Origin of the sequence: Neisseria sp. P0013.S005 (assembly GCF_051958425.1) — a bacterium.
Lineage (GTDB): Bacteria > Pseudomonadota > Gammaproteobacteria > Burkholderiales > Neisseriaceae > Neisseria > Neisseria subflava.
Genome location: NZ_JBQCVL010000002.1, coordinates 127,216 through 234,471, shown reverse-complemented (window position 1 = coordinate 234,471; position 107,256 = coordinate 127,216). Strand labels below are relative to the sequence as shown.

The following is a 107,256-nucleotide window of genomic DNA, read 5'->3' as shown; positions in this document are numbered from 1 at the left end:
GTTGAAACAAATCGCAGTAAACCAAGAACAAGGATTCGTGGACCAGCCGCCTTCAGGCGGCTGTGTGTTGAAACAAATCGCAGTAAACCAAGAACAAGGATTCGTGGACCAGCCGCCTTCAGGCGGCTGTGTGTTGAAACAAACGGCAATACAACCGCAAACGTAAATACAACCCCCAGCCGCCTTCAGGCGGCTGTGTGTTGAAACCGCACCGATAAACCATCCGTTAGTGTCATGCCACCCAGCCGCCTTCAGGCGGCTGTGTGTTGAAACCATTCGGCGTACACGCCCGGCTTGCGGGTGCTGGCCCAGCCGCCTTCAGGCGGCTGTGTGTTGAAACTACCCACGGATACATACTGGATACATACAGGGATGCCAGCCGCCTTCAGGTGGCTGTGTGTTGAAACAATTAAAGAACGATTAAGTGCATGATATAGGAAGCCAGCCGCCTTCAGGCGGCTGTGTGTTGAAACCGGCTCAATCACAAAATCCGATTTGCTGTAAATCCCAGCCGCCTTCAGGCGGCTGTGTGTTGAAACCTGTCGCAATCTATCGTGAGGCTGGTTTACTGCCCCAGCCGCCTTCGGGCGGCTGTGTGTTGAAACTCCATGCGCCTCGATTAATGCCGTTGCCACCGACCAGCCGCCTTCGGGCGGCTGTGTGTTGAAACAAAATATGTCAAAATGATTGAAACGTGTATCAAACCAGCCGCCTTCGGGCGGCTGTGTGTTGAAACAACAGAAAATACTATTGTGTGCAATTGGTGTTTTCCAGCCGCCTTCGGGCGGCTGTGTGTTGAAACAACAGAAAATACTATTGTGTGCAATTGGTGTTTTCCAGCCGCCTTCGGGCGGCTGTGTGTTGAAACTTTTTTGGTGGAATGCAGACGTAAAGAAAGCCTACCAGCCGCCTTCGGGCGGCTGTGTGTTGAAACCTTTCGGAAAAAATATAGGCACCTACGCGGACAACCAGCCGCCTTCGGGCGGCTGTGTGTTGAAACGCCTTCTGGAATAGGCAGGTTAGGAATAATTTTCCAGCCGCCTTCAGGCGGCTGTGTGCTGAAACTCTAGTAACTACGAACTCTATGACGACCTATTCCGTCAGCCGCCTTTGGGTGGCTGTATGTTCAAATATCGTCCAAGCAGGCTACTCTTCTTCGGTGCGCAGGAAATTGCCTGCCAAACGGGACAGCTTCATGACTTAGGGAAACATTCGGAAGCCTTTAACCGCCGATTGTATGGTGGCCCATCAGTCGATCATGCTACCGCCGGAGCGAAAATTGCAAAAACGCTTGCGTTAGAGTGGAGGTCAAAGTATAACCTGTTGTTATCTTACTTAGGCTAGATAACTTTAATTAATGAATTAAAAGGAAAAAATAATGGAAAATAAACAAACCAATTCAACCATCAAATCTCGTGCGGCGGTGGCATTTGCACCAAATCAACCCTTACAAATTGTGGAAATCGATGTAGAAATGCCACGCAAAGGCGAGGTGTTAATTCGTAACACGCACACGGGCGTGTGTCATACAGATGCATTTACGTTATCAGGAAGCGATCCTGAAGGCGTATTTCCTGTGGTGCTTGGGCATGAAGGTGCGGGTGTGGTTGTTGCTGTGGGCGAAGGTGTGTCAAGCGTAAAACCGGGTGATCACGTCATTCCTCTTTACACCGCTGAATGTGGCGAATGTGAGTTTTGCCGTTCAGGCAAAACCAACTTATGCGTTGCGGTACGTGAGACGCAAGGTAAAGGCTTAATGCCGGACGGCACGACGCGTTTTTCTTATCAAGGTCAGCCGATCTATCACTATATGGGCTGTTCGACTTTCAGTGAATATTCTGTTGTTGCCGAAGTTTCACTGGCGAAAATCAATCCTGAAGCCAACCATGAACAAGTATGTTTGCTTGGCTGCGGCGTTACCACAGGTATTGGTGCGGTACATAATACGGCAAAAGTACAAGAAGGCGACTCTGTTGCCGTGTTTGGCTTGGGAGCGATTGGTTTGGCTGTGGTGCAAGGTGCGCGTCAAGCCAAAGCGGGCCGCATTATTGCCATTGATACCAATCCTTCAAAATTCGAGCTGGCGAAACAGTTTGGTGCAACTGACTGTTTGAACCCGAACGATTACGATAAACCGATCAAAGATGTGTTGTTAGACATCAATAAATGGGGCATTGACCATACCTTTGAATGTATCGGCAACGTAAACGTAATGCGCCAGGCATTAGAAAGTGCGCACCGTGGCTGGGGACAATCTATTATCATCGGCGTAGCGGGTGCAGGCCAAGAAATTTCAACTCGTCCGTTCCAGTTGGTCACAGGTCGTGTTTGGAAAGGTACGGCGTTTGGTGGCGTTAAAGGCCGCTCTGAACTTCCGAAAATGGTGGAAGATTCAATGAAAGGCGACATCGAGTTAGAACCGTTTGTGACCCACACAATGACACTTGATCAAATCAATGAAGCCTTTGAGTTAATGCATGAAGGTAAATCGATCCGCGCTGTTATTCATTACTAAGGTACGCGATGAAACTGATTGAACAACATCAAATTTTTGGTGGTTCGCAACAAGTTTGGGCACACCATGCCCAAACGCTTCAATGCGAAATGAAATTTGCCGTCTATTTGCCGGATAATCAGGAGAATCGACCGCTTGGTGTGATTTATTGGCTTTCTGGCTTGACTTGCACTGAACAAAATTTCATTACCAAATCAGGCTTTCAGCGTTATGCGGCAGAACATCAAGTGATTGTGGTTGCCCCCGATACCAGTCCTCGCGGAGAGCAAGTGCCGAACGATGATGCTTACGATTTAGGGCAGGGTGCGGGCTTTTATCTTAATGCAACCGAGCAGCCTTGGGCGACGAATTATCAAATGTATGATTATATTTTGAATGAGTTGCCCCGTCTGATTGAGGAAAATTTTCCTACCAACGGTAAATGTTCCATTATGGGACATTCAATGGGCGGACACGGTGCATTGGTATTGGCATTGCGAAACCGGGAACGTTATCAAAGTGTTTCTGCCTTTTCGCCCATTTTGTCGCCCAGTCTCGTGCCTTGGGGGGAGAAAGCCTTTTCTGCCTATTTAGGAAAAGATCGCGAAAAATGGCAGCAATATGATGCGAACTCGCTCATCCAGCAAGGCTATAAAGTACAAGGTATGCGCATTGATCAGGGCTTAGAAGATGAGTTTTTACCAACACAATTACGCACCGAAGATTTTATCGAAACCTGTCGTGCGGCAAATCAACCGGCCGATGTGCGCTTCCATAAAGGCTACGATCATAGCTATTACTTCATTGCCAGTTTTATTGGTGAGCATATTGCCTATCATGCGGCATTTTTGAAGTAGGCCAAAGAAGTGATTCGTGAATCGACCAAACGTTGGTATGAACGTTAATTTTTCATGTTAACGAAAATAAAAGGCATCGAATTGATGCCTTTTGTTTTTTATAAATGATGAAAAAATAATGCGATTAAAATGAGCTAGCTTGCCCACTCTCAATTTAAATATCTCCCCATTCCAATCCAAATCGCTGTAAATATTTCCTTAATCGGTCGCTGTCATTGACTTTTGCTCTTTCTGTTCGGGAGACGTTAAACAATGCACGGCCGGCGGCGGCCATGTTGGGATGTTTGCGGCATTCGTTGATAACGTGTTGCAGTTGTAGTTTGTCGAATAAATCCAATGTGTCCCAATCGACTTTATCGGGGTAGTCTTGTGCTTTTTCAGACGGCCTTTTATGTAGGAGGCCGTCTGAAAAGGGTTCTTCCGACCATAACCATTTGAGGCGTTCGATTTCAGCTTGGACTTGTTCTACCTGTATCCTGCCTTGCGGCGCGAGTGTGGCCAGGCGCATGATGCTGGCGGCGAGGTCGCGGAAGTTGCCGCGCCATGGTGCTTGGTCTGAGTGGGCGAAGTCGAGGTAGGCGGCTAGGGCTTCTTTGTTGAAGCGGGTGGTTCGGCCGAGTTCTTGTGAGGCTAGGGCGAGCTGGTGTTCGACGTTGGGCTCGATGTCTTCGCGGCGGTTGGCGAGTGCGGGCGGTGGGTAATTCCAGATGTTGATGCGGGCGAACAGGTCTTCGCGGAAGCGTCCGGCGCGGATTTCGTGGCGTAAGTCGCGGTTGGTGCCGGCGATGAGTTGGAAGTCGCTTTTGACTTCGCTGTCGCTGCCGACGGGATAAAAGTGTTTTTCTTCAATGGCTTTGAGCAACATGGCTTGCTCGTCTAAGCCTAATTCTCCGATTTCATCTAAAAATAATACGCCGCCGTCGGCAGTTTTTAGATAGCCTTCACGTTTTTCTGCGGCGCCGGTAAAGGCGCCTTTTTTGTGGCCGAACAGGGCAGATGCTGCGCCGTCGCCGCAAAGGGTGGCGCAGTTTACATCGACAAATGTGCCTTTAATCAGATGGCGTGCTTTTTTCAATTCAAAAATCCTGCGTGCCAGCATGGATTTTCCTGCGCCTGTGGGGCCGGAAAGTAGAATGGGGGAAGGAGAATTGAGTGCGACTTGTTCGATTTCGGCAATCATGCGGTTGAAGGCAGTGTTTTGGGTGGAGATGCCGCTTTTCAGGTAGCGCACTGCGTCATCGCGTACGGCGGCAAGGCGTTCGGCTAATACGTCGTAACGAGCCAAGTCTAAATCGATGATTTCATAATTGCCAACATCGCCTGAAATCATGCTGCATCTTTGATTTTTCGGTGGCGCAGTCTGGAGCAACACCCCCGGAATTTGACGCGATTCCACCAATAAGAACAGGCAGATTTGGGCAACGTGTGTACCTGTGGTGATGTGGGTGAGATAGGTTTCTTCTTCTGTATCAAATAGATAGCTCGCCGCCCAGTCGTGCAGTTTGGTATAAACCTCGGAGAAGTCCCACGGGTTTGCCAGCTCCATAGGCACGAGATTGACGACTGTGTGCGGCGATACCTGCTGAATATCGGCTTTTACATGATCCGCCAGTTCGCGGTATTTCTCCGCATAAAACAGCTCAATACGGTCAGGCTGAAAATCCTGACGTTGATTCATGGCGACATTCGGCCGCCACTTCTGCCAACGCCCTTGACCGAAACCGCTGTCCAATACCGTGCCGAGAAAACTGACGGCGACTTGTTTTTTGTTACTCATCTTTTATTCCGTTTGAGTCTCAGACAGCCTTGTATTCAAGCTGCCTTCTTCATGTTTGAGATAGCCTGAAAAACTCTTTTTACTCAGGCGGTATCACTAACATAGGAATAACAAGCATCCATTTTTCCAGCTTTTTAGTGCCGATTTTTTCTGGGATACGTTGGCGAAATGATTCTCCGACTTCGTCTAAATAACGTACTCTGAAAGTGTTGGCATAGGCGGTAGTTTTTGTCGGCAACGGTGGTAATTTGACGGTACGGGCAACTTCAATATCATCAGAAAGGGAAATATATCTGCCATCCTCCGTCCGCTTCATTTCCAGTGGGTCGTCTTTTTTCAGCTCCGCAGCAGCAAACAGACGTTGTTTCACAGTTTCGACATTGTTGTGACAGACAATGAAGTCGATATCCAAATCACTTTTGCTATCGGTTTCTCCCTCGACTGCCGTGTTTCGATAAGCTGCCAAACGTCTGTATTCGGTATTCAACTTAGGTAATTCGGTAAAGATTTGAGCCACGTTTTCAATATCATCAGGTAGCTTTGCCACCCAAGGATGCTCTGGGGTAGTTTGCAGTAGGGTCAGTGTTTCTATGGCACGAGTCATAGCGACGTAATAAAGCCTCTGTTCGGCTTCGTCAACTCCCTGCTAACCGCCGTCTAAAATGAAGACGTGCTTAAACTCCAACCCCTTGACTGCGTGTGCCGTGCCTAGAAATATACCTTCCGAACGGGTTTCATGTTCATCACCTACATACTCGTAGAGCCAGCTTTTCAGAAAGGCGGACGAATATCGGTTAACACTGCCACTACCGTTTTCAGACGACCCGTTGTCTTCTATGGGCGACGCTTGGATTTCTGCCTCACGACTCTCTGCAAGGTTATCCGACTTTTCAGGTAGCTTCTCATCTTGCAGTGGATATTCGTTTAAGAAATCAGTTTGTAATTGCCTAAACCAAACGCACCAACTGCCACCACTTTTTTTCACTTGTTCACTAATAAGTTCTGCAAAAGCTTGTGATGTAAAGCCTTCGGTTTGTTTTTCCACACCATCAATCAGGCGGACAAACTCACGGGTGTGGCGCAATTTGATTTTGCTGCTTTTGTCGGCACTCAAAAAATAAGGTATGCCGTTTTGTTCACACCATGCCTGCATAGGTTTGAGACTGGCATTATGATGGGATAAAACTGCAATCTCATTCCATGCGACTTCGCTCAAGGTTTTCAGACGACCTATTTCGGTGATAACAGCTTGTGCCTGTATGTTACTGTTGCTACCGAACGGCAGGCTGATGTGGCGCACACGCCCCTGCCTTTCGCTGTCTGTTGCAGCCCATACACCACCGTTGGGCTGTGTTTGACGTTCAGGGTTGATAACAATCGGATGCAGTGTTTTCAGACGACCTGTCATGCCGTTTATTACGCTGTTAGCAGCGCTGATGATGTATTGTGTACTGCGGTAGTTGTAGGTCAAATAGTCGGGTTGGGCAACGTCGTAGTCTTTTTGGAAACGGTGTATGTACTCGTTGCTCGTGCCATTGAAGGCGTAGATGTTTTGGTCATCGTCGCTGACCGCCAGAATGGTCAGCTTGTCTTCTTCAGCCCGCTTCCTACCCGCAAGTGCAGAAACAAGCCGGTAGTGTTCTTCACTGATGTCTTGGTATTCATCTATTCGACTACCGGTTCGCTTGATAGCGCGTTTGCAGACATGACCGCCGCACACTGCGCGCAATACGAAACCCTGTTCCGCGCATATCCGAACCACACTTTTTTGTTTGAAATCACAGACGCGAAAGACGTGCACATCATCCGCGAAGAATTGGGCGAAACCTTAATCGGCTGCATTGATGTGGCGACCGGCCGTCAGTTTAGCGAAACCGAATTGGACGAAATCGGCAAACAATACGGCATCCGCCGCCCCGAAACGCTGAAAAACATCACGTTTGGCGAGCTGAAAGGCCGTCTGAAAAATGTGGAACACGAAGGCTTTATGGTATTTGATGCGCAAAACGGCGAAATGTTGTTCAAACTCAAATCGCCGTATTACCTGATTTCCAAGTTTTTAGGACGAAGCAACGAGGGCAATATTGGCCGCAAACTCGACAAACGCCATATTGATGAAGAATTTTATCCTTTAATCAACTACATCCACGAGTATCAGGAAGCGTTCAACGCTATGCCGGAATTGGATAAGATTGCGTTCATTCAGGTGTTTTTGAGACGGTTTTAAAAAATATATTAAAAAAAACAATAGTTTGAATTATTTTTTAATTATATAGTGCCGATACATAATCAACTCATAAAATCTCATACTAACAAGACAGTGTTCATTTAATTCTAAATATAATACTAGTTTGGTAAGTAGGAATCACTCTATTATTTAGAGCAATTCCTACCCACTATTGAATAATAAATCCTTGTAAATATTGAGTTCTCTCTTGATTTAACTTGTAGAAACTAGTAGCGTTGTTTACAGTATTTCCAGGAGAATACTGAAACATGAACATGCACAAAAACACCCGTCTCACCCCGCACCACCGCCAAGCCATTTGGCTGGCCTACACGCAGGGGAAGGAAAGCGTAACCTCCCTGGCACGCCGCTACCAAGTCAGCCGCGTCACCATTTACCGCGCACTTAAAGCCGCAAGAGGCAGGCTGCTCAAACCCCAAACCAGTACCAACAACCGTTTCAAACAGGCAAAGTACGGAATGAAACGCCTGGTCAAGGTAGAACGCGGCATTCAGGAAAAACTCAAAAGGCAGGCCAAACGCTACAATAAATCCTACCCCGGAGAGCTGGTACATCTCGATACCAAACGGCTGCCGCTGCTCAAAGGGCAGAAAGCCACCGATGAGCGGAATTACCTGTTTGTCGCCATTGACGATTTCTCAAGGGAGCTATACGCCGCCATTTTGCCGGACAAAACCGCAGACAGTGCCGCCAAGTTTCTGACCGAACACCTGATTGATCCCTGCCCATACCTGATTGAGTGCGTTTACTCCGACAACGGTACGGAATATAAAGGCTCGGCCAACCATGCTTTCGGTGTAGCCTGTTATGAGAACGGGATTGGTCAAAAGTTTACCCGGGTTGCCCGTCCGCAGACCAACGGTAAGGCGGAACGGGTTATCCGCACCCTGATGGAGATGTGGCATGAGAAACAGTTGTTTGACAGTCCGGAACCGGCGAAAGGAGTTGTGCCGATTTGTGAACTTTTATAACACCGTGAAGCCGCACGGCAGCTTGGACGGTAATACGCCGTTCGAGGTCTTGCAGGCTTATTTTTCTCAACCTGTGGTGTAAACAACGCAACGTTTTCCTACATTTAACTGGATATAACAATTCAGTTTGGTTGTGTTATTGTTACGATAACTTTCACAATTTCGGTTACGGTAAGCTTCCCAATTGTTTTGTTCATTAAGTAAGCTAGTTTGAATATTATTCGGAATTTTATTCCATGTACTTTGTAAAAGGTATTGTGATTGTTGAATAGCAGCTGTTAATTCGTTTTCCTGTTGTTTCTCTAAACGCAACTGCTTCTGTTGTCTATTTAACATTTGTTTTTCTTCTAACAATCTTTGCTGTTCTGCTTGTTGTCTTTCTTCTAACAATCTTTGCTGTTCTGCTTGTTGTCTTTCTTCTAATAATCTTTGTTGTTCCTCCTGTTTTTTTCTATAATCTGCGTTTTCCTTTTGCTCCATTTCTGCTAATACTTGTAAAGCTTTTTTTGCGTTTTCATTTCCTTGAGTAGCTGCTTGTTGCCAGTAAAATATTGCATTTTGATAATTTTGTGTAACTCCTTTGCCAGTAGCATACATTAGGCCTAATTCATATTGTGAATTATCAAACCCTTGATTGGCAGCTTTTTCAAACCAGTAAACTGCTTTACTAAGATTTATTTTTACTCCAAGCCCCATAAGATACATTCTAGCCAATTGATCTTGCGCTGTGGCATTACCTTGGTAGGCTAATTTAGTATAAATAGGTAAAGCACTTTTATAATCTTGATTGTTAATGAGTATCTGTGCATGAGCTATTGGGTCTTCTACTGGTGGAGGTAAACTATCACGTTGTTTTTCTATTATTAGGGGTGTTGTTGGATTTGATGTCGATGTACTATAACTTGATAATTTATCTTTTTTATTGGAGAAAGTATTAGGTAGTAAAAAGTAGATTAAAATAACAATAACCCACCATATCCAATTGTAATTGTAATTGGTATTGGTATTGGTAATTGGTATTCTCAAATTTATATTGATTAGTTTTTATTTCTTTTTTTGGGTATTCTTTTTCAATAATAATAATTTGAGGTTGTTTTTTGTTGAATATGGAAGTATGAATGTAACTATTTTGAATTAAATTTAATCTTTTTAATTCGAAAAAACATTCTGCAGTTGCTCGACAGTCTGCTAGTGCATTATGAGCGTTTGCAAACCCCTTTTTAAATAAATGCCTATATAATTCAATGAGCTTTGGTATTTTGTAGTCTCTATAGTTAGCACTTGGAATTTTGCAAATATTTTTTGTAGAGCGCATTGTGCAATAAGTTGAAATAGGAAGGTTTTTAGGAAAAATATTTAAAAGCTTTAATTCTGTTTCAAGGACTCTTATATCAAACTCAATATTATGTCCAATTAATAAAGTATCTGGTTTGAAAATATCATTCATAAAATAACTTAAAACTTCTTGCGGTAAGAATCCTTTTTCTATTGCTTGTTCGGTTGTAATTTTATGGATAGCTATTGCTGATTCTGGAATTTTATAATTAACAGGTTTTATCAAGTATTCATTTTCTGATAATTTATTACCATTTTTATCAAATACAATCCATCCAAGTTGGACAAGCCTTGATCCTTTATATAATCCAGTTGTCTCTGTATCAATAACTATATATTGTGAGAAGGTTTCCATCGATATCTTTCTTTTTGTAAAAGAGTTTAGTAAGTTATATAAAATAATAATATCCCAAATAAAAAGAAATGTCTATTCTCCTAGTATGGTATAAATAATAAAAGCTAAACTATAAATTGGGTGGTTAATATAAATTTTTCCATTTCTAGAAATTTTGTAAATATTCTGGTCCAGAATCTGTAAGAAAATGCATAGAAAATTTATCATTTATTTTCCGCACTCGAATGCCTCGATTTCGCCAACCTTAGGCGCATAACCGCTGCTTGTGTCGTGGCGCAAATCCAACCAGATATCGACCAATGCCCAAGCAGCCGGAGCGGCAATCACGTTTTGCCCCATACATAAAACCTGCGCATCATAGTTTTCCACCGAGCCGCGGAGCGTGAGTAAATCGTGCGCCGTCGCCGCCCGTATGCCGCGCACTTTATTGGCGGCGATTGCCGTGCCCACGCCGGTACCGCAAATCAACAGCGCACGGTCGGCGCGCCCTGCCGCGACTTCTTCGGCCGCGGCAAACGAGAGTTGCGGATAGCTTCCTTCGGGTGAGGATAAATCGACCAAGTTGCTGACGCGCGGGTCGTTTTGAAGATACGCTTTGAGTGTGTCTTTTAATATTGCGCCGTTGGCCGGCGCGGCAATAACCAAACGCATAAAAACTCCTTGAAGAATACAATAAACATTGTTTAGCATACGCCCGCGCGTGATACGATTCAAGCTTGCAACGCAGAGAGCACGGCATGAGCAAAACCTACTTCACATCAGACCTACATTTTTCACATAAAAATATTGCCAAATTCTGCCCGCAATTTCGACCGTTCGATAACGTGGAGCAGATGGATGAATTTTTAATCCAAACGTGGAATGAAACCGTTACGCCTGAAGATACGGTGTACAACCTGGGCGATTTTTCCTTTGCCCAAGACCATAAGCAGATAGAGCGCGTTTTGTCGCGGTTGAATGGGCAACATCACTTGATTTACGGCAATCATGATCATGTGATTCGGCAGCATGCCGATTTTTTCCGCAGCCAGACCAAGCATGACGGCCATCCGCTGCTGTCGTCCATACGGCCGTATTTGAAACTCAAATTGCCGGAAATTAAGAATACGCTGGTTCTTTTTCACTATCCGATTCAGGAGTGGGACGGCTGCTATCAGGGCTGGTATCACTTGTACGGCCATTTGCATGACAGGGTGGCGGCAATCAAAGGGCGTGCTTTAAATGTCGGATTTGATTTGCACGGCCGTTTTTTGACGGCGCAAGACGTCGATAAGTTTTTGTGTGATTTGCCTAAAATTTCGTATTTTGGCGAAGTAGGGTTGAAGGCCAAATCGCCGGAAGAAGCGGCAGAGCTGGTTTCTCGGAAATTGGCGCAGTTAAATCAGGTATAATTTCAGACGGCCTTTGCGAATTTCCAGCAAAGGCCGTCTGAATATCAATTTCCCATTTTTGAGTGATACATGGAAAACCTTTTGGCTTACTTACTACAAAAATCAGCCTCCCCAATCAATCCGGCAAGGATAAGTCATGAGCGGTAAGCCTTTGAAGTATCCCGTTTCCGCTTTGGTTGTTTTGCATGATAAAGACGGCAATATCCTGCTGATTGAACGCACGGCGCCGCAAGGTTTTTGGCAGTCAGTTACCGGCAGTTTGGAAGAGGGTGAGCGTATCGAAGAAACCGCATGGCGCGAAGTGTGGGAAGAAACCGGTATCCGCCTTGCAGACGGCCAGCTGGAAAACTGGCACGACAGCACCGTTTATGAAATCTATCATCACTGGCGCCATCGCTATCCCAAAGGCGTTTTTGAAAACCGCGAACACATCTTCTCCGCTCAAATTCCGCGTGATACGCCCATCATGCTGCAACCGGACGAACACGTTGCCTACGGTTGGTTTAGTGCGGAAGAAGCGGCGGAAAAAGTGTTTTCCCCTTCCAATAAACGCGCAATTTTAGAACTGGTCAAAAGGCTGAATGTCAAAAAGGCCGTCTGAATACGACAGTTTCACATTTTCAGACGGCCTTGGGTTTGTTATACTTTCGCCGTTTGACTCTCTTTAAAATCAAAGGAAACCATCATGGCAGACTTCAACAAAATCCTGACCCCGGGCGATGTGGACGGCGGCATCATCAACGTTGTCAACGAAATCCCTGCGGGCAGCAACCACAAAATCGAATGGAACCGCAAATTAGCCGCGTTCCAACTCGACCGCGTTGAACCGGCAATTTTCGCCAAACCGACCAACTACGGCTTCATTCCGCAAACTTTGGACGAAGACGGCGACGAATTGGACGTATTGCTGGTGACCGAGCAGCCTTTGGTAACCGGTATTTTTCTGGAAGCACGCGTTATCGGCGTGATGAAATTCGTTGACGACGGCGAAGTGGACGACAAAATCGTCTGCGTTCCGGCCGACGACCGAAACAACGGCAATGCCTACAAAACTTTAGCCGATTTGCCGCAACAACTGATCAAACAAATCGAGTTCCACTTCAACCACTACAAAGACCTGAAAAAAGCAGGTACCACTAAAGTTGAATCTTGGGGCGATGTAGAAGAAGCGAAACAAGTCATCAAAGAATCTATCGAACGTTGGAACAAACAAGCCTAATCGGTTTGTCCTGTTCAATATCAAGGCCGTCTGAAAGCAAAGTTCAGACGGCCTTTTTATATATCAACCGAAGGACAGGCTTGGAAGACGAATAATCGTTTTGCGCGTAACCGGTTGCCCCAACGGTTGCGGCCGCGTCATGCTGGCGGAAATAGGTTTGGTCGGCAAAGCCATCGGCCGCTACAACCTTTACGCAGGCGGCAACTGCGAAGGCCCCCGCATTCCGCGCCTGTTTAAAGAAAACATTACCGAACCTGAAATCCTTGAAATTGTCGAAGGCTGGGTGGCAGATTGGTCTTGAAACCGTTTGGATGAGGAAGGTTTTGGAGATTTTGCCATCCGTACAGGTATCGTCAAACCCGTATTGGACGCTCCGCGAGACTTTTGGGCATAACGCATACAGACAGACCCACAAGTCTGCAATGAGAAAATAGAGAAAACTAAAGGCCGTCTGAAAATCTGATTTTCAGACGGCCTTTTATATTGGGAGCGTTTATATCAAAGATGGAATATAAACCGAATCAGCGACGGCGGCCAAAGCCCCGACCCATGCTTGGTCGGCGGTAGTTGGAAGGCTGGCGCGCGGTTTCGCGGTAACGCTGTTGCTGTTGAGCGTTTTGTTGTTGCGCATTTTGCTGTTGGGCGCGCAGGGTGCGCGTATTCAGCTGTTGGCTGGTGCGTCTGTTTGGACGTGCGGTTTGATAATAGTTGGCACGGGCTTGACGGGCAATCGGGCTGTTTTGATTGCGTGCCTGTGTGAATTTGTTGGCCAATGCGTTGCCGATAAATGCACCGGCTGCCGCACCCACCAAGCTTTGCAGCAGCCAGCTGCCGGTGGATTGGTCGTAGATGTATTGTTGGCCGTCTGTACTGGTTACCGGTTGGCCGTTGTTGCCGTTGGCTTGTGCTTCGGCAGGAATGGTGTCTTTCACGGCTTCGGGCGTGAGCTGGTAAACCGTATTGTCTTCTTGTTGGCCGTTTTGTTGTGCCAACTGTTGTTGCAATGCTTCGATTTGTTTTTGTTGCTGTTCAAGCTGCGCTTGGGTATTGTCTTTGCAGGCAGCGAGGGCAAAAGTGGAAAGGGCGGCTAAGGCAATCAGTTTTTTCATTGTTTTTCCTGAGAGAGGTTTGTCTTTGCCGAGATTTCGGCGGAGTGTGTTTGCCTAATATTAAACCATTTCCCTGTTTTTCAAGTGGTTTTACAAAATAATATTGGAAAGTTGCGCTGCAAATGCACGGCTGTTGTCAGCCAGATTTCCCAGTGCAGGCATTTCGTGTTCGGTTTCGATAATCAGCAGGTTGGCAGGGCGGCGGGTGTGCAGGGACATTTGCATTTCGGCGGGAGAGAAGGGCATGTGATGGCGTTTGGCGAAAGCTTCGGCGCGTTTGTTAGCGGTTTTGAGCATAGGCAGCAGGGTAATATCCAAATGGAAACGGCGTACGCCCAAAACCAAAATACGCGCTGCGAAGAAATCTGCTTCATCAGTAAAAACGTTGGGGCTGCTTTGATTGAAGTCGTGGCGCTCTGCGGCAATCAAAGTCGCGATGGTGCGCACTTGCGGAATCAGGGCTTCGCTGATAAGGCTTTCAGGCGAATCAGGCAAAGTGTGCATATTGAGCATGCTGTGGTGGCTGTTGCTGTCAACGACCATGCGGCAGGTGTGTAACATTTGTGTTTGGCTGTGGATTTTAGTTGAGGCAGTCATGGCTGTATTCCTTATTTCTTAAAAATGGGTGGATTTAAGCGGCCATGATGGGTATAAAAAAAGCCGCTCAAATGAGGCGGCTCTAATTTGCGTATTTTCAACTTAGTCTGTTTCAGACAAGCGCAAAAAAGTACCGCACGTTTGTGTGGTACCAATAGAAGAAAGTAGCAGAGCGTTGCGCGGTTTGCATGATGAAAATACGTCTTTAATGTATAAAAGAATGGAACGTAGTTTAAAACAAGAATGCCAGTAATTTCAATATCCAATCGACAAAACCTACCAATAAATCTACAAGTTGTTGTAATCCTTCCAATTTATTTTCTTTCGAGTGAGTCAAATTTGCACAATTATAATGCAAAACCGGGTGAATTGATAACAATCCGAGCAGGCTCTTTAAACAGGCCGTCTGAAAAAAGGAAAGAATGCTTGGTTTTAATTTAAGATGATTTCGTTATATTCGGGAAGGTATTAGGCCGTCTGAACATGCTCGTTCAGACGGCCTTAGATTGGATAGAAACGAGATTTTCAGTTTCCGCTGGAGAGTTTCATCACTATGACGCCGGCGATGATGAGAAATGCGCCGAGCCAGCGGCCGAAGTTTGCGGCATCGTTGAAAAATACAACACCCACCAAAAACGCCCCTGCCGCGCCTATGCCTGTCCAGACGGAGTAGGCTGTACCCATCGGAATACTTTTTTGGGCAAGGTAAAGGAAGTATCCGCTACCGGCAATGCAGGCAAGCGCGGTGGCAAAGCCATGCCAGCGGTAGCCTTCCTGTTGTGCCAGCTTTAAGCCCAATGGCCAGCCGATTTCCAGCATACCGGCTAAGATTAAATAAAACCAATTCATAATATGTCCTGATAGTGTGTTAAGGTTTCAGACGGCCTTGGAAAGATTGTTTTCTTCTGAGAGTTCAACGCGTTGTCCGATATCTTTTAGATTGGAGTATTGTTCGACCAAGCGCGGTACATCGTCCAAGCTCATTGCAAACATCCATAAATAAGTGCTGACGGAATAGATATGGCCGGCACTGCCATAGCCTTTAAGCGTCATGTGTATAAAGGCGAAGCCGAACAATACGCTCATCGCTATGCCGATACTGAGATAGCCTAAGGCTTCGCGATTGGAAATCAGCACGCGTAGTTTGGCAACCCAGCCATAGTGGCGGTAGAGCTGATGCTCGTTGCCGTCGCGGATAAGGTGGTTGTCGCGTTCAATCCGGTTGTTTAAACGGAAATATAGGTTTTCGCTGATGGCGGCAAAACGCGGCAGCAACCATAAAAACAGGGCCAGTATCGCGACAGCCAATACGCCCACCCAAAATTCCAATATCAGCAACATCATACATGCACCGAAGATGGAGACCAGCGAAGTAGCAGCGATGGGCAGGTGTTCTTCAAAAAAACTGACAAACTCACGCGATAGGGCAACGCGTGCGGTAATGGCGGAATGCGGTACTTCTCGTTTGCGCTGTTCCAAAACGACCGGGACGGCTATTTCGGTATAGATTTGGGTAAACGTACGCGTATCGGCTGCTCGGCGGGCGGCTCCGATTATCCACATTAATAAAACCACCACACCATACAACATTGCCTGCCAGACCTTGCCTTCCATAACGGCATTAATCGTCCAGCCGCCAAACACGGGATAAACCAGCAAGAGCAGATTATCCAAGCCGACGAGAGAGAAGGTTGTGATGAGTTTGCGGCGGTGTGTTTGACCGATGTGTTTCAACATTTTCCACATGGCTGCCCTCCTTATTTAGTATTGAGGGTTTGCGCCATTAATTCGGCCAACGCGTCCAAATCGGCAAACAGTCGGGCTGCACGTTTTTCACCGAAGGCGGTAAAAATTCGTTTGCTGAATTCCTGCATGTTTTGCACCAATGGTGCGGCGGATTCCTTGCCTTGTTCGGTCAGCGACAATAAGCGTTCGCGTTTGTCTTGTTCGCTTTCCTGAAATGTCAGCAAGCCTTGTTCCGCCAGCGTTTTGCATGTGCCGGAAACGGTTTGCTTGGGCAGGCTCCATTCTTCGCCTATGTATTTTTGAGTACGGCTGCCTTCGGTAGCCAAAGTGTAGAGAACGGCTAAGGTGTTGTAGTTGGTGTTTTGCTGTTTAATCCATTGGTCGAATGCGCTGTCTATATGGCTGATACGCATACCGAGTTGATCGAGCTGATTCATAAATTGGTCTCAATATTGACTAATTGGATGCGGATTATAGTCATGTTTAGGACTAATTGCAAATAGAAGGCCGTCTGAAACAATCATTTTCAGACGGCCTTGAAAACGTTAAAATAATTAATGTAGAAACGATATATTCAAACTACGATAAACCTAATAAAACCATCTTCAGCACATACGCCATGATTCATTTCTTATCTCAAAATATTTCATCCAAACAAGCCACTGCCATCGGGCTGCTTGCCGTTGCTTTGTGGAGCTTCGTCATTTCTCTGATACGCTCTTTGAGCCTGCATATGGGGGCAGTGGGCGGCGCGGCAATGATGTATACCTTGTCCACCGTATTGATTTGGCTGATTTTCGGCCGGCCGCATTTGCGCAATTACAACCGCAGCTATCTGTTTTGGGCGAGCGTGTTTTTTGTCGGCTGCGAATTGTGTTTGTCACTGTCGGTCGGCTTTGCACAAAACGCAAGACAGGCGGTGGAAATTGGCATGGTGAATTATTTGTGGCCGACGTTTACCATCGTCGGGGCGGTATATTTCAATAAACAGCCGTCAAAATGGTGGATAGTCATCGGCTTTGTGCTGTCGTTTTTTGGGATTGCCACTGTACTGGGCGGCGATGTCGGCTTGTCGGTTTCCGGCATCTATCATAATGTCCGCACCAATCCCGGCGGCTATATCATGGCATTTGCGGATGCAGTGTTTTGGGCGGCATATTGTACGCTGACGGCACGTGTGAAAGCGGAAGGCAGCAGCGTTGGCTTCTTCTTTGCGCTGGTGTCGATACTGTTGTGGATCGAATACTTTCTCAGCGGCGCGAATACGTTGAATTTTGATACTGTATCGCTCGGCTATGCCGTTGCCGCTGCAGCTTGTATGGGGCTGGGCTATGCAGTGTGGAATATCGGTATTTCGCGTGGCAACCTGACCGTATTGGCTGGTGCATCTTATTTCATTCCAGTGTTGTCTGCGGTGGTGTCATCATTTGTGATTAGCGCGCCGTTGTCCATGACGTTTTGGCAGGGAGCGGGAATGGTGTGCTTAGGATCGATTGTGTGTTGGTTGGCGACACGGAGAAAACAGATGGCGTGAGGCAACATCCCATAGCTTTGCGATATAACGAAAACAGCTTTTTTAACAACCAAACATTCTTTCCCATTTTTTTCAGACGGCCTGTTTAAAGTAGCACTCAGTTTGAGAAATCACGAGAAGTAGACAAACTTAACCGCGCTGCCGAATCCGCCGAAACGCTCAAGCTCAACGACATCGGTAGTATCAGTTTCAAAACTCGCCGCTGCCGCATACGAAGCCACCAACCATACTATCGCGGCAGGCATGATATGCAAAGTCAGCGAAGCAAACAGTTTTGAAATTTAAAAGAAAAGTTAAAATAAAAAAAGGCCGTCTGAACATTCAGACGGCCTGATACTTTATTCAAGTCGAAAATGCTTATGCGCCGTAAACCGGATATTTATTGCACAAAGCAGTCACTTGTTCGCGGACTTTGGCGAGGTTGGCTTCGTCTTCGGGATTGGCCAATACGTCGGCAACCAAGTTCGCCAATACGCGCGCGTCGGCTTCGTTAAAGCCGCGTGTGGTCATGGCGGCGGAGCCGATGCGGATACCGGAAGTCACGAATGGTTTTTCCGGATCATTCGGAATAGCGTTTTTGTTGACGGTGATGTGTGCTTTGCCCAAAGCGGCTTCAGCGGCTTTACCGGTGATTTTCATCGGTTGCAGGTCAACGAGGAAAACGTGGCTTTCGGTACGGCCGGATACGATGCGCAAACCGCGTTTAACCAACTCTTCCGCCATGGCGGCAGCATTGATTTTCACTTGTTTTGCGTATTGTTTGAACTCAGGTTGCAACGCTTCTTTAAACGCTACGGCTTTGGCAGCGATAACGTGCATCAACGGGCCGCCTTGCAGGCTTGGGAAGATGGCAGAGTTCAGCGCTTTTTCGTGGGTATTGTCACGGCACAAAATCACACCGCCGCGAGGGCCGCGCAGGGTTTTGTGGGTGGTGGTGGTCACGAAGTCGCAGAATGGCACCGGGTTAGGATATTCGCCGCCGGCAATCAGGCCGGCATAGTGCGCCATGTCGACAAAGAGGTATGCGCCGACTTTATCGGCGATTTCGCGGAATTTTGCCCAGTCGATTTGCAACGCATAGGCAGATGCACCGGCCACAATCATTTTGGGTTTGTGTTCAAGAGCCAAGCGTTCTACTTCGGCATAATCGAGAACTTCGTTTTCATCCAAACCATAAGTAATGGCGTTGTAGAGTTTGCCGGAGATGTTAACGCTTGCGCCGTGGGTCAAGTGGCCGCCGTGTGCCAGAGACATACCCAAAATGGTGTCGCCCGGTTTCAAAACAGAAGCGTACACGGCTTGGTTGGCTTGAGAGCCGGAGTGTGGTTGAACGTTGGCATAGGCGGCGCCAAACAGTTCTTTTACGCGGTCAATCGCTAATTGTTCAACAATATCAACGTATTCACAGCCACCGTAGTAGCGTTTGCCAGGATAGCCTTCTGCGTATTTGTTGGTCAATTGCGAACCTTGGGCTTCCATAACGGCACAGCTGACGTAGTTTTCAGAGGCGATCAGCTCGACGTGGTCTTGCTGGCGCTTGTCTTCTTGGGCGATGGCTGCTGCCAAATCGGGGTCATATTGTGCGAGGGTAACGCTTTTTGAAAACATGTTCTCGATTCCTTTGTGATGGGCTGAAAATATAGGATGGAGTGCTGCGGATTGGTTCAAGATGAACTATTTTTCTTGCATTGTCAACAATTGTGTCGGGTGTTTGGCTTCAGACGGCCTGAGATTGAAGGGTTTATTTGAAAATATCATCTTGTTTTAAATGAAAATCCATTTTTTCCAGAAGCGTGGCTAAATCGGCTTCTGCTTGGGCAGCTTTAAGATTTTTTGCCAGTTCTACCAAGGCTACCGCATTTAATCGTTCTTTCTCCAGCCGTAGGGCTTCTTCGCTGAAGATTTTGATATTGTCTGCCGATTCGGCATTTATTTTTTCAAATGGATAAAACGATTCTTCATGCACGGCCAAACCGTCGGGCAGGGGTGCGGCATGGTTGAAATCGGCATCATTGACCGGCATCCATGAAGGATGGTTCTCAAGCAGGATAAATTGTCCGTCCATGCCGTTGATATGACGGAATAGGGTGGTTCGGCCATTGTGTAAACGCATAAACCCGATTGTATGCCCAAGTCGGCAAGCCGTCTATAAAGCCGTTTCTTTCTATTTTTGGCGCTAACTTATGTTGATATTATTAATTTTGATGTAAAACAGTTTCGACTTAAAAAAGACTGGATAAAACGCCCGTGTTTGTTATAATGAAGCTAAAGATTGATTCGTCCTAGTTTTTGACAGCAGTACTTTTTTATTTAATTAACAAGAGAGGAAAACAAAATGTTTCCAGAATATCGTGATTTGATTTCTAAACTGAAACAAGAAGATGCACACTTTGCTCGTTTGTTTGACGAGCACAATGAGCTGGACGATAAAATCACCGGTTTGGTTAACAACCCTGTTACCAGCGGAGCCGAAGAGATTGAAGAGCTGAAAAAAGCCAAACTCAAACTCAAAGACGAATTGTATGCTATTCTGCAAAAAGCAGCAGGCAAATAATTAAAAATTGAATAAGGCCGTCTGAACGGTATGATAGGAATCTCGGATTTCGTTTCATGCTGTTTCAGACGGCCTATTTAGTTGTTTGTTATTTCTATTAGCACAATTTAACTTTTAATTGTAAATCACTCTTAATTGCATTGAAAACTCTGTTAAGTTTATTTAAAATCCAAAACGATTTTCATTTTAATTTTAAACAAACAAAACCAAGAGAAACAATGCAATGAAAACATTTACACTCGCCATTTTGCCTTTGGCGTTAATTAGTGCATTCTCACACGCAGCTGAAGAGAAAGCCGTTGAGCAGGCTGAAGTCGATACCGTTTACGTTACTGCCGAGAAGCAGTTGCAACAGTCGCTCGGCGTATCGCGTATTTCTAAAGACGACATCGACAAACGCCCTGCAGCCAATGATATTTCCGAATTTGTCCGCACCATGCCGGGTGTCAACCTGACCGGCAATACGGCAACAGGTCAGCGTGGCAACAAACGTCAAATTGACTTGCGCGGTATGGGTCCTGAAAATACTTTGATTTTGATTGACGGCAAGCCGGTTAATTCGCGCCAGTCCGAGCGTATCAGTATGCGCGGTGAACGCAATACGCGTGGCGACAGCAACTGGGTGCCGGTTGAAGAGATTGAATCCATTACCGTCTTGCGCGGTCCGGCGGCAACCCGTTACGGCTCCGGTGCGATGGGCGGCGTGGTCAATATTGTCACCAAAAAAGTGTCTAAAGAATTTAAAGGCCAAGTCAATCTTTACGCCAATCAGCCGCAAGACAGCAAAGAGGGCGCAACCCGCCGTATCGGCTTCAATTTGAGCGGCCCGATTATTCAAGATACTTTGGGCTTCCGCATTTACGGCAACCTGAATAAAACAGATGCAGATGCTGCCGATATTAATGCCGGACACGGCAATGACAGCGCGGCCGGTGTCGAAGGCGTACGCAATAAAGATATTGCAGGCCGTCTGCAATGGAAAATCAGCCCAGCGCAAACGCTGATTTTGGACAGCAGTTACAGCCGTCAGGGCAATATCTACAACGGCGATACGCAAAACAGCAATCCGCGTTCCGCTTTGGTTAATTCTTTGGCCGACAGCAAAGCCGAAACTGCCCGCTTATACCGTTCCGCTTATTCTTTAACGCATGATGGCGCATGGGAATGGGGCGATACCAAAAACGTGATCAGTTATGAGCGCACAATTAACAGCCACTTGCCTGAAGGTTTGGCCGGTGGTCCGGAAGGCAGCTATACAGGCTTGGATTTTGTTCAAAGCCGTCTGAAAAACCTGCGCTTCAGCAGCGAAGCGAATATTCCGTTCAAACTTGGTGTCGATAATGTATTGACGGTCGGTGCGGAATTTACTGACAGCAAATTGGACGATCCTGCCTCCAATACTCAGGGATTTAAAGACCAAGGCAAAACCGATGCGTTTAACGGTATCTCCGCAACGCGCGGCGGTAAGGCATCGCAACGCAACTGGGCGGCATACGTTGAAGACAATATTTCATTGACCGACAAAACCCATCTGATTCCGGCCATCCGTTTCGACCATAACAGCGACAGCGGTAGCAACTGGAGTCCGGCTTTGAACTTCTCGCATCAAATCGGCGAAAACTGGTTGGTCAAAGGAGGTGTTGCCCGTGCGTACAAAGCGCCAAACCTGTATCAAACCAATCCTGACTTTATTCTGTACACACGCGGTCAGGGCTGTCCGCTCAATGCGCCGAACAGTGTCCGCTGCTATTACATGGGCAACAGCAATTTGAAACCTGAAACCAGTATCAATAAAGAGATTGGCCTTGAGTTCAACAAAAACGGCTGGCAGGCTTCGGCTACTTATTTCCATAATGCGTATCGCAATAAAATCGTGATCGGAGACCAGCTTATTGCCACCAGCAATATCGGCAACTGGCTCTTGCAATGGGAAAATACGCCGAAAGCGACTATTTCGGGTATCGAAGGCAACTTGGTGATTCCGTTGCATGACACACTCAAGTGGAGCAACAACTTCACTTACATGCACAAATCCGAAGATTATCAAGGCAATCCATTGTCTTTGGTGCCGAAACACACCATCAACAGCACACTGTCTTGGACGCCGAACGAACGCTTCGATGCCAACCTGACCTTTACCCACTACGGCCGCACCAAACCGCGCGGCGTGGCGATTAATAGATTGGAACGAGACGGCAATCCTCGTGCAGGCGTGGCAGCGTTGTCTTCCGAACACAGCCAAACTCAAGTCGGCTCTTACGGCATTTGGGGCATCAATGCAAGCTACAACTGGAACAAACGCGTGGCCGTCCGTGGCGGTATCAGCAATCTGTTTGACAAAAAACTGTACCGTACAACTGCCGGCGCACAAACGTACAACGAGCATGGCCGTGCCTTCTACGGCAGTTTGAAAGTATCGTTTTAAGTAAAAATGTATTAAATCAGGCCGTCTGAAACGGTGTGAAATGAAATCTAGGATTTCTGACACATGGTTTCAGACGGCCTTTTTGATTTTAAATTTAGAAGCATTTGTTGTTACGGAATTTGCTTCACTTTTTAAAAAGTAAAAAGGGCGACACTCGCCGCCCTATGAATCTAAAAGATTTATTCGACCCAAGTCACCATTTCTTCAATCGGTTTGCGTGATTTTTTAGTGATTTCTTTGGCACGATAGCCGAATGTTGCCGCTACGGATACGCCCCATTCGTTGGCATCAAACAGGCCTTCTGCCGCCAATACTTCGTTCATTTTGTCGTAGTTGAAGCCTTCGATTGGACAGGAATCGATGCCGATGGCCGCTGCGCCTGTGAGCATATTGGCCAAAGCGATATAAGTCTGCTTGCCGCTCCAGTCGAAGAGTGCACGTTGGTCGTCGGCAATTTTAATGTCGGTTTCTTGGAAGCTTTTGTATCTTGCCAACGCTTTTTCCAGTTGCTCTCCTTGCAGGCCCCTGCGTTCGGCAACACTGCGGAAGAACGGGGTATCGTAACGGGCATTTTTCTTGGCAAGGATAATCACCAGATGGCTGCAGTCGTCCAGTTGGAATTGCATCCCCCAGCTGAAAGGCTTGATTTTCTCACGCAGGGCTTTGTTTTGAATCACCAAGAATTTCCATGGCTCGGAGCCGACAGAGCTGGGCGAGAGGCGGGCAAATTCTAAAATCGCTGCAAAATCTTCTTGGCTGATTTTTTTGTTGGGATCGTAATAACGGGTAGAGCAGCGATTTTCGAATACTTGCAGCATTTGTTCGCGTGTAATTTGATTCATCTGATTTTCCTAATAAATGAAGATGTTATTTTGACCGTTTTGCCAATATTCGGTTCCTTTTGAGCCATCATTACCGGCATAACCTTAAGGAGGAAACAGGCTGGGGCAACACCATGTTAAATCAAACCTGACGGTCAGGCTATCTTTTAATGCTGAATTTCACAAAAAAATTCGATAAATATCAATATCAATACGAAAAGGCCGTCTGAAACTTTAAACGTTAAAGTTTCAGACGGCCTTTGATTTCAAATCCTGATTACAGATGAGGATTCATCAGGTTTTCCGGGGAGAGGATGCGGTTGAGTTCTTCTTCGCTCAACAGACCGCGCTCCAGTACGACTTCGCGCACGCCTTTGCCGGTTTGGGCGCAGATTTTGCCGACCAAGTCGCCATTGCGGTGGCCAATGTATGGGTTCAGATAAGTGACCAAACCGATGGAGTTGAAGACGTAGTGTTCGCAGATTTCGCGGTTGACCGTAATGCCTTTGACGCATTTGTCGGACAGGTTGACAGCGGCATTGCCCAAGAGGGAAATGGTTTCAAACATACATTGGGCGATTACCGGCTCCATAACGTTCAGCTGCAACTGACCTGCTTCGGCTGCGAAAGTGATGGTGGTGTCGTTGCCGATGACTTTGAAGCAGACTTGGTTGACGACTTCGGGAATTACGGGATTAACTTTGGCAGGCATGATGGAAGAACCGGCCTGCAATTCAGGAAGGTTAATTTCTTTCAAACCGGCGCGCGGACCGGAAGAGAGCAGGCGCAAGTCGTTACAGATTTTGGACAGTTTGACGGCTGTGCGTTTCAATGCGCCGTGTACCATCACATATGCGCCGCAGTCGGAGGTCGCTTCGATCAGGTTTTCAGTCAGTTTGCAAGGCAGGCCGCTGACTTCGGAAAGTTTCTCAACGACCAAAGCCGCATAGCCTTTAGGCGTATTCACGCCCGTACCGATGGCAGTGGCGCCGAGGTTGACTTCAAGCAGTAAGGAGCGGGTGCGGTCGAGGTTGAGGATTTCTTCTTCCAACAATACTTGGAAAGATTGGAATTCTTGACCGGCAGTCATCGGTACGGCATCTTGAAGCTGGGTGCGGCCCATTTTCAAAACGTCTTTAAATTCTTCGGCTTTGGCGGCAAAAGCGTTTTTCAGGGCGGCCAGTTTGTCGAGCAATTCGCCGATGCTGTAATACACGGCAAGGCGGAAGCCGGTAGGGTAGGCGTCGTTGGTGGATTGGCTGGCGTTGACATGGTCCATCGGATTGACGATGTCGTAGTGGCCTTTTTCGTGTCCCAAGACTTCCAATGCGAGGTTGGCAATGACTTCGTTGGTATTCATGTTGACCGAAGTACCGGCGCCGCCTTGATAAACGTCGGACGGGAATTGGTCGAGGCAGCGGCCTTTGACCAATACTTCATCGCAGGCTTTTTCGATGGCGGCCGCGATTTCCGGCTTGATGGCACCCAATGCGCCGTTGGCTTGCGCGGTGGCTTTTTTAACCATGACCATGCTGCGGACAAATTGCGGCACGTCGGAAATTTTTTGTGTGGAAATTTTAAAGTTTTCAATGGCGCGCAAAGTATGGATGCCCCAATATACTTCAGCAGGGATCTCGCGGTCGCCTAATAAATCGTGTTCGATTCGTACAGTCATTTCTCTTACCTTCTCGTATAGTTGTGTTGGTGTGCATTATGCGTTTGGAACATTAGCCCAGTTCGGCAAGATTGTCCAGTTAATCAGGCTTAATCGTCAGGATGAAAGCGCGCCGCTTCGCGTTCCTTGGCAACTGTATCTTTGTCTTTCAGCTTCGCACCCAGGCCCAACATTTTTTCGTATTCGGATTGCGGCGTGCCGTCTTCCTGCATACCGAACGCGCTGGCATTGACCCAGAGAGCGAGTAGGGAAACGATAATGGCGAAAAAGCCGACGATATACCAAAACATTTTTTTCTTCCTTGTGTGTCTGCGGGGCAGATTGTTGTGGTTTGTAAAGATGTGAATGTAGCACAAACGCGGTTGGGTTTAAATTCTTCTCCTGCATCCTTTCATTGATTTACCTGTAAGTGTTTAGAAAGGAAAAGGCCGTCTGAAAAGTAAGACTTTTCAGACGGCCTTGAGGCTTTGTCGGGAAGATTAGCCGCCGCATGCGCCGCAGCAACCGCCTTCGCTGTGACCGCCGCGTTTTTCTTCGTTGTTGATAACGGGCAGCTCGGTTTCTTCGGTTTGCTCTTTTTTATCTTCAGGCAAATCGTTTACTTTGATTTTGTTTTCTTCAGCCATGATACATCCTTTCAATGGATTGAGGAGTGGAAAGATTTATAAAGATAGCATCTTTAAGGCGATAAACCAAGCGGTACAAATCTGCCTTGTGATAATGCCATGACTTTGAACAATAAATTTGCTTGTAAAAGCGTTCAGGCCGTCTGAAAATTCCAAAGAGGAGTGTTGGTTTTTATGGTTTGAAATGGCAGCAGAAAGATTTAAGAATGCTTGATTTGAAGGGATAAACTGACATTGATTTCAAAAAACAATACAATGTTATCATCATCTGGAAACAGCCAATTTATCGGAGTATATATGTATTCATACCACAGCGAACGCCATTTCAGCGACCGCAACAACTGGCTTCGGGCAAGCGTATTGGGTGCCAATGACGGCCTGATTTCCACTGCCTCACTGTTAACGGGCGTAGCCGCAGCCGCGCCAGATTTCCAAACCCTGCTGTTGACGGGCGTTTCTGCGCTTATCGGGGGCGCGGTGTCGATGGCGGCGGGGGAGTATGTTTCTGTGTCCAGTCAATCGGATACGGAAAAAGCCGATTTGCACAAAGAACGCTACGAATTGGCAAATAATCCTGATGCGGAGTTGGAAGAGCTGACTGAAATTTACCGCCGTCGCGGTTTGTCCGACCCGCTCGCCGCAGAGGTGGCCAAAGCATTGATGGAACACGATGCGCTCGCCGCCCACGCGCGTGACGAAATCGGCATTACCGAAACCTCTGCCGCCCAACCCATGCAGGCCGCGCTGGCTTCTGCCGCTTCATTTTGTGCCGGCGCGATTTTGCCTTTACTGGTCGCATTGACGGCTTCTACCGCCATTGTTCCGGCCTTGGCAGTTTCCACTTTATGCGGACTGGCCGGACTGGGTTATGTCTCCGCCAAACTTGGTGGCGCGCCTGTCGTTCCTGCCGTTTTGCGCGTGTGCTTATGGGGCGTTGCGGCATTGGTGATAACCGGATTTATTGGAAAACTGGCAGGCGTGGCTGTCTGAATGTAAGGCCTTATATTCTTTTAAACCTGTATCCAGTAAAATTGAAAATCTATTTGATCGCTAAAGGCCGTCTGAAAATTTTTCAGACGGCCTATGGTGCTTGTATTTACTTATTACAAACTGTTTTGTCATGACTTATCCGATTCCCAAACACCGTGAAAAATCCCGTTGGCTCAATCTGTCTCAAGGCTCGCTGCCGCTGGCTTTGGCGCGTTATCTGCCGCATAAGCGACTCAAAGTCGTGCTAACCCAAGATGCGGAACAGGCGTTGCGCCTTCAGACGGCATGGCGGTTTTTCCGTCCGCACGATACGGCGGTGTTCCTGCCGGACTGGGAAACGCTGCCTTACGAGCGTTTTTCGCCGCATCAGGACTTGGTGTCGGAGCGGCTGTCGGCGTTGTGGCAGATTAAGAGCGGCGCGGCGGACGTGTTGTTCGTGCCGGTTGCCACGGCGATGCAGAAGCTGCCGCCCGTGCCGTTTCTGGCGGGGCGCACGTTTTGGCTGAAAACGGGTCAGACTTTGGATATAGGTCGTCTGAAAACCGATTTGGTGGATGCGGGCTACAACCATGTTTCCCATGTTGTCGCGGCGGGCGAATTTGCCGTGCGCGGCGGCATTGTGGATTTATTCCCGATGGGCAGCGAAATGCCCTACCGCATTGATTTGTTCGACGATGAAATCGACAGCATCAAAACCTTTGACACCGAGACGCAGCGCACCATCTCGCCCGTTTCCGAAATCCGCCTGCTGCCGGCGCACGAATTCCCCACCGACAGCGAGGCGCAAAAAATCTTCCGCAGCCGCTTCCGCGAGGAAGTCGATGGCAATCCGAACGATGCCGCCGTGTACAAAGCCGTCAGCAACGGCCATTTCGGCGCGGGCGTGGAATATTATCTGCCGCTGTTTTTTGAAAACGAGCTGGAAACGCTGTTTGACTATATCGGCGAAGATGCGCTGTTTGTCTCTTTGGGCGACGTTCACACCGAGGCAAACCGCTTTTGGAGCGACATCAAATCGCGTTACGCCATGGCGCAGGGCGATGAAACTTATCCGCCTTTGCTTCCACAGCATTTGTATCTCTCTGCCGATGTGTTCGCAGGCCGTCTGAAAAACTACGGACAAGTGCTGCCCGATGTTTCCGGCAAGGAACACATCCTGCCCGACCTTGCCGTCAACCGCCAATCCGACGAGCCGTTACAGGCATTGAAGGATTTTCAGACGACCTTTGACGGACGGATTTTGCTGTGTGCCGAAAGCTTGGGACGGCGCGAAACCATGCTCGGCTTCTTGCAGCAAAACGGCTTGAAAGCCAAACCTGTGTCCGACTGGCAGGGCTTTTTATCGGCGCACGAGCCGCTGATGATAACGGTTGCGCCGTTGGCATACGGGTTCAAACTGGGCGGGCTACAATCTCCGAGCCAACAGCAACCTACTCCCGCCTCCGAGGGAGAAGGCAAAGCGGTTGCCGACCAAACCGAATCTTCCATAGCCGCAACAAACTCTCTCCCTAGCCCTCTCCCGCAGGAGAGGGAACAGAATGCGGCAGCCGTTTCAGACGACCTGAAAACCGAAAGCAACCTGCACCCCGTCGAAAGTACTCTGCATGGGCAAATCCGACAGCAGCCTGCCCCCTCCCCCGTGGGGGAGGGTTGGGGAGAGGGCAAAGCGGTTGCCGACCAAAGTGCCATCGCCGTCATCACCGAATCCGATCTCTACCAATACGTCGCCCGTTCGCGCGTCCACAACCGCCGCAAGAAACATGCCGCCGTTTCAGACGGCCTGTTGCGTGACCTTGCCGAAATCAACATCGGCGACCCCGTCGTACACGAAGAACACGGCATCGGGCGGTATATGGGCTTGGTAACGATGGATTTGGGCGGCGAAACCAACGAAATGATGTTGCTCGAATACGCGGGCGAAGCGCAGCTTTATGTACCTGTTTCGCAACTGCATTTAATCAGCCGCTACTCCGGTCAGGCGCATGAAAACGTCGCCCTGCACAAACTTGGCAGCGGCGCGTGGAACAAAGCGAAACGCAAAGCTGCCGAAAAAGCGCGCGACACCGCCGCCGAGTTGCTCAATCTCTACGCCCAACGCGCCGCCCAATCGGGACACAAGTTTGAAATCAACGAGTTGGACTATCAGGCGTTTGCCGACGGCTTCGGCTACGAAGAAACCGAAGACCAGGCCGCCGCCATCGCCGCCGTGATTAAAGATTTGACGCAGGCGAAGCCGATGGACCGCCTCGTGTGCGGCGATGTCGGCTTCGGCAAAACCGAAGTCGCCCTGCGCGCCGCGTTTGTGGCGGTGATGGGCGGCAAACAGGTCGCCGTACTCGCTCCGACCACGCTTCTGGTCGAACAGCACGCGCAAAATTTCGCCGACCGCTTCGCCGATTTCCCCGTGAAAGTCGCCAGCCTTTCGCGTTTCAACAACAGCAAAGCCACCAAAGCCGCACTGGAAGGCATGGCGGACGGTACGGTCGATATCGTTATCGGCACGCACAAATTGGTGCAGGACGACATCAAATTCAAAAATTTAGGACTGGTCATCATCGATGAAGAACACCGCTTCGGCGTGCGCCAGAAAGAGCAGCTCAAACGCCTGCGCGCCAATGTCGATATCCTCACCATGACTGCCACGCCGATTCCGCGCACCCTCAGCATGGCGCTCGAAGGCCTGCGCGATTTCTCGCTGATTACTACCGCACCCAGCCGCCGCCTCGCCGTCAAAACCTTTGTCAAACCGTTCAGCGAAGGCAGCGTGCGCGAAGCCGTGTTGCGCGAACTCAAACGCGGCGGGCAGGTATTTTTCCTGCACAATGAAGTGGATACGATTGAGAATATGCGCGAGCGGCTGGAAACCCTATTGCCCGAAGCCCGCATCGGCGTGGCGCACGGACAACTGCGCGAGCGCGAACTGGAGCAAGTCATGCGCGACTTTTTGCAGCAAAGATTCAACGTGTTGCTCTGCTCCACCATCATCGAAACCGGCATCGACATCCCCAACGCCAACACCATCATCATCAACCGCGCCGACAAATTCGGGCTGGCGCAACTGCACCAGCTTCGTGGGCGTGTCGGCCGCAGCCACCACCAAGCCTACTCCTACCTGCTCACGCCCGAATACATCACCAAAGACGCAGAAAAACGCCTCGACGCCATCGCGGCGGCAGACGAACTCGGCGCAGGTTTCACCCTCGCCATGCAGGATCTGGAAATCCGCGGCGCAGGCGAAATCCTGGGCGAAGGGCAGTCCGGCGAAATGATACAGGTCGGCTTCACGCTTTATACGGAAATGCTCAAACAAGCCGTGCGCGACCTCAAAAAAGGCCGCCAGCCCGACCTCGACGCACCGCTGGGCATCACCACCGAAATCAAACTGCACAGCCCCGCCCTGCTGCCTGAAAGCTACTGCCCCGACATCCACGAACGGCTTGTCCTCTACAAACGCCTCGCCGTCTGCGAAACCGTGCAGCAAATCAACGCCATACACGAAGAACTCGTCGACCGCTTCGGCCTGCCCGAACAACCCGTCAAAACCCTTATCGAAAGCCACTACATACGGCTTGTGGCAAAAGAACTGGGCATCGATGCCATTGATACGACCAGCGAAGCGGTAACGGTAACCTTTGGCAAAAACAACAATGTCGATCCAACCGAAATCATTCTGCTGATTCAGAGCGACAAAAAATATCGCCTTGCCGGCGCGGATAAGCTGCGATTTACCGCAGAGATGGAAAATATCGAAGTGCGGATTAATACAGTGAAGAACGTATTGAAGACTTTGAAAGATAGGGTGATGGTTAAGTAGAAAGGTTAGGAAAAGGCCGTCTGAAAATACTGAAACTGTCAGTTTTGAGATTACTAAATCGAACAGGAAATTATTATGAAAATGAGGGTAATGATGCTGGGAGTAACAGGCTTGATATTATCTGGCTGCTTTTTCACTGATGAAATTAAGTTGGAAGATATTCAGAATTTTAAAATTACTGTCAATGAAGCTAAGGGGAATAGGCAGGTGTATTTGACAGGCTTATTAGGCAGTAGTGCAATGGGTATTTCAGATATCAAAACAACTAGCCGCAACGAGGAGCTGAATATTACTTTATTTCAAAAATTAGCAGGTTTGGAATACTCAGGAACATTAGATAAAGAAATTGCTCTTGAAAGCAATATCAAGAAGATTACTTATGGTTCTAAACACGAGATGATATGGCAAGACTAAAAATATAATAAAGGCCGTCTGAAAAAGATTCAGACGGCCTTTGAAATTATAAATAGATAGATTTTTGGGCTATCCTATTTCGGCAACATTTCAAAATTTTTCTGCGCAGAAAAAGGAATACAGCAACTGTATCATCTCAGTTACCCTCGGGTCGGCAATGTAATATTGCCGTTCCCGATGGTTCACTTCAAACGATACCAAACCGGCTTCACGCAGTAGCGCTAATTGGCTGGACATTGCCGCTTGCGGGAGTCCGGATGATTCAGCCAACTCGGTTACATTGTGCGGTCTTTCATGTAGTTTGCACAATACGGCGAGGCGGTTGGGATTGGCCAGAAGTTTGAGAAAAGCGGTGGCTTCTTCGTAGGGCGGTTGATTGTCGGCAATGGTCATTTTTCACGCTTTTCGGCAAATGAGGAGGTCGAATTATCAGTCATAATGGCCTCAGCAGCAACTTTCAGACGGCCTTTGCTTAATGGTTCCATGGCATTTTGGCTAGCAGGCGAGCCATGCCGCAGAATCCGGTTAGTCCAGCCGTTAATAGGCCTGCGCCGACCATCACGTCTATCAGATAAAACCAAGGCGATACCAGCCAACCTGCCAGCACGCCCAACAGAATCAAACTGCCCGCAATGGTTTGCACCTGCCGTATGATATCCGGTGCGGCACGGTCGGCAACAATAGGAAGCCCTGCAGCCTTCCATGCCAGTAAGCCGCCTTCTAGAATATAACATTCGCGACCTTGGCCAAGCGCTGACAATATTGTTTCTGCCCGTGTTGTACGTTTACCGCTCAGGCAATAAAAAATCAGGCATGGGGCAGTATCATCGGGCAGTTTGTCTCGCTGCTGTTCAGGCGGAAGGGATAATGCGCCGCCAATATGCCCGCCCCGATATTCGGCTTGGCTTCGGATGTCCACTGCCAACGCGCCCTCACGGATTTTTGCCATTGCTTCGGAAGGCTTGATTTGCGGGAGTTGTCCGACCGTACTCATGTTTTGCCTTCTTTATTTTTTGTTGATGCGGCAGGTGTTGATGCCCAATAAGCTGTACAGCGCGCAGTTGCCAATCAGTGCTGTACCCAGGGGGATGATGCCCAGCCAACCCCACCAGCCAATGTGTCCGGTAGCGGCCGCAGCAATCAGCGCTACGCCGATAACAATACGGATTACGCGATCCAAAGTACCCAAGTTTCGTTTCATTTTATTGCTCCTTGTTTCAGAATGAATTATCTATAAATAAATATATATATAATAAAAATCATATATAAGAAATATTATATCCCTAAAAATGATTTTGTCAAATTATTTGTAACCATGCAGTTTGGAATAGGGATAGGTATTGGTTTGTTTGGTTGGTGTAAATGATCGCTTAAGCATCTGATTTAAAATAAAAGAACGATATAATTTTTATATATAAAAAAGGCCGTCTGAAAAGTATTTTTCAGACGGCTTAAATATTTATGTTTTACAGTAAAGGACTCATCAGGCGGACGACATTTTCCACGAGGTCGCGGAGTTTGGAGCGTTGTTGCCATGATTTGATGGCAATGTAGCTGCTGTTTTTAAGGTAGCTGCGTTGGAGGTTGCAGATTTGTTTGGTGGTATCACGATCGTAGATGGCGAGGCTGATTTCTAGGTTGAGGAAGAAACTGCGCATGTCCATGTTGACCGTACCGAAGAGGGAGTAGTCTTCGTCAATAGTCATGGTTTTGGCATGTAGAAGACCGCCTTCAAACATGGCGATTTTGACGCCGGCTTCCAGCAACATAGGGTAGTAGGCGCGTGAGGCGTAGCGAACCATCAGTGAATCGACTTTGGCAGGCAGTATCAGGGTCACTTTGACGCCGCGTTTGGCGGCAACGGTTAATGCCATGAGAAGCGGCTCGTCGGGGACAAAGTAGGGGGTGGTAATCGTGATTTGTTTGGTGGCGGCATAGATGGCGCTGATGATGGTTTCGTAAATAACGAAGCTGCCTTGCTCGGGGGCGGATGGAATGATTTGGGCAACGATATCGCCTTGCTGCATTTTTTCAGGAAGGATTTGGGGCAGCAGGCTTTGGGCTTGGTTGAGGTATGTTTGTACGTTTTGGAGGTTTTTATCGGTTTCGACGGCAAGGTCGGCGAAGAAGACGGCAGACAGTTCCAAAACCATAGGCCCTGTGCAGCGCATCATGACATCGACCCATTCTCCGACGCCGGAGTTTTGTTTGAAATAGCGCGGGTCGACGAGGTTGAAGCTGCCGGTGTAACCGATTTTGCTGTCGATAACGAGGATTTTGCGGTGGTTGCGCAGGTCGGTACGCGTAAATAATGTACGCCAAATGCCGACAGGCAATGAGGTATGTACTTCAATGCCTGCTTGGCGCAGTATCTCTACCCAATCGCTTTCAAAAAAACTCCTGCTGCCGACGGCATCGGCCAGAATGGCGCAGTCAACGCCTCGATCTGCGGCGGCAAGAATTTCATTTAAAATTTCTTCAATGCGGCCTTTGGGTTCGATAATGTAAAAGGCCAGCAGGCAGGAATGGGTTGCGGCGCGTATGTCCGCAAGCATGCTGTCGATGATGGCATCTGTGGTAGAGAGCAGGCTCATGGCGTTGCCTTTGGTTGCACCCAGCCCCGTTCCTTTTTCGGCAACTTTACTGATGCCGTGGTATCGTGATTTGACTTGGTCGGCAATGTCGAGATAGATATCGGCTAGATGGGTGGCGGCAAAGTTGCGGTAGAAGCGGTTCATTTCGCCGGTACGTTTGGCGCGGGCGGTGCCTAGACGAGGCTCTCCAATAAGGATGTAGGCGATGGTTCCGAATACGGGGAAAAGGAATAGGATAATCAGCCAGGCAAAGGTTGAGCCGATGTTTTTTTGTTTGTACAACACGCGCAGCATACAGACGAGTGCGGCGCAGGTGTGGGCGAAGATGAAAATTTCGGTCCAGGTGATGTCTTTAAAAAAATTCATATTCGGTAGCGGGAGTGGATGTGTTTTTAAGTTTGAAGGTGTCAGCTGATAAGCTTCAGATATTAAGTATATAGAAAAACCGTCTGAAAACAAATTTACACGATAATCGTGTTTCTGTTTTCAGACGGCCTTTGAGTTGTTTTAATTAACGGTGATACTGACGGGATAATTCGTGTACGGTATCGACCAAAATTTTGGCGTGTTCCGGATTGGCGTGTTGGTTGATGCCGTGGCCGAGGTTGAATACATGGCCGCTGCCGTTGCCGTAGTCGGCGAGGATGCGTGCGACTTCGGCGCGGATAGACTCCGGTGTGCCGAAGAGGGCAAACGGGTCGAAGTTGCCTTGTAGGGCAACTTGTTCGCCGACGCGACGGCGGGCTTCGCCGATGTTGCAGGTCCAGTCCAGGCCCAATGCGTCTGCGCCGATTTCTGCCATGCTTTCCAGCCATAAGCCGCCGCCTTTGGCAAATACGATAACAGGCACGCGGCGACCTTCGCTTTCGCGTTTGAGTCCGGCAACGATTTGTCGGATGTACTTCAGGCTGAATTCTTTAAATGCGGCATCGCTCAACACGCCGCCCCAAGTATCGAAAATTTGTACGGCTTGTGCGCCGGCATCGATTTGGGCGTTGAGGTAGGCGGTAACGGCTTGAGCATTGGTGTCGAGGATTTTATGCAGCAAATCAGGGCGTGAATACATCATGGTTTTGATGGTGCGGAATTCTTTGCTGCTGCCTCCTTCAACCATGTAGCAGGCGAGTGTGAACGGGCTGCCTGAGAAGCCGATCAGCGGAACTCGGCCGTCTAGTGCTTTACGGATGGAAGTTACGGCATCAAAGACGTATTGCAGTTTTTCCATGTCAGGAACTTGCAGTTTTGCAATGTCGACTTCGTGTTGCAAGGCGCGTTCAAATTTCGGGCCTTCGCCTTCGGCAAAATACAGGCCCAAACCCATGGCATCGGGAACGGTCAGAATATCGGAAAACAGAATTGCCGCGTCTAGATCAAAACGTTCTAAAGGCTGGATGGTGACTTCGGTTGCCAGCTCGGTGTTTTTGCACAAATCGAGAAAGCTGCCTGCGCGTGCGCGTGTGGCTTTGTATTCAGGCAGATAGCGTCCGGCTTGGCGCATCATCCAGATGGGAGTGTATTCGACAGGTTGTTTGAGCAGGGCGCGGAGGAAAGTGTCGTTTTTCAGAGCAGTCATGATAAATAGGCTTTCTGATTTGGTGTATTGGACAAAGTTCAGACGGCCTTAGATATGTATTGAGGCCGTCTGAAATGATTAAATGGTTGGTTTTGTTGTAGATTTCATATTGTTGCTTAATGCGAAATCAGCACATCAATTGGGTTGAGGAAGGGCTGCCGGATGTTCTTCTTCGGCCACGCTTTCCAAAACCAGATTGCGTTGTTCTTGCGCTTTTTGCGGTTGGTCGGTTTCATCAAACACGCGCGCTAGAACCAAATGTGCGGATACGCTGGGTTGCAGGGCGATACTGGCTTCGAGGTAGCCTTGGGCTTTGCCCCAAAGTTTTCGTCCGTAAGCCAGTTGACCAAGATACATCAACAGCGGTGCATTGTCTGGTTGTTCCTGCAGCCAAGAGTCTGCCAAGTCGATGGCTTTTTGTTGCTCGCGCTCGCTTAGGAAACGTACGGATTCGACAAATGCTTCCAAAAGCTCAGGCTGACGGGTTTGCGGATAATGGGCTTTAACCCATTTGACCGCCTCGGCATACAAACCCAAACGCTCGCATTTTTCGGCAATCGCGACACACAATTCGCCTGATTTCAAGCTTTCAGGAATGCGTTTCAAACAAGCTTTCAGACTGCCTGCATCAGTTGCTTCGCTTAAGAGGCGGCGATATGCCCAATTTTGATACTGTTCGGCTTCGTAATCGTTGATGGCGCCGGCTTTAACCAGTTTTTCTGCTTTTGCCAAGACATCTGCAGCATCGCCGTGATCAAAGGCATAACGTAATTGCAGGCGGACTAGGCGACTTAAGTTGCTATTGATTTTTGCTGCGGCTTCAAGGTTTTGTGCGGCAGTCGGATAATCGCGGCGGCTCAGTGCAGATTCGGCCAGCAAAAGATGACGGGAAAGCTGTTGTTTTTGTGGCAGGTGTTCGATTTCATGCAGGTAGCGGTCGCGCAATTCGAAGTTTTCCATTTGGTCGGCAGCGTGCGCGCCCAACATCAAAGCCAGGGTGCGGTTGTCGCCTGCTTCTTTGTTTTGCAAGACTTTGGCGGCTTCTTGTTCGGCTTTTTCAAAACGGCCTTCAAAATATGCCAGACCTGCGCTGTTCAAAGAGGCAGAAGCCTGACGGCCTTTGCGGGCAATGCCGAAGCGTTGCATACGCGCCGGAATGTTCAAGAGGCCGAACACGAATTTAATCAGGAAATACAAGACGAATACGCTCAACAGCAGGCCTAAAACAAAGGCATGCAGATTGATACGCAGCATGGTTTGTTCAACCACGACGTACACGTTGCCGGTATAAATGCCGGAAGCCAACGCTAAACCGACGGCGGCTGCAAACAGAATGACAATCCAAACGACGGTTTTCATGCTTGCTCTCCTTTAATTTTGGCAGCAGGCTTGGTTTGGTTTTGTGGTTTGGCAACTTCGGCAGCCGGTTCTTTTTTGTTTTCAGACGGCAATGCAGGTGCTTCTAAAGACTGAGGAGCGGAAGCGGCTGCCGGTGCGGAAGTTGTGGTTTGCTCGGTAGTTGCAGCCGGAGCGGAAGCGGTTTTCTCGGCAGCTTGGGTTTGTGCAGCTTCTTCGGTCGTCATTTGTATACGCGAACCTTCTTGAAAAGCGCGAACGGCGCTCAAGCTGGCTTTCAGGCTGTCGTCTGAAATCATACGGACATCAAGGGCTTTGAGTTCGGCCAACTCTTTCAGCCATGACTGGGTAGCAGGGGATTTGCTGTCGAAGTATTGCTTCACGGTTGCTTCAACGTTGTTCAAATCGCTTTGATACACTTCGCCGTTGTGTTGCAACAGGGCAATGCGCGCATCCAAAAGGCGCAGGCGCAGGTTTTCACGGATGAAGTAGGTTTGATCGGGTGAAATCAACATGGCGTCGTTGCTGTCCAGATGACGGACTTCAACCAAGCCTTTGAGGGCATTGAGGGATTTTTCCCATGTGTTTTCCCACCATGTTCCCGAATTGGCGGCTTCGACAGGCGCAGCACCCGGTTTCAATACGCCGTCCAAAACCAAAGGCAGGCCTGAAATACCGCTTTCCAAACGGTCGAGACGCAAGGCAGTAGCGGAAATATCGACATAAGGACGGTTTTTCAGCGCGGCCAAATCATTGCTGATGGCTTGTTTGATGGGGATAAGTTCAGGTTGTTCAAAACGGCTTAAGCGGCTGTCGATGTGTTCCAATACGCTGACCGCGCCTTGGAGGTTGCCTGACAGCATCAATTGTTGCGAAGCAGTGTTCAACATGGATTCGGCTTCGTCGACCAGCCAGTTGATACGGCCTTTGAGTAACTCTTGATAAGCTTTCTGCAATTGCAGGATTTGATCGCTATTGTTTTTTTGACCGTTGTTCAGGCGGTCTAACTCGGCTTGAATAGCGGTTTGGCGGTTGAGGTTGTCTTTTAAAAGGCTGGCGTTTTCAGACTCGCCCAATGCAGCTTTGTCGATTTTTTGGTTGAATTCGAGCTCTTGGTTTTTTAAAACATTTTGGCCCTGTACAAACAGGAATCCGCTCGCGCCCAAGCTAAGCAGTGCCAAGACGGTTGCACCTGCGGCCAAGGCTTTGCCGCCAGATTGTTTGATGATAACAGGGGCGTTGTTTTGTGGGAGATTGTTGGACTCGGGCATGCTCGCCTCCACTCGCTGAGGTTGGGTAGGTTTGATTTGTTCAGACGGCCTGGTGTTTTCAGAACGTTTAGGCGCCGGAGCTGCCGTATTGGCAACTTGTTGGGTATCTTTATTGTCTTCGACTGGGTTCACTGCTTGGCTCCTTTGTGGCATGGATGAAAGTGCAGCGGATAAAGAAGTGACGGTTTCTACATGTTTGGCGCCGACGATGCGAAGTGCATCGGCAATACGCGGATGGTGGGTAAAGTATAGCAAGGATTCGAAGAATCGGGAAAATTGCGGCGGAATCTGATGGAAAAATTCGCGCGCGAGCTCGCCGGATGTGACGTAGGCGGCAGCGATGTCTTCAGTTTTAAAGTTCTGCCAATCGATGGCGTGTGGCCGTCTGAAATAGATTTCGGCGATGTCGATTTGGAAACCCAGTTCGGTCAGTTTATCTGCTAAAAAATCACGGCCGCCATGGCCTCGAATGATTAGAACTCGGGCGTTGGGTGGCAGGTTTTTCCAAATAGGCATTCTCAAGACGGCTTCGCTGTCGTTGCCGTCTTCGGGAGAGAATACGGGATAGGGGGAGAATTGCGCCAAAGTATGTTGGCTGGTTTGGCCGACGGTAATGTGTGCTTTGTGGCCGTCTGAAAAGTTCAGATGCGGCGCTGCGGTTTCAATAGCGGTCGGGCTGACCCAAAACACGACGTCGGCTTGCTTGAATTGTTCGGGGAGTTTTTTTTGCGCCGAACGATCCACCTCTATTTCAATCGGACTCAATACCTGAGCCTGCCAACCGGCTGTATGGCAGGTTTGGATATCTTGCTGTGGACGGTTGGACGGACGGATGATGAGTAGAGTAGGCATAATGTGGGATAAATTATTAAGGTTTAGGCCGTCTGAAAGAAGGGTTTCAGACGGCCTGTTGCTAACGTACGTTATTGATCGACGAATGCGCGCTCAATCAGGTAGTCGCCGCGAACGCCGGTTTTCGGAGAAACGGTCAGTCCGAATTCGTCCAAAACGTTGCAGGTGTCTTTCAACATGGCTGGGCTGCCGCACAGCATAGCGCGGTCGTTTTGCGGATTAATTTTAGGCAGGCCGATGTCTTCAAAGAGTTTGCCGCTGCGCATTAAATCGGTCAGACGGCCTTGATGTACATATTCTTCGCGTGAAACGATCGGGTAGTAAATCAGTTTTTCTTTAACCAAGTCGCCCAAGTATTCGTGTTCGGGCAATTCTTTGGTGAAGCGGTCGTAGTATGCCAAGTCTTTTTTGTAGCGTACGCCGTGAACCAAGATAATTTTTTCGAATTGCTCATAAACATCAGGGTCTTTGGTAATGCTCAAGAAAGGGGCGATACCGGTACCGGTGCTCAAGAGGTAGAGATGTTTGCCCGGATTCAGGTCGCCGGCAACCAGTGTACCGGTCGGTTTTTTACTGATGAGGACATCGTCGCCGACTTTAAGGTGTTGCAGGCGGCTGGTCAATGGGCCGTCTTGTACTTTGATACTGAAAAATTCCAGATGCTCTTCCCAGTTGGCAGAAGCCACGCTGTATGCGCGCATCAGCGGTTTGCCGTCTACCATCAGGCCGACCATGACGAATTGGCCGTTTTCAAAGCGCAAAGACTCGTCACGGGTACAGGTGAAAGTGAAGTAAGCGTCGGTCCAGTGGTGTACGGACAAGACTTTCTGGGTGTTGAATGCTGCCATTGATATTTCCTGTCGGATAAGGCCGTCTGAAAAGAATAGGTAGGGGCGGCCGAGGTTAATAAAAAGAATGGAATATGGTGTTCAGCTACTTGCTTGCCGGTTTGGCTGATTTTTCGCTGAGGCTGTGCAGGTTGGAATAGCGTCCGCCTGCGTTGATCAATTCATGATGAGTGCCTTGTTCGACTACATTGCCTTCGTGCATCACAACGATATTGTCGGCTTTTTCGATGGTTGAAAGTCGGTGGGCAATCACCAATGTGGTACGGTTTTGCATCAGGTTTTCCAATGCGGTTTGTACCAAACGTTCGGATTCATTATCTAATGCGCTGGTGGCTTCGTCCAAAATCAAAATCGGCGCATTTTTCAAAAGCGCACGCGCAATGGCGAGGCGTTGACGTTGGCCGCCGGACAGTTTTAAACCGTTTTCGCCAACTTCAGTGTGCAAACCTTGCGGCATTTTTTGGATAAATTCCCAAGCATTCGCGGCTTTTGCAGCATTGATAATTTCTTCTTCACTGAATTTGTCAGCTTGAGCATAGGCAATGTTTTCAGCAATCGTACCATTAAACAGGATAACGTTTTGGCCGACAAATGCCATGCGGCTGCGCAGGCTTTCGAGTGTATATTCCTTGATGTTGACGCCGCCAATCAAAACCTTGCCTTCATCCGGATTGAGGAAGCGCGGCAACATATTGGCCAGAGTGGTTTTACCACAGCCTGATGCGCCGACCAATGCAGTCACTTTGCCTTGCGGTACAAGCAGGTTGATGTGGTTCAAGCTGTTGCGTTCGGCTTCAGGATAGCGGTGTACAACATCGCAAAATTCAATATCTCCAGGGTTTGGGCTGAGGATTTGTTTGCCTTCGTTGCTCTCTTCGGGTTGATCCAAAAAGGTAAAGACACTTTCTGCCGCCGCCAAACCGCGTTGCAGGGATTGCATCACGCCGGTCATGCGTTTGATTGGGTCAAACATCATGATCATGCTGGACAAAAACGACATAAAATCGCCTGCACTAAATCCTGAAAGCCCTGCTTGGCGTGCCGCTGCGTAAATAATCGCAGCCAGTGCAACCGAAGCCATTAATTGCGTAATGCCGGTACCGGCAGAGCTGGCGGAAACCTGTTTGAGCAGGTTGCGGCGCACATCGTCGGCAATACGGTTGAAGCGGCGATTTTCATAATCTTGACCGCCGTAGATTTTCACAACACGTTCACCGTTGATACTTTCGCCCAAAACCTGCATCAGCTGGCCAAGATAAATTTGGTTGTTGGCAGATAATTTACGCAAGCGTTTGCTGACCGTTTGGATACATACGGCAACGACCGGCAAAATAATAAAAGTAATCAGGGTCAAACGCCAGTTTAGATAAGTTAGTAAGCCTAACAGGCCGACCACACTCACGCCGTCTTTGGCAATCACGGTAATGACGTTAAATCCTGCATCGGTAATTTGGTTGACGTCGCTTAAAATGCGCGACATCAGACGGCCGCCGGTATTGCTGCTGAAGTACGAAGTCGGCAAGTGCATCATTTTGTTGAACATTTCACCGCGCAAGCGTTGTACCAAGTGGCTGGACAGATAAGTCGTGCAATATTCGTTAATGAAGTTGAACAGGCCGCGAACGAAAAACAGCGCCACAATTGCCAGCGGCAACCATGACATGCTTTTCATGTTTTTATCGACAAAACCTTCATTAATCAAAGGTTTGAGCAAGTAACCGAAAGCCGGCATCGTACCGGCGACAATCAGCATGGCTACTACGGAGACGATAAACATCTTCCAATAGCTTTTTAAATATCCAAGCAAACGCTTGTACAGCTCCCAGTTGGATGTGGCTTGTGTTGTCTGCATATCAATCCAGATTTAGAGCAAACATGCAATTCTAAACGAAAATATCTGTCATTACAATGTTTGCAATTGAAAGTCAAAAGGAGTTGGTATTATTTTAACGCCTTGATTTTATAATGAGAACGACTGTGATGCGGTGGGGTCGTTAATAACGCTGCCCACTTCTCAAACACCAGTTGCGGCCGTCTGAAAAAGTTTCAGACGGCCTCTTCAGTCGTCAAAGACAGCCGGTTAAGCCAAAGCTTCCTTAATGATGTCTTTTACTGTCGTTGCGTTATTAGGGACAACACGGACACGTTGCGGCAGGTTTTCCAAGCCTTCCAATGCGGCCGGACGGGGGATGGCAACTTCGCCGACCGCTTCATGGATGGTGGCTTCAAATTTAGCAGCCAACGCGGTTTCGAGGCAGACAATCGTTTCGCCGGCTTCGCGGACTTCACGCGCTACTTTGATGCCATCGGCTGTATGCGGATCAATCAATTCATGGTCTTGTTCGTAAACCTGTTTGATGGTGGCAAGGCGGTTGGCATGGGTCGATTTGCCGGAAACAAAGCCATATTGTTGATGGACTTTGGTTAACATAAATTCCAAATTGAAACCTTTGCCGGAGCCTACTTCAGCCCATAATGTTTTGATTTCGTCTGCATCGCGGTCCATCAGGTCAAACACAAAACGCTCGAAGTTGGAGGCTTTGGAAATATCCATAGACGGGCTGGAAGTGACGTGGGTGTGTTCGCTGTTGCGCGGGCGGTATGCGCCGGTTTTGAAAAATTCGTCCAATACGTCGTTTTCATTGGTGGCAACAATCAAGCGGTGGATAGGAAGACCCATTTGGCGGGCAATATGGCCGGCGCAGACATTGCCGAAGTTGCCGCTTGGTACGCAGAAGCTGATTTTTTCATCATTGCTCGAAGTGGCATTGAAATAACCGGCAAAGTAATATACGACTTGAGCGACGATACGGCCCCAGTTGATGGAGTTGACTGTACCGATGTGGTATTTGGCTTTGAATTCGGCATCGTTTTGTACGGCTTTGACGATGTCTTGGCAGTCGTCAAACATGCCTTCAACGGCGATGTTGTGGATATTAGCATCTTGCAGGCTGAACATTTGCGCACGTTGGAATGCGCTCATTTTGCCTTCCGGAGACAGCATGAAGACATTAACGCCTTTTTTACCGCGCAGGGCATATTCGGCGGCAGAGCCGGTGTCGCCGCTGGTGGCGCCCAAGATATTGAGTTCTTTGCCTTCTTTGTTTAATACATATTCAAACGCATTGCCCAAGAATTGCATGGCCATGTCTTTGAATGCCAAAGTCGGGCCGTTGGACAGGGCTTGGATTTTGATGCCGTCTGAAAGTGTGCGCACCGGAGTAATGGCTTGGGTACCGAATACTTTTTCGGTGTAGGTGCGGTTGATGATGTCGCGTAAATCATCAGCAGGGATGTCGGTGGCAAACAGGCTCATGACTTCAAACGCCAGCTCAGGATAGCTGAGTGTGCGCCATTGGTCTAAAGTAGCACAGTCGATTTGAGGGTATTGCTCAGGCAGCATCAAACCGCCGTCAGGAGCTAAACCCATCAATAAAACTTCGCTGAATTGCTTGCGTGCGGTTGCACCGCGGGTGCTGATGTATTTCATGGTTTCTTCTCTATATATTTAAAATTCAAATAGAAAGTCAAAACGAATTCAGACGGCCTCGATATTAAAAAAGGCCGTCTGAACGATTATTTGTAGAGTCGTTTGAAGCAGGCGGTAACCGTTTTCGCGGTAACGGAAGCAATGGCCTGCTCGCGGGTCGCCGGACTCAATACCTGCATCATTTCGGTTGCAGTCAATTGGTTTGGCGCTTCTTCGCTGGCGCAGCCGCAGATTTTATTTTCCCATTCGGCTTGTTTTTCCGCGCTCATGGCCAAAGCAATGACACGCCATTCGTTACGTTTGTTTAACTCGGTACGGCATTGGCTGTCTACCGCCATTTTCACTACGCTGCTGCCGATACCTGTACCGCTGCCCAAACCGCCGAAAGATTCGCCGCCGGTAGCGCATGCACCCAATAAGAAAGCTGATGTAACAGCTGCCAAAAGAGTTTTTGAAGTCATGATGTTTCCTGTAAGCAAGGCCGTCTGAAACGCCCGAAGAGTTCTCAAAATAGCATGTATTATACCGTAATGCGGCCCGATATGTGAGTTTGCGAAACTGCCGTATAATGCTAGCGAGTTTTCTTTTCAATCAGCCAGCACGAAAGCCGCTATGTCCGACCTTTTCGCCCGACAACCCGATGCCCCTTTAGCCGAACGCCTGCGCCCGCATTCTTTAGATGATGTCATTGGGCAGCAGCACTTAATCGGCGAAGGCAAACCTTTGCGCGTGGCGGTCGAGGGAGGAAAGCCGCATTCTATGTTGCTATGGGGGCCGCCGGGCGTGGGCAAGACGACGTTGGCGCGGATTTTGGCGCAGAGTTTCAACGCCCAGTTTTTGCCTGTTTCCGCCGTATTCTCCGGCGTGAAAGACATACGCGAGGCAATCGATAAAGCCGAAATCGCTTTGCAACAGGGACGCACGACGATTTTGTTTGTCGATGAAGTCCACCGCTTCAACAAGGCGCAGCAGGACGCGTTTTTGCCCCATGTCGAAAGCGGTTTGCTGACCTTTATCGGCGCGACTACGGAAAATCCGTCGTTCGAAGTCAATCCTGCGCTGTTGAGCCGCGCTCAGGTATATGTTTTGCAATCCTTGTCTTCAGACGACCTCAAAAAGCTGATTGCCAAAGTGTTGGCGTTGCCCGAATACCGAGATTTCACGATTGAAGCCGATGCGCAGGAGCTGCTCGTCAATACCGCCGACGGCGATGCGCGCAGATTGTTGAATCTGTTGGAACAACTTTTACGCGCTGCCGATACACGTCGTCTGAAAACCTTAACCGCCGAATTTCTTGCCGACAGCTTAGGTGCGCAAATCCGCCGTTTTGATAAGGGTGGCGAGAGTTTCTACAACCAAATTTCTGCGCTGCACAAATCCGTGCGCGGTTCGCATCCGAATGCCGCGCTCTATTGGTTCTGCCGTATGCTCGACGGCGGCACCGACCCGCGCTATCTTGCCCGCCGCATTGTCCGCATGGCATGGGAAGATATCGGCTTGGCCGATCCGCGTGCCTTAACGATTGCCAATGATGCCGCCACTACTTATGAGCGCTTAGGCTCGCCGGAAGGGGAACTCGCACTGGCGCAAGCCGTGCTGTACCTTGCCGCTGCCGCCAAATCCAACGCGGGTTACAAGGCATATAACCAAATGCGCCGCTTCGTCAAAGAAAATGCCAGCGACGAAGTGCCCGTCCATCTGCGCAATGCACCGACCAAGTTGATGAAGGAATTGGGCTACGGACGCGAATACCGCTATGCCCACGACGAACCGAACGCCTACGCCGCCGGAGAAAGCTATATGCCCGATGGTTTGGATGAACCCGATTTCTACCAACCCGTTCCGCGCGGCCTGGAAATCAAAATTGGCGAAAAGCTGAAATGGTTGAAATCCTTGGATGAAGAGGCGCTGGATGATTAAAACAATAAATGTACATAATATAAATCTAAGATTAAATTGAGTTTTTCAGACGGCCTTTGCTGTTTGAATATTTTTAACCTATACCATACACACAAATTTTCATGAATATTTTTGAAGCCTTACTATTATTGTGCCTGCTGATTGTCATTAGCGCGTTTGTATCCTGTTCCGAACTCGCGCTTGCTTCGGCACGCAAAATCAAATTGCAGGTTATGGCGAAAGATGGCGGCGATACGCGTGCGCTTGACGTAATCAATATGCAGCAGCAGCCGGGCAGTTTTATTACCGTTGTCCAAATCGGTTTGAACGCCGTCGCCATTCTTGCCGGTATTGTCGGCGAGGCGGCAATACGTCCGTATTTTGGCAAGCTGTTGGAGAATGCAGGCAGTTGGGGCAGCACAGTTGCCTCTTTGCTGACTTTCTCGCTGGTTACAGGCAGCTTTATTTTAATTGCCGACCTGATGCCCAAGCGCATGGCGATGACCCATCCCGAAGCGGTGGCGGTACGCATTGTCCGTCCGATGATGTTTTTGATTTTTATCTTAAAGCCCCTTGTCTGGGTTTTTGACGGATTAGCAAACGCAATATTCAAACTCTTCAAAATCTCAACCGTCCGTCAGGAGCAGCTGACCTCGGAAGATATTTATGCCGTCGTTGATGCCGGTGCGCAGGCTGGTGTATTGAAAGAACAAGAACACTATCTGATTGAAAACATTTTCGATATGCAGGAGCGTACGGTCACTTCCACCATGAGTACGCGCGAATATATCGCCTATTTTGATAAACACGACGACAGCGATACCGTGTTGGAAATGATGTCGGAAAAACCGCACAATAAATTCCTCGTATGCGACGGCGACTTGGAACGCGTCATCGGCTATATCGAATCGCATACGCTGCTGACTTTGTTTTTAAAAGAAAAAGACGTCCGCCTGACCGACAAGCGCGTGTTGCGCAAAGCCTTGTTTATTCCCGATACGCTGTCGCTTTATGATGTATTGGAGACCTTCAAGACTTCCGGCGAAGACTTTGCCGTAGTGGTAAACGAATACGCGCTCGTGGTCGGCGTGGTAACGCTGAAAGACGTGATGAGCATTGTGATGGGCGAGCTGGTTAATACCGAAGAAGAGCCGCAAATCATCCGCCGTACCGAAGATACATGGTTGGTGGACGGTGCCACGCCGCTTACCGATGTCATGCGCGCGCTGGATATTGAAGAGTTTCCCAATTCGGAAAATTATGAAACCATCGCCGGCTTTATGATGTATTCCCTGCGCAAAATCCCGAAGCGTACGGATTTTCTGGTTTATGCCGGTTATAAGTTTGAAATCATCGATACTGAAAATTTGAAAATCGACCAACTTTTGGTTTCCAAACAAGGAAATATGGTGGGGAAAATATAATAGGTTTTAAAGGAATATTTGTAGTATCAGATGAAAACGGACAATCTTGAAATAAGTTGCTTATGATTTATGTCTTTTCTTAAGTTGTATAAAAGGCCATCTGAAAATCAAATAATCAAAAAAGAAAACCGGATTTCTATCAACTGGGAATCCGGTTTGTTTTATTTTAACTTAGTTTGTACTTATTCGTAATCAGTAATGGAAACAGTTGATAGGTGCTACTTCATTTAGAGGATGGTTCAAGCAACTAATAAATAGTTGTTAATGATAATGTAGTATCCAATCATGTTAGATCGAATTATATAAAGGGAGTATATGTAAACGCTAATCAAAGCGTTGATTTTATAATATAATGAGATATATTGTTCAGCCTAAGAGTGGTGCAAGTCTAATTCGGCAATCTTCACAAGTAAAGCAAAACTAAATAAAGGAATATCATTGATGAAATATTCTTATTTAATAATTTCTATAGTATTGGTAAATACAGCTTTTTCAGCAAACCCTACATACGATGCAACAAAAGGCGCATTACAAAATGATCAAATGCTATGTCAATATGGTTACAATCCCAATTGTTCGCAAGCACATAAGCAGTCACAACAAATAATTGAACACATTTATGTCCATAGACCCCCAAAATTTGGCGCTTTAGCATATAGTTCAAAGGTTGGTCATATTGCTGGGTCTCTGAACCATGATTCCAAGGCTGAAGCTCAACAGGCTGCAATTCAACGTTGTCAACGTGGAAGCAAGAATACCCCATGTAAAGTAATTGCATGGGTACGGAATGGTTGTGTTGCAGCAGCAGCGGGAAAAATTAAAAATAAATTCGTTGTAGTTACCGGTGCAGGTCATCCAGGAACAGTTGAGCAAATAGCTTTGCAAAACTGCAAAAAGGGCGGATTGGACGATTGTGAAATTATTATGCCTGAAGGTTGTTCTCTCCCTTCATAACTAATCCCCCAAAAGGCCGTCTGAAATTTCAGACGGCCTTTTTATGAAATCAGAAATTGCTAGAGCTAAGACAGAGGTCTTTATTCGCAGCTTAAGTTTTTTGTTTTTTCAGCGAATGTATCCATGGCAATTTGGCACATGCGTTCACGTTGTCCTACGTCGGCGGCAGGCAGGATTTGACGCAGGTATTTTGTGTTGTCGCGTTGGAACGATGCTTTATCGCCTGCTTTTTGGTAACACGCATCCGCGCGGGTAAAGTATTGCTGGCAGATTTTCGGCAATTCTTCAAAGGACAAGGGTTTGCTTTTGTGCATGCCGTGTGCGGAGACGGATAGGGAGGAAAGGGCACACAGTGCAATGATTAAGGTTTTTGAAATGGTTTTCATGGTAAGCCTGTTTATTGAAGTTGTTTAAATCAATTGTTCGCCCCAGTGCAGCTTTTGACGCAGGGTTTTGAAGTACTGGTAATCGGTAGGATGGAGGACGCGCAAGGGATTGTGATAGCGGCGGATGAGGATGCGGTCGAAGTTTTGCACGTCGATATGGGATTGTCCGTCAAAGTGTGCGCGTGCGTCGCCGCTTTTGGTAATGAGGATTTCGATTACGCTGGTGTCGGGGATGGCAATCGGACGGTTGGTCATGGATTGCGGGCAGATAGGCACAAGCGTGAAGGCGTGCAGGCCGGCCTGCATGATGGGGCCGCCGGCGGCAAGTGCGTAGGCGGTCGAACCTGTCGGTGTGGAAATAATCAGGCCGTCCGAACGTTGGGTATAGACGAATTCTTGATTGATAAATACTTCAAATTCAATCATTTGTCCTGTACCGCCACGAGACAGTACGGTGTCGTTGAGGGCGAGGGCGCGTTCGATGGTTTCGCCGTCACGAATGATGCTGGCTTCGATGAGGATGCGCTCCTCGGGCAGATATTTGCCTTCCAGTACGGGGCGGATGCCCTCAACCATGGTATCGCGTGAGATTTGGGTGAGGAAGCCCAAGTGGCCTTGATTGATGCCGATGATGGGGACGGCGCGCGGGGCGACTTCGCGGGCGGCGGAGAGGAAGGTGCCGTCGCCGCCGAGCACAATGACGAGGTCGCAATATTTGCCCAGCTGGGCTTTGTTTACGGTTTCGCAGTAGGCGGAGTCTTGGATATAGACGCAGTGTTCTTCTACGCTCAATTCATCCAGATAGATGGTGAAGCCGTTTTCGCGCAGAAAAGAAACCAATGTGTGGACGGTATCTTGAATTTCGGGCGTATTGGGACGTGTAACGATACCGATGTTTTTAAATGGGCTTTTCATGATAGTAGGCCGTCTGAAATTAAGTGTCTAATCTATCCAGATATCGCGCTCGAGCCGGTCGAGGCGTTCGTTTAGGCGGGCAACGTCGTCACGCAGTTTGTCCACTTCTTCCAACCATTCGGCAAGCGTGGCTTGGTCGATAACAGGGGATTCGGGTTCGCGTGAAAAGTCGCTGATTTGCTCGGCAATGCTTTTGCCGATTTTTTTCATGGTGCGGCCGATATCGCCGGCGCGCGAACTGATGCTTTCTGCGGCCACATGACCGAATACACGCGCTAAATCGTCGCTCGGATAATAGCGCAGTCCACCCAAAATAGGAAGGACGGACATGCCCAAGACCAAGTCGCCTTCGAGGCTGATGTCGCCCACGCCGGGCTGACCGCCTTGGAGGATTTTTTGGATGGCGCTGTTGTGGAATGTGATGTTGGTGTCGGCGGTTTCGTTTGCGGTTTCAAGAAAACCTTGTTCGCTGATGCGTCCGGTCAGTCTGAAACCGGTCAGGCTGATGCAGATGATGCTGCCTGCAAATTCAGACAGCTCGCGCTGTTGCTCTGGATTTTGCTGTATCAGGTGGTTGATAAGGGGAAATAGGGCGGACATGGTTTACTCTAAATGCCATCTGAAACGGATTAATGGATTGAGTCGCAATTTTACAGGCTTAGACCGTCTGCGCAAACGGTATTTACAATTTTGCCGTTGCTTTTGTCATCAACGATGAAATCAGGAGCCGGTAGGCCGAGTTTGACCGCTTCGGCAGTATAAAATTCAGCCCGGCTTGGGTGGCGGGATTCGACAATATTGCGGATACGCTTGCCGTCAGCTTGGCAGGCCGTCTGAAAGAGAACTTGGACGGCAAGGTCTTTATGAAGAATATTGACGGGTTGATTGCCGCCTTGAATGCGTGTTTTTTGAACCAGCTTGGTAACAGGATGACGGTCGGCAGAATAAAGTCCGCCCAGCCGCAGTATGTCGATATGGGGGACGGCGCTTTCAAACAAAGCTTGCTCGACTGCGAGGATTTGACGGGCGGATTCGGTTTGCGGATCGGGAGACGTGGTTTCATCGCATATGCGTGTTTGGTCGCCATACACGCTGGTGCTGCTGGTGAAGATGATGTGTTTTACCTTAGATTGCTCGGCAAGTTGAATCCATTTTTTCAGGGTATCGGCGTAATGGTTTAATGAAGAAGGCGGAAGCAGGCAAAACCATGTCGGCTTGTTGATATGGTTTTGCCACAAGGCCAAACTGTGAAAAATATCGTCTTGATTCAAATCGATAATGTCGAGTTCAATCGGCAGATTGATGTCATCAGAGGTCAGGTTACGTTTGATGGCGGCTACCTGACTACCTTGCTCATAAAATTTTTGTGCCAGCGGCAGGCCGAGATAGCCCAGGCCGAGAATGGAAATATCGGGAAGGTGCATAAATAAAGCATCCGAAAATTAACAGGCCGTCTGAAAATAGCTTTAACTTGGTTAAAGCCACGTTTTCAGACGGCCTTTGTATGGAAGAATTAATGGTTGCTGCCGATTTTTTGGTCGAATTCGGCACGGTGTTCCGGCAGGAGGTAAGGGCGCAACAGGCTGAGTGTGCGGCTGATGCCCCGTACTTTGGAATCTTCGGTCAACTTGGCGCGGCCGCGCAGGGAGCTGTCGAAGTCGAACCAGTATTTTGTCACCATCCACATATTGACGGCAAGGTCGTTCATGGCGGTTTGGTCTGCGCTGATGATGTTCAGACCGTTGAGCTGGGTCAGCAGGTTGACCAACAGCGGGGAAACTTTGGCTTGGGTAAAGGTATTGTGTTCGCCCAATAATTCGGCACTGCGGGCAAGCAGGGTATTTACATCGCTGAAAAGGAAACGGTATTCCCACATCACATCATAAATACCGGCCATGTAGTTGATGGAGTCTTCCACATTAGACGGCAACACGGCTTCGTTAAGGTAGACAAGCAGGGCCTCGCTGTAACGCTTAAACAATTGGACGATGATTTCGTCTTTGTTGCGGAAATGGTAGTAGAGGTTGCCCGGGCTGATACCTAAATGGGCGGCAATGTGGTTGGTGCTGATATTGCGCTCGCCTTCTTCGTTGAATAAGGCGAGGCTGGCATTGATGATTCGTGTGTAAGTGTTGACTTTGGCAATGCGCGGCATGGGATACACTCCTTTGTTTTACAGGCTGTATGAAGTAGGCAGCCAGTTGGGTTCTGCGTGTAATTCTACCTGAAATTGAGTAAATACTGTATTACAAACATATTGTGCCAGCTGGTGGACATCTTGCGCAGATGCATTGTTTTTATTCACCAAAACCAAAGCCTGTCTGTCATGCACTGCCGCGCCGCCGATCTGATGGCCTTTCAGACGGCATTGGTCAATCAGCCAGCCGGCCGCGAGTTTGACCGAACCGTCAGGCTGCGGATAGCGTGGCATAATGGGGTATTGCTGCAACAAATCGGCCGCTTTTTCAGCGCTGACAACAGGGTTTTTAAAGAAACTCCCAACATTACCAAGTACGTTAGGATTAGGCAGTTTACTGTTGCGGATTGCACACACTGCATCGGAAACATCTTTGGCCGTCGCCTCACGGCCTTGGCTCAGTTCGGCAACCGCTGCCGCCAAATCGCCATAGCCCAAGTTCGGCACAAAATGCTCTTTCAACGCAAAGACAACCGAAACAATCACATAACGTCCCTTGCCTTCCTGTTTGAACAGGCTTTCACGATAGGCAAAGTCACAGTCGGCATTGGAAAGCTCGACAAAGGTTTCCGTATCCAAATCAAAGCAGCGTACGCTATGGATAACATCTTTCGCTTCAACACCATATGCACCGATATTTTGTACCGGAGACGCGCCGACCGTACCCGGAATCAGGCTCAGGTTTTCCAGCCCGCTTAAACCCAGTTCAACCGTATGCAAAACAAAATCATGCCAAATTTCCCCGGCTTGCGCTTCGATATAAACCAGGTCGTCTGAATGCTCAATTTCACGAATTCCCTTGTTTTCCATATGAACAACCAGACCGGCGTAGTCCTCCATCAAAAGGATATTGCTGCCGCCGCCGAGCCATAACACAGTATCTCGGTTGAACTCGGGCAGTCGGACGATGTTGCGCAACTCGTCGGCATGTTTGAGTGCGACAAATGCTTGAGCTTGGGCTTTCAGGCCGAAAGTGTTGTAGGAGGTGAGGTCGGTTTGGTATTGGATGGGTTGCATGGGCTTAACTTTAAAATAGGAATTCGTTGATTAAATAGCGTAATCATTGGAGAAAGACTGCTTGTATTTTTCAGACGGCCTTATGCGATTTGATCATCTCTTTACTGCAAAGCTCCAGGCACCATACCAATGCGATGGCGGCAATCGTCAGTGAAACGGTCAGCGCGGTCCAGAAGCCGTAAATGCCCATATCGACATGATAGGCAAGCAGGTAGCCGGGCAACAGGCCGCAGCCCCAGAAAGCGGCGGCATGGATGAACATCGGCATTTTGGTCACTTTATAGCCGCGCAACGCATATGAAGCGATACATTGGGTAGCGTCTGCCAGTTGGAATAGGGAGGCGAAAAATAAAACGGTCGCGGCAATGCCTAATACTGCCGCATCGTTGGTGTATATACTGGCCAACTGGAAGCGAAAGATGACCAAGAGCAGCGCGGTGCAGGTGGCAAGTACCCAGCCCAACACCAGCGAAACGCCTGAAATATAACGCGCCCGCAAAAACTCGCGCCGCCCGAGCGAAAAGCCTACGCGTACCGTGCTTGCAGAGCCGACGCTTTGCGGAACCATATACAAAATGCCCGACAGGCTGATGACGACTTGTTGGGCGGCGACATAATCCTCGCCGAATGGTGCCACCAAAAAGACGATAAACGAAAACGCGCTGGCTTCTAGAAAATAAGACAAGCCGATGGGTGCGCCGATTTTCCAAATCTGTTTGAAAGCCGCCAAATCAGGTTTGCCGATTTTTGCCGTCAAACCAAACGGACGGAAGAATTTTTCTTTGGCGATATAAAGCCACAAAGCCAATGCGCTGAACCAAAATACCGCCGCCGTTGCTACGCCGCAACCTGCGCCGCCTAAAGCAGGCATACCGAATTTGCCGTAAACGAACACATAGTTCAGCGGCACATTCAACACAAATGCCGCAAAGCTGACCAACATAATCACGCGCGGACGGTTCAAGCTGGAGGCATAAGCGTGCAGGGCACGGTGTATCATGGCTGCTGGCATTGCCAAGCTGGTAAAGAACATATATTGCGCCATCGTGTCTTCGACATAATCGTTCAATGTCAGCCAATGACGGAAAGGTATAATCATCGCCCACATCAACAGCATGCCGAATACGCCCAAACACAAGCCAAACCAAATGCCCTGCATTCCTGTTTTGCCAACTTCTTCGGTTTTACCTGCGCCGTATAGCTGGGCAATCATCGGGTTCAATGCCGCCATCACGCCCATAAAGGTAATGTAAATCGTCGAGAATTCGCTGCTGCCCAAAGCCACCGCGGCCAAATCTTCCTTACCTGCGCCACCGGCCATCACCGTATCGACGAAACCAATACCCACTTGCGCCACTTGCGCCAACAGCATAGGCAGGGCGAGGGCAGTAAGCAGGCGGGTTTCTTTTAAGAAAACAGGAAAGGCAAAGCGGTTGAGGTTTAGTAGCATAATTGTGTGTGGATTGAGGATAAAGGCCGTCTGAAACGGAAACTTAAAATTATAAAGGGTAATGCTGATAAGCAGGCAATATGTTATTTAATCTCTAAATTTTTCAGACGGCCTTAAATGTCGGATGTCTTTTTACTGCTTCCAACCAGCTGTCCGGCGTTTGAAACTGCATCAGGCCGTCTGAAAGCGACACTGCGGCTTGGGTAGTTGAAGCGCGGGTCAGTTTTTCGTTGGTTTCAACATCGTAAATGGTGTAATCAATACGCAGGCAGCTTTCGATTTCGACAATGTCCATATCAACGCGGATTTTTTGGCCGAAACGGGCAGGGCGGATGTATTTGAGGTTCATCTGCACAATCGGCCAGCTGTACCCTTGCCGTCCCATTTCGTTGTAGTCGTAACTGATGGAAGACAGAAAAGCACAACGTGCGGTTTCAAGGTATTTGACATAGTTGCCGTGCCACACGATGTGCATGGCATCTACGTCAAAAAAAGGAACTTCGGTTTCAAAGCTGTGTTGGCAGTAGATGTGTTTTTTCATGGTTTAAAAGAGTGAGTGTGATGGTTTCAGACGGCGTCTTCGCCCCAAAAATCATAAAAATTGAACCATTGTAGCGGATTTTGCGCACATTCTTGCGCCAAAATGTCGGCAAAACCCTGCATTGCGTCTTTGACGGAAGCCTCGCGGCTGCCGCGTTTCCAGCTGGAAGTATCGGTAAAGCGGCGCAGTTTCAAATGATAGCGGCCGTTTTGTTTAACGCAAAACAGTGTATTTACCTGTGTTTTTAAAAGCGAAGCCAACAGCCACGCGCCTTGCGGCATAGGGGCGGTATGGCCTAAGAAATTAATGTCGGCGGTTTTCTCGCCGCGTACAGGCACGCGGTCGGCCGCGATGGCAATCCATTCGCCGTTTTCGATACGGCTGTTCAATTCCATCATCAGGGTGGTGTCCAAATCTGTTACTTGAATCAGACGGATATGATCTGCACCGGCTTTTTGCAATGCCTCGTTAAATGCCTGCGCGTGTTTGCTGTGCACCAATACGTTGAGTCTGAAATCTTTATGGTGCGACACCAGCGCACGGCAAACTTCGGTATTGCCCAAGTGCGAACAGGCAAAAATCTGGCCGCGTTCGTTGCGCTTGATTTGCGAATAGATGTCGTCCGGATCTTCAATCACCAAATCTTCATAACGGATTTTGCGTTGCCACACGGCAAAACGGTCGCAAACCGCTTCGCCAAATGCGATGAATTGTTTGAATACGCTGTGTTTCGGCAGGACGATATGGGGAAAGGCCGTCTGAAGACGGGTTTGATAGCGTAAGACATGGCGGCGCGGTTTGGGCGCGGTTGCATAAAAATACAGCACCACAAACCAAATGCACGGTCTCATGAAAAAAGCCGGCAGATAGCGCACCATCAATGTGGTCAGAGTGAGAAACAGGCGGCTGCCGCGTTCGGGCTGCGCCGCCCAATGGGTTTGTTTATTATCGGTCATGGTTTCAGACGGCCTTTCCGAAAACTTTACCTAATCGGTGTTTCAACATGCCGAAAAACAGCCGTGTGTGCATTTTGCTGATGCGGACATTGTCGGCAAAGGCATCGAAGTGGGACACGCCGTCGGCGGCGTATTGGACGGGTGTTTTAATCCAAACCGGTTTGACGTCGCGCCAGTACAGGCGGATAAGGATTTCCGTGTCGAAGTCCATGCGGTCGCCTACGGTTTCTTCGCGGACAACGGATAGCGCGGGTGCAAGCGGATAGAGGCGGAAGCCGCACATACCGTCTTTGATGTCGCATGACCAAGTGTGCAGCATATTCCAGAAATCGGTAATTTTGCGTCCGTAAAGCCGTGCTTTGGGCGCGTCATCGCCGTATTGCGGCCAGCCGCAAACAACGGCTTCGGGGTTTTGTTCTGCTGCGGCGAGGAGTTTGGGTGTGTCGCTCAAGCAATGCTGGCCGTCTGCATCAACCTGTAAGACGTGGGTATAACTATGTTCTTGAGCGTATTCCAAGCCGGTTTTGACCGCTGCGCCTTTGCCGCCGTTGATGGGACGGTAAAGGACATCAATGCCGTCTGAAACCAAAGCCTGCAATACAGGTTTGCATTCTTCGCGTGAACCGTCGTCCACAATTAAAACGTTTAAACCGAAGCCGCGCATGGTTTGGGCAACGTGGCTGATGGTGGTCGGATGGTTGTAATGTGGAATAAGGGCCAGGGTTTTCATAAATATTTTTTAGACGACGTTAACACAGTGCAGAGTATAGCAAATAAACATGCCATGGCGTTTGAAAAGGCCGTCTGAAACGGCGATGACAAAATCGTTGGATTTCGTTTTTCACTGTTTCAGACGGCCTTTGGTATGCCATTAATTCAGCATTCTACATGACCGACATCGAGGCATAAATCATGGAATTCGTTGAGCGTGCTGCGGTGTCCGATGCTGATGATGATGCTGTCGGGCAGTTTTTGCTTTAGGGCACGGTAGAGCATGGCTTCGGTCGGTTCGTCCAAAGCGGCGGTGGCTTCATCGAGCAGGATGACTTTGGGCTGCGAGAGCAGGGCGCGGATGAAGGCGACGCGTTGCAGTTCGCCGGGGGAGAGTTTGTGTTGCCAGTCGTCGGTTTTATCCAATTTATCAATTAGATAACCTAAGCGGCAGGTGTTCATGGCTTCGGCTAGTTCGGGATGCTGTTTGTCGATGTTGGGGTAACAAATCGCGTCGCGCAGGCTGCCTTGCGCCGTATACGGGCGTTGCGGCAGGAAGAGGATGTCTTGATGCGGCGGACGGCTGACTTTGCCGCTGCTGCCGAACGGCCAAAGCCCCGCCAGCGCGCGCAGCAGCGAAGTTTTGCCGCAACCGCTCGGGCCGCGTATCAGCAGGGAATCGCCGCTTTTGAGGTTGACGTTGATGCCGCTCAACAGGATTTCGCCGTTGTGGCGGAACAGGGCGACGTTTTCCAGCGAGAGGTCGTCTGAAACTTCGGTAATGTCGGGTTGCTGCGCGCTGTGTTGTTCTTCCGTACTCAGCAAAAATCCGTACAGACGCTCCAGTCGGGCGCGGTAGGCGGTGAATTTGTTGTAGAACATCCGAAAGAAGGACAGGGCGTTTTGCAGTCGGGCGAAGGCTTGGACGGTCTGCTGGATGTCGCCGATTTTGATTTGTCCGGCAAACAGGCGCGGGGCTTGCAAAATAATGGGGAAGAGCTTGATTCCGTTGGTAAACATGTCGTTAAAGCCGCTTAAGCAGACGCTTTGGCGGGCGATGCGCCAACGGTTGCGGATGATGGCTTTGAAGCGGTTGGCAAGCTGGTCGTGTTCGTGTTTTTCGCCACTGTAAAACGCCACGCTTTCGGCGTGGTCGCGCACGCGGATGAGGGAGTAACGGTAGTCGCCGTTGAGCTTTTCGTTTTCATAGTTGTAACGAATCAAAGGGTTGCCTATCCACATGGCGATAAAGGTCGCCAAAATCACAAAGATAAAGACGAACCAAACAATGCCGCGCGGAATGTCAAAGCCGAATACGGTCAGGATGCCTGCCAAGCCCCACAAAACAACGGCAAATTCCAGCGAGGTAACGACCGAATTGACCATGCCGCGCACAAATTCGATGGTCGAAGCGATGAAATCCTGCGCGTCCTGTTGGATACGCTGGTCGATGTTGTCCGGTGCATGGCGGCGCATTTGCAGGCGGTAGTAGTTTTTGTCGGCAAGCCAGCGCGAAGTCAAAACTTCATTGAGCCGCTCCGACCATTTAATCGCCAAGCCTTGATCGAGAAAATCGTTGACGACGTTGTTAAACGCCCGTATCAACACCACGCCCGCGTTCATCGCTGCAAACATCCAAAACGCGGAGGCGTTCAAATCCTGCATCGAATCGTAAAGCCCTTTGGACATAAAGGTACTCAATACGTTCAGCCGTACTTCGGTTAACAGCAGCGTAATCATCGCCGTAATCAGCAGCAAAACTTTGACGGTACTTTTCGGCGTCAGGCACAGGCGCAGGATATAGGCAAACTCGCGCCCGAAGCGCGTTTCGCGTGCCAAAAACAGAATCACCGCCGAGGCGGCGGCGACCATCAATAAGGTCTGTAACAGCCAAGACGGCGTGGAATAAAGCTCGATTTGCCATTTTTGCATGAGGTGTTCTCTGAAAGGAAGTAAAGGCCGTCTGAAAGGACGACAAATTTATTTGACTATGGTAACTGTAATAATAGTTTTCCGAACTGTTGTATTTTTTGTTTTTACAAACGGTTCTTATTTGTTTTTATGGAAAGCGGAAATCTTATCAAATATAATCGCAAAACTAAATTACTTTGTAATTCTTTACCCGATATAAGAATTATTAATATTTCAAATCAGAAGGTATTTTATGAACAGCAAATTAGCCCTGATGCCGCTTGTGGTTGCAAGCGCATTCGCCTACGCCGCCGATGAAGCCACTTCTGCTCCCGAAGCATATGCAGAAGTGCAGGAAGTCAAAGTCCAAGCCAACGCCAAACGCGTGAAGGCTGCGCGCTCGTATTCTATTGCTAGTGACGGCGATATGCGCGACCGTGTGAATTTGGGTGTGTTGGGTAAAGCCAATGCCTTTACCGCTCCGATTACTGTCGTCAATTACGACGAAAAAGCCCTCAACAATACCGAAGCGCGTACTTTGGTGGATGCCGTAGCGAAAAAAGACGCTTCGACTTGGCAGTTTGGCGGTGAAAGCAACACCTTGACCGGTCTGTATTTCCGCGGCTATCAGCTTGATGCGCGCCAATTCAGCGTCAACGGTTTGGCAGGTATGTACGGCACACAAGGCACGGCCAGCGTGCAAGTCGGCTCCGCGCAACTGATTAAAGGCGCATCCACCGCCGTAAACGGCATGGACCCTGAAGGCGCGGTATCCGGTTCCGTCAATATCGAAACCAAAAAAGCCGCCGACGAAGGTAACCGCAAAATCGGTTTGGGCTGGTTCAGCAACAACCGCGCCCAAGGCACATTCGACTTGGGCCAACGCTTCGGCGAAAACAAAGAATTCGGCGTGCGCGCCAATGGAAAACTGCGCCACGGCGATACCCCGCGTCACGGCTACAGTGAAGACAACAAAGAATTTGCTTTGAATGCAGATTATCGCGGCGAAAAACTGCGCGTAGCGCTCGACTCTATCTACGCAAAACGTAAAACTAACGGCGGCCGCGCGCGTATGCAGGATATTCAAAACCTGCAAGGCCGTCTGTTTGATGCACCTGACGGTAAGACCAACCTGCTGCCTTCTTGGAACTGGCAAAATACCGTCGGTCAAACCAATATGCTGACTTTCGAATGGGATGCGTTTGAAAATGCGCAAATTACCGGCGGTATTGGTTACAACAAAGCGCGTTATTACGGTACGCTGATTTCTCCGACAGTTTGTAATTCATATGCTGCTCGTACTCGTCTTATAAATTCAAACGCTACATCAACGACACAATGGGATTCAACAACTTCAAGTGCTAAAGCATGTGCTGATGGTCATCAATATACGACCGGTACGGTACGTCTGACTGACCAGTATTTCCGTACCTTGAGTATGAATTTGTCCGCACGCGGCGAGTTTGAAACCGGTCCGGTCAGCCACAACTGGAGCACTGCCTTCGACCGCATCATCCGACAACGTGCCACTCTGCGCGGTTCGGCGGCAGGCAGCAGCAGTGCCGTGATTAAGACAAACGGTGATATTGCAGCGCAACTTGATTCTTTCCAACCTGACTATGCAACCGATTGGGAAAGCTCTGCCTATCTTGATGCCAACATCAAAGTCAACAGCTTAGCCTTGTCTGATACACTGGGCTTTGCCGACAACAAATACCGTCTGACTTTGGGCGGCCGCTATCAATATGTCGAATACACCGACAAGACACCGGCTCAAAAGGGTAAACCGGTTCAAAGCGGCGATGCCAAACGCTTCAGCCCGATGCTGATGGCCGCATGGGTGCCGCAACCTGATTTGGTCGTTTACGGCAACTATATGGAAGACTTGGAGCCTGCCGACATCAAAACCGATGATTCCGACGAAACTACGATGTCCAAACCTCGTGTCAGCCGTCAGTTTGAAGTCGGCGTGCGCAAAAACTGGGGTAATTTCGTGACCACGTTGAACGCGTTCCAAATCAAACGTCCGGGCTACTGGCGCGGTCAGACCAATACCAACGGCAGCCTGACTTACGGCAACAATTCTGATTTTGCCCGCTATAAAGCCCAAGGCGGCGCGTCCGGAGACGAACAAGGCATGGAACGCAGCCGCGGTATCGAGTTCAACACCTACGCGAACTTGCTCAACAATACTTTGCGTCCGACTTTGGGTCTGATGTATCTGCAATCGACCGTGAAAGACTACCCAAATTCACGCGATATGCTGGTTAACGGCGTACAAGTCGCTAACCCGCGCGTGATTGCCAAAGCAGGCATTGAGTGGGACACCCCGTTTGCCAAAGGCTTGACCCTGAACGGCAACGTTTCGTATTTCGGCAAGTCTTACCAAGACACGCAAAAACAATACGCCTTCCCGTCCTATACCTTGGTTGACGTAGGTGCGCGCTACAAAACCAAGCTCGGCAAAAACACTCTGACCGTCAGCAGCTCGGTAGAAAACCTGTTCAACAAAAACTACTGGCAGGTACAGCGCGGCAAATTCGACCGCAGCTTCGCCGTCGTTGGTATGCCGCGCACTTACTGGCTGAAAGCGGAATTGGATTTCTAATCTGATTTCGGTTTGACTGTAATAGCAGGCCGTCTGAAAAGGAATGATAAAAAGCAAGAATTTGGTTTTTATCCCTTTTCAGACGGCCTGATTTGATTGCCTTATGTTTTTTGCTTGAAAAATCTTACATGTTTTTTATGGATTTCACGCGAAACAAGGTTAATATTCCATTTTCACAATACATTATTCGAGAAGACATATGAAAAAATCCATCAAACTGACCCTGTGCGCCCTCGCACTCTCGCTTTCCGTGCAAGCGCAAGCGGTTACCCATGCCGTGATTGAAACCAATATGGGCAACATCCAACTGGAGCTGGATGAAGTCAAAGCGCCGAAAACCGTGGCAAACTTTGTCAATTACGCCAAAAAAGGTTTTTACGACAACACGATTTTCCACCGCGTTATCGACAATTTTATGATTCAAGGCGGCGGATTTACCGAGAATATGGTTCAAAAACCCACCGATAAAGCCATCACCAATGAAGCATACAACGGCTTGAAAAATAATGTCGGCACCATCGCCATGGCGCGCACCGGCGATCCGAATTCAGCAACCAGCCAGTTCTTTATCAATACAGCAGACAATGACTTTTTGAATTTCAAAAGCAAAACCCCTCAAGGCTACGGCTATGCTGTTTTCGGTAAAGTTACTTCCGGCATGGACGTCGTCCGTAAAATCAGCAAAGTAAAAACAGCGACACGCGGCTTCCACCAAGATGTTCCAACCGAAGCCGTGATTATCCGCAAAGTCAGCATCAAATAATTTTGATTGTTTGAACCTAAACAACAGGCCGTCTGAAACATTCAGACGGCCTGAATTTATTTGATAATAAGCAGCAATTTGGGCGATAATTCAGCATCTACAATTTAAGGAGTCGATTATGCAAACCCGCCTGCCTTTTTTCGGCGTTGTCCGTGTCAGCGGTGAAGACAGAGCTTCATTTCTTCATGGTCAATTATCCAATGATATTAATAATTTAGCTATCGGTCAGGCATGTTACGCCACATACAATACGCCTAAAGGCCGTGTGTTGGCGAATATGTTGGTCGTCAATCGCGGAGAAGATTTACTGTTGGTCATGGCGCAAGACCTGGCCGAAGCCATCGTCAAACGCCTGAGAATGTTCGTCTTGCGTGCAAAAGTCGTCTTCGAGCTGATGCCTGATTTAGCAGTCAGCGGCGAGTTGGCAGACAATGCAGAACCTCATCCTGCTGCCGAACCGCAACTGTCTTTCCCAGCTCAAATTCAAGAAAACACCATAGAAATTGCCTTGCCGCACACAGGCCGTCTGAAAATTTCAGCAGCTGAAAACGCAGCCGAATATCAATCAGGAGCCGAAAACGCGTGGAACCTGCACGAAATCCGCAGCGGCTATCCGTGGATTTGCGCCGCAACCAAAGAAGCGGCTGTTGCCCAAATGCTGAACCAACACATCATCGGCGCAGTCCATTTCCGTAAAGGCTGCTACCCCGGCCAAGAAATCATCGCCCGCGCCCAATACCGAGGCCAAGTCAAACGCGGTCTGACCGTATTAAGCGGCGATTCTTTAGAAGCCGCCGGTATTGCCGTCAAAGTCGGCGAAGAAGAAGCAGGCGTCATCCTTAACACGGCACTGACTGAACAAGGTAGCCTCAGCCTTGCCGTGATCAAGTTTTCCGCAGTAGAAGCAGCATTGACCGATGCAGACGGCAATGCTTTGAAACAGGAAGAACTGTTTTTTACGGTTGAGCAGGAATAATTAGCTTTAATATCAAAGATTCAAATAAAAGGGCGTGTGTGAATTACGCCCTTTGAAAATTTATTTAAAAATTTTATTTGCTACATCTCGTGAGAAATTTTTACCTGCACGATAATCGCTACTTGTTTTAGAAATGGGTGCAGTGTATCTGTCATCATTGGAAAAAACAAATTTATGATGTTTCCCTTCATCTGAATGTTCAAACCCTAAATTTTTTAACTCCTCTAAAGTCTTAGGAGTCATTTTTTGATAATCATTCATAATACGTTTAAGTCTATCTTGTTTTATGATTCGAAGATCTTTTTTTTCATCTAATTTATTATGATTAAATAAGTCATACAATATATGATATTTTCTAGAATCCTTTATTGTGTTATTTTCCAAAGTATACTTTAAAGCATCTACTACAAAACTTCGGATTTCATAATCGTATAAATCTTGTTCGTTTCCATAGTTTAAGACTCCTTGAGAGCGACTAAAATTAGTAGAATTTAATCTTCGATTTTCTGCTTCTAGCTTTGCAATTTCTTTATTTGCCTCTTTTAGTCTTTCTTCTTTGATTCTTAATTCATCATCAAATGCATTAATATATTCTTCTACGTTTACATCAGTAGAATTTTTTCTTAATTGATCAATTCTTTGTTTTGAAATACATTCTTTTAAATATAACCAATTGCATTGTGTTGTCTGTCTTTTGTTTAGTAATGCTTGAATAATATCTTCTTGAATATTACGTTCCAGCTTATTCGGTGTATTAATAGAATCAGTAAGGAAATATGATTTTCGTCCATTTTGAGGCCAGTAAACGCCAATTGTACCATTAAATACATTTTTAGCATTTGAGAGGCTTCTTAATTTCATAGAGAATTTACGGCTTGGTTCTACAATTACATGCGCATTTCCAGAAAGATTTTTAGCAATTTTTTTGTAATCTATTAGATGTTGATTTAATTCAGGATCATAGCTAATGTAGACAATAGGCAAAATATTTTCTGCTGCATCTTGAATCAATGCTGCAGCGATTTCTTCTTCACCTTCTTTTAAAAGAATTGCCTTATCTGAGACAGGAATTTGTCCATCCATGCCTCCACTATATTCTTTTAGAATTTGTTTAATAATATATGGCTTTTTAGCCTTAGGTATTTGCAAGGAGGCTTGAGATAGTTCGCAACTTAATTGAATACTAATAAAATGTTGGTTATGATTTTTAGACGAAACAATAGTTGTCACCCAAGTAGTATTATCTTCGTCTTGTTTTGAGAATCTAATCCCTCCAATTGAAGAAGATATATTTGGAAAATTTGCATATCCAAATTCTACTTTTTCATTTCCTTTTTCAATAATTTCATCAGTTTTGTCAAGTAGTCCATTAAAGTCATCTTTTGATAAGGTGTAATGCTTACTACCAATAATCCAATCGCACGCTAATTGCAAAATTTTTTTTACTTCTAAATTATCAGGTAATGGAAATTCAAAAGAGTGAATTAGCATATGTATCCCTTTATTGTTAAGAAAATATTACAATGCCAATCAAATGGTAATTTTTGATTGGCATATTTAAAATTCATTAATTTAGATTAAATGAGTTTTTCACTTACCCAATTTTCGATGCTTGCCAATGTTTCAGGCAATTTGTCGGCATCTGTACCACCGGCTTGAGCAAAGTCAGGACGGCCGCCGCCTTTGCCGCCGACTTGTTCGGCTGCAAATTTAACCAGATCGCCTGCTTTGACTTTGCCAGTCAACGGTTTGGATACGCCTGCGCACAGGGAGACTTTGCCATCATTGACTGCGGCGAGCAATACGATGGCTTGTTCTGATTTGCCGGTTAAATCGGTCACGATTTCGCGCAGGGCTGCGGCATCGGCTTCGATTTGGGCGGCAACGAGTTTGGCTGAACCTAAGTCTTTTGCATCGTCCAAGAGTTTGGCGCCTGCGTGGACGGCGAGTTCGGCTTTGGCGCGTGCCAATTCTTTTTCCAATGCTTTGGCGTGTGTCGCGCCTGCTTGGATTTTTGCCAGTACGTCTTTTTCAGTTTGGGCTTTGGTTTCGGCAATAATGTCTTTAACCAAGCGTTCCTGCTCTTGCGCCCATTTGAGTGCGTTCAGGCCGGTGATGGCTTCGATACGGCGCACGCCTGCGGCAATACCGCCTTCGCTGATGATTTTGAAGAGGCCGATGTCGCCGGTACGCGAAACGTGTGTACCGCCGCACAATTCGGTAGAGAAACCGCCCATTTGCAATACGCGCACTTCGTCGCCGTATTTTTCGCCGAAGAGCATCATGGCGCCGGTTTTTTGGGCATCTTCCATGCTCATAATAGCTGCGTTGACGGCAACGTTGGCCAAAATGGCTTCGTTGACGCGACGTTCGACTTCGGCGATTTCTTCGGCAGTTACTGCTTGAGGATGGGAAATGTCGAAACGGGTGGATTCGGCGGTAACCAAAGAGCCTTTTTGTTCAACGTGTTCGCCCAATACATCGCGCAGGGCTTTGTGCATCAAGTGGGTCGCGCTGTGGTTACGCATATTGGCATTGCGGATTTCGTCATCCACTTTGGCGGTAACGCTGTCGCCGACTTTCAGACGGCCTGAAGTTTGTATGCCGAATTGGCCGAATACGGCTGCTTTGATTTTTTGGGTATCGCGTACTTCAAAGCGGTTTTCGCCTGCGAAGATATAGCCGACGTCGCCGACTTGACCGCCGGATTCTGCGTAGAATGGGGTAAAGTCGATAACGATGGCGCCTTCGTCGCCTTCGTTCAATTCATTGACTTGTTCGCCGTCTTTGTAGAGGGCGAGAACTTTGGATTCGGTTTGGCGTTCGCTATAACCTTTAAACTCGGTGTCTTGACCGTCGTAAGGCAGTTGGGCGTTGGCTTTGAAGCTTTGTGCGGCGCGTGCACGTGCACGTTGGGCTTCCATTTCGCGCTCGAAGCCTGCTTCGTCCAAATCGATACCCAATTCGCGCGCCATGTCGGCGGTTAGGTCGTAGGGGAAACCGTAGGTGTCGTAGAGTTTGAAGATGTGTTCGCCGTTCAATTTTAATGTTTCTAATTGACCTTTCTGTTGATAATAAGTAATCAACGAATTACAAAAAGAATAGAAGCGCAAACTATTCCAATCATTGCTAAGGATTAGGTGTGCAGTTTCATCAGTAGGAAAAATATTAATACCAATTCTTCCATCTGTTAATCTCACTGGCATAGCATAAATTTTTTCATTTACGTTCCCCATAGGAGCGGGATAATCCACGCTAGGGTGTTGATTTGATATATAAGGAATTTCAGCACTTCTTCCTACAAAATTTCTTGTACTAAACATATCAAGATCAACATCTTCAACAGGTGTAACCTTAAATTCTTTCGCCAGAAGATCAAAAATTTGATTGAATTTCAATTCATTATAGACTTGGTTGAACAAGCCCATGCCTTTTTCCAGCGTTTCGCCGAAGCGGCTTTCTTCCGCGCGCAGGGCTTCCATAATTTGCGTCTGCTTCTCTTTCAACTCGGGATACGCGTCGCCCATCGCTTTGACCAAATCAGGCACGAGTTTGTAGAAAAACGCTTGTTTCTGACCAAGTTTATAACCGTGGCGCACGGCGCGGCGGATGATGCGGCGCAATACGTAGCCGCGGCCTTCGTTGGAAGGCAAGACGCCGTCTGCGATCAGGAATGAGCAGGAGCGGATGTGGTCGGCGATGACTTTCAGGCTGGGTTCTTCCATGCTGAATGGTGCGCCGGTTTCGCGGGCAACGGCTTTGAGCAGGTCTTGGAACAAGTCGATTTCGTAGTTGCTGTGAACATGCTGCATAACGGCGGCCATGCGCTCCAAGCCCATGCCTGTATCAACGGAAGGCTTAGGCAGCGGATTCATATTGCCTTGTTCGTCGCGGTTGAACTGCATGAATACGCAGTTCCAAATTTCAATCCAGCGGTCGCCGTCTTCTTCAGGGCTGCCCGGAATGCCACCCCAGATTTCTTCGCCGTGGTCGTAGAAAATTTCGGAGCAAGGGCCGCAAGGGCCGGTGTCGCCCATTTGCCAGAAGTTGTCGGATGCGTATTTCGCGCCTTTGTTGTCGCCGATGCGGACGATGCGCTCGGCAGGCATGCCGATTTCGTTCAACCAGATGTTGTAGGCTTCGTCGTCTTCTGCATAAACGGTTGCCAAGAGTTTGTCTTTAGGGATGTTCAACCATTCCGGGGAAGTCAGGAATTCCCAAGCGAAGTGGATCGCGTCGCGCTTGAAGTAGTCGCCGAAGGAGAAGTTGCCCATCATTTCAAAGAAGGTGTGGTGACGGGCAGTGTAGCCGACGTTTTCCAAGTCGTTGTGTTTGCCGCCTGCGCGTACGCATTTTTGCGCGGTAGTGGCGCGGTTGTAGGGGCGTTTGTCAAAGCCAAGGAATACGTCTTTAAATTGGTTCATGCCTGCGTTGGTAAACAGCAGCGTGGGGTCGTCGTGTGGCACGAGCGAGGAGGAGCGGACGATGGTGTGGCCTTTAGATTCAAAAAATTTCAGGAATTTTTGGCGTAGTTCGGTGGTTTTCATAATGTCTCGATAAATTTTTTACAAGGATTTCAGACGGCCCGGACGGCGCGTTGCGATTAAAAACGAATGGGCGTTATCTTACCGCAAAACCATATTTCAAGCTATCGGCAGAAAGGTTTTAAGTTGGCTGCAACTCATCTTTCAGACGGCCTCAAGCGGGACGATATCTTTTAACAATGAAGCCTATCCGCTCGGGCTTGCCTGCTTTATAATGCCTCTCTATTTTCAACCGGATACGCAAGGAATGATAATGACCAAACATCTGCCCCTCATCGTACTGACTGCGCTGGCACTGGCCGGCTGCGGCGGCTCGGACAAAACTTCTGCCGACAAGGCGGCTCAAACCGATAATCAAAAGGTATTGAGCATTTACAACTGGTCGGAATATGTCGATCCTGAGACGGTTGCCGCGTTTGAGAAAAAACACGGTATCACAGTAACTTACGATGTATATGACAGCGATGAAACGCTGGAGAGCAAGGTATTGACCGGCAAGTCGGGTTACGACATCGTGGGTCCTTCCAATGCGTTTGTCGGTAGGCAGATTAAGGCAGGTGCGTATCAGAAAATCGACAAATCCCTGATTCCCAACTATAAAAACTTGAATCCTCAGTTGATGAAGCTGATGGAAGGCGTCGATCCGGGGCATGAATATGCGGTGCCATTTTATTGGGGTACCAATACTTTCGCCATCAATGTCGAGCGTGTGAAAAAGGCTTTGGGTACGGATCAGCTGCCGGATAATCAATGGGATTTGGTGTTTAACCCCGAATACACGTCCAAACTCAAGCAATGCGGCATCAGCTATTTGGACAGTGCGGCGGAAATTTATCCTATGGTGTTGAACTATATGGGTAAAAATCCAAACAGTAGCGAAACGGCGGATATTAAGGCGGCTACTGAAGTTTTGAAGAAAAATCGTCCGTACATCAAGCGTTTTACTTCGTCCGGTTTTATCGATGATTTGGCGCGTGGCGATACTTGCGTAACAATTGGTTTTGGCGGCGATTTGAACATTGCCAAACGCCGTGCCGAAGAAGCAGGTGGCAAGGAAAAAATCCGTGTGATGATGCCGAAAGAAGGCGTGGGGATTTGGGTGGATTCGTTTGTGATTCCGAAAGATGCCAAACATGTGGCCAATGCCCATGCGTATATTAATGATTTCTTAGATCCTGAAGTTGCGGCGAAAAACGGCAATTTTGTTACTTATGCGCCGTCCAGCAAACCGGCTCAAGAGCTGATGGATGAAGAGTTTAGAAACGACAATACGATTTTCCCGACCGATGAGGATTTGAAAAACAGCTTTATCATGGTACCTATCCAACCTGCGGCGTTGAAATTTATGGTCCGCCAATGGCAAAGCGTGAAAGCAGGGACATAAGCTGATTGGGACGTATTAAGGCCGTCTGAATGATGTAACCGAAATATTTGATTTCGTTTTACGGCTGTTCAGACGGCCTTTGGTTTGTGTCAGATTGGCTTGGATAAGGTTTATAGTGGATTAAATTTAAACCAGTACGGCGTTGCCTCGCCTTGCCGTACTAATTGTACTGTCTGCGGCTTCGTCGCCTTGTCCTGATTTAAATTTAATCCACTATAAAAACAAAGGGCGTGTCTATCAATCACGCCCTTTGTGTTTGTTTCAGACGGCCTTAGAATTTCACGCCTTTATGCAGGGCGACGATGCCTGCGCTCATGTTGTGGTAATCCACGCTGTCGAAGCCTGCATCCAGCATCATTTGCTTCAAGGTCTCTTGGTCGGGGTGCATACGGATGGACTCGGCGAGGTATTGGTAGCTGTCGGCATCTTTGGCAATCAGTTTGCCCATAATCGGCAACAGTTTGAAAGAGTAGAGGTCGTACACGCCTTCCAAAGGTTTGTATACTTTGGAGAATTCCAACACCAGCAGGGTGCCGCCCGGTTTCAATACGCGGTACATTTCTTTCAACGCGGCATCTTTGTGCGTCATATTGCGCAGACCGAATGCGACGGAAACCAGATTGAAATAGTTGTCGGGGAACGGCAATTTTTCAGCATCTGCCAACGATACGGGCAGAATCATGCCTTCGTTGAGTAGGCGGTCGCGGCCGACCGTTAGCATGGAGGAGTTGATGTCTGTCAGCCAAACTTCGCCTTCTTTGCCCACACGTTTCGCCCAGCCTCGGGACAAATCGCCTGTACCGCCGGCGATATCCAATACTTTGTCGCCTTTTTTCAGGCGGGCGGTATTGATGGTGAAATGTTTCCAAACACGGTGCAGACCGCCGGACATTACGTCATTCATAATGTCGTAGTTTTTTGCCACGGAGTGGAAGACTTCGGCAACTTTGCCTGCTTTTTCGTCTTCGTCAACAGTCGTGAAGCCGAAATGGGTTTTGTGGTCGCTCATAGTGTCTGCCTTCTTAAAATAATACGGATTCAGATATCGAATACGTCGAAATCGCCAACCACTTTCGACGCGGGAAATATAGTTTGTGCCTGCCGCTCCAGCATCAGGCGTTGCCCTTCTTCGGTATAACGTGCGCTGATGTGGGTCAGGTAAAGTTGTTTCACATTGGCTTGCAAGGCCAGCTTGGCAGCATCGGATACGGTCGAATGGAATACTCGTTCCGCTGTGTCTTCATCGCCTGCGGCAAAGGTTGCTTCATGCACCAAAACGTCTGCGTTTTGCGCGGCGCGTACTGCCTGCGGACAGGCTTTGATATCGCCGAAGATGGCCACTACCCGTCCTTTTGGGGGCGGGGAGAGGAACGCTTTGCCGTCAATGATCCTACCATCGTCCAATGTTACGGTCTCGCCTTTTTTTCAGACGGCCTTTCCGCCGCAACCGCCGCTACCGCAGGAATGTGTGCGTTTGGGTTTTAAATCTTCGGTACTTGGCGTTCTGGACGCGCCGGCTTTTTCGAGGCGGTCGAGATAGTCTTGCCAAAGCGCGTCTTGATTGTGCGCCAGTCGGTAGAGATAGTCCCAATCGTAAAGGCCGCTGTCGTGGCCGTCTGAAAAAGTAATTTTCAATGCGTATTGGCCGACGGGATCTAAATCGGTAATGCTGACTTCGGCTTTGCCTGTTTGCAAAACATCTTGGCCTGGACCGTGTCCGCGCACTTCCGCGCTGGGCGAGTACACGCGCAGGTATTCGGCAGGAAGGCTTTTGGCACCGTCAACATAGACCAAAGTCAGTACGCGCCGCTCTTGCTGGAGGCGGATTTCTTGTGGAATTTTATCGGCTTGGGTCATGTCATGCTCCGTTCTTTTTACGCAAATAGGCAACGCGTACAGAAAAAATACCGCCAAGTACGGCAAACAGCACGATTGCGTAGAGTGAAAACCGTATCAGGCTCACTTGGGTGTCTGCCGTCAGCCCCAAAGGCAGTAACATCACGGCAACGAACAGTAAAAACGCGGCCAACATGGCGGCAATGCTGGCAAAGGCATAGCGGGTATTGGCTGCTGTTTGCGGATGTTTGGTCATATTGGATAGCTTGCCGTAGGGTAGTGAGGCGGTATTTTATCAGCTTTTTGGTGCTTCATGCCGTCTGAGAACGGCTTTATTTCCATAAATAAAGTGTAATGGCGCGCCTGTCTTCGCCTTCGGGCATTAAGCGGATGCTGCTGCCTTTGCTTCCGTTGACACGGATAATGATACCGCCGGCCTGCCGCTCGATAATGTCGATTTGGGTGTCACGGTTCGTTCGGTAGTTGTAGCGTTCGCATTGCTTCAAGCACCAAAAATCCTGCCAATGGATAAAATATTTTTGTCCGGATTCGATGGCCAGCGTTTCGCCGCCTTTGACGATGAAGTAAGGATAATCAGGTTTTTGTGTGCTGAATGTCCATTCGGCTGTTCGGTCTTTTCCGTTTTGACGGTATTCGAACACGGCACGGTAATCGGTGTCGTATTCCAATGGCTGTAAGGGAAACAGCGCAAATTGGCGTTCGGTCAGGAGGCGGTTTGGGTCATTATCTTTATCTAAGATTTTGACGTCTCTGATTTTTTTTGTGTCCTGATACAGTTTGAACGAACGCATTTTGACCGGAGGCGATTGTTCTGAGAACGCGATGCTGACCGGATTGCCGGTCATTTCATAATGCGGCATAGGGTCGGGACGTTCGCCATGGAAAACCGGCGAGGCAAAGTTGCCTTGCGGATAGGTGATGTAAGGCCGGAGTTTGCGGTTGGAAATTTCATCCGTATAAATAATAGCGTGGCCATGACAGGCATCTTGATAAAACGAGCGGCTGAGGTCGGATAGGGGGCGGTTTTTTTGGCAGAGGTTGTTGAATCTGCTGTCGCCCTGATTGATGCTCAACGCGATTTGTTTACCTTGCGATTCGAACGCGGCTCCAGCCTCGTCGATATTTTGATCGAGTAAGGAGAGGCGGTGGTAAATCGCCGTCATCAGGTTGTCCAGCTGATGTTGGGCAGGAAGGTGGTCGTTGATTTTTTCGTTTGGCGGATGCTGGCCGGTACTGACGTTTTCGTGCACGCCTTTATAGGCATAACCGGCTTTGCGCGTGCGGTCTGATGGGCGTGGGCCTGTATAAAAGGGATTGCGCGTATTGTGTTCGTCATGGCCGTCGTCAGGGTTTTGCAGTAGATAGCGGGCATGATTGCGCGCGGCGCGTTCGAGTGTGGCTGAGTGCGCCAGTGCGGGCAGATTGGCTGAGGAGCGGAGGAAGTTTAAATACGCCAAGGCGTCAAAATCGGCAACGGCAGAACGATTTTGCGGCGGTTGGGCGTAGATGAGCTGGTCTTCGGAATAGCGATGGGTTTCGTAGTATTGGAATATGCCGAGGGCGACGGCAAAACCACCTAGCCAGTAAAGAATGTGTTTCATTATATGTACTGCGTTCAGACGGCCTTGAGCGACGGCTCTTTCCCCTTGAAACTCATGCCGTTAAATGATTATTTTGATAGCGGCTTGACTTGGAATGCTTCAGGATGGGATTTGAAATATTCGACAGCGATAAATCCGCCGCCAATAATAATCAGCAGGGCAATGGCCATGCCGATCATCGCTAAAATGAATTTGTCCATATTTGTCCGTTTGAATGAAGGCCGTCTGAAACACTTGAAAGCGTTCAGACGGCCTTAAGTCAGGTTGATTAACGTTCGATTTGCGATACGTCGCGGACTGCGCCTTTGTCGGCGGAAGTCGCCATTGCGCCGTAGGCACGCAGGGCTGGGGAGACGTAGCGGTCGCGGTTTTCCGGTTTCCACGCTTTGCTGCCGCGCGCTTCCATTTCGGCACGGCGTGCGGCAAGCTCTTCATCGGAAATGACAAGGTGGATGCTGCGGTTTGGAATGTCGATTTCGATGGTGTCGCCTTCGTGTACCAAACCGATGGCGCCGCCTTCTGCCGCTTCAGGAGAAGCGTGGCCGATGGACAGGCCGGAAGTACCGCCGGAGAAGCGGCCGTCGGTCAGCAGGGCGCAGGCTTTGCCCAAGCCTTTGGATTTTAGGTAAGAAGTCGGGTACAGCATTTCTTGCATGCCCGGGCCGCCTTTAGGGCCTTCGTAGCGGATGATGACGATATCGCCGGCAACGATTTGGTTGCCCAAAATGCCTTCTACTGCGTCTTCTTGGCTTTCAAATACACGGGCGCGGCCGGTAAATTTGAGGATGCTCTCATCCACGCCAGCGGTTTTCACTACGCAGCCGCGCTCGGCGATGTTGCCGAACAATACTGCCAAGCCGCCGTCTTGCGAGTAGGCATGTTCGACATTACGGATACAGCCTTTTTCGCGGTCGAGGTCGAGGGTTTTCCACATACGGTTTTGCGAGAACGCCTGAGTAGTGCGCACGCCGCCGGGAGCCGCTTTGAAACGCTCGATGGCATGAGTGTTTTCAGGGTTGGTCACGTCCCATTTTTCAATCGCGTCTTTCAGTGTCGGCGCGTGGATGGTGTACACATCAGTGTGCAGTTTGCCCGCTTTGTCCAATTCTTTCAGGATGGCGAAGATGCCGCCGGCGCGGTGCACGTCTTCCATGTAGTAGTCGTGGTTGTTTGGCGCGGTTTTGCAGATGCAAGGCACAACGCGGCTCAGGCGGTCGATGTCGGCCATTTTGAAATCGACACCGGCTTCGTTGGCAACAGCCAACAGGTGCAAAATGGTATTGGTAGAGCCACCCATGGCGATATCCATGGTCATGGCGTTTTCAAACGCTTTTTTGGTGGCGATGCTGCGCGGCAATACGGTTTCGTCGTCTTGCTCGTAATAGCGTTTGGTGATTTCGACAATCATGCGGCCTGCTTCGAGGAACAATTCTTTGCGGCCGGCATGAGTCGCCAAGTATGAACCGTTGCCCGGCAAGGACAAGCCGAGCGCTTCGGTCAGGCAGTTCATGGAGTTGGCGGTAAACATGCCGGAGCAGGAGCCGCAAGTCGGGCAGGCGTTTTGCTCGACTTCTTCGACTTGTTTGTCGGTGATATTGTCATCTGCCGATTCGATCATGGCATCAATCAAGTCCAAACGGCGTTCGGGTTGAATATTGGCCACGCCGATAACTTTACCGGCTTCCATCGGGCCGCCGGAAACGAAGATGGTCGGAATGTTCAGGCGCATGGCGGCAATCAGCATGCCCGGGGTGATTTTGTCGCAGTTGGAAATGCACACCAGCGCGTCGGCGCAGTGGGCGTTGACCATGTATTCGATAGAGTCGGCAATCAGGTCGCGACTGGGCAGGGAGTAGAGCATACCGCTGTGACCCATGGCGATACCGTCGTCAATGGCGATGGTGTTGAATTCTTTGGCAATGCCGCCGGCTTTTTCGATTTCACGGGCAACCAGTTGACCCATATTGTGCAGGTGCACATGGCCTGGGACGAATTGGGTAAAGGAGTTGGCAATGGCGATAATCGGTTTGCCGAAGTCGGTTTCCATTACGCCGGTCGCACGCCACAATGCGCGCGCACCTGCCATATTGCGGCCGTGGGTAGAGGTTTTGGAGCGGTATTCAGGCATTTTTGTTCCTTTGTTTTATGCTGAGGCCGTCTGAAATAGGCTGGTTGGTTGGCGGCCCGTTGTAGAAATAACTCGGTATTTTATACCAATTACGAGCGATGAAGCACGCTATTTTGTAATAAAACTAAACTGTATTTGCTTCACCTGAATTTGCTGCTCAATCCTTCAGACGGCCTGAAGTTTTCTTAAAATGAAACGCTGTCTTTCCCAGTTGCAAAAGATGTTGGCATCAAAAAGTGATATGATAGGGAACTTCTCACATTTTTAAGGATAAGACGATGAAAAAAATCATGTTTGCATTGTGTTCGGCCATGTTGGCTTCTGCTGCGTCTGCCGCTGTTTATAAAGTGGACGAATTCCATGCCAATGCCCGCTTTGCCATCGACCATTTCAACACCAGCACCAACGTCGGCGGTATTTATGGTTTGACCGACAATTTGGAATTTGACCGTGCCAAACGCCAAGGCTCAATCGATATCGTATTGCCTTTGTCCAAACTGCAAACCGGTTCCGATCACTTTACCCAACACTTGAAATCTGCCGATATTTTCAATGCAGACAAATACCCTGAAATCCGTTTTGTATCCACCAAATTCAATTTCAACGGCAAAAAACTGCTGTCTGTTGACGGAAACCTGACCATGAACGGCAAAACTGCGCCGGTGAAACTCAAAGCCGACAAATTCAACTGCTACCAAAGCCCGATGGCAAAAGCAGAAGTGTGCGGCGGCGATTTCAGTACCACCATCGACCGTACCAAATGGGGCTTGGATTATTTGGTAAGCGCCGGTATGAGCAAAAAAGTAAACATCAATATCCAAATCGAAGCAGTGAAACAATAATCCTGCTTGATTTCAAAATAAAGGCCGTCTGAACGGAATCTGTTCAGACGGCCTTATAATTATACGTAGTTAGGAGTGTTGATTTTTGTCGGCTTTGGCTGCCCAATAAGTTGCCAGAAGCGAGCCGGAGATATTGTGCCACACGCTGAACAATGCGCTGGGAACGGCAACAACCGGCGCGGCGGCAAAGTGTGCGGCGGCAAGGGCGGCACCTAAGCCTGAGTTTTGCATACCGACTTCGATGGCCAGTGTTTTTTGTGCGTCATAAGGCAGGCCGGTCCATTTGGCGGCAAAGAAGCCGAGCAGATAGCCGATGCCGTTGTGGAGTACGACAACCGCGAAAATCAGCAGGCCGCTTTCAATAATCTTGCCTTTGCTGGCGCCGACTACCGCGCCGATAATCAGCACGATGGCGGCAACGGAAACCAGCGGCAGCGCATCGGTCAGTTTTTCAGTTTTGTTGCCCAAAATCTTATGGACAATCAAACCCAAAACGATGGGGAGCAAAACCATTTTGACGATGGACATCAACATGCCGCCCGCTTGGATTTCCAGCATTTCACCGGCAAGCATCAGGAAGATGGCAGGGGTCAGCAATGGGGAAATCAGGGTGGAAACCGACGTAACGGCAACCGATAAAGCCACATTGCCGCGCGCCAAATAGGTTATCACATTGGAAGCCGTACCGCCCGGACAGCAGCCGACCAAAATCACACCGACCGCGATTTCGGCGGGCAGATTCAACACTTTCGCCAGCAGATAGGCAGTTGCAGGCATGATGGCGAATTGGGCAATCACGCCGATAATGACGGCTTTGGGGTGTTTAAACAAAATGTCAAAGTCGGAGGGTTTGAGCGTCAAGCCCATGCCGAACATGATCACGCCCAGTAGCCAAGGAATGTAAGGGCCGACCCATTTGAAGGTGTCGGGTGCGAAAAAAGCGATGCCGGCAAAGAGCGCGGCCCAGAGGGAAAAGGTCTTTCCGATAAAATTACTGATTTTGTTGAGGGTATTCATGATGATATGTTGTGAAGTTGTTTTTAAGGGAAACCAAGGATACACGCCTTAACCTTAATTTGCAAAATGGATTAAAATAAATAAGGCCGTCTGAAGATAAGAATTGATTTTCAGACGGCCTGTGATTTGTATTTGCTATATAGACGGCATTATTCTTTTGATAAAATATTGCGCAGCCATCGGGCGGCAGGTGCAATTTCTCCGGCGAGCATGCCGGTTTCGATTTGGCTGCTGTGTTTGATGACATCGGCCGCCGCACCATGCAGCCATACGCCGGCGCAGGCGGCTTGGAATATTGGAATGCCTTGTGCCAGCAGGCTGCCGATAATGCCGCTCAAGACATCGCCGCTGCCTGCGGTGGCCAAACCGGCATTGCCGCTGGTGTTGGTATAGACTATGCCGTCTGCCGTGGCCACTAATGTCTGATGGCCTTTCAACACGACGGTCGCGCCATATTTACGGCTGATTTTGGTTACGGTTTTTTGCCTGTCGGCTTGAACTGATTGGGTATCGGTGCCGAGTAAGCGTGCAGCTTCGGCCGGATGAGGTGTCAGGACGATATGTTTGTACGATTTGAGGCGTTCGGCTAATTCGGAAGAACGGGCAAGCAGTGTCAAAGCATCTGCATCGAGTAATAAAGGCTGGTTATGGTGTGTAGACAGGATTTGGTGCAGCAGCTGCTCTGATAATCCGTCCAAGCCAAAGCCGCAGCCGATTACGCGCGCGCTGACATCGTTGCGCTCCATCAGTTGGGCCGTAGTGGTGAGCATGATTTCAGGGCGTTCGGGAATAATGGCAAAGGGCAGCGTGGCTTGGTTGAAGCCCGCCCAAACCTTGCCGCACCCTAGATATATCGCGGCTGTGGCTGCCAAAACCACCGCACCGCTCATTCCTGTTGCGCCGCCGATAATGGCAAGCGTGCCGTATGTGCCTTTATGCGATTCTTGGGCGCGTGGGCGGAATACGTCGGGAAATGCTAAGGCCGTCTGAGAAGCTTGAAGCGATTCGGGAAGCGTATAGATGGGTTGCATGGCGTAACCTTCCAAGATAAGAAATTTAATTTTAAATCAGAAAGTAAAAGGTAATGAAGCAAAAAATAAAAGTTTGGGACGCACCTACGCGCCTGTTCCATTGGCTCTTGGTGTTATTGATGGGGTTTATGTGGTACAGCGCAACCCAAGGCGGCGATATGCTGGTATGGCACTTACGCGGCGGCTTATTGATGCTGGCGTTGGTGGTTTTCCGCTTGTGTTGGGGGATTTGGGGTAGCGATACGGCAAAATTCAGCCGATTTGTACGCCCGTTTTCCGAAATCCGCCGCTACACACAAGGCCAAATGTCTGAAGACGAATTGGTCGGCCACAATCCTTTGGGCGCGCTGATGGTGATCGCTTTATTGGTCGCCTTAGTTTTTCAGACGGCCACAGGCTTATTTGCCGCTGATGAAAATACGTTTATCAATTCTGGCTTTTTGAATCATTTGGTCAGCGAACACGCCGGTACGCTGGCGCGAAAAATCCATGTCAATTTCTTTAATGTCTTAGCTGTTTTGGCGGGCGTACATATCGCGGCCATTTTGCTGTATCGCTTTGTGAAAAAACAGGATTTGATTACACCGATGATTAACGGCTTTAAAACCATCGATGCCAAGCAGCCTAAATTGGCCGGAATGGGACAACTGTTTGCCGCTTTGTTGGTAGCGATTGCTTTAGTGTGCGCAGTATGGATGTTGCGCGGCTGATGCATTAAGGCTGATACCTAAAAACAAACCGACCCCGATAGCCGAAATGGCTGTTGGGGTCGGTTTCTTTTTAGGGTTTAAAAGATGATGTTCAGACGGCCTTAACGCAGCGCAAGATGCTGTGGCCACGACCGATGCCGTCTGAAATTTCCGCTACTTTCAATCCGGCTTTTTCAACGCAACGGATCAGGTCTTCAGAGTGGAAGATTTTGCTGTTGCCGTTGGCCATGGCAGTGAAATACAGACTGGTCATGGTCAGGCAGTAGGCGGCGGTTTCGTAGCGTTGTCTGTCCCAGAAAGGCTCCATGATGTAGAGGCTGGTGTTTTCGCTCATGGACGCAGCGGCGCGTTGAAGAATGCTGGTGGCTTGTTCTTCGGTGAAACAGTCTAGGAATTGGCTCATCCAAATCACGTCAAAACCGGTCGGGAACGGAATTTCAGGATCAAGCAGGTTGGCCGGATGGGCGTGGATACGGTCCGCACCGTTTTTGCCTTTGGTCGCTTCGCGCATTAGGCCAATTTGTTGCGGCAGATCCATGATGGTTACTTCGACTTCGGCATTGTGGTTGACGCATTGCTCCGCCCAGCGGCCGGTATTGCCGCCGACATCGAGCAGTTTTTTAACCGGTTTGGCGAACACGGTATTCAGTGCTTCGGCGAAGGAATTGTCGGAATAATAATGGTCGAATGCAAACCATTTTTCCTGCGCGATGCTTGGCAATGAAGACAAGCCTTCGTAAATGGTCGGCCACTCGCCAAATACTTTCAGGCCTTCGGGCTTGCCGGTTTGCAGGGTTTTTTCCAAATCAAACATGCCTTGGTAGCAGATTTCCTGCGTGAAATCCATATTGACGCGGGCCATTTTGTCTTTGAGGACAAACCAACCGGCCTTGCTGATGAAATAGCGGTTGTCGCGAGTCAAGACAGTGCCGATAGACAGCGAAGCTTCTAGCAGGACTTGTGCCGCGTAGCTGCTGATTTTCGCTTTTTCAGCAATTTCGGCTTGAGTGAGGCCGTCTGGATGGTCGTTCAGCAAGTCCAGAATGCCAAATTTCACCATCAGGCGGGAAACTTGGAACACAATCGGTGCAAAAGCGATTTCTTGAGCCAGACGTTGAGCCTCGCCTGCGGACTGGTGTTCGTGGGAATAGCGTTGTTCTAGGGCAGGGAAGAGTTGCATATTGTTGGTTTTCCACTAAAAAGTTAATAAGTATATTCAGACGGCCTCAAACACAATCCGTCCTGATGCACACGGATGCTCTCCGTTGTTGATTTTAAAGCTCAGTTTATTTTTACCTTCATCGTATTTCAGCTCTACCGACACTTCATCGTGAGGACGGATAAACTGCTGATATTTCAGATTTTCGATGCGGATGACGCGCTGTTTACTCCATGGCTTGGGCGCGATCAGGTTGCGCACCCATTGCAGCTCGACCACGCCGGGAACCAGCGGGAAGGTGGCAAAATGGCCGCCGAAATAAATTAAATCCAAAGGCACGCGCCCGATAAAAGTTTCGGTATTGGTTTCATCGTCAGATGATGTTTTCGACCAAACGGGCGAAGTTTGGGCAACGGTAAAGGCCGTCTGAAAATCCGCCGCGGCGATTTTGGCTTGGGCGTTGCGCGGCAGGCTCTCGGTAAAACGCCAGTAGCGCGGCAGGGCGATGGTGTCCTGCGTGGCGGCCAGATGGCGTTTGAGCGTATCAGCAACCGCAGCACGGCCTTTCTCACGCAAGGCGGCGATACCGTCTGCGTTCAATGCCGCCCATATGGCAATGCGTTGGTGTTGCGGATGGCGGCCGCAGTGTGCATCCGCAATCCAAGGGTGTTGTAAAAGTTCGTGTTCGATTTGGGTTAGCGACACGCGTTTGTCCTCAAATTTAATAATGCGGTCTTGGCGACCGAGTAACAGAAAACCGTCATCTTGCGGCTCGATCAAATCGGCTGTTTGACGGCGTTCGGGCGACCAAGGCGAAGAAGCCCAGAGTGCACCTTCTTCGTTTTGCCCGATTTCCACGCCTTTAAAAGGCTGCCATTCTTGGTGTTCGCAACGTGAGGCAATCACGCCAGTTTCGGTACTGCCATAGACTTCAAACGGGCGGACGGCAGTCTGTTGCAGCAAATCCGCTGTGGCTGCGGGCAATGCGCCTCCGGCCGAGACAATGCCCGCAATTTTATGGCCGATATTTTGCCAGTTGCGGTTTTCACCCAAGCGGTTGAGTACGGCCGGGCTGGCAATCCAGACCACTTTATCATGTGCGGCCGTGCTGGAAAGCAGGTTTTCCGGATAAACCGCCTGCTGTCGTTCCATAGTCCAAGCCATTGTCAGCGCAAGTGCGAAGCGGAACGTGAAGCCGTAAAGGTGTTGCGGGATCACGCTGCCGACCACAGTTTCACCATGTTGTCCAAATGGCAGCGTATTTGCCAAAGTCAGGGCTTCTGCCTGCATTTGCGCGGCGGTTTTCACAATAATCTGCGCTTCGCCGCTGGAGCCTGATGTTTTTAACCATGCTTCAGCATGGTCGGGAATCAGATGGTTTTCAGGGGCGGGTGTCGGGTTTTCAGGCGACGTGTGTGCAAGCAAATCGGGCAGGTGCCATACGGGTGGGCTGGCTTGCACATTCAACGGCTGTCCGGAGTCATCGCGTTGTTCGGTTTGACTGCCCAACTTGCTTTGCAAATCTTCGGAATCCGTCAAAAACACATCCGCCGTCCGCCCCCAGTCCAAATTGTCCCGCGCCAGATTCGGCAGCAGCAACACCCGCCCGCCCGAATGCCATACCGCCAGTACGGCGCAGGCAAACAGCGCGGCATCGTCAAACCACAACGCGGCAGTTTGCACGTTTGCCGTTTTCAGACGACCTGACAGCCGGAAAACATCACGGTTGAAATCAGCGCGCGTCCAATTCGGATGGGTGGCGATAAGGTCTTGTTGGGGCAGGTCGGGGGATAGGATTTGAGTAAGGCGCATGGGTTGGGTAATAAGTTATTAAATCAAAAATATTGTCAGAATCGGCAATTGGTCGGCTTAAACCTTCAATACGGCTTTCCGATACACCCACTCTCCGGCAAATAAGATTCCCATTAACACATACGATACGATGCCTGTATAAGCCGCCCACCAATCGTAATATTGCAAGCCTGCCAAAATGGCAGCGGTTGCGCCGTTGAAGATAAAGAACGCGCACCAGATTTGCGTAACGCGGCGGGTGTGGCGCACGCCTTCGGGGGGAAGGTCGGGGTGTTGCAGTCGGGCGAGGCGTTCGATGACGGTTTGTTTGGCAAACAGGTTGCCGCCGAAAACGGCAAGCATCAGCGCGTTGACGGCGACGGGATACCAATACATCGAGTCGGGTCGTCTGAAAACCAGTACGGCGGCGAAAAAGGCGGCAAGGATAATCGCCGTAATGCGTTGGGCTGTGGTTTGCGGCATGGCGGCGCGTATCAGCCATAACACACACATGGCGGCGGCAAGCCAGAAAAACGCGCCGTTTCCCCTGCCGTAATACCATAGGAGCGGATAGGCGATGCTGGCGAGGGTCAGTAGGAGTTTTCCTAATATTTTCATGGTTGTGATTGATTTTCAGACGGCCTTGCGGATTGACAAGGCCGTCTGAAAATATGCTGATTCAAAGCGGAATCAGGAATCTTGTTGTACTTTCAAAACCGCTTGAACCACGTCTTCTACGGTGCGCACATTACGGAAGTCTTCGGCTTGCAGTTTACGGCCGGTTTCGCGTTTGATGTGGTCGATAAGGTCGATGGCGTCGATGCTGTCGATTTCCAAATCTTCGTAGAGGTTGGTTTCGGGTTTGATGCGTTCCGGTTCGATTTCAAACAGGTTAACCAGTGCATCGGTCAGCAGGGTGCGTACTTCTTGTTCGGTCATCTTGTCTCTCCCTTATGCTTGGCGGCTCTTGACGAACTCGGCCAGAGTTTTGACGTTGGCAAAGTTTTCGCGCAGGTTGTCGTTTTCACCGTCGAGCTGGAAGCCGAAGGTTTTTTGTACGGCCAAACCAAGTTCTAATGCATCAACCGAATCCAGGCCCAGGCCGTCGTCGCCGAAAAGCGGATCTTCGCTGCCGATGTCGGCAACGGTAATGTCTTCCAAGCCCAAGCTGTCGATGATTAATTGTTTGATTTGGTTTTCTAAATTGCTCATGTGGTTTTCCTTGTAAAATAGTCTTGCAGGTATTCGTTTAAACGGCGTGCGGCGATGGGCAGGGGTTTTTCTGCCAGCCATTCTTCCGGCAGTATGTCATCGCCGACGGTAATTTCATAATGAATTTTTTGTGGCGGGATTTTGTACCACGGTTGCCCCTTTTTAAAATTGGGCGGCGTCATCTTGATGCACACGGGCGTGATGACTGATGCGCTGCACAAACCGAGCGATACGGCGCCGCGGTGCATTTTAACCTGTCCGTCCCAACCTGTGCGCGTACCCTCGGGAAAAATCAGCAAACTTTGCCCGTTTTTGAACACGGCGTCGATTTCTTCCAGCATTTCCATGCTTTCGTCGTTGGGGATATAGCCTGAAGCGATAATCTGGCTTTTCATGCTGGGATTGTGCAACAGGTCTTTTTTAACCAGTACGTTCGGCTCGGAATAGTGGCTGATCAGCAAGACGACATCCAAAAGCGAGGGATGGTTGGCAAGAATGAGCTGGCCGGGCCTGCCGAGTTTTTCCAAGCCGTTGAAGCGGACGCTCAATACGCCCGACCATTGCAGGTAGCCGACGAAGAAACGCCAAACTTTGCCTATCATGCGTCTTGCTTCAAGTTGGCGTTTGATGTCGCCTTTGGTCGATTTGAGCGTATAGGGCAAAAGTGCGATTTTGAACAATACGCCTGCAACGCCGAAGAGGATGAAGCCGAAGAGTGTGGCAAAAAAGCGACGAAAATAGTCTAAAGTCTTCATGCGTTTTTCTGCCAGTGCCAGTTTCTACCGGCATAGTGTTGCGTGTGTTGTCGGCCGTCTGAAAGCAGGAAGCGTACCCATTCCAAGCTGCTCCAATAGGGCTTGACTGTCGTATTGTTAGGGTTTTCAGACGGCCTTTCGGATGTGGTTTCCAAGCTTAAGGTATAGTCTTCGCCTTTGGTGATGACCAGTGCCAATGCATAGGCAAACGGCGCACGTGTAGCCAAGACGGGGTAGTCTTCAGACAAAGGATCATCGGCGACAATTATTAAAACGGATGGTGCGCCGTCTTGTAAAAGCGCGAATGCCTCGGTCAGCGCGGTTTCAAAGGAATCGGCGGCAACGGCCAACGCGGTATGTTCGCTCATGTCTTTGCGCAACATCGACCATTGCCCAATCGTCGCGTTGTGAACGGACAGGCCGAATGAGGTCGGCGATACGGTATGCGTGTTCAAAAGCTCTTGCCACAATTCAAAGCTGCGGTTGCTTTCGCCGTCGTGCGAAACGTACACCGGTACGCTTTCAGGATATTGGTCGGCCAGATTCCATGCGGCATCACAAACCAAGCGCGCCGCTTTCCCCAAGCGGCGGCGTTGCATAGGCGGCAAAAAGGAGAGCGCGGGTTTGTACTCCGGCAGGGAGGCGGTATCGAGTTTTCCCTGCGCCCAGTCCTGCCATTGCTCCGGCGTACTGATTTTGCTGGAGGAGGCCTGCCATGCGGCGATATTGAAGCTGAAACGGCAAACGTTTTGAGGCATGATGTCTTTCAATGTTTTACATTTTCATACATTGTAATGAAATGGGTTAGTAAAAGCTAGGCTCTGTTATAATGCATATTGTAACGTAATTTATTCCCGGATGACATTTTATGCCTTCAATACCGAGTGCTCCGATTTATGATGTGGCTTCGCTGCTTCCGCACAGCGGACATATGGTGCTTATCGACTGTGTGAAAGAATTTGGCGATGACTACACGGTTTGCCGTGTGCCGGTTGGCGACAAGCATATTTTGCTGCAGGACGGCGTGTTGCCGTCTATGGCTTATATGGAATTGATGGCGCAGGGCATAGGCGCGTTTGCAGGCATTGAGGCTTTAAAGGCCGGAGAGCCTGTCCGTTTGGGTTTTTTATTGGGAACGCGCAAGCTGGATTTGTTTGCCGATTCCGTGCCTGTCGGTACTGAGCTGGAAGTTAGGGCGCATGTGTCCATTCAGGATTTGGGCGGTATGGGCGTATTTGATTGCGAGTTGCGCTGGACGGATGCGCCGGAGGATGTGAAGCATCTGTTGCCGCCGGACGGTTTACTGGCAAAAGCTTCTTTGAATGTGTACAGTCCGAAAGACGGTCAAATCATTTAAACCGTTTACAAGGCCGTCTGAAAAGACAAAGATTCAGACGGCCTGTCGATATAGTGAGAAAACGTATGAGTGAAACTATTTTAATTACAGGGTCTAATCGCGGTATCGGCAAAGCCGTCGCGCTTGGTTTGGCTCAGGACGGCTTTGATATTGTCGTCCACTGCCGCAGCCGCCGTGATGAAGCGGAAGTCGTTGCGGAAGAAATCCGTACATTGGGTAGGAATGCGCACGTGTTGCAGTTTGACGTGTCCGACCGCGAAGCCTGCCGAGAAATTTTGACTGCCGACATTGAGACAAACGGCACATATTACGGCGTGGTGCTGAATGCCGGCCTGACGCGAGACAATGCGTTTCCTGCGTTTACAGATGATGATTGGGACTTGGTACTGCGTACCAATTTGGACGGTTTTTATAATGTATTGCACCCTTTGACCATGCCGATGATCCGCCGCCGCAAAGCCGGACGGATTGTGTGCATGGCGTCGGTGTCCGGTTTGACGGGCAACCGCGGTCAGGTCAATTATAGCGCGTCCAAAGCGGGCCTGATCGGCGCGGCAAAGGCCTTGGCGGTCGAACTGGCGAAACGTAAAATCACTGTCAACTGTGTAGCGCCGGGCCTCATCGATACCGATATTATCGATGAGAACGTACCTGTCGAAGAAATCTTAAAGGCCGTCCCTGCCGCGCGTATGGGATTGCCTGAGGAAGTGGCGCATGCGGTGCGCTTTTTGATGGATGAAAAAGCGGCGTATATTACGCGCCAAGTGATTGCTGTGAACGGAGGTTTGTGTTGAATACCAGAAGAGTCGTAGTAACAGGTATCGGCGGTATTACCGCCTTCGGCCGTGATTGGCAAAGTATTCAGACGGCCTTTAAAGCCGAAAAAAATGCCGTCAAATACATGGACTGGAGCGAACGCTTTCCTGAATTGGAAGCGCAGCTGGGTGCGCCGATCGAAGGCTATTCTCCTCCCGAACATTGGACGCGCAAGCAGCTCAGAAGCATGGGGCGCGTGTCGCATTTGTGTGTCGATGCGGCGGAACAAGCTTTGACGGATGCGGGCTTGCTGGGTGATAAAAGCATTACCGACGGCCGTATGGGCGTGGCGTGCGGTTCGTCTGTCGGCAGTACTAAAGACATTGGCGATATGGGTGAACTTTTGCTGACAGGCACATCGCGCAATTTTAACGCCAATACTTATGTGCGCATGATGCCGCATACGACTGCCGCCAATATCGGCATCTTTTTCGGATTGAAAGGGCGCATCATCCCGACATCGAGCGCGTGTTCGTCCGGCAGCCAAGGCATTGGTTATGCCTACGAAGCCATCAAATACGGCATGATAGACATGATGCTGGCGGGCGGCGGCGAAGAATTTTGTCCGTCCGAAGTGTATGTTTTCGATTCACTCTATGCCGCCAGCCGCCGCAACGGCGAACCTGAGCTGACACCGCGCCCTTACGACAACGCTCGAGACGGCTTGGTCATCGGTGAAGGCGCAGGCATATTCGTATTGGAAGAATTGGAACACGCTCGTGCGCGCGGTGCGAAAATCTATGCCGAACTTGTCGGCTATGGTGCCAACAGCGACGGCAGCCACGTTACCCAACCGCAAAAAGAGACCATGCAAAAATGTATGGAGCTTGCGTTGAAAGACGCCGGTATTACGCCTGATAAAGTCGGCTATGTCAGCGGTCACGGTACGGCGACCGAAAAAGGCGATATTGCCGAAACATTGGCGACTGAGGCAGTGTTTGGTTTTGTGCCCATGAGTTCGCAAAAAAGCTATTTCGGCCATACACTCGGCGCGTGCGGTGCATTGGAAGCCTGGTTTACCATCGAAATGATGAACAACGGCTGGTTTGCGCCGACCGTCAATTTGGAAAACATCGATCCGCGTTGCGGCAAGGTGGATTACATCCAAACGGGCGGACGCGAGATTCAAACCGATTATGTGGTCAGCAATAACTTTGCTTTTGGCGGTGTCAATACTTCGCTGGTGTTCAAACGTTGGCAAGAATAATTATTGCTTGATGTTATGATTAAAGGCCGTCTGAAACTTATCTTGAGTTTCAGACGGCCTTTATTTTATTTAGAGCTTGAGCCGCTTTTGGATTTTATTCGTTTGTTTTCTTCTGATTTAAATCCACCAGCCTTGTTCCAGCCAAGAAGTCGTAGAGGAACTGGCGGTCGGGATGGAACAGGGCGAAGCCCCATGGCAGGATGAGCCAAAAGAGCGCGGCGCCGAATGCGCCTTTGGGCGGTATATTGAGCAGATGACGCAATCCGGCGTAGGCAAACAGGGGAATGAAGACAATAAAAATGCTGGCCCAAATAAAGCGCAGGCGCAGCTGCGGCAGGGGCGGCTGGGTATCGTTTTTATCGGCTAAGCCGATTTTCCATGTCTGCATGGCGAGGGTTTGGCCTTTTTTGTGCCAGTTGGCGCGAAAGTAGAGCCACCATGCGTAGAACAGAATCAGACAGGTTGTCAGCATGGACAGGCGTATGGAAACGGGATTGAGAAAGATGGCGACAATACCGGCTGCAAGGGCGGCAATGCTGGTAACGGCGCCGGTCAGTAGAAGCTCGTAAACCAGTGCGGCGAGGCGGCGTTTGAGTGGGGCGGTGGGAAGACGGGTCATAATGTGATGGAAACGGAAATGGGTTTGATGGAAATAAAAACAGGCCGTCTGAAACGGGATAGGATGTTCAGACGGCCTGTTACTGTCGGGATTAGCGATGTGGACGTTTTTGACCGCGTGCCTGTTGGGCAGCCATTTGGTTCATTTCCTGACGGGTCGGACGTTTTTTGAAGATGGCGTGCGCTTCGTCAACGGAACATTTTTGTGACAGGCAAACCAAGGTAATCGCGTCTTTTTGATGTTGACCGCCGCTGTGGTACATACGGCGCAGGTTGGCTTCGTTGATACGGCCTTTTTCCGGATCGATGTCGAATTTTTTCAGGCGCTCGAGGAATTGGCGTTGCTGACGGCGTGAAGTCCAAACGAAACCGCCTGCGGCAGCAGCCACGATGATAACGGCTAACAGGATGGCCAGCGGCCATGAATCGACGATCAGAACGATGATGAGGCTTAATACGGCAGTGGTCAGTAGGGCCAGACCACCGATGCGAAGTTTGGTTTTATTATCCATATGGTTGGTGTTTCCTTGTTTTTTGCTGGAAGAGGCCGTCTGAAATGCGAGGTTCAGACGGCCTGAATTTGAGTTTACGCTATTTTACAGTATTTTCTGTTTTTGGGGCGTATTGCGTGCAAGTTTCTTGACGCGTGGCAACGGTTTCAAGCGGCCAGCGAGGTAACGAGCTGTTTGAACTCGGTCCATGCATCGCCTTCTTCCGCGCCTTTGATGATACGGTCGATTTTGGCGCAGGTTTTGAGCGCGTCGAGCAGGCGGTTGATGGAAATGCGTTTGGCAGCCATCGGTGCAAGGGTCTGCTTGTCACTCCATAAGCGCAGGCTGTTGCGCAGGCTTTGGATGTTTTGGCCTTGCTTGAGTGCGGCAGTGAGGCGGATTAGGGTGCGGATGTCTTCGGCAACCGCCCACAACAGCAAAACCGGCTCTTCGCCTTCTTCTTCCAAACCGTCCAGCAAACGGGAAACGCGCAGGGCATCGCCTTTCATCCATGCGCCTGCCAGTTGGAATACGTCGAAGCGGGCGACAGTGGCAACTGCGGCTTCTGCGTCGGCAATATTGATTAAATGGCCTTGGGGATGGAGCAGGGCGAGTTTTTCGATTTCCTGACGGGCGGCCAAAAGATTGCCTTCGACGCGCTCGGCAAAAAGGGCGAGTGCTTCAGGTTCGATATCCAAACCCTGCTGTTTCAGGCGGCCCTGTATCCATTGCGGCAAAGCATATGGCGCAACGGCTTTGGCTTCTAAGACGATGCCTTTGCCTGCCAATGCGGAAAACCATTTGGACTGGATTTGCGCTTTTTCAAGCTTAGGCAGGAGGATGAGCGTAACCGTATCTTCGGGCAGGCGTTCGGCGAAGGTTTGCAGGGCATCACCTCCGTTTTTGCCGGGCTTGCCGTTGGGGATGTGGATTTCCAGCAGTTTTAAATCGGCAAACAAACCTGCGCTGCCGGCACTTTGCAACAGCTCGTTCCAGTCAAAATTGTTTTCGGCGGTATAGACTTCGCGGTTGAGATAGCCTTGTTTTTTTGCGGCTGCGCGCAGCGTATCCAAAGCCTCGATGCGCAACAAATCCTCTTCGCCGTGAATAATGTACAACGGTTGGAGCGGCGTATCGGGGCGCAGGCTCTCAATGGGCGCGGCAGCCATTATTGCGCTTTCAGGAAAGTCAGGCGGCGGACGATTTGATCTGCGGCGTCGATGCGCATTTCAGACCAAATGGTTTCTTCCTCTTCCTGTTTGCCCAAGACTTCGCTGTCGGCGTAGTCCATGGTGCGGTGAACCTTAACTTCCATCGGTTCGCCAACCGGCTCGCCATTGCGGAAGGCTTGGGCTTTGATGGTCATGGCCAGCAGGTATTCGTTGATTGCGGCGGCGCGGGTGATGGTATAGATGTCGCGGCGTTTTTGAAAGTCGACAACGCGCAGGGTGATTTGTGATTCGGCTTCGCTAACCGGATGACCGTCGGCACGGCGTAAGGCATTTTCCAGCGCTTTTTGCATGACGGCTCCGCCTTCTACATGCCAGTTTTGATAAGGCAGCGGCTGCGAAGTCACGCCTGTGCCTTTTAGGTGGAAACCGCAAGAGGCAAGCAATAGGGCGAGTGCAGGCAATAGGATTTTTTTCATTGGATATTCCTTCGTTGAAACCGGTTACGGTATCGTCGGATTATAACGAATAATGTTTAGGCCGTCTGAAACCGTAAACGGAAAGTCTTTCAGACGGCCTTGTCTTTGATGGTGCAAATCTTATTTTTCCAACCAAATCAGGCTGACCATGCGGCCGGTTTGTCCGTCACGGCGGTAGGAGAAGAAAGTATCGCGTTCCAAGACAGTGCAATGGGTGCCGCCATAAATCATGTTCACGCCTTCGCGATGCAGAATCATACGCGCCAAAGCGTAAATGTTGGCAAGGTATTTGCCGCCGCCGATGTCTTCAAACGCATCGACAGCTTCCGGCATGGGGGTGCAAAACGCATCAAATACATCTTGCCCCACCTCAAACGCATCAGGGCTGATGGCAGGGGCGAGATAGGCCATGATTTCCAGTGGCTCGACATTCATTGCCGCAATGGTATTTTGCAAAACGCCACAGGCCAAACCGCGCCAACCTGCATGAGCCGCCGCAACAACTGTACCTGCTTTGTCGCAAAATAAGACAGGCAGGCAATCGGCAGTCATTGAGGCGCAGGCAACCGTACCCGTCGTATCAACCGAAGCATCGGCATCAGGCGTATTACCTAATGCTTCTGCGGCATTCACAACGATGGTGCTGTGGATTTGATTAAGGTAGGCAACGGGCAGGCCGACTTGTTCCTGTACGATTTCGCGGTTGCGGAGTACGGCTTCCAGATTGTCGCCGACGTGCGAACCGACATTCAGGCTGCGGTACACGCCTTCGCTGACACCGCCGTTGCGCGTGGTAATAAGCGTTTTGACATTGGCAGGGGCAGGCCAGTCGGCAGTCAAAAAATTCTTGCCTTGCGGGGTGAGGTTTAGGGTTTCTGTGATGGTTTTCATAATCTTTGAATCGCTGAAATATTGGAACGGATTGATTTCAGACGGCCTCAGATAATATTTTAGGCCGTCTGAAAAATGGGTTTAATCCCTTACATAAACGACTTCGACATCGTAGTCGTCTTCATTCCAATCGTCGTCATCGTCCATGCCGAATTTCTCTTGCCATTCTTCCTCGTTGCTTAGGGACGAATCTAAACCGGCTTCCAGACGCAGGACGGAAAGCAGGTGGTACATATCGTCAGGCATAGGCGCTTCAAAGGAAACGGTTTCGCCGGTTTTCGGGTGTACAAAGCTCAAGCGGTAGGCATGCAGGGCTTGGCGCGCGCCGAGGGCTTTGATGGCTTCTTTAACCGCATCGCTGCATGGATGGCGCAGGTTGCCGTAAACAGGATCGGCGGCCAGCGGATGGTTGGCTTCGCGCATATGAACGCGGATTTGGTGCGTGCGGCCGGTTTCGAGCGAGCATTCGATGTAGCTGTGCGCCAGATAACGTTCCAACACTTTGACGTGGGTAATGGCAGGTTTGCCGCCGAATTTAACAACTGCCATTTTCAGGCGGTTGTGCGGATCGCGGCCGATTTGGGTTTCAATTTTGCCGTCGAAAGGAACAATGCCGTTGGCGACTGCGCGGTAAATGCGTTTGACTGTGCGCTCTTGAAGCTGTTGAACCAGTGAGTTTTGCGCCGGCAAGGTTTTGGCGACCACCATCAGACCGCTGGTTTCTTTGTCCAAACGGTGTACGATGCCCGCACGCGGCACTTGGCTTAATTCAGGACAGTGCGCCAACAGGCCGTTGAGCAGGGTGCCGCTCCAGTTGCCTGCGGCAGGATGGACGACCAATCCGGCCGGTTTGTTGATGACGATGACGGTATCGTCTTCATAAATGATGTCCAAATCCATCGGTTCTGGCGTGAATGCGAGGTTTTCTTCGCTCGGACGTACCGTAACGGCAATCAATTCACCGCCTATCATTTTATCTTTGGGTTGCGCGGGCTTATCGTTTACAATGACTGCACCCTCTTTAATCCACGAACTCAGGCGGCTGCGCGAGTAGTCGGGCATGAGTTTGGCCAATACGGCATCCAGCCTTCCGCCTGCCATTTCGAGCGGAACGGTCAAATTAACACAACTTTCTGTTTCAGGGGATGACGGAAAGTCTAAATCATCGCTATAATCGGCTTCGTTATCAAAGGAAGTATTCTGCATGAAAAAAATTCTTTTAGTAGTTTCTTTAGGTTTGGCACTGAGTGCCTGCGCAAATAAAGGCACAATCGATAAAGACGCCCAAATTACTCAAGATTGGAGTGTGGAAAAGCTTTATGCCGAAGCGCAAGACGAATTGAACAGCAACAATTATACGCGAGCTGTCAAGTTATACGAAATTTTAGAATCCCGTTTTCCAAACGGCCGCTATGCACAGCAGTCCCAGTTGGATACGGCGTATGCCTATTATAAAGACGATGAGCCGGAAAAAGCCTTGGCTGCCATTGCGCGCTTCCAACGCCATCATCCGCAACATCCGAATATGGACTACGCGCTGTACTTGAAAGGTTTGGTCCTGTTTAACGAAGACCAGTCTTTCTTGAACAAGCTGGCTTCCCAAGACTGGTCCGACCGCGATCCGAAAGCCAACCGCGATGCTTATCAGGCGTTTGCAGAGTTGGTTCAACGTTATCCAAACAGCAAATACGCTGCCGATGCAACCGAGCGTATGGCCAAGCTGGTGGACGCTTTGGGCGGTAACGAGATGTCTGTGGCGCGTTATTACATGAAACGTGGTGCTTATGTCGCAGCGGCCAACCGTGCGCAAAAAATCGTCAGCCGTTACCAAAATACCCGTTACGTTGAAGAAGCTTTGGCGATGATGGAACTGGCGTACAAAAAACTGGACAAGCCGCAACTGGCTGCCGATACACGCCGCGTTTTGGAAACCAACTTCCCGCAAAGCCCGTTCTTGCAACACGAATGGCGATCTGACGATATGCCTTGGTGGCGTTACTGGCGTTAAGCGTCGGGTTGTTCAGGCATGAATAAGGCCGTCTGAAAATGATGCAGCTATGCATTTGGTTTTCAGACGGCCTTGTTTTTAATGTTTTTTTACGTTCTCTGTAAACAGGGTGCAAAATTCGTTTTAATATGGTAAAGTCTGATTTTAATAACTCGACGGTTTGAAGCCGTTACTCAGGGGCTGTTTAAATTTAAAATCAGTTTTGTTGAAGCCGCATCAGATTTGCTATTGATGCATTCAGGAAAATTTCAGTCGTCAGGCTGATTTGGTTTTAAATTTAAGCAGCCCTTTATGTTTACAAAAAAACAGAGGTAGATTCTCATGAAGTCTTGGCAGCTTCCTGAACACGTTGCCGACGTGTTACCGACCAATGCCCGACAACTGGAAAGCGCCCGTGAGCGGCTATTGGCTTTGTTCCGCGTGCATGGTTATGAATTGGTGCAACCGCCATTGATGGAATACAGCCATTCCTTATTGACGCATATCGATGCCGGTTTGTCTTTGAAAACCATTTTGGTCGTTGATCAGCTCAGTGGCCGTCAACTCGGTATCCGCGCGGATATTACACCGCAGGTGGCACGTATTGATGCCCACTTGCTTTCTGCCAATCAAGGTATCAACCGTTTATGCTATGCCGGTTCGGTGCTTCATGCGCGGCCTGACGGATTGCTCAATATGCGCGAGCCTTTGCAGGCGGGTGCGGAAATGTACGGCTTGGAAGGCATTGAAGCGGATATTGAATTGATCGATTTGATGCTGAAAAGCATGAAAATCGCCGACATGGGCGAGGTCTTGCTTTCATTGGGCCATATCGGCGTATTCCGTGCTTTGGCAAATGCCGCGCATTTGAATGAGCAGCAATCGGCAACCCTGCTTTCATCGATGCAGGACAAAGATGCCGAGGCTGTCAGCCAGTTGGTCAAAGAGTGGAAACTCGACGGTATGTGGGCAAAAGCGTTTTCATTGTTACCACGACTGTACGGCGGTCGTGAAGTGCTGACTTTGGCTAGAGAGAAATTACCGGAATTGTCTGCAGTCAGTGCGGCTTTGGATGAATTGCAGGCAGTATGCGATGCGTTCCCAAATCAAAAAGTGCATATCGATTTGTCGGAACTGCGCGTTGACAATTACCATACCGGTTTGCTTTACGCGGCTTATGGTTCAAACCGTCATGATGCTGTGGCACGCGGCGGCCGTTATGACGGATTGGGCGGATACTTCGGACGCGCACGCCCTGCGGCCGGATTCAGTTTTGATTTGCGCAGCTTTATCGGCCGCCTTCCTGCTATCGGACGGGAATCCGTGGTGGCTGTCGATGTAAAAGACATGCCTGCGGCTCAAGAAGCGGTAGATGCTTTGCGCGAACAAGGACAATGTGTCGTTATCGATTACGGTATCGGCTATAACGGTTCGGAAGAGGTTACAGGCCGTCTGAAACAGGTAGACGGCGTTTGGAAAGTAATCGCTTTGAACGATTGAGTTTTATTTTGAAATTTTGTATCTGAAATAAGGTTAGATGGCTATGGCTAAAAATGTTGTCGTAATCGGTGCCCAATGGGGTGATGAAGGCAAAGGTAAGATTGTTGACTGGCTGGCGGAAGAAACCAGCGGTGTAGTACGTTTCCAAGGCGGCCACAATGCCGGCCATACTTTGGTCGTCGGTGGCAAAAAAACCATTTTGCGCCTGATTCCAAGCGGCATTTTGCATGAGACTTTGGACTGCTTCATCGGCTCAGGCGTTGTCGTTTCTCCTGAAGCATTGTTGGGCGAAATCGACGAATTGAACGCCGCCGGTGTGAAAAACGTTGAAGGCCGTCTGAAAATTGCGCCAACCTGCCCATTGATTCTGCCTTACCACATTGCACTTGACCAAGCACGCGAAGCTTCCCGCGGTAAAAGCAAAATTGGTACAACCGGTCGCGGCATCGGCCCAGCCTATGAAGATAAAGTTGCCCGTCGCGCGATTCGTGTGGTGGACTTGTTGCACCCTGAAAAACTGGTTGGAAAACTGGAAGCCGTTTTGGCTTATTACAATGTTCAGTTGCAACACCTGCACAATGCCGAGCCGGTAAAAGTTGAAGATGTGATGGCGGTCATTGAAAAAGTTGCGCCGCGCATTACGCCGATGATTACCGATGTTTCCCGTGTTTTGAACGAGAAAAACCGCAAAGGCGAAAGCCTGTTGTTTGAAGGTGCGCAAGGTACGTTGCTGGATATCGACTACGGTACTTATCCGTTTGTAACTTCCTCCAACTGCTTGGCTGGTGCCGCTTCTGCCGGTGCAGGCGTAGGTCCGCAAATGCTGGATTATGTTTTGGGTATCGTTAAAGCCTATACAACCCGCGTGGGTTCCGGTCCATTCCCGACTGAATTGTTTGACGAAGTGGGTGCAGGTTTGGCTGAACGCGGCCATGAATTCGGTTCTGTAACCGGTCGTGCGCGTCGTTGTGGCTGGTTTGACGCTGCTGCTTTGAAACGCTCTATTCAAGTTAACGGCATTTCCGGCATGTGCATCACCAAGCTGGACGTAATGGACGGTATTGAGAACATCAATATCTGCGTAGGTTATGAATTGCCTGATGGCAGCAAAACCGACATTCTGCCTTGCGGCTCCGATGCGGTAGAAACCTGCAAACCGATTTACGAAACCATGCCGGGTTGGAGCGAGTCGACTTTCGGCGTGAAAGAATATGACAAGCTGCCTGAAAACGCTAAAGCTTATCTGAAACGTATTGAAGAAGTGTGCGGTGCACCTGTAGCCATTGTTTCAACTGGTCCTGACCGTGAAGAAACCATCGTTTTGCACCACCCGTTTGCTTAATTGATTAAGTGAATAAAAGGCCGTCTGAATGTTTCAGACGGCCTTTTATATGAAATGCAATAAAAATTCAGCCCTGAAGGATGTCTGTCTTCAGGGCTTAATTTCGTATTCTACGCCGTTTTTAAACGCGAGTGTTTGGAAACCGAGATGTAGTGCCAAGTAACAATTATTCTCATTGATGTAAGTCAAGAAAAGGCTAGTCTGTAATTTTATTTCAAGAAAACTCCTGTAAATGGAAGGGTATTAGTGCTATCCTTTCAGAAAATTTACGGTCTATATTTTCAATAAAATTAGGAGCTTGATATGTCAAATGATGTTCAGCAACGTCCAGCCGCTTGGGAAGGTTTTACTGGTGGCAACTGGGAAACCAACGTAGATGTTCGCGATTTTATTCAGAAAAACTACACGCCTTATGAAGGCGATGCTTCTTTCTTGGCACCAGCAACCGAAGCCACAACTAAACTGTGGGCAGACGTATTGGAAGGCATTAAAGTAGAAAACCGTACGCACGAGCCGTACAAAATCGACGCGCAAATCGTCTCCGGTATTACCAGTCATGCTCCAGGCTATATCGACAAAAATTTGGAAACCATCGTCGGCCTGCAAACAGACGAGCCTTTGAAACGCTCTATCATGCCGTTTGGCGGTTTGAAAATGGTGCAAGACGCGTGCAAAGTGTACAACGTTGAGTTGAACCCTGAAGTCAGCGAAATTTTCACTAAATACCGCAAAACCCATAACCAAGGCGTGTTTGACGTTTACACTCCTGACATCCGCCGTTGCCGTAAATCAGGCGTGATTACCGGTCTGCCGGATGCTTATGGCCGTGGCCGTATTATTGGTGACTACCGTCGTGTTGCATTGTACGGTATCGACTTCTTGATGAAAGACAAACTTAACCAGTTCAATTCACTGCAAGCCGATTTGGAAAACGGTGTGGACTTGGAAGAAGTGATCCGCCGTCGTGAAGAAATCAACGAACAATACAAAGCCTTGGGTCAAATGAAAGAAATGGCGGCTTCTTACGGCTACGACATTTCCGGCCCTGCAAAAAATGCACAAGAAGCCATCCAATGGACTTACTTTGCCTACCTTGCCGCCGTTAAATCTCAAAACGGCGCAGCGATGTCCTTCGGCCGTGTGTCTTCGTTCTTGGATATTTATATCGAACGCGACCTGAAAAACGGTGTGATTACCGAAACCCAAGCGCAAGAATTTATCGACCACTTGGTGATGAAACTGCGTATGGTCCGTTTCCTGCGTACGCCCGAATACGACCAACTCTTCTCCGGCGACCCGATTTGGGCAACCGAATCCATCGGCGGTATGGGCTTGGATGGCCGTACCTTGGTAACGCGCACCAACTTCCGCGTGCTGCACACCTTGTACAACATGGGTCCATCTCCTGAGCCAAACATCACTGTATTGTGGTCTGAACAACTGCCGCAAGGATTTAAAGAGTACTGCGCCAAAGTATCCATCGACACTTCGTCTATCCAATACGAAAACGACGACTTGATGCGTCCTGACTTTAATAGCGACGACTACGCCATTGCCTGCTGCGTCAGCCCGATGGTGGTCGGCAAACAAATGCAGTTCTTCGGCGCACGTGCCAACTTGGCAAAAACTCTGCTGTACGCAATCAACGGCGGCGTGGATGAAAAATCTAAAGAGCAAGTTGGTCCGAAAACCGAGCCGATTATGGACGAAGTTTTGGACTATGACACTGTCTTTGAGCGCATGGACAAATTCATGGATTGGTTGGCAACCCAATACGTTACCGCGCTGAACATTATTCACTACATGCACGACAAATACAGCTACGAAGCCGCGTTGATGGCGTTGCATGACCGTGACGTGAAACGTACGATGGCATGCGGTATCGCCGGTTTGTCTGTGGCTGCCGACTCATTGTCCGCCATTAAGTACGCCAAAGTGAAACCAATTCGCGATGAAAACGGTATTGCTGTTGACTTCGAAATCGAAGGCGAATACCCACAATTCGGTAACAACGACGACCGCGTGGACGACATCGCCTGCGACTTGGTAGAACGCTTCATGAAAAAAGTGGCAACCCACAAAACTTACCGCAACGCTACTCCGACTCAGTCCGTACTGACCATTACTTCCAACGTCGTTTACGGTAAGAAAACCGGTAATACTCCAGACGGCCGCCGTGCAGGTGCTCCGTTTGGTCCGGGTGCAAACCCAATGCACGGCCGTGACGTCAACGGTGCAGTCGCTTCATTGACTTCCGTAGCCAAACTGCCATTTGAGTTTGCTAAAGACGGTATTTCCTATACCTTCTCCATTATTCCAGGCGCGTTGGGTAAAGATGAGCATTCTCGCGAACGCAACCTTGCCGGTCTGATGGACGGTTATTTCCACCATGAAGACGGTATTTTGGAAGGCGGTCAACACTTGAACGTCAACGTATTGAATCGCGAGACTTTGGAAGATGCGATGCACCATCCGGAGAAATATCCGCAGTTGACCATTCGTGTGTCCGGTTATGCGGTTCGCTTCAACTCGTTGACCCGTGAACAACAGCTTGACGTGATTACCCGTACATTCACAGAAACCATGTAATTCGGGGGAAAAACAAACCGGAAGCTAAATTTGCATTTGGTTTGTTTTGAAACAAAGCTCCAAGGCCGTCTGAAATGTTCAGACGGCCTTTATTATCGTACAATCCATATAAGCAAAAATATTTTTGAGCCGAACACTATGTCCACGACTTTTGCCATTACCCCCGAGCCGGAACTGAAAGACCTTGGCCACCGTCATTATAACGGCAAAGGCATTATTCATTCGATTGAATCTTGTGGTGCTGTCGATGGTCCGGGTTTGCGCTACGTGCTCTTTTTGCAAGGTTGCCTAATGCGTTGCCTGTATTGCCATAATCGCGACACATGGGATCTCCATACCGAACAGGCGCAGGAATTGGATGTGGCAACCGTGATGAAGCAGATAATGACCTATCGTCATTATCTGCGTGCGACAGGCGGAGGCGTAACGGCAACCGGCGGCGAGCCGTTATTGCAATATGAGTTTGTACGCGATTGGTTTACGGCCTGTCGGGAACACGATATCCATACCTGTCTCGACAGCAATGGCTATGCTTTGCACTATGACTCGATTTTGGATGATTTGCTCGATCATACCAATTTGGTCATGCTCGACTTAAAACAAATCGATCCTGAAATTCATAAAGTGCTTGTCGGTATCCCAAATACCAAAACGCTGAAATTTGCGCGCTATCTTGCCGAACGCAATCAGCCGACACGGGTGCGTTATGTGGTTGTTCCCGGTTATACCGATGATGAGCGTTCAGCGCATTTATTGGGCGAGTTTATCGGTGATATGGAGAATGTCGAAATGGTCGAGCTTTTGCCGTATCACGAATTGGGCGCCCACAAATGGGCTTTGTGTGGCGATGAATACAAATTAAAAGGCGTACATCCGCCGCCTAAAGAAACCATTTTGAAAATCAAAGAAATATTAGAGAGTTACGGAAAAAACATTATTTATTAAAACAGAAAAAGGCCGTCTGAAACGAAATAATCAGTTTCAGACGGCCTTTTCATGATTGAAAAGACTTAAGCGTTCAATGCAGTCAGAACCTTGGCGACAACTTCTGATACCGCAACGGCTTGAGCTTGATTGTCACGGCGCTCGGCATATTCGACATTGCCTTCTTTTAAGGCGCGATCGCCGATTACGATGCGGTGAGGAATACCCAACAGCTCGGAGTCATTCAGCAATACGCCTGCACGTTCGTCGCGGTCATCCAACAATACATCCGCACCGGCAGCCAAAAGCTCGGCATAGATTTTGTCAGCGGCTTCACGTACGGATTCAGATTTTTTGTAGTTCATCGGTACAATCACGACTTCAAACGGCGCCATTGCTTTGGTCCAAACAATGCCTTTTTCGTCGTTGTTTTGCTCGATGGCGGCGGCCACAACGCGGGTAATACCGATACCGTAGCAGCCCATTTCCATGATTTGGGATTTGCCGTTATTATCCAAGAAGCTGACATTCATGGCTTGGGTATATTTGTCGCGTAATTGGAAGACATGGCCGACTTCAATACCGCGCGCCAGTTTCAGACGGCCTTGTTCGTCGGGGCTGATGTCGCCTTCGATGACATTGCGTAAATCGACAAATTCAGGCTCGGCAGCATCGCGGCCGAAGTTGAAGCCGGTATAGTGGTAGTCGTCTTCGTTCGCGCCAATCACCCAGTCTACACCTTTTTCGGTGGCAAAATCAGCATAGACTTTACCTTTGAAGTTGACAGGGCCGAGAGAGCCGCCGTTTGCGCCGAACTGTTCAACAATTGCGGCAGGGCTTGCCATTGTCAGTGGCGATTTCACGCCGGCCAGTTTTTCTGCCTTGATATCGTTAAATTCATGGTCGCCACGTAACAGCAGCAGGACGAGTTCGCCTTCGTTCTCGCCCTCAACCACGATGGATTTGAGGGTTTGTTCAACTGGAATATTGAGGAATTCAACTAAAGACTCAATGGTTTTGACATTTGGCGTATGTACTTTGGTCAACTCGGCCTGAGCAGCAGCGCGTTCGCCTTTAAGCGGCAAAGTCGGTGCCAATTCGATATTGGCGGCGTAATCGGAAGTGTCGCTATATGCAATAACGTCTTCGCCGCTTTCAGCCAATACTTGGAATTCGTGAGAGCCGGTACCGCCGATGCTGCCGGTATCCGCGGCAACAGGACGGAATTCCAAACCCAAACGGGTGAAGATACGGCAGTAAGCGTCGTACATATCTTGATAGGTCGTCTGAAGCGAGGCATAGTCGGCATGGAAGGAATAAGCGTCTTTCATGACAAACTCGCGCGCGCGCATCACACCAAAGCGCGGACGCACTTCATCGCGGAATTTGGTTTGGATGTGGTAAAAGTTTTTCGGCAGTTGTTTGTAGCTGTTGACTTCTTTGCGCACAATGTCGGCAATCACTTCTTCACAAGTCGGACCCATGCAGAAATCGCGGTCGTGGCGGTCTTTCAGGCGCAGCAGTTCTTTACCGTAAAACTCCCAGCGGCCGGATTCCTGCCACAGCTCGGCAGGTTGTACCACAGGCATCAGCAGCTCCACGCTACCCGCGCGGGCCATTTCTTCGCGCACGATATTTTCAACTTTGCGCAATACACGCAGGCCCATCGGCATCCAAGTATAAAGACCGGATGCGTTGGCTTTGATCAAGCCGGCACGAATCATCAGCTTGTGGCTGGCAAGTGCGGCTTCGGCAGGGGCTTCTTTAAGGGTAGAAATGAAGAACTGGGAGGCTTTCATGGCATATTTTTCTTTCTTAAAAATAAGTGCGTATTGTAACGCAAAATGTATGGCCGCGTGTTTTTTGAATGGCATCTGATGAAATCGGCTGTTGTTTCACAGAGCTTTTGATTCGGGGCGATTTTTAGGGATGTCAACCCTAATTTATGCACAAAGCCGCATAACCTTGTTTTACCTATAAATTTTTACTGTATGATTATAGTAAAATCTTATAAATATAACTATTTGATTTTATTATATTTTATTTGATTAAATTTTAGTCAATCTAAGACTTGGTTTGTTCCTAAAGAAAATTTTACGATTACCCAAAGCTTATCAACAGATTTATCCACAGAGATTGTGTATAGATTTTAAATGCCGTCGGCGTAATGATTTCGCATGATTGGTAAGTCTTGTTTAAAGCAGATTTGGTTGCCCTAATAAAGATGGGGCAACAACACGATGGACAGGTTTTGCGCTAACATTCTGCTTATTGCTGTTTCCTCACAAGGAATAAAATGAAAAATTCAGAATTGCATTTGCTGGAACGCAGAAAGATGTTTAACGGGCATCAGGAACGGTACCGCCATTTTTCTCAAACCTGCCGGACGGACATGGTATTTGATGTCTATCTGCCGCCACAAGTCTTAAAAGGTTATCCTGCGCCTGTTTTATATTTTCTTTCCGGCTTAAATAGTGATGGTTCTGAATTGGTTCGGCAAAGCGGAATCCAGCGTTTTGCGGCGCAATGGAATATTATTGTGGTTTTTCCGGATACCTCGCCACGCGGTCAGCATGTTGCCGACAGCGAGGAACATTATCTTGGACAGGGTGCCGGATTTTATGTTAACGCAACTAAAGCACCTTGGGCGCAGCATTATCAAATGGAAAGCCATATCAGCCAAGAATTGCCTGATTTGATTGAGCATAATTTCCCGGTAACGAAAGAGCGCAGCATTGCAGGTTTCAGCATGGGCGGGCATGGTGCGCTGCAGTTGGCTTTGAAGCATCCCGGCCGATATGCTGCGGTTTCTGCCTTTGCGCCTTTATGTCATCCTATCGATACGGAAGGCGGCAGGCAGGCATTTTCAGCTTATTTGGGCCAAAACGTGGAAACATGGAAACGCTATGACAGTACAGAGCTGCTTCAGACGGCCTCGCATAAATTACCTGTTTTGATTGATGTCGGCAGTGAAGATGCTTTGTATCCTGACGTCCTGCAACCGGAAGCGTTTGTCCGCTCCGCACGTGAAAAAGGTTTCAATATCCAATATAAAGTACGCCCGGGCTATGGGCATGACTATTTCTTTATTGCCAGCTTTATCGATTCGCATATTGAGTTTCACGCTCAGGCATTAGGGCTTTAAGCAGTATTGAATAAAAGGCCGTCTGAATCCGATTAATGGTCGGATTTCAGACGGCCTTTATTTGGCTTATTTAACCTTTAATTTCAAACAGACTTATTCCTCAGGACGTTCGCCGTCGGTATCGTCCAATTTGCCTTCGGTGATATCCATATTGATACCGACTGCTGCACGGATTTTGGCATCGATTTCGTTGGCGATATCAGGGTTTTCTTTCAACCAAACGCGTACATTGTCTTTACCTTGGCCGATTTTTGCGCCGTTGTAGCTGTACCATGCACCGGATTTCTCAACGATGTCATGTTTGACACCCAAGTCGATCAATTCGCCTTCCCAGCTGATGCCTTCGCCGTAAAGAATATCGAATTCGGCTTGACGGAATGGAGGCGCAACTTTGTTTTTGATGACTTTGACTTTGGTTTCGTTACCAATAACGTCATCGCCTTTTTTAATCTGACCGGTACGGCGGATGTCGAGGCGGACGGAGGCATAGAATTTGAGCGCGTTACCGCCGGTCGTAGTTTCAGGGCTGCCGAACATCACGCCGATTTTCATACGGATTTGGTTGATGAAAACAACCAATGTATTGGTGCGTTTGATGTGGCCGGTCAGTTTGCGCAGGGCTTGGCTCATTAGGCGGGCTTGCAAGCCGACGTGGCTGTCGCCCATTTCGCCTTCGATCTCGGCTTTAGGTACAAGTGCGGCTACGGAGTCGACAACAACCATATCGATACCGCCTGAGCGTACCAATGTATCGCAGATTTCCAATGCCTGTTCGCCGGTATCCGGTTGGGAGAGATAGAGTTCTTCGACTTTTACACCGAGTTTGCGGGCGTAAATCGGGTCAAAAGCATGCTCGGCATCGATGAATGCGCAGATGCCGCCATTTTTTTGGCATTGGGCAATGGCTTCGAGACAGAGTGTGGTTTTACCGGAGGATTCCGGGCCGAAAATTTCAACCACGCGGCCGCGGGGCAGGCCGCCAACGCCGAGTGCCAAGTCCACGCCGAGGGAGCCGGTGGAAATAACATCAAGGTTTTCTTCCTGTTGGCTGCCGTCCATTTTCATGATGGAGCCTTTGCCGAAGTTTTTTTCGATTTGGGCAAGGGCGGCGGCTAAGGCTTTGCTTTTTTCGTCTGACATGTTTTCTCTCCGAAAGGAAATATGAATCGCTAAGAATTTATTTAGCTATTATCGCATAAATTAAGAAAAAGTATAGTTTTATTTTTATTTTTCAGACGGCCTGTGTTTTTTGTATGCAACAGGCCGTCTGAAACTTTGAATAATCAATCAGTTGGTTAATGATGCAAAAACTTGGAAATAGTCGGGGAAAGTTTTATGCGTACATTTCGGGTCGTTGATGATGACGGGGACGCCCAAAAGCGAAGCCAGTGAGAAACACATGGCCATGCGGTGGTCGTCGTAAGTATCGATGACGGCATCGGGGATAAGTGTTTCGGGCGGCGTAATATGGATGGCTTCGGCTTCTTCGATGGCTTCTGCACCCAGTTTGCGCAGTTCGGTTGCCATGGCGGCGATACGGTCGGTTTCTTTAACGCGCCATGAGCCGATATTGCGCAGTGTGCATGGTTGCTTAGTAGCTAGTGCGACGATGGCCAAGGTCATGGCCGCGTCTGGAATATGGTTGGCATCCAAATCAAAAGCCTGAATCTTGCGATCGGCAGGACGGGAAATTTCAACAAAATTTTCGCCCCAAATGACATCCGCACCGATTTTCTCCAATTCACGCGCAAAGGCAACGTCGCCTTGAATGCTGTGTGCGCCGATACCGGTTACGCGGATGGGTGTACCCGCAATCAGGCCTGCACCCAAGAAATAAGACGCGCTGGAGGCATCACCTTCTACATATAAATGTTCGGGCGCATGATATTTGGCATCGGCTGGGATTTTAAATACACGGTAGTCTTCATTGATGATCTCCACACCAAACTGCGCCATCAGCTTGAGCGTGATGTCGATATAAGGTTTGGAAATCAACTCGCCTACCATGTGGATTTCAAAAGCTTGTCCGGTCAAAGGCAAAGCCATCAGCAGGGCGGTCAGGAATTGGCTGGAAACATTGCCTTTGATCGGAATAACGCGCTCGCCGTTGTCTTGACGTTTGCCGATCTGAAGCGGCGGATAGTTTTCATTGCCCAAATATTGTACGTCCGCGCCGGCAATGCGCAACGCGTCCACTAAATCGCCGATGGGGCGTTCGTGCATACGCGGTACGCCATGCAGATGATAGTCGCCGCCCAAAACGGCAAGCGCGGCAGTCAAAGGGCGGAATGCCGTACCGGCGTTGCCTAAAAACAAATCGGCGGTTGGGTTGGGAAAGCGGCCGCCGGTGCCATGAACTTTCAGACGGCCTTCAGGTAAAGATTTAATTTGTACGCCGAGTTTATCGAGTGCTTCAAGCATTCGGTCGGTATCGTCGGATTTGAGCAAAGAATGGATTTCGCAAACGTTGTCGGAGAGTGCGGCTAAGAGCAGCGTGCGGTTGCTGATGCTTTTGGAACCGGGCAGGGCAACGGTGGAAGGCTTGAGTGTAGAAGCGGGCAGGCGGATGGATTCGGTCATGGCTGGGCTAAGCTCGTTTGAATTGTAAATCAGACCGATATTATACGCAGGCAAAGGCCGTCTGAAAAATGAAGAGAGCACAATTTATTTGTGAAAAAATGAATTTTTATATCGTTACACTATTTTCCAATCGTTTATTTTGAAATTTTCTGCTCCTGTTTTGTGTTTGCCGCTATAACTTATTTTGTTGTGGTAGGTATATAACCAAACACCATAAGAAAATCAGAAACCATTCTTTCCTATTTTTTCAGACGGCCTTGCCTTATTTAAAAGCTTGGCAATATTGCTGATAACGTTCAGCCAGTCCATATAGAATGATTGCTGTCAGCCCCCAGATGTCGTAGTGTCGGAAAGGCAGGGCGGGGAGGGCGAGGGTTTGATTGTTGTGATGAAGCTGACGGAATGTGTAGTTTTGTAGGTTTAAGGCAAAATCCAAAGGCAGATAAAAAATTTTAGCTACTTCATCGGGATTGGCTTTGGGGTTGACGGGTTGTGTGCAAACTGCCGGAACAGGCGTAACACGGTAGCCAGAAGGCGTGTCATAAAAAGGTAGTGGCGCAAAAGTCTGCCATGCGGTAATCGGAATGGCGGTTTCTTCATCAGCTTCTCTTAACGCCGTTGCCGTTAGGCTGTCGTCTTGGGCATCTTTGCGGCCGCCGGCAAAGGCGATTTGTCCGGTGTGCTGCCTTAAGGTCTCGGCCCTTTTGGTCAGTAAAATTTGCCACGCTCCTTCATGCAAGACAATGCCGACCAAAACGGCTGCTTCTTTGGCCGTTTGGGCGGTAACTAATTGATTGCGTTCTGCTTGCATACGGCTGCTGAAGCGTGAAGCTTGAGTTAGGAAATGGGTAAGGTGGTCGGTATTCATTTTTGGCGCTGATCGTTTTATGCAGATGAGGATTACACAAGGTTTACGGTTACCGTGTCAACAAAATAGGGTGCGTGTGTTACAGTTATGCCTGAATGATAAATAAAGCTTTGCGTCTGTTTTGCAAGTGCTTAGGCCGTCTGAAAATGTCGGCAGGTTCTCAAAAAGGATAGTTATGTTGTTTTCCCCATCCCGTATTCGAGTAGCAGCTGCGGCTGTAATGATGTTGTTTGTTACACAAACTTTTGCCGCACCCGGCGATTCAAATGCAGTTTTTGAATCGGCTAAGATTATTAAAAAGAAAAGCCGTGCCGACCATTTTTCTCCCGAAGAGCGCGAGCAGGAACGGATACGTCTGTTGGGTATACAAAACCGCACCTCGCAGGTTTTCACCTTGTTAAATTCAGAACTGGCCCTGCAAAAGGGCGATGCGGCTTCTGCTTTGTTTACTTATATTTTGACGTTGCATCGCACCAAATCTCCCGAAGTGGCCGAACGCGCTTTGGAGATGGCGGTTTCTTTAAACGCCTTTGAACAGGCTGAAGCCATTTACCAAAAATGGCGCGAAATCGAGCCGGAGCCTGGTGAAACTCAAAAGCGTATGACTTGGTTGCGCAATTTGCTACTGGGCAAAGCCGATAAGAATTTGAGCGGATTGGACAAGGTAATTGCCGGCGGTAGTGAAGACGAGCAAAAGCGCGTGTTCCTGCTTTTGGCACAAACCGCAGCACAACAGCCGAATCTGACCAGCGATGCGGTCAAACAGGTGCATAAGACAGCACTGAATTATAAAGATTTCCCGGAAGCGGCGATTGCGGATGCAATTTTTAGTGCAAAAGACGGTCAACACAAACACGCCATTGCGGCATTGCAGCGCTTGGCCAAGTTGGACAACGAAATTTTGCCGCCGACTTTTGTTACCCTGCGGCTGATGGCGCAACGGCATCCTGATATTCTGGACGGCTTCTTCAAAGAGACAGACACCAAAACCTTATCTCCGATTTGGCAGGAATTGGACATCGCCAATTTGATCGCTCATGGTCAAAATGATAATGCATTCAAGCGCTTGAAGACTTTGTTGGAAGAAAATCCAAACCCTGATTTGTATATTCAGGCCGCCTTATTGTCAGCCAGCAAGACGGAAAATATTTCTGCCGTAAATAGCTATCTGGAAAAGGCTTATAAAGCCGGTACGGAGGAGCAGCGCAGCCGTGCGGCGTTGATTGGTGCGGTTTCTTACAATGATGCCGAGGATTTTGCCAAAGCCAAACAATGGCTGGATAAGGTAACGGCAACGGCTTATACATTTGATAAAACCATTTTGGCCGCTTCTATCGAAGCCAAACAGGGCAACCATAAAGAGGCTTGGGCTTTGGTGCAACGCGCACAAAAAATGCCCGAGCAAAGAGGACGTTATTTTGAAGCCAGTGATTTGCTGAATACGGCTTTGTTTGTATTGTCTAAAAATACTAATCTTCAAGAATCGTTGAACGCTTTGAACAGCTTGGTAAATTCCACCGAAAAATCCTTGAAAACCCAAGCTTCTCCCGAGCTGCTTGCCAATGTGCTGTATCAGCGTTCGATGGTGTATGAGAAGCTGAATCAGCCAGGCAAGGCAATTGCCGATTTGCGCCGTGTGGTAGAGCTGTATCCGGATAATCCGCACGGTTGGAATGCTTTGGGCTATACCTTGTTGTCCAACGGCAAGGATTTGAAGGAGGCATTCGAAATGGTTCAGACGGCCTATCAAATGGATCCGGAAAGCGCAGCAATTAATGATAGTGTAGGCTGGGCTTATTATCTTAAAGGCGATGCGCAAATGGCGCTTCCATATATCCAATATGCCTACGAAAAAGAACCTGAAGCCGAAGTCGCCGCGCATTTGGGCGAAGTCCTATGGACGCTTGGCGACCAAGATAAGGCCAAAGAAATCTGGAATGACGGCTTGAAACGCGGAAGCAATCTCCGAGTATTAAAAGAGACAATGTCCAAATTCGGTATAACGTCCAGCAAACCGCATCCTCAAAAACACAAATAAAACCAAAAGGCCGTCTGAAAAGCGTTTGATTTCAGACGGCCTATGAAGGAATATCCATGAATTTAAAACAATTATCATCGGTTGCAGCCTTATTGCTTTTGGCTGCCTGTGCACAGCCAAATTTACCTCAGCAAAACAGTTGGCAAGCAGCAGAGCAGGTGCAGGATTTTAGTGCGGATGGTCGATTGGCTGTCAAAGTGGAAGGCAAAGGCTCTTATGCCAATTTCGACTGGACTTATCAGAACGCGGTTCAAACCATTGATGTGAATACACCGTTGGGCAATACCGTAGGCCAGCTGTGTCAAGACAGTGAAGGCGTATTGGCGGTAGACAGTAAGGGTAAGGTTTATCAGGCGGAAACAGCTGAGGAATTGAGCAGACAGCTTTTGGGCTTTGCTTTGCCGGTTCAATATCTGCATATTTGGGCTGATGGTAAACGCGTTGCCAATGCGCCATACAAAATCCTGCCTGATGGCCGTCTGGAGCAGTTTGACTGGACAATATCGCGTACTTTAAATAGTTCAGGACAGCCCAAAACGCTTCAACTTGAGAATGCCAAGTTTAATATCCGCTTGGTGTTCGACACGGTAAACCACTCTTTGGATAAGAATGGACAAACCCGATGCGCAGCACGCAAATAGAGGAAGCCATGTCTGTTTCAGAGGGAACTCAAGCCTTTCCTGCGCCGGCCAAATTAAATTTGGATTTGAGGATTACCGGCCGCAGGAGCGATGGTTATCATAATTTGGAAAGTATTTTCTGTTTGATCGGCTTATACGATACCGTTCATCTGAAAATGCGTACTGATGGGCAGATTATTCTGCATACGCCGGTCGAAGGGCTTGATCCCAAACAGGACTTGACTTATCGGGCGGCTAAATTATTGCTGCCATATGCAAGCGTGCCGCACGGCGTTGAAATTTGGTTGGATAAAGTGATTCCGACCGGAGGCGGATTGGGCGGCGGCAGCTCTGATGCGGCCACAGTTTTAATGGTTTTAAACCAATGGTGGCAATGCGGTTTGAGTAGGCAGCAACTGATTGATTTAGGTGTAAGTCTTGGTGCGGATGTTCCTTTTTTTATTTTTGGAAGAAGTGCTTTGGCCAAAGGCGTAGGTGAGAAGCTGGCTGAAATTGATGTCCCTAAACAATGGTATGTTATCGTTAAGCCCCCTGTTCATGTGGCAACAGCTAAAATTTTTGCACATGAAGGCTTGACACGGGATTCCAAACCCAGCATAATGCCGACTTTCCAATCATTACAGCCGTTTCAAAATGATATGCAGGCGGTTGTGTTTCAGGAATATCCTGAAGTTTGGAAGGCTTATGTTGAGTTATCCCAATATGGTTATACATTAATGACCGGTTCTGGAGCTTGTTTGTTTATAGCAAGTGCATCTCATCAAGAAGCAAATACAATTTACCAACAGGTTTCTCAATCATATGAAGCGTATTGTGTGGAAGGGTTAGATATTCATCCGCTGTTTCATATGATTTAGTAAGTTGGGGAGTCGTCAAGCGGTTAAGACACTGGATTTTGATTCCAGCATGCGAAGGTTCGAATCCTTCCTCCCCAGCCAA

Annotated in this window: 100 protein-coding genes, 1 tRNA gene, 4 pseudogenes and 1 CRISPR repeat array; of the genes and pseudogenes, 36 read left to right on the top strand and 69 right to left on the bottom strand. The window is 49.0% G+C overall.

The annotated features are described in order from the left end of the window. Nucleotides 1–42 precede the first annotated feature (42 nt). A CRISPR array of direct repeats spans nt 43–1,132; the repeat unit is 32 nt; unit sequence CCAGCCGCCTTCGGGCGGCTGTGTGTTGAAAC. Nucleotides 1,133–1,378: 246 nt separating this feature from the next. Continuing rightward, nucleotides 1,379–2,515: an S-(hydroxymethyl)glutathione dehydrogenase/class III alcohol dehydrogenase gene (locus tag ACTHTA_RS03305; protein ID WP_313971467.1), complete on the top strand. Its 1,137-nt coding sequence runs from the start codon at nt 1,379–1,381 to the stop codon at nt 2,513–2,515. A gap of 8 nt (nt 2,516–2,523) precedes the next feature. Then, nucleotides 2,524–3,351, top strand: coding sequence for an S-formylglutathione hydrolase (gene fghA, locus ACTHTA_RS03300; RefSeq protein ID WP_313971468.1), 828 nt, complete (start codon nt 2,524–2,526; stop codon nt 3,349–3,351). 154 nt (nt 3,352–3,505) lie between these two features. Here fghA (ACTHTA_RS03300) and rtcR read toward each other — a convergent pair whose 3' ends face one another. The 3 genes from rtcR to ACTHTA_RS03285 all read right to left on the bottom strand — a co-directional run bounded on the left by rtcR (nt 3,506) and on the right by ACTHTA_RS03285 (nt 6,848). Then, complete coding sequence (rtcR, locus tag ACTHTA_RS03295; RefSeq protein WP_440364248.1) at nt 3,506–5,128, bottom strand: RNA repair transcriptional activator RtcR; 1,623 nt, start codon at nt 5,126–5,128, stop codon at nt 3,506–3,508. A 79-nt stretch (nt 5,129–5,207) separates the two neighbouring features. Further along, nucleotides 5,208–5,732, bottom strand: coding sequence for a hypothetical protein (locus ACTHTA_RS03290; protein ID WP_313971470.1), 525 nt, complete (start codon nt 5,730–5,732; stop codon nt 5,208–5,210). 42 nt (nt 5,733–5,774) lie between these two features. Next, nucleotides 5,775–6,848 (bottom strand): 3'-5' exonuclease, encoded by a 1,074-nt coding sequence (locus ACTHTA_RS03285; RefSeq protein ID WP_440364251.1) that lies wholly within the window; start codon nt 6,846–6,848, stop codon nt 5,775–5,777. Here ACTHTA_RS03285 and ACTHTA_RS03280 point away from each other — a divergent pair. Further along, nucleotides 6,792–7,355: pseudogene (locus ACTHTA_RS03280) on the top strand (RNA ligase); the annotation flags it as partial. The gene ACTHTA_RS03285 and the pseudogene ACTHTA_RS03280 sit on opposite strands and share 57 nt — an antisense overlap. A gap of 269 nt (nt 7,356–7,624) precedes the next feature. Next, nucleotides 7,625–8,455 (top strand): annotated as a pseudogene (locus ACTHTA_RS03275) (integrase core domain-containing protein). Here the strand turns inward: ACTHTA_RS03275 and ACTHTA_RS03270 are convergent. The 3 genes from ACTHTA_RS03270 to ACTHTA_RS03260 all read right to left on the bottom strand — a co-directional run bounded on the left by ACTHTA_RS03270 (nt 8,414) and on the right by ACTHTA_RS03260 (nt 10,688). Further along, complete coding sequence (locus ACTHTA_RS03270) at nt 8,414–9,373, bottom strand: hypothetical protein (RefSeq protein ID WP_440376362.1); 960 nt, start codon at nt 9,371–9,373, stop codon at nt 8,414–8,416. The pseudogene ACTHTA_RS03275 and the gene ACTHTA_RS03270 sit on opposite strands and share 42 nt — an antisense overlap. After that, the gene (locus tag ACTHTA_RS03265) at nt 9,282–10,037 is read right to left on the bottom strand and encodes a 3'-5' exonuclease (protein WP_440376363.1); all 756 of its coding nucleotides are present in this window, start codon (nt 10,035–10,037) and stop codon (nt 9,282–9,284) included. The genes ACTHTA_RS03270 and ACTHTA_RS03265 overlap by 92 nt, the downstream gene beginning before the upstream one ends. A gap of 207 nt (nt 10,038–10,244) precedes the next feature. Further along, nucleotides 10,245–10,688: an RpiB/LacA/LacB family sugar-phosphate isomerase gene (locus tag ACTHTA_RS03260; protein WP_440364482.1), complete on the bottom strand. Its 444-nt coding sequence runs from the start codon at nt 10,686–10,688 to the stop codon at nt 10,245–10,247. Nucleotides 10,689–10,774: 86 nt separating this feature from the next. On the opposite strand from ACTHTA_RS03260, the gene ACTHTA_RS03255 reads away from it, so the two are divergent. The 4 genes and pseudogenes from ACTHTA_RS03255 to ACTHTA_RS03240 form a co-directional block, all read left to right on the top strand. Continuing rightward, entirely contained in the window at nt 10,775–11,428 is a 654-nt protein-coding gene (locus ACTHTA_RS03255; RefSeq protein WP_440364481.1) for a phosphoesterase, read from the top strand. Between the two features lie 136 nt (nt 11,429–11,564). Further along, nucleotides 11,565–12,029, top strand: a complete 465-nt coding sequence (gene nudB / locus ACTHTA_RS03250; protein ID WP_440364480.1) for a dihydroneopterin triphosphate diphosphatase — start codon at nt 11,565–11,567, stop codon at nt 12,027–12,029. A gap of 84 nt (nt 12,030–12,113) precedes the next feature. Next, nucleotides 12,114–12,647 carry an inorganic diphosphatase gene (locus tag ACTHTA_RS03245; RefSeq protein ID WP_137040631.1) on the top strand — a complete coding sequence of 178 codons (534 nt, stop codon included), beginning with the start codon at nt 12,114–12,116 and terminating at the stop codon, nt 12,645–12,647. Nucleotides 12,648–12,741: 94 nt separating this feature from the next. Further along, nucleotides 12,742–13,041, top strand: a pseudogene (locus tag ACTHTA_RS03240) (sulfite reductase subunit beta); the annotation flags it as partial. 127 nt (nt 13,042–13,168) lie between these two features. Here ACTHTA_RS03240 and ACTHTA_RS03235 read toward each other — a convergent pair. The 5 genes from ACTHTA_RS03235 to ACTHTA_RS03215 all read right to left on the bottom strand — a co-directional run bounded on the left by ACTHTA_RS03235 (nt 13,169) and on the right by ACTHTA_RS03215 (nt 16,536). After that, nucleotides 13,169–13,756, bottom strand: coding sequence for a hypothetical protein (locus ACTHTA_RS03235; RefSeq protein ID WP_313971520.1), 588 nt, complete (start codon nt 13,754–13,756; stop codon nt 13,169–13,171). Nucleotides 13,757–13,846: 90 nt separating this feature from the next. After that, entirely contained in the window at nt 13,847–14,353 is a 507-nt protein-coding gene (locus ACTHTA_RS03230) for a hypothetical protein (RefSeq protein WP_313971519.1), read from the bottom strand. 525 nt (nt 14,354–14,878) lie between these two features. After that, on the bottom strand, nt 14,879–15,202 hold the full coding sequence (locus tag ACTHTA_RS03225; RefSeq protein WP_250600248.1) for a DMT family transporter: 324 nt from the start codon (nt 15,200–15,202) through the stop codon (nt 14,879–14,881). Nucleotides 15,203–15,229: 27 nt separating this feature from the next. After that, on the bottom strand, nt 15,230–16,099 hold the full coding sequence (locus ACTHTA_RS03220; RefSeq protein WP_250600250.1) for an ABC transporter six-transmembrane domain-containing protein: 870 nt from the start codon (nt 16,097–16,099) through the stop codon (nt 15,230–15,232). A gap of 11 nt (nt 16,100–16,110) precedes the next feature. Further along, nucleotides 16,111–16,536 carry a MarR family winged helix-turn-helix transcriptional regulator gene (locus tag ACTHTA_RS03215; protein ID WP_250600252.1) on the bottom strand — a complete coding sequence of 142 codons (426 nt, stop codon included), beginning with the start codon at nt 16,534–16,536 and terminating at the stop codon, nt 16,111–16,113. A 182-nt stretch (nt 16,537–16,718) separates the two neighbouring features. Here ACTHTA_RS03215 and yddG point away from each other — a divergent pair, with 182 nt between their 5' ends. Next, on the top strand, nt 16,719–17,633 hold the full coding sequence (gene yddG, locus ACTHTA_RS03210) for an aromatic amino acid DMT transporter YddG (protein WP_308888382.1): 915 nt from the start codon (nt 16,719–16,721) through the stop codon (nt 17,631–17,633). Between the two features lie 110 nt (nt 17,634–17,743). Here the strand turns inward: yddG and ACTHTA_RS03205 are convergent, their stop codons facing one another. The 3 genes from ACTHTA_RS03205 to ACTHTA_RS03195 form a co-directional block, all read right to left on the bottom strand. Beyond that, nucleotides 17,744–17,878 carry a hypothetical protein gene (locus ACTHTA_RS03205; protein ID WP_283122182.1) on the bottom strand — a complete coding sequence of 45 codons (135 nt, stop codon included), beginning with the start codon at nt 17,876–17,878 and terminating at the stop codon, nt 17,744–17,746. A 112-nt stretch (nt 17,879–17,990) separates the two neighbouring features. Then, nucleotides 17,991–19,241, bottom strand: a complete 1,251-nt coding sequence (gene glyA / locus ACTHTA_RS03200; protein WP_254322746.1) for a serine hydroxymethyltransferase — start codon at nt 19,239–19,241, stop codon at nt 17,991–17,993. A gap of 133 nt (nt 19,242–19,374) precedes the next feature. Beyond that, nucleotides 19,375–19,746: a hypothetical protein gene (locus ACTHTA_RS03195; protein WP_036473017.1), complete on the bottom strand. Its 372-nt coding sequence runs from the start codon at nt 19,744–19,746 to the stop codon at nt 19,375–19,377. A gap of 222 nt (nt 19,747–19,968) precedes the next feature. On the opposite strand from ACTHTA_RS03195, the gene ACTHTA_RS03190 reads away from it, so the two are divergent. Together ACTHTA_RS03190 and ACTHTA_RS03185 are read left to right on the top strand one after the other, a co-directional pair. Further along, entirely contained in the window at nt 19,969–20,187 is a 219-nt protein-coding gene (locus ACTHTA_RS03190) for a YdcH family protein (protein ID WP_049328987.1), read from the top strand. A gap of 223 nt (nt 20,188–20,410) precedes the next feature. Next, nucleotides 20,411–22,612 (top strand): FepA family TonB-dependent siderophore receptor, encoded by a 2,202-nt coding sequence (locus tag ACTHTA_RS03185; RefSeq protein WP_440364478.1) that lies wholly within the window; start codon nt 20,411–20,413, stop codon nt 22,610–22,612. Between the two features lie 179 nt (nt 22,613–22,791). Here ACTHTA_RS03185 and ACTHTA_RS03180 read toward each other — a convergent pair whose 3' ends face one another. The 4 genes from ACTHTA_RS03180 to ACTHTA_RS03165 form a co-directional block, all read right to left on the bottom strand. After that, nucleotides 22,792–23,454, bottom strand: a complete 663-nt coding sequence (locus ACTHTA_RS03180) for an NAD(P)H-dependent oxidoreductase (protein WP_063075894.1) — start codon at nt 23,452–23,454, stop codon at nt 22,792–22,794. A gap of 256 nt (nt 23,455–23,710) precedes the next feature. Beyond that, nucleotides 23,711–25,108 (bottom strand): aspartate ammonia-lyase, encoded by a 1,398-nt coding sequence (gene aspA, locus ACTHTA_RS03175; RefSeq protein WP_440375727.1) that lies wholly within the window; start codon nt 25,106–25,108, stop codon nt 23,711–23,713. An 89-nt stretch (nt 25,109–25,197) separates the two neighbouring features. Further along, nucleotides 25,198–25,398: a hypothetical protein gene (locus ACTHTA_RS03170; RefSeq protein ID WP_003685538.1), complete on the bottom strand. Its 201-nt coding sequence runs from the start codon at nt 25,396–25,398 to the stop codon at nt 25,198–25,200. A gap of 189 nt (nt 25,399–25,587) precedes the next feature. After that, nucleotides 25,588–25,734: a hypothetical protein gene (locus ACTHTA_RS03165; RefSeq protein ID WP_003685706.1), complete on the bottom strand. Its 147-nt coding sequence runs from the start codon at nt 25,732–25,734 to the stop codon at nt 25,588–25,590. A 297-nt stretch (nt 25,735–26,031) separates the two neighbouring features. Between ACTHTA_RS03165 and ACTHTA_RS03160 the strand changes: the two genes are divergently transcribed. From ACTHTA_RS03160 to ACTHTA_RS03150, 3 genes are all read left to right on the top strand, one after another. Next, nucleotides 26,032–26,724, top strand: coding sequence for a VIT1/CCC1 transporter family protein (locus ACTHTA_RS03160; protein WP_049328983.1), 693 nt, complete (start codon nt 26,032–26,034; stop codon nt 26,722–26,724). Nucleotides 26,725–26,854: 130 nt separating this feature from the next. Beyond that, a complete protein-coding gene (gene mfd / locus ACTHTA_RS03155) occupies nt 26,855–30,538 on the top strand; it encodes a transcription-repair coupling factor (RefSeq protein WP_440364091.1) in 3,684 nt (1,227 codons plus the stop codon). Between the two features lie 75 nt (nt 30,539–30,613). Then, nucleotides 30,614–30,952: a hypothetical protein gene (locus ACTHTA_RS03150; protein WP_440364092.1), complete on the top strand. Its 339-nt coding sequence runs from the start codon at nt 30,614–30,616 to the stop codon at nt 30,950–30,952. Nucleotides 30,953–31,042: 90 nt separating this feature from the next. Here the strand turns inward: ACTHTA_RS03150 and ACTHTA_RS03145 are convergent, their stop codons facing one another. The 12 genes and pseudogenes from ACTHTA_RS03145 to ACTHTA_RS03090 form a co-directional block, all read right to left on the bottom strand. Further along, complete coding sequence (locus ACTHTA_RS03145) at nt 31,043–31,345, bottom strand: ArsR/SmtB family transcription factor (RefSeq protein WP_308888371.1); 303 nt, start codon at nt 31,343–31,345, stop codon at nt 31,043–31,045. Between the two features lie 79 nt (nt 31,346–31,424). Continuing rightward, entirely contained in the window at nt 31,425–31,946 is a 522-nt protein-coding gene (locus ACTHTA_RS03140; RefSeq protein ID WP_314053831.1) for a rhodanese family protein, read from the bottom strand. 12 nt (nt 31,947–31,958) lie between these two features. After that, nucleotides 31,959–32,153 carry a YgaP family membrane protein gene (locus ACTHTA_RS03135; RefSeq protein WP_036491196.1) on the bottom strand — a complete coding sequence of 65 codons (195 nt, stop codon included), beginning with the start codon at nt 32,151–32,153 and terminating at the stop codon, nt 31,959–31,961. Between the two features lie 265 nt (nt 32,154–32,418). Then, nucleotides 32,419–33,912, bottom strand: a complete 1,494-nt coding sequence (gene cls / locus ACTHTA_RS03130; protein ID WP_440364093.1) for a cardiolipin synthase — start codon at nt 33,910–33,912, stop codon at nt 32,419–32,421. 145 nt (nt 33,913–34,057) lie between these two features. Next, nucleotides 34,058–35,119 carry a uroporphyrinogen decarboxylase gene (gene hemE / locus ACTHTA_RS03125; RefSeq protein WP_313971405.1) on the bottom strand — a complete coding sequence of 354 codons (1,062 nt, stop codon included), beginning with the start codon at nt 35,117–35,119 and terminating at the stop codon, nt 34,058–34,060. Between the two features lie 135 nt (nt 35,120–35,254). Then, the gene (locus ACTHTA_RS03120) at nt 35,255–36,478 is read right to left on the bottom strand and encodes a heme biosynthesis protein HemY (RefSeq protein WP_313971406.1); all 1,224 of its coding nucleotides are present in this window, start codon (nt 36,476–36,478) and stop codon (nt 35,255–35,257) included. Continuing rightward, a complete protein-coding gene (locus ACTHTA_RS03115; protein WP_313971407.1) occupies nt 36,475–37,746 on the bottom strand; it encodes a uroporphyrinogen-III C-methyltransferase in 1,272 nt (423 codons plus the stop codon). Before ACTHTA_RS03115 ends, ACTHTA_RS03120 begins: the two co-directional genes overlap by 4 nt. Before the next feature lie 109 nt (nt 37,747–37,855). Continuing rightward, nucleotides 37,856–38,598 (bottom strand): annotated as a pseudogene (locus ACTHTA_RS03110) (uroporphyrinogen-III synthase). 71 nt (nt 38,599–38,669) lie between these two features. Further along, nucleotides 38,670–39,446 (bottom strand): ferredoxin--NADP reductase, encoded by a 777-nt coding sequence (locus ACTHTA_RS03105; protein WP_003685780.1) that lies wholly within the window; start codon nt 39,444–39,446, stop codon nt 38,670–38,672. An 85-nt stretch (nt 39,447–39,531) separates the two neighbouring features. Then, complete coding sequence (gene msbA, locus ACTHTA_RS03100) at nt 39,532–41,298, bottom strand: lipid A export permease/ATP-binding protein MsbA (RefSeq protein WP_308888372.1); 1,767 nt, start codon at nt 41,296–41,298, stop codon at nt 39,532–39,534. A 228-nt stretch (nt 41,299–41,526) separates the two neighbouring features. Continuing rightward, nucleotides 41,527–42,936, bottom strand: a complete 1,410-nt coding sequence (thrC, locus tag ACTHTA_RS03095; RefSeq protein WP_308888373.1) for a threonine synthase — start codon at nt 42,934–42,936, stop codon at nt 41,527–41,529. An 86-nt stretch (nt 42,937–43,022) separates the two neighbouring features. Further along, entirely contained in the window at nt 43,023–43,397 is a 375-nt protein-coding gene (locus tag ACTHTA_RS03090) for a hypothetical protein (RefSeq protein WP_063068685.1), read from the bottom strand. 151 nt (nt 43,398–43,548) lie between these two features. On the opposite strand from ACTHTA_RS03090, the gene ACTHTA_RS03085 reads away from it, so the two are divergent. From ACTHTA_RS03085 to ACTHTA_RS03075, 3 genes are all read left to right on the top strand, one after another. Next, on the top strand, nt 43,549–44,856 hold the full coding sequence (locus ACTHTA_RS03085) for a replication-associated recombination protein A (RefSeq protein WP_308888374.1): 1,308 nt from the start codon (nt 43,549–43,551) through the stop codon (nt 44,854–44,856). 101 nt (nt 44,857–44,957) lie between these two features. Beyond that, on the top strand, nt 44,958–46,259 hold the full coding sequence (locus tag ACTHTA_RS03080) for a hemolysin family protein (RefSeq protein ID WP_049328971.1): 1,302 nt from the start codon (nt 44,958–44,960) through the stop codon (nt 46,257–46,259). A 441-nt stretch (nt 46,260–46,700) separates the two neighbouring features. Further along, a complete protein-coding gene (locus ACTHTA_RS03075) occupies nt 46,701–47,213 on the top strand; it encodes a DUF4189 domain-containing protein (RefSeq protein WP_049328970.1) in 513 nt (170 codons plus the stop codon). An 80-nt stretch (nt 47,214–47,293) separates the two neighbouring features. On the opposite strand, the gene ACTHTA_RS03070 is transcribed toward ACTHTA_RS03075, so the two are convergent. The 11 genes from ACTHTA_RS03070 to ACTHTA_RS03020 form a co-directional block, all read right to left on the bottom strand. After that, entirely contained in the window at nt 47,294–47,599 is a 306-nt protein-coding gene (locus tag ACTHTA_RS03070; RefSeq protein WP_070585645.1) for a hypothetical protein, read from the bottom strand. Between the two features lie 24 nt (nt 47,600–47,623). Further along, the gene (locus ACTHTA_RS03065) at nt 47,624–48,514 is read right to left on the bottom strand and encodes an NAD(+) kinase (RefSeq protein ID WP_440364094.1); all 891 of its coding nucleotides are present in this window, start codon (nt 48,512–48,514) and stop codon (nt 47,624–47,626) included. Nucleotides 48,515–48,541: 27 nt separating this feature from the next. Beyond that, nucleotides 48,542–49,114 (bottom strand): ubiquinone biosynthesis accessory factor UbiJ, encoded by a 573-nt coding sequence (locus ACTHTA_RS03060; RefSeq protein ID WP_049328968.1) that lies wholly within the window; start codon nt 49,112–49,114, stop codon nt 48,542–48,544. 50 nt (nt 49,115–49,164) lie between these two features. Further along, nucleotides 49,165–49,938 carry an SDR family NAD(P)-dependent oxidoreductase gene (locus ACTHTA_RS03055; RefSeq protein ID WP_308887411.1) on the bottom strand — a complete coding sequence of 258 codons (774 nt, stop codon included), beginning with the start codon at nt 49,936–49,938 and terminating at the stop codon, nt 49,165–49,167. A gap of 89 nt (nt 49,939–50,027) precedes the next feature. Further along, the gene (locus ACTHTA_RS03050; protein WP_004519965.1) at nt 50,028–50,669 is read right to left on the bottom strand and encodes a TetR/AcrR family transcriptional regulator; all 642 of its coding nucleotides are present in this window, start codon (nt 50,667–50,669) and stop codon (nt 50,028–50,030) included. A gap of 18 nt (nt 50,670–50,687) precedes the next feature. After that, a complete protein-coding gene (gene murB / locus ACTHTA_RS03045; protein ID WP_308887413.1) occupies nt 50,688–51,728 on the bottom strand; it encodes a UDP-N-acetylmuramate dehydrogenase in 1,041 nt (346 codons plus the stop codon). A 70-nt stretch (nt 51,729–51,798) separates the two neighbouring features. After that, nucleotides 51,799–53,178, bottom strand: a complete 1,380-nt coding sequence (locus ACTHTA_RS03040) for an MATE family efflux transporter (RefSeq protein ID WP_308887414.1) — start codon at nt 53,176–53,178, stop codon at nt 51,799–51,801. Between the two features lie 103 nt (nt 53,179–53,281). Then, on the bottom strand, nt 53,282–53,719 hold the full coding sequence (locus ACTHTA_RS03035) for an acyl-CoA thioesterase (RefSeq protein ID WP_308887416.1): 438 nt from the start codon (nt 53,717–53,719) through the stop codon (nt 53,282–53,284). Nucleotides 53,720–53,745: 26 nt separating this feature from the next. Beyond that, the gene (locus ACTHTA_RS03030; protein WP_308887417.1) at nt 53,746–54,675 is read right to left on the bottom strand and encodes an LpxL/LpxP family acyltransferase; all 930 of its coding nucleotides are present in this window, start codon (nt 54,673–54,675) and stop codon (nt 53,746–53,748) included. Between the two features lie 4 nt (nt 54,676–54,679). Then, nucleotides 54,680–55,405: a glycosyltransferase family 2 protein gene (locus ACTHTA_RS03025; protein WP_308887418.1), complete on the bottom strand. Its 726-nt coding sequence runs from the start codon at nt 55,403–55,405 to the stop codon at nt 54,680–54,682. Nucleotides 55,406–55,551: 146 nt separating this feature from the next. Beyond that, a complete protein-coding gene (locus tag ACTHTA_RS03020; RefSeq protein ID WP_308887419.1) occupies nt 55,552–57,318 on the bottom strand; it encodes an ABC transporter ATP-binding protein/permease in 1,767 nt (588 codons plus the stop codon). Nucleotides 57,319–57,550: 232 nt separating this feature from the next. Here ACTHTA_RS03020 and ACTHTA_RS03015 point away from each other — a divergent pair, with 232 nt between their 5' ends. From ACTHTA_RS03015 to ygfZ, 3 genes are all read left to right on the top strand, one after another. Further along, nucleotides 57,551–59,905, top strand: coding sequence for a TonB-dependent receptor (locus ACTHTA_RS03015; RefSeq protein WP_308887421.1), 2,355 nt, complete (start codon nt 57,551–57,553; stop codon nt 59,903–59,905). A 199-nt stretch (nt 59,906–60,104) separates the two neighbouring features. Beyond that, on the top strand, nt 60,105–60,668 hold the full coding sequence (locus ACTHTA_RS03010) for a peptidylprolyl isomerase (RefSeq protein ID WP_070589226.1): 564 nt from the start codon (nt 60,105–60,107) through the stop codon (nt 60,666–60,668). Nucleotides 60,669–60,786: 118 nt separating this feature from the next. Beyond that, nucleotides 60,787–61,644, top strand: coding sequence for a CAF17-like 4Fe-4S cluster assembly/insertion protein YgfZ (gene ygfZ / locus ACTHTA_RS03005; RefSeq protein WP_308887422.1), 858 nt, complete (start codon nt 60,787–60,789; stop codon nt 61,642–61,644). Between the two features lie 60 nt (nt 61,645–61,704). On the opposite strand, the gene ACTHTA_RS03000 is transcribed toward ygfZ, so the two are convergent. Further along, entirely contained in the window at nt 61,705–63,135 is a 1,431-nt protein-coding gene (locus tag ACTHTA_RS03000) for a hypothetical protein (protein WP_308887423.1), read from the bottom strand. An 86-nt stretch (nt 63,136–63,221) separates the two neighbouring features. Further along, nucleotides 63,222–66,191 carry an alanine--tRNA ligase gene (gene alaS / locus ACTHTA_RS02995; protein WP_440364095.1) on the bottom strand — a complete coding sequence of 990 codons (2,970 nt, stop codon included), beginning with the start codon at nt 66,189–66,191 and terminating at the stop codon, nt 63,222–63,224. Between the two features lie 250 nt (nt 66,192–66,441). On the opposite strand from alaS, the gene ACTHTA_RS02990 reads away from it, so the two are divergent. Beyond that, nucleotides 66,442–67,572 (top strand): polyamine ABC transporter substrate-binding protein, encoded by a 1,131-nt coding sequence (locus ACTHTA_RS02990; RefSeq protein ID WP_308887424.1) that lies wholly within the window; start codon nt 66,442–66,444, stop codon nt 67,570–67,572. Nucleotides 67,573–67,843: 271 nt separating this feature from the next. Here the strand turns inward: ACTHTA_RS02990 and ubiE are convergent, their stop codons facing one another. The 7 genes from ubiE to ilvD form a co-directional block, all read right to left on the bottom strand. Beyond that, nucleotides 67,844–68,581: a bifunctional demethylmenaquinone methyltransferase/2-methoxy-6-polyprenyl-1,4-benzoquinol methylase UbiE gene (gene ubiE / locus ACTHTA_RS02985; protein WP_003746386.1), complete on the bottom strand. Its 738-nt coding sequence runs from the start codon at nt 68,579–68,581 to the stop codon at nt 67,844–67,846. A gap of 29 nt (nt 68,582–68,610) precedes the next feature. Further along, the gene (locus ACTHTA_RS02980; protein ID WP_308887426.1) at nt 68,611–68,976 is read right to left on the bottom strand and encodes an MBL fold metallo-hydrolase; all 366 of its coding nucleotides are present in this window, start codon (nt 68,974–68,976) and stop codon (nt 68,611–68,613) included. 21 nt (nt 68,977–68,997) lie between these two features. Then, on the bottom strand, nt 68,998–69,429 hold the full coding sequence (locus ACTHTA_RS02975) for a DUF971 domain-containing protein (protein ID WP_308887427.1): 432 nt from the start codon (nt 69,427–69,429) through the stop codon (nt 68,998–69,000). Between the two features lies 1 nt (nt 69,430). Then, a complete protein-coding gene (locus ACTHTA_RS02970) occupies nt 69,431–69,664 on the bottom strand; it encodes a hypothetical protein (RefSeq protein ID WP_003679719.1) in 234 nt (77 codons plus the stop codon). Between the two features lie 76 nt (nt 69,665–69,740). Then, nucleotides 69,741–71,030: a CAP domain-containing protein gene (locus ACTHTA_RS02965; RefSeq protein WP_308887428.1), complete on the bottom strand. Its 1,290-nt coding sequence runs from the start codon at nt 71,028–71,030 to the stop codon at nt 69,741–69,743. A 68-nt stretch (nt 71,031–71,098) separates the two neighbouring features. Further along, entirely contained in the window at nt 71,099–71,230 is a 132-nt protein-coding gene (locus ACTHTA_RS02960; protein WP_256388404.1) for a hypothetical protein, read from the bottom strand. Between the two features lie 68 nt (nt 71,231–71,298). After that, nucleotides 71,299–73,158 carry a dihydroxy-acid dehydratase gene (gene ilvD / locus ACTHTA_RS02955; protein WP_308887429.1) on the bottom strand — a complete coding sequence of 620 codons (1,860 nt, stop codon included), beginning with the start codon at nt 73,156–73,158 and terminating at the stop codon, nt 71,299–71,301. A gap of 278 nt (nt 73,159–73,436) precedes the next feature. On the opposite strand from ilvD, the gene ACTHTA_RS02950 reads away from it, so the two are divergent. Beyond that, nucleotides 73,437–74,000, top strand: coding sequence for a YceI family protein (locus ACTHTA_RS02950; protein ID WP_440364096.1), 564 nt, complete (start codon nt 73,437–73,439; stop codon nt 73,998–74,000). Between the two features lie 69 nt (nt 74,001–74,069). Here ACTHTA_RS02950 and ACTHTA_RS02945 read toward each other — a convergent pair whose 3' ends face one another. Together ACTHTA_RS02945 and ACTHTA_RS02940 are read right to left on the bottom strand one after the other, a co-directional pair. Continuing rightward, nucleotides 74,070–75,017, bottom strand: a complete 948-nt coding sequence (locus tag ACTHTA_RS02945; RefSeq protein ID WP_440364097.1) for a bile acid:sodium symporter family protein — start codon at nt 75,015–75,017, stop codon at nt 74,070–74,072. Nucleotides 75,018–75,166: 149 nt separating this feature from the next. After that, nucleotides 75,167–76,048 carry an NAD(P)H-hydrate dehydratase gene (locus tag ACTHTA_RS02940; RefSeq protein ID WP_308887434.1) on the bottom strand — a complete coding sequence of 294 codons (882 nt, stop codon included), beginning with the start codon at nt 76,046–76,048 and terminating at the stop codon, nt 75,167–75,169. A gap of 53 nt (nt 76,049–76,101) precedes the next feature. Here ACTHTA_RS02940 and ACTHTA_RS02935 point away from each other — a divergent pair, with 53 nt between their 5' ends. Further along, nucleotides 76,102–76,758 carry a cytochrome b/b6 domain-containing protein gene (locus ACTHTA_RS02935; RefSeq protein ID WP_440364098.1) on the top strand — a complete coding sequence of 219 codons (657 nt, stop codon included), beginning with the start codon at nt 76,102–76,104 and terminating at the stop codon, nt 76,756–76,758. A gap of 91 nt (nt 76,759–76,849) precedes the next feature. Here ACTHTA_RS02935 and ACTHTA_RS02930 read toward each other — a convergent pair whose 3' ends face one another. The 7 genes from ACTHTA_RS02930 to ACTHTA_RS02900 all read right to left on the bottom strand — a co-directional run bounded on the left by ACTHTA_RS02930 (nt 76,850) and on the right by ACTHTA_RS02900 (nt 82,433). After that, nucleotides 76,850–77,938, bottom strand: a complete 1,089-nt coding sequence (locus ACTHTA_RS02930; RefSeq protein WP_440345882.1) for a class I SAM-dependent methyltransferase — start codon at nt 77,936–77,938, stop codon at nt 76,850–76,852. A gap of 36 nt (nt 77,939–77,974) precedes the next feature. Next, nucleotides 77,975–79,729 (bottom strand): AMP-binding protein, encoded by a 1,755-nt coding sequence (locus tag ACTHTA_RS02925; protein ID WP_440364099.1) that lies wholly within the window; start codon nt 79,727–79,729, stop codon nt 77,975–77,977. Between the two features lie 57 nt (nt 79,730–79,786). After that, the gene (locus ACTHTA_RS02920; RefSeq protein WP_440364100.1) at nt 79,787–80,326 is read right to left on the bottom strand and encodes a hypothetical protein; all 540 of its coding nucleotides are present in this window, start codon (nt 80,324–80,326) and stop codon (nt 79,787–79,789) included. Nucleotides 80,327–80,398: 72 nt separating this feature from the next. Further along, on the bottom strand, nt 80,399–80,647 hold the full coding sequence (locus ACTHTA_RS02915) for an acyl carrier protein (protein WP_003680823.1): 249 nt from the start codon (nt 80,645–80,647) through the stop codon (nt 80,399–80,401). Nucleotides 80,648–80,659: 12 nt separating this feature from the next. Further along, nucleotides 80,660–80,920 (bottom strand): phosphopantetheine-binding protein, encoded by a 261-nt coding sequence (locus ACTHTA_RS02910; RefSeq protein WP_003680822.1) that lies wholly within the window; start codon nt 80,918–80,920, stop codon nt 80,660–80,662. Continuing rightward, the gene (locus ACTHTA_RS02905) at nt 80,917–81,675 is read right to left on the bottom strand and encodes a lysophospholipid acyltransferase family protein (protein ID WP_440364101.1); all 759 of its coding nucleotides are present in this window, start codon (nt 81,673–81,675) and stop codon (nt 80,917–80,919) included. Before ACTHTA_RS02905 ends, ACTHTA_RS02910 begins: the two co-directional genes overlap by 4 nt. Further along, a complete protein-coding gene (locus ACTHTA_RS02900; RefSeq protein WP_308887441.1) occupies nt 81,672–82,433 on the bottom strand; it encodes a beta-ketoacyl synthase chain length factor in 762 nt (253 codons plus the stop codon). The genes ACTHTA_RS02905 and ACTHTA_RS02900 overlap by 4 nt, the downstream gene beginning before the upstream one ends. Before the next feature lie 110 nt (nt 82,434–82,543). Between ACTHTA_RS02900 and ACTHTA_RS02895 the strand changes: the two genes are divergently transcribed. The 3 genes from ACTHTA_RS02895 to ACTHTA_RS02885 all read left to right on the top strand — a co-directional run bounded on the left by ACTHTA_RS02895 (nt 82,544) and on the right by ACTHTA_RS02885 (nt 85,055). Continuing rightward, a complete protein-coding gene (locus tag ACTHTA_RS02895; protein ID WP_308186926.1) occupies nt 82,544–83,032 on the top strand; it encodes an ApeP family dehydratase in 489 nt (162 codons plus the stop codon). A gap of 65 nt (nt 83,033–83,097) precedes the next feature. Further along, nucleotides 83,098–83,826 (top strand): 3-oxoacyl-ACP reductase FabG, encoded by a 729-nt coding sequence (gene fabG, locus ACTHTA_RS02890; RefSeq protein ID WP_283121305.1) that lies wholly within the window; start codon nt 83,098–83,100, stop codon nt 83,824–83,826. Further along, the gene (locus ACTHTA_RS02885) at nt 83,820–85,055 is read left to right on the top strand and encodes a beta-ketoacyl-ACP synthase (RefSeq protein ID WP_308887442.1); all 1,236 of its coding nucleotides are present in this window, start codon (nt 83,820–83,822) and stop codon (nt 85,053–85,055) included. Before fabG ends, ACTHTA_RS02885 begins: the two co-directional genes overlap by 7 nt. A 94-nt stretch (nt 85,056–85,149) precedes the next feature. On the opposite strand, the gene ACTHTA_RS02880 is transcribed toward ACTHTA_RS02885, so the two are convergent. The 6 genes from ACTHTA_RS02880 to rluD form a co-directional block, all read right to left on the bottom strand. Beyond that, nucleotides 85,150–85,674 (bottom strand): RDD family protein, encoded by a 525-nt coding sequence (locus ACTHTA_RS02880; protein ID WP_308887443.1) that lies wholly within the window; start codon nt 85,672–85,674, stop codon nt 85,150–85,152. Between the two features lie 91 nt (nt 85,675–85,765). Continuing rightward, entirely contained in the window at nt 85,766–86,185 is a 420-nt protein-coding gene (locus tag ACTHTA_RS02875) for a hypothetical protein (RefSeq protein ID WP_003746427.1), read from the bottom strand. Between the two features lie 146 nt (nt 86,186–86,331). Continuing rightward, complete coding sequence (gene holA / locus ACTHTA_RS02870) at nt 86,332–87,333, bottom strand: DNA polymerase III subunit delta (protein WP_308887445.1); 1,002 nt, start codon at nt 87,331–87,333, stop codon at nt 86,332–86,334. Next, nucleotides 87,333–87,812, bottom strand: coding sequence for an LPS-assembly lipoprotein LptE (locus ACTHTA_RS02865; RefSeq protein ID WP_070747970.1), 480 nt, complete (start codon nt 87,810–87,812; stop codon nt 87,333–87,335). Before ACTHTA_RS02865 ends, holA begins: the two co-directional genes overlap by 1 nt. A 120-nt stretch (nt 87,813–87,932) precedes the next feature. Continuing rightward, the gene (gene pgeF, locus ACTHTA_RS02860; RefSeq protein WP_308887446.1) at nt 87,933–88,703 is read right to left on the bottom strand and encodes a peptidoglycan editing factor PgeF; all 771 of its coding nucleotides are present in this window, start codon (nt 88,701–88,703) and stop codon (nt 87,933–87,935) included. Between the two features lie 81 nt (nt 88,704–88,784). Next, nucleotides 88,785–89,909 carry a 23S rRNA pseudouridine(1911/1915/1917) synthase RluD gene (gene rluD / locus ACTHTA_RS02855; RefSeq protein ID WP_070585696.1) on the bottom strand — a complete coding sequence of 375 codons (1,125 nt, stop codon included), beginning with the start codon at nt 89,907–89,909 and terminating at the stop codon, nt 88,785–88,787. Here rluD and ACTHTA_RS02850 point away from each other — a divergent pair. From ACTHTA_RS02850 to pflA, 5 genes are all read left to right on the top strand, one after another. Then, nucleotides 89,908–90,711 carry an outer membrane protein assembly factor BamD gene (locus ACTHTA_RS02850; protein ID WP_004519923.1) on the top strand — a complete coding sequence of 268 codons (804 nt, stop codon included), beginning with the start codon at nt 89,908–89,910 and terminating at the stop codon, nt 90,709–90,711. The two genes, rluD and ACTHTA_RS02850, sit on opposite strands and share 2 nt — an antisense overlap. 321 nt (nt 90,712–91,032) lie before the next feature. Further along, entirely contained in the window at nt 91,033–92,190 is a 1,158-nt protein-coding gene (locus ACTHTA_RS02845; protein WP_308186919.1) for an ATP phosphoribosyltransferase regulatory subunit, read from the top strand. 43 nt (nt 92,191–92,233) lie between these two features. Continuing rightward, the gene (locus ACTHTA_RS02840) at nt 92,234–93,532 is read left to right on the top strand and encodes an adenylosuccinate synthase (protein WP_308887447.1); all 1,299 of its coding nucleotides are present in this window, start codon (nt 92,234–92,236) and stop codon (nt 93,530–93,532) included. Nucleotides 93,533–93,835: 303 nt separating this feature from the next. Further along, nucleotides 93,836–96,121, top strand: coding sequence for a formate C-acetyltransferase (pflB, locus tag ACTHTA_RS02835; RefSeq protein ID WP_137040696.1), 2,286 nt, complete (start codon nt 93,836–93,838; stop codon nt 96,119–96,121). A gap of 138 nt (nt 96,122–96,259) precedes the next feature. Continuing rightward, nucleotides 96,260–97,066: a pyruvate formate lyase 1-activating protein gene (pflA, locus tag ACTHTA_RS02830; protein ID WP_308887448.1), complete on the top strand. Its 807-nt coding sequence runs from the start codon at nt 96,260–96,262 to the stop codon at nt 97,064–97,066. Nucleotides 97,067–97,131: 65 nt separating this feature from the next. On the opposite strand, the gene ACTHTA_RS02825 is transcribed toward pflA, so the two are convergent. Beyond that, nucleotides 97,132–98,844, bottom strand: a complete 1,713-nt coding sequence (locus ACTHTA_RS02825; protein ID WP_440364102.1) for a proline--tRNA ligase — start codon at nt 98,842–98,844, stop codon at nt 97,132–97,134. A gap of 497 nt (nt 98,845–99,341) precedes the next feature. Between ACTHTA_RS02825 and fghA (ACTHTA_RS02820) the strand changes: the two genes are divergently transcribed. Then, nucleotides 99,342–100,190, top strand: coding sequence for an S-formylglutathione hydrolase (gene fghA, locus ACTHTA_RS02820; protein WP_440364103.1), 849 nt, complete (start codon nt 99,342–99,344; stop codon nt 100,188–100,190). Between the two features lie 93 nt (nt 100,191–100,283). Here fghA (ACTHTA_RS02820) and recA read toward each other — a convergent pair whose 3' ends face one another. The 3 genes from recA to ACTHTA_RS02805 form a co-directional block, all read right to left on the bottom strand. Next, the gene (gene recA, locus ACTHTA_RS02815; RefSeq protein ID WP_063075842.1) at nt 100,284–101,330 is read right to left on the bottom strand and encodes a recombinase RecA; all 1,047 of its coding nucleotides are present in this window, start codon (nt 101,328–101,330) and stop codon (nt 100,284–100,286) included. 147 nt (nt 101,331–101,477) lie between these two features. Then, nucleotides 101,478–102,770, bottom strand: coding sequence for a 3-phosphoshikimate 1-carboxyvinyltransferase (gene aroA, locus ACTHTA_RS02810; RefSeq protein WP_440364104.1), 1,293 nt, complete (start codon nt 102,768–102,770; stop codon nt 101,478–101,480). 262 nt (nt 102,771–103,032) lie between these two features. Beyond that, a complete protein-coding gene (locus ACTHTA_RS02805; RefSeq protein ID WP_308887453.1) occupies nt 103,033–103,638 on the bottom strand; it encodes a CoA pyrophosphatase in 606 nt (201 codons plus the stop codon). Between the two features lie 175 nt (nt 103,639–103,813). Here ACTHTA_RS02805 and ACTHTA_RS02800 point away from each other — a divergent pair, with 175 nt between their 5' ends. The 4 genes from ACTHTA_RS02800 to ACTHTA_RS02785 all read left to right on the top strand — a co-directional run bounded on the left by ACTHTA_RS02800 (nt 103,814) and on the right by ACTHTA_RS02785 (nt 107,255). Further along, nucleotides 103,814–105,676 (top strand): tetratricopeptide repeat protein, encoded by a 1,863-nt coding sequence (locus tag ACTHTA_RS02800; protein ID WP_308887455.1) that lies wholly within the window; start codon nt 103,814–103,816, stop codon nt 105,674–105,676. A gap of 56 nt (nt 105,677–105,732) precedes the next feature. Beyond that, entirely contained in the window at nt 105,733–106,317 is a 585-nt protein-coding gene (gene lolB / locus ACTHTA_RS02795) for a lipoprotein insertase outer membrane protein LolB (RefSeq protein WP_070824019.1), read from the top strand. A gap of 8 nt (nt 106,318–106,325) precedes the next feature. Further along, nucleotides 106,326–107,174 carry a 4-(cytidine 5'-diphospho)-2-C-methyl-D-erythritol kinase gene (gene ispE / locus ACTHTA_RS02790; RefSeq protein ID WP_308887488.1) on the top strand — a complete coding sequence of 283 codons (849 nt, stop codon included), beginning with the start codon at nt 106,326–106,328 and terminating at the stop codon, nt 107,172–107,174. A gap of 5 nt (nt 107,175–107,179) precedes the next feature. After that, nucleotides 107,180–107,255, top strand: a tRNA-Gln gene (locus ACTHTA_RS02785). The last annotated feature ends 1 nt before the right edge of the window (nt 107,256 follow it).

Coding starts and splice junctions, on each gene's coding strand:
- ACTHTA_RS03050 (WP_004519965.1), bottom strand. CDS start 50,669: ATGCCGCGCATTGCCAAAGTCAACACTTACACACGAATCATCAATGCC.
- lolB (WP_070824019.1), top strand. CDS start 105,733: ATGAATTTAAAACAATTATCATCGGTTGCAGCCTTATTGCTTTTGGCT.
- ACTHTA_RS02920 (WP_440364100.1), bottom strand. CDS start 80,326: ATGAAAATATTAGGAAAACTCCTACTGACCCTCGCCAGCATCGCCTAT.
- ACTHTA_RS02850 (WP_004519923.1), top strand. CDS start 89,908: ATGAAAAAAATTCTTTTAGTAGTTTCTTTAGGTTTGGCACTGAGTGCC.
- ACTHTA_RS03180 (WP_063075894.1), bottom strand. CDS start 23,454: ATGAATCAAATTACACGCGAACAAATGCTGCAAGTATTCGAAAATCGC.
- ACTHTA_RS03065 (WP_440364094.1), bottom strand. CDS start 48,514: ATGAAAAGCCCATTTAAAAACATCGGTATCGTTACACGTCCCAATACG.
- ACTHTA_RS03225 (WP_250600248.1), bottom strand. CDS start 15,202: ATGAATTGGTTTTATTTAATCTTAGCCGGTATGCTGGAAATCGGCTGG.
- ACTHTA_RS02905 (WP_440364101.1), bottom strand. CDS start 81,675: ATGAAGACTTTAGACTATTTTCGTCGCTTTTTTGCCACACTCTTCGGC.
- ACTHTA_RS02950 (WP_440364096.1), top strand. CDS start 73,437: ATGAAAAAAATCATGTTTGCATTGTGTTCGGCCATGTTGGCTTCTGCT.
- ACTHTA_RS02960 (WP_256388404.1), bottom strand. CDS start 71,230: ATGGACAAATTCATTTTAGCGATGATCGGCATGGCCATTGCCCTGCTG.
- murB (WP_308887413.1), bottom strand. CDS start 51,728: ATGCAACCCATCCAATACCAAACCGACCTCACCTCCTACAACACTTTC.
- ACTHTA_RS03120 (WP_313971406.1), bottom strand. CDS start 36,478: ATGAAAACCGTCGTTTGGATTGTCATTCTGTTTGCAGCCGCCGTCGGT.
- ACTHTA_RS02945 (WP_440364097.1), bottom strand. CDS start 75,017: ATGAATACCCTCAACAAAATCAGTAATTTTATCGGAAAGACCTTTTCC.
- ACTHTA_RS03190 (WP_049328987.1), top strand. CDS start 19,969: ATGTTTCCAGAATATCGTGATTTGATTTCTAAACTGAAACAAGAAGAT.
- ACTHTA_RS03030 (WP_308887417.1), bottom strand. CDS start 54,675: ATGACCGATAATAAACAAACCCATTGGGCGGCGCAGCCCGAACGCGGC.
- ACTHTA_RS03235 (WP_313971520.1), bottom strand. CDS start 13,756: ATGAAAAAACTGATTGCCTTAGCCGCCCTTTCCACTTTTGCCCTCGCT.
- ACTHTA_RS03010 (WP_070589226.1), top strand. CDS start 60,105: ATGAAAAAATCCATCAAACTGACCCTGTGCGCCCTCGCACTCTCGCTT.
- ACTHTA_RS03015 (WP_308887421.1), top strand. CDS start 57,551: ATGAACAGCAAATTAGCCCTGATGCCGCTTGTGGTTGCAAGCGCATTC.
- ACTHTA_RS03255 (WP_440364481.1), top strand. CDS start 10,775: ATGAGCAAAACCTACTTCACATCAGACCTACATTTTTCACATAAAAAT.
- ACTHTA_RS03090 (WP_063068685.1), bottom strand. CDS start 43,397: ATGACTTCAAAAACTCTTTTGGCAGCTGTTACATCAGCTTTCTTATTG.
- ACTHTA_RS02875 (WP_003746427.1), bottom strand. CDS start 86,185: ATGGATAATAAAACCAAACTTCGCATCGGTGGTCTGGCCCTACTGACC.
- ACTHTA_RS03105 (WP_003685780.1), bottom strand. CDS start 39,446: ATGGCAGCATTCAACACCCAGAAAGTCTTGTCCGTACACCACTGGACC.
- pflA (WP_308887448.1), top strand. CDS start 96,260: ATGTCCACGACTTTTGCCATTACCCCCGAGCCGGAACTGAAAGACCTT.
- glyA (WP_254322746.1), bottom strand. CDS start 19,241: ATGTTTTCAAAAAGCGTTACCCTCGCACAATATGACCCCGATTTGGCA.
- ACTHTA_RS02975 (WP_308887427.1), bottom strand. CDS start 69,429: ATGACCCAAGCCGATAAAATTCCACAAGAAATCCGCCTCCAGCAAGAG.
- msbA (WP_308888372.1), bottom strand. CDS start 41,298: ATGCAGACAACACAAGCCACATCCAACTGGGAGCTGTACAAGCGTTTG.
- mfd (WP_440364091.1), top strand. CDS start 26,855: ATGACTTATCCGATTCCCAAACACCGTGAAAAATCCCGTTGGCTCAAT.
- ACTHTA_RS03230 (WP_313971519.1), bottom strand. CDS start 14,353: ATGACTGCCTCAACTAAAATCCACAGCCAAACACAAATGTTACACACC.
- ACTHTA_RS03215 (WP_250600252.1), bottom strand. CDS start 16,536: ATGAATCAGCTCGATCAACTCGGTATGCGTATCAGCCATATAGACAGC.
- cls (WP_440364093.1), bottom strand. CDS start 33,912: ATGAATTTTTTTAAAGACATCACCTGGACCGAAATTTTCATCTTCGCC.
- ACTHTA_RS03080 (WP_049328971.1), top strand. CDS start 44,958: ATGAATATTTTTGAAGCCTTACTATTATTGTGCCTGCTGATTGTCATT.
- ACTHTA_RS03115 (WP_313971407.1), bottom strand. CDS start 37,746: ATGCCCGAGTCCAACAATCTCCCACAAAACAACGCCCCTGTTATCATC.
- ACTHTA_RS03165 (WP_003685706.1), bottom strand. CDS start 25,734: ATGGCTGAAGAAAACAAAATCAAAGTAAACGATTTGCCTGAAGATAAA.
- holA (WP_308887445.1), bottom strand. CDS start 87,333: ATGGCTGCCGCGCCCATTGAGAGCCTGCGCCCCGATACGCCGCTCCAA.
- ACTHTA_RS02845 (WP_308186919.1), top strand. CDS start 91,033: ATGAAGTCTTGGCAGCTTCCTGAACACGTTGCCGACGTGTTACCGACC.
- ACTHTA_RS02925 (WP_440364099.1), bottom strand. CDS start 79,729: ATGCGCCTTACTCAAATCCTATCCCCCGACCTGCCCCAACAAGACCTT.
- ACTHTA_RS03305 (WP_313971467.1), top strand. CDS start 1,379: ATGGAAAATAAACAAACCAATTCAACCATCAAATCTCGTGCGGCGGTG.
- aroA (WP_440364104.1), bottom strand. CDS start 102,770: ATGACCGAATCCATCCGCCTGCCCGCTTCTACACTCAAGCCTTCCACC.
- ACTHTA_RS02865 (WP_070747970.1), bottom strand. CDS start 87,812: ATGAAAAAAATCCTATTGCCTGCACTCGCCCTATTGCTTGCCTCTTGC.
- ACTHTA_RS02970 (WP_003679719.1), bottom strand. CDS start 69,664: ATGACCAAACATCCGCAAACAGCAGCCAATACCCGCTATGCCTTTGCC.
- ACTHTA_RS03085 (WP_308888374.1), top strand. CDS start 43,549: ATGTCCGACCTTTTCGCCCGACAACCCGATGCCCCTTTAGCCGAACGC.
- fghA (WP_313971468.1), top strand. CDS start 2,524: ATGAAACTGATTGAACAACATCAAATTTTTGGTGGTTCGCAACAAGTT.
- ACTHTA_RS03290 (WP_313971470.1), bottom strand. CDS start 5,732: ATGACTCGTGCCATAGAAACACTGACCCTACTGCAAACTACCCCAGAG.
- ACTHTA_RS03040 (WP_308887414.1), bottom strand. CDS start 53,178: ATGCTACTAAACCTCAACCGCTTTGCCTTTCCTGTTTTCTTAAAAGAA.
- ACTHTA_RS03170 (WP_003685538.1), bottom strand. CDS start 25,398: ATGTTTTGGTATATCGTCGGCTTTTTCGCCATTATCGTTTCCCTACTC.
- rluD (WP_070585696.1), bottom strand. CDS start 89,909: ATGCAGAATACTTCCTTTGATAACGAAGCCGATTATAGCGATGATTTA.
- ACTHTA_RS03070 (WP_070585645.1), bottom strand. CDS start 47,599: ATGAAAACCATTTCAAAAACCTTAATCATTGCACTGTGTGCCCTTTCC.
- pflB (WP_137040696.1), top strand. CDS start 93,836: ATGTCAAATGATGTTCAGCAACGTCCAGCCGCTTGGGAAGGTTTTACT.
- ACTHTA_RS03195 (WP_036473017.1), bottom strand. CDS start 19,746: ATGCGTTTACACAATGGCCGAACCACCCTATTCCGTCATATCAACGGC.
- pgeF (WP_308887446.1), bottom strand. CDS start 88,703: ATGAAAACCATCACAGAAACCCTAAACCTCACCCCGCAAGGCAAGAAT.
- ACTHTA_RS02840 (WP_308887447.1), top strand. CDS start 92,234: ATGGCTAAAAATGTTGTCGTAATCGGTGCCCAATGGGGTGATGAAGGC.
- ACTHTA_RS03185 (WP_440364478.1), top strand. CDS start 20,411: ATGAAAACATTTACACTCGCCATTTTGCCTTTGGCGTTAATTAGTGCA.
- ACTHTA_RS03160 (WP_049328983.1), top strand. CDS start 26,032: ATGTATTCATACCACAGCGAACGCCATTTCAGCGACCGCAACAACTGG.
- ACTHTA_RS03150 (WP_440364092.1), top strand. CDS start 30,614: ATGAAAATGAGGGTAATGATGCTGGGAGTAACAGGCTTGATATTATCT.
- ACTHTA_RS02930 (WP_440345882.1), bottom strand. CDS start 77,938: ATGCAACTCTTCCCTGCCCTAGAACAACGCTATTCCCACGAACACCAG.
- ACTHTA_RS02800 (WP_308887455.1), top strand. CDS start 103,814: ATGTTGTTTTCCCCATCCCGTATTCGAGTAGCAGCTGCGGCTGTAATG.
- recA (WP_063075842.1), bottom strand. CDS start 101,330: ATGTCAGACGAAAAAAGCAAAGCCTTAGCCGCCGCCCTTGCCCAAATC.
- ACTHTA_RS02900 (WP_308887441.1), bottom strand. CDS start 82,433: ATGCCTCAAAACGTTTGCCGTTTCAGCTTCAATATCGCCGCATGGCAG.
- nudB (WP_440364480.1), top strand. CDS start 11,565: ATGAGCGGTAAGCCTTTGAAGTATCCCGTTTCCGCTTTGGTTGTTTTG.
- ACTHTA_RS02825 (WP_440364102.1), bottom strand. CDS start 98,844: ATGAAAGCCTCCCAGTTCTTCATTTCTACCCTTAAAGAAGCCCCTGCC.
- ACTHTA_RS03260 (WP_440364482.1), bottom strand. CDS start 10,688: ATGCGTTTGGTTATTGCCGCGCCGGCCAACGGCGCAATATTAAAAGAC.
- thrC (WP_308888373.1), bottom strand. CDS start 42,936: ATGAAATACATCAGCACCCGCGGTGCAACCGCACGCAAGCAATTCAGC.
- ACTHTA_RS03060 (WP_049328968.1), bottom strand. CDS start 49,114: ATGTCCGCCCTATTTCCCCTTATCAACCACCTGATACAGCAAAATCCA.
- ACTHTA_RS03000 (WP_308887423.1), bottom strand. CDS start 63,135: ATGCTAATTCACTCTTTTGAATTTCCATTACCTGATAATTTAGAAGTA.
- ilvD (WP_308887429.1), bottom strand. CDS start 73,158: ATGCCTGAATACCGCTCCAAAACCTCTACCCACGGCCGCAATATGGCA.
- ubiE (WP_003746386.1), bottom strand. CDS start 68,581: ATGAGCGACCACAAAACCCATTTCGGCTTCACGACTGTTGACGAAGAC.
- ACTHTA_RS03025 (WP_308887418.1), bottom strand. CDS start 55,405: ATGAAAACCCTGGCCCTTATTCCACATTACAACCATCCGACCACCATC.
- ACTHTA_RS03220 (WP_250600250.1), bottom strand. CDS start 16,099: ATGTGGAAAATGTTGAAACACATCGGTCAAACACACCGCCGCAAACTC.
- fghA (WP_440364103.1), top strand. CDS start 99,342: ATGAAAAATTCAGAATTGCATTTGCTGGAACGCAGAAAGATGTTTAAC.
- rtcR (WP_440364248.1), bottom strand. CDS start 5,128: ATGAGTAACAAAAAACAAGTCGCCGTCAGTTTTCTCGGCACGGTATTG.
- ACTHTA_RS02880 (WP_308887443.1), bottom strand. CDS start 85,674: ATGACCCGTCTTCCCACCGCCCCACTCAAACGCCGCCTCGCCGCACTG.
- fabG (WP_283121305.1), top strand. CDS start 83,098: ATGAGTGAAACTATTTTAATTACAGGGTCTAATCGCGGTATCGGCAAA.
- ACTHTA_RS02990 (WP_308887424.1), top strand. CDS start 66,442: ATGACCAAACATCTGCCCCTCATCGTACTGACTGCGCTGGCACTGGCC.
- ACTHTA_RS02805 (WP_308887453.1), bottom strand. CDS start 103,638: ATGAATACCGACCACCTTACCCATTTCCTAACTCAAGCTTCACGCTTC.
- ACTHTA_RS02935 (WP_440364098.1), top strand. CDS start 76,102: ATGAAGCAAAAAATAAAAGTTTGGGACGCACCTACGCGCCTGTTCCAT.
- ACTHTA_RS03020 (WP_308887419.1), bottom strand. CDS start 57,318: ATGCAAAAATGGCAAATCGAGCTTTATTCCACGCCGTCTTGGCTGTTA.
- ACTHTA_RS03205 (WP_283122182.1), bottom strand. CDS start 17,878: ATGCCTGCCGCGATAGTATGGTTGGTGGCTTCGTATGCGGCAGCGGCG.
- ACTHTA_RS03055 (WP_308887411.1), bottom strand. CDS start 49,938: ATGCACCTTCCCGATATTTCCATTCTCGGCCTGGGCTATCTCGGCCTG.
- ACTHTA_RS02965 (WP_308887428.1), bottom strand. CDS start 71,030: ATGAAACACATTCTTTACTGGCTAGGTGGTTTTGCCGTCGCCCTCGGC.
- yddG (WP_308888382.1), top strand. CDS start 16,719: ATGATTCATTTCTTATCTCAAAATATTTCATCCAAACAAGCCACTGCC.
- ACTHTA_RS03135 (WP_036491196.1), bottom strand. CDS start 32,153: ATGAAACGAAACTTGGGTACTTTGGATCGCGTAATCCGTATTGTTATC.
- ispE (WP_308887488.1), top strand. CDS start 106,326: ATGTCTGTTTCAGAGGGAACTCAAGCCTTTCCTGCGCCGGCCAAATTA.
- ACTHTA_RS03245 (WP_137040631.1), top strand. CDS start 12,114: ATGGCAGACTTCAACAAAATCCTGACCCCGGGCGATGTGGACGGCGGC.
- ACTHTA_RS03075 (WP_049328970.1), top strand. CDS start 46,701: ATGAAATATTCTTATTTAATAATTTCTATAGTATTGGTAAATACAGCT.
- ACTHTA_RS03035 (WP_308887416.1), bottom strand. CDS start 53,719: ATGAAAAAACACATCTACTGCCAACACAGCTTTGAAACCGAAGTTCCT.
- ACTHTA_RS02910 (WP_003680822.1), bottom strand. CDS start 80,920: ATGAGCAATTTAGAAAACCAAATCAAACAATTAATCATCGACAGCTTG.
- ACTHTA_RS03145 (WP_308888371.1), bottom strand. CDS start 31,345: ATGACCATTGCCGACAATCAACCGCCCTACGAAGAAGCCACCGCTTTT.
- alaS (WP_440364095.1), bottom strand. CDS start 66,191: ATGAAAACCACCGAACTACGCCAAAAATTCCTGAAATTTTTTGAATCT.
- ACTHTA_RS03140 (WP_314053831.1), bottom strand. CDS start 31,946: ATGAGTACGGTCGGACAACTCCCGCAAATCAAGCCTTCCGAAGCAATG.
- aspA (WP_440375727.1), bottom strand. CDS start 25,108: ATGACTGTACGAATCGAACACGATTTATTAGGCGACCGCGAGATCCCT.
- ACTHTA_RS02915 (WP_003680823.1), bottom strand. CDS start 80,647: ATGACCGAACAAGAAGTACGCACCCTGCTGACCGATGCACTGGTTAAC.
- ACTHTA_RS03265 (WP_440376363.1), bottom strand. CDS start 10,037: ATGGAAACCTTCTCACAATATATAGTTATTGATACAGAGACAACTGGA.
- ACTHTA_RS02895 (WP_308186926.1), top strand. CDS start 82,544: ATGCCTTCAATACCGAGTGCTCCGATTTATGATGTGGCTTCGCTGCTT.
- ACTHTA_RS02940 (WP_308887434.1), bottom strand. CDS start 76,048: ATGCAACCCATCTATACGCTTCCCGAATCGCTTCAAGCTTCTCAGACG.
- hemE (WP_313971405.1), bottom strand. CDS start 35,119: ATGACTGCTCTGAAAAACGACACTTTCCTCCGCGCCCTGCTCAAACAA.
- ygfZ (WP_308887422.1), top strand. CDS start 60,787: ATGCAAACCCGCCTGCCTTTTTTCGGCGTTGTCCGTGTCAGCGGTGAA.